Source organism: Mesobacillus jeotgali (genome assembly GCF_031759225.1).
Lineage (GTDB): Bacteria > Bacillota > Bacilli > Bacillales > Cytobacillaceae > Mesobacillus > Mesobacillus jeotgali_B.
In genome coordinates this window covers 115,343-230,685 of the sequence record NZ_CP134494.1, presented here as the reverse complement: position 1 = coordinate 230,685, position 115,343 = coordinate 115,343, and the positions used below count along the sequence as shown (strand labels likewise).

Annotated in this window: 116 protein-coding genes, 10 tRNA genes, 3 rRNA genes and 2 other annotated features (2 of these 131 running past the window's edge); of the genes, 25 read left to right on the top strand and 104 right to left on the bottom strand. The window is 42.9% G+C overall.

What is annotated here, in order from left to right; translation table 11 throughout:
* On the bottom strand, positions 1-643 hold the 5' portion of the coding sequence (locus RH061_RS01245) for a hypothetical protein (RefSeq protein ID WP_311073378.1). The gene continues 134 nt to the left of window position 1, outside the view; 643 of the gene's 777 nt are visible here — the first part of the coding sequence; its start codon is at positions 641-643; its stop codon lies off the left edge, out of view.
* Between the two features lie 341 nt (positions 644-984).
* On the opposite strand from RH061_RS01245, the gene RH061_RS01240 reads away from it, so the two are divergent.
* Positions 985-2,172, top strand: a complete 1,188-nt coding sequence (locus tag RH061_RS01240) for an FtsW/RodA/SpoVE family cell cycle protein (protein ID WP_311073377.1) — start codon at positions 985-987, stop codon at positions 2,170-2,172.
* The gene (locus RH061_RS01235; protein WP_311073376.1) at positions 2,169-3,026 is read left to right on the top strand and encodes a GNAT family N-acetyltransferase; all 858 of its coding nucleotides are present in this window, start codon (positions 2,169-2,171) and stop codon (positions 3,024-3,026) included. The genes RH061_RS01240 and RH061_RS01235 overlap by 4 nt, the downstream gene beginning before the upstream one ends.
* 17 nt (positions 3,027-3,043) lie before the next feature.
* Here the strand turns inward: RH061_RS01235 and RH061_RS01230 are convergent, their stop codons facing one another.
* Positions 3,044-3,907, bottom strand: a complete 864-nt coding sequence (locus RH061_RS01230; protein ID WP_311073375.1) for a sulfite exporter TauE/SafE family protein — start codon at positions 3,905-3,907, stop codon at positions 3,044-3,046.
* A 234-nt stretch (positions 3,908-4,141) separates the two neighbouring features.
* Here RH061_RS01230 and RH061_RS01225 point away from each other — a divergent pair, with 234 nt between their 5' ends.
* Both RH061_RS01225 and RH061_RS01220 read left to right on the top strand, forming a co-directional pair.
* Positions 4,142-4,720: a YqaA family protein gene (locus tag RH061_RS01225; RefSeq protein ID WP_311073374.1), complete on the top strand. Its 579-nt coding sequence runs from the start codon at positions 4,142-4,144 to the stop codon at positions 4,718-4,720.
* A gap of 324 nt (positions 4,721-5,044) precedes the next feature.
* The gene (locus tag RH061_RS01220; protein WP_311073373.1) at positions 5,045-6,775 is read left to right on the top strand and encodes a mechanosensitive ion channel; all 1,731 of its coding nucleotides are present in this window, start codon (positions 5,045-5,047) and stop codon (positions 6,773-6,775) included.
* Positions 6,776-7,104: 329 nt separating this feature from the next.
* Here the strand turns inward: RH061_RS01220 and RH061_RS01215 are convergent, their stop codons facing one another.
* The 4 genes from RH061_RS01215 to RH061_RS01200 form a co-directional block, all read right to left on the bottom strand.
* Entirely contained in the window at positions 7,105-7,746 is a 642-nt protein-coding gene (locus RH061_RS01215; RefSeq protein ID WP_311073372.1) for an L-fuculose-phosphate aldolase, read from the bottom strand.
* 45 nt (positions 7,747-7,791) lie between these two features.
* Positions 7,792-9,012, bottom strand: coding sequence for an S-methyl-5-thioribose kinase (gene mtnK, locus RH061_RS01210; protein WP_311073371.1), 1,221 nt, complete (start codon positions 9,010-9,012; stop codon positions 7,792-7,794).
* A 231-nt stretch (positions 9,013-9,243) separates the two neighbouring features.
* Positions 9,244-10,479, bottom strand: coding sequence for an ATP-binding protein (locus tag RH061_RS01205; RefSeq protein ID WP_311073370.1), 1,236 nt, complete (start codon positions 10,477-10,479; stop codon positions 9,244-9,246).
* 380 nt (positions 10,480-10,859) lie between these two features.
* The gene (locus RH061_RS01200) at positions 10,860-11,060 is read right to left on the bottom strand and encodes a cold-shock protein (RefSeq protein WP_023626356.1); all 201 of its coding nucleotides are present in this window, start codon (positions 11,058-11,060) and stop codon (positions 10,860-10,862) included.
* A gap of 720 nt (positions 11,061-11,780) precedes the next feature.
* Between RH061_RS01200 and RH061_RS01195 the strand changes: the two genes are divergently transcribed.
* The 3 genes from RH061_RS01195 (at position 11,781) to RH061_RS01185 (ending at position 15,801) form a co-directional block, all read left to right on the top strand.
* Positions 11,781-12,845: a M14 family zinc carboxypeptidase gene (locus RH061_RS01195; RefSeq protein ID WP_311073368.1), complete on the top strand. Its 1,065-nt coding sequence runs from the start codon at positions 11,781-11,783 to the stop codon at positions 12,843-12,845.
* 138 nt (positions 12,846-12,983) lie between these two features.
* The gene (locus tag RH061_RS01190) at positions 12,984-14,774 is read left to right on the top strand and encodes a CocE/NonD family hydrolase (protein ID WP_311073366.1); all 1,791 of its coding nucleotides are present in this window, start codon (positions 12,984-12,986) and stop codon (positions 14,772-14,774) included.
* A 106-nt stretch (positions 14,775-14,880) separates the two neighbouring features.
* On the top strand, positions 14,881-15,801 hold the full coding sequence (locus tag RH061_RS01185) for a nuclease-related domain-containing protein (protein WP_311073365.1): 921 nt from the start codon (positions 14,881-14,883) through the stop codon (positions 15,799-15,801).
* A gap of 615 nt (positions 15,802-16,416) precedes the next feature.
* Here RH061_RS01185 and RH061_RS01180 read toward each other — a convergent pair.
* The 4 genes from RH061_RS01180 to RH061_RS01165 form a co-directional block, all read right to left on the bottom strand.
* On the bottom strand, positions 16,417-17,532 hold the full coding sequence (locus RH061_RS01180) for a DUF6602 domain-containing protein (protein ID WP_311073363.1): 1,116 nt from the start codon (positions 17,530-17,532) through the stop codon (positions 16,417-16,419).
* A 34-nt stretch (positions 17,533-17,566) separates the two neighbouring features.
* Positions 17,567-18,094, bottom strand: a complete 528-nt coding sequence (locus RH061_RS01175) for a DUF2441 domain-containing protein (RefSeq protein WP_311073362.1) — start codon at positions 18,092-18,094, stop codon at positions 17,567-17,569.
* A gap of 33 nt (positions 18,095-18,127) precedes the next feature.
* Positions 18,128-18,343, bottom strand: a complete 216-nt coding sequence (locus tag RH061_RS01170; protein ID WP_311073360.1) for a hypothetical protein — start codon at positions 18,341-18,343, stop codon at positions 18,128-18,130.
* Between the two features lie 112 nt (positions 18,344-18,455).
* The gene (locus RH061_RS01165; RefSeq protein WP_311073359.1) at positions 18,456-19,907 is read right to left on the bottom strand and encodes a TnsD family Tn7-like transposition protein; all 1,452 of its coding nucleotides are present in this window, start codon (positions 19,905-19,907) and stop codon (positions 18,456-18,458) included.
* A 255-nt stretch (positions 19,908-20,162) separates the two neighbouring features.
* Between RH061_RS01165 and RH061_RS01160 the strand changes: the two genes are divergently transcribed.
* Genes RH061_RS01160 through RH061_RS01145 form a run of 4 tightly spaced genes read left to right on the top strand, consistent with a single transcriptional unit; the run spans position 20,163 to position 23,119 of the window.
* Positions 20,163-20,693 (top strand): DUF6431 domain-containing protein, encoded by a 531-nt coding sequence (locus RH061_RS01160; protein WP_311070903.1) that lies wholly within the window; start codon positions 20,163-20,165, stop codon positions 20,691-20,693.
* Between the two features lie 44 nt (positions 20,694-20,737).
* On the top strand, positions 20,738-22,093 hold the full coding sequence (locus RH061_RS01155; protein ID WP_311070902.1) for a DDE-type integrase/transposase/recombinase: 1,356 nt from the start codon (positions 20,738-20,740) through the stop codon (positions 22,091-22,093).
* A complete protein-coding gene (locus RH061_RS01150; protein ID WP_311070901.1) occupies positions 22,086-22,886 on the top strand; it encodes an ExeA family protein in 801 nt (266 codons plus the stop codon). The genes RH061_RS01155 and RH061_RS01150 overlap by 8 nt, the downstream gene beginning before the upstream one ends.
* Positions 22,883-23,119, top strand: coding sequence for a DUF5348 domain-containing protein (locus RH061_RS01145; RefSeq protein WP_311070899.1), 237 nt, complete (start codon positions 22,883-22,885; stop codon positions 23,117-23,119). Before RH061_RS01150 ends, RH061_RS01145 begins: the two co-directional genes overlap by 4 nt.
* Positions 23,120-23,408: 289 nt before the next feature.
* Here RH061_RS01145 and RH061_RS01140 read toward each other — a convergent pair whose 3' ends face one another.
* From RH061_RS01140 to RH061_RS01125, 4 genes are read right to left on the bottom strand one after another with little or no spacing between them, the layout of a single operon-like run.
* Positions 23,409-25,148: a TnsD family Tn7-like transposition protein gene (locus RH061_RS01140; RefSeq protein WP_311073357.1), complete on the bottom strand. Its 1,740-nt coding sequence runs from the start codon at positions 25,146-25,148 to the stop codon at positions 23,409-23,411.
* Positions 25,149-25,157: 9 nt separating this feature from the next.
* The gene (locus RH061_RS01135; protein ID WP_311073356.1) at positions 25,158-26,795 is read right to left on the bottom strand and encodes an ATP-binding protein; all 1,638 of its coding nucleotides are present in this window, start codon (positions 26,793-26,795) and stop codon (positions 25,158-25,160) included.
* A complete protein-coding gene (locus tag RH061_RS01130; protein WP_311073355.1) occupies positions 26,788-28,968 on the bottom strand; it encodes a Mu transposase C-terminal domain-containing protein in 2,181 nt (726 codons plus the stop codon). Before RH061_RS01130 ends, RH061_RS01135 begins: the two co-directional genes overlap by 8 nt.
* On the bottom strand, positions 28,937-29,785 hold the full coding sequence (locus RH061_RS01125) for a TnsA endonuclease N-terminal domain-containing protein (RefSeq protein ID WP_311073352.1): 849 nt from the start codon (positions 29,783-29,785) through the stop codon (positions 28,937-28,939). Before RH061_RS01125 ends, RH061_RS01130 begins: the two co-directional genes overlap by 32 nt.
* A 186-nt stretch (positions 29,786-29,971) precedes the next feature.
* On the opposite strand from RH061_RS01125, the gene RH061_RS01120 reads away from it, so the two are divergent.
* Both RH061_RS01120 and RH061_RS01115 read left to right on the top strand, forming a co-directional pair.
* A complete protein-coding gene (locus tag RH061_RS01120; protein ID WP_311073350.1) occupies positions 29,972-31,015 on the top strand; it encodes an ArsR/SmtB family transcription factor in 1,044 nt (347 codons plus the stop codon).
* The gene (locus tag RH061_RS01115; RefSeq protein ID WP_311073348.1) at positions 31,012-32,238 is read left to right on the top strand and encodes an MFS transporter; all 1,227 of its coding nucleotides are present in this window, start codon (positions 31,012-31,014) and stop codon (positions 32,236-32,238) included. Before RH061_RS01120 ends, RH061_RS01115 begins: the two co-directional genes overlap by 4 nt.
* Positions 32,239-32,314: 76 nt before the next feature.
* On the opposite strand, the gene RH061_RS01110 is transcribed toward RH061_RS01115, so the two are convergent.
* From RH061_RS01110 to RH061_RS01100, 3 genes are read right to left on the bottom strand one after another with little or no spacing between them, the layout of a single operon-like run.
* On the bottom strand, positions 32,315-34,705 hold the full coding sequence (locus RH061_RS01110) for an ATP-binding protein (RefSeq protein ID WP_311073347.1): 2,391 nt from the start codon (positions 34,703-34,705) through the stop codon (positions 32,315-32,317).
* On the bottom strand, positions 34,705-35,403 hold the full coding sequence (locus RH061_RS01105) for an ABC-three component system middle component 1 (RefSeq protein ID WP_311073346.1): 699 nt from the start codon (positions 35,401-35,403) through the stop codon (positions 34,705-34,707). The genes RH061_RS01110 and RH061_RS01105 overlap by 1 nt, the downstream gene beginning before the upstream one ends.
* Positions 35,400-36,848 (bottom strand): ABC-three component system protein, encoded by a 1,449-nt coding sequence (locus tag RH061_RS01100; RefSeq protein WP_311073344.1) that lies wholly within the window; start codon positions 36,846-36,848, stop codon positions 35,400-35,402. The genes RH061_RS01105 and RH061_RS01100 overlap by 4 nt, the downstream gene beginning before the upstream one ends.
* A gap of 237 nt (positions 36,849-37,085) precedes the next feature.
* On the opposite strand from RH061_RS01100, the gene RH061_RS01095 reads away from it, so the two are divergent.
* Positions 37,086-37,376: a hypothetical protein gene (locus RH061_RS01095; protein ID WP_311073342.1), complete on the top strand. Its 291-nt coding sequence runs from the start codon at positions 37,086-37,088 to the stop codon at positions 37,374-37,376.
* Positions 37,377-37,525: 149 nt separating this feature from the next.
* Here RH061_RS01095 and glmS read toward each other — a convergent pair whose 3' ends face one another.
* The 6 genes from glmS to sigW form a co-directional block, all read right to left on the bottom strand.
* Positions 37,526-39,328 (bottom strand): glutamine--fructose-6-phosphate transaminase (isomerizing), encoded by a 1,803-nt coding sequence (glmS, locus tag RH061_RS01090; RefSeq protein WP_311073341.1) that lies wholly within the window; start codon positions 39,326-39,328, stop codon positions 37,526-37,528.
* A gap of 514 nt (positions 39,329-39,842) precedes the next feature.
* A complete protein-coding gene (gene glmM, locus RH061_RS01085; RefSeq protein ID WP_311073340.1) occupies positions 39,843-41,192 on the bottom strand; it encodes a phosphoglucosamine mutase in 1,350 nt (449 codons plus the stop codon).
* Positions 41,193-41,228: 36 nt separating this feature from the next.
* Positions 41,229-42,461, bottom strand: coding sequence for a CdaR family protein (locus tag RH061_RS01080; RefSeq protein WP_311073339.1), 1,233 nt, complete (start codon positions 42,459-42,461; stop codon positions 41,229-41,231).
* Positions 42,454-43,281 (bottom strand): diadenylate cyclase CdaA, encoded by an 828-nt coding sequence (cdaA, locus tag RH061_RS01075; protein ID WP_311073338.1) that lies wholly within the window; start codon positions 43,279-43,281, stop codon positions 42,454-42,456. The genes RH061_RS01080 and cdaA overlap by 8 nt, the downstream gene beginning before the upstream one ends.
* A 328-nt stretch (positions 43,282-43,609) precedes the next feature.
* A complete protein-coding gene (locus tag RH061_RS01070; protein WP_311073336.1) occupies positions 43,610-44,263 on the bottom strand; it encodes a zf-HC2 domain-containing protein in 654 nt (217 codons plus the stop codon).
* 16 nt (positions 44,264-44,279) lie between these two features.
* Positions 44,280-44,843: an RNA polymerase sigma factor SigW gene (sigW, locus tag RH061_RS01065; RefSeq protein ID WP_167834292.1), complete on the bottom strand. Its 564-nt coding sequence runs from the start codon at positions 44,841-44,843 to the stop codon at positions 44,280-44,282.
* Between the two features lie 247 nt (positions 44,844-45,090).
* On the opposite strand from sigW, the gene RH061_RS01060 reads away from it, so the two are divergent.
* Positions 45,091-45,261 carry an aspartyl-phosphate phosphatase Spo0E family protein gene (locus tag RH061_RS01060; protein WP_102264885.1) on the top strand — a complete coding sequence of 57 codons (171 nt, stop codon included), beginning with the start codon at positions 45,091-45,093 and terminating at the stop codon, positions 45,259-45,261.
* 82 nt (positions 45,262-45,343) lie between these two features.
* Here the strand turns inward: RH061_RS01060 and rocF are convergent, their stop codons facing one another.
* From rocF to RH061_RS00985, 15 genes are all read right to left on the bottom strand, one after another.
* Positions 45,344-46,240 carry an arginase gene (gene rocF, locus RH061_RS01055; protein ID WP_311073334.1) on the bottom strand — a complete coding sequence of 299 codons (897 nt, stop codon included), beginning with the start codon at positions 46,238-46,240 and terminating at the stop codon, positions 45,344-45,346.
* Between the two features lie 1,187 nt (positions 46,241-47,427).
* Positions 47,428-47,503 (bottom strand) — tRNA-Ala (locus tag RH061_RS01050).
* A 4-nt stretch (positions 47,504-47,507) separates the two neighbouring features.
* A tRNA-Gly gene (locus RH061_RS01045) sits at positions 47,508-47,582 on the bottom strand.
* 70 nt (positions 47,583-47,652) lie between these two features.
* Positions 47,653-47,725: transfer RNA gene (locus tag RH061_RS01040), tRNA-Lys, on the bottom strand.
* Positions 47,726-47,913: 188 nt separating this feature from the next.
* Positions 47,914-47,988, bottom strand: a tRNA-Gln gene (locus RH061_RS01035).
* 55 nt (positions 47,989-48,043) lie between these two features.
* Positions 48,044-48,128: transfer RNA gene (locus tag RH061_RS01030), tRNA-Tyr, on the bottom strand.
* Positions 48,129-48,222: 94 nt separating this feature from the next.
* Positions 48,223-48,298, bottom strand: a tRNA-Thr gene (locus RH061_RS01025).
* Between the two features lie 24 nt (positions 48,299-48,322).
* Positions 48,323-48,398, bottom strand: a tRNA-Val gene (locus RH061_RS01020).
* Positions 48,399-48,427: 29 nt separating this feature from the next.
* Positions 48,428-48,502 (bottom strand) — tRNA-Glu (locus tag RH061_RS01015).
* Between the two features lie 18 nt (positions 48,503-48,520).
* Positions 48,521-48,593, bottom strand: a tRNA-Thr gene (locus RH061_RS01010).
* Between the two features lie 42 nt (positions 48,594-48,635).
* A tRNA-Asn gene (locus RH061_RS01005) sits at positions 48,636-48,710 on the bottom strand.
* Positions 48,711-48,790: 80 nt separating this feature from the next.
* Positions 48,791-48,906: ribosomal RNA gene (gene rrf / locus RH061_RS01000) — 5S ribosomal RNA — on the bottom strand.
* Positions 48,907-49,043: 137 nt separating this feature from the next.
* Positions 49,044-51,978 (bottom strand): 23S ribosomal RNA (locus tag RH061_RS00995).
* Positions 51,979-52,227: 249 nt separating this feature from the next.
* Positions 52,228-53,777, bottom strand: a 16S ribosomal RNA gene (locus RH061_RS00990).
* The 16S, 23S and 5S rRNA genes sit together here with 10 tRNA genes alongside, the layout of an rRNA operon.
* A 299-nt stretch (positions 53,778-54,076) precedes the next feature.
* Positions 54,077-54,307, bottom strand: a complete 231-nt coding sequence (locus tag RH061_RS00985; RefSeq protein WP_167834127.1) for a hypothetical protein — start codon at positions 54,305-54,307, stop codon at positions 54,077-54,079.
* 144 nt (positions 54,308-54,451) lie between these two features.
* Between RH061_RS00985 and pdaB the strand changes: the two genes are divergently transcribed.
* The gene (gene pdaB, locus RH061_RS00980; protein WP_311073333.1) at positions 54,452-55,204 is read left to right on the top strand and encodes a polysaccharide deacetylase family sporulation protein PdaB; all 753 of its coding nucleotides are present in this window, start codon (positions 54,452-54,454) and stop codon (positions 55,202-55,204) included.
* Between the two features lie 12 nt (positions 55,205-55,216).
* Here the strand turns inward: pdaB and RH061_RS00975 are convergent, their stop codons facing one another.
* Positions 55,217-55,894, bottom strand: a complete 678-nt coding sequence (locus RH061_RS00975) for a KinB-signaling pathway activation protein (protein WP_311073331.1) — start codon at positions 55,892-55,894, stop codon at positions 55,217-55,219.
* A gap of 149 nt (positions 55,895-56,043) precedes the next feature.
* Between RH061_RS00975 and gerD the strand changes: the two genes are divergently transcribed.
* Positions 56,044-56,685: a spore germination lipoprotein GerD gene (gene gerD, locus RH061_RS00970; RefSeq protein ID WP_311073330.1), complete on the top strand. Its 642-nt coding sequence runs from the start codon at positions 56,044-56,046 to the stop codon at positions 56,683-56,685.
* A 90-nt stretch (positions 56,686-56,775) separates the two neighbouring features.
* Here gerD and RH061_RS00965 read toward each other — a convergent pair whose 3' ends face one another.
* The 3 genes from RH061_RS00965 to RH061_RS00955 all read right to left on the bottom strand — a co-directional run bounded on the left by RH061_RS00965 (position 56,776) and on the right by RH061_RS00955 (position 59,242).
* A complete protein-coding gene (locus tag RH061_RS00965; RefSeq protein WP_311073328.1) occupies positions 56,776-57,831 on the bottom strand; it encodes an Mrp/NBP35 family ATP-binding protein in 1,056 nt (351 codons plus the stop codon).
* Between the two features lie 174 nt (positions 57,832-58,005).
* A complete protein-coding gene (gene cwlD / locus RH061_RS00960) occupies positions 58,006-58,722 on the bottom strand; it encodes an N-acetylmuramoyl-L-alanine amidase CwlD (RefSeq protein WP_311073327.1) in 717 nt (238 codons plus the stop codon).
* A 76-nt stretch (positions 58,723-58,798) separates the two neighbouring features.
* Entirely contained in the window at positions 58,799-59,242 is a 444-nt protein-coding gene (locus tag RH061_RS00955) for a YbaK family protein (protein ID WP_311073325.1), read from the bottom strand.
* 257 nt (positions 59,243-59,499) lie between these two features.
* Here RH061_RS00955 and RH061_RS00950 point away from each other — a divergent pair, with 257 nt between their 5' ends.
* The 8 genes from RH061_RS00950 to RH061_RS00915 all read left to right on the top strand — a co-directional run bounded on the left by RH061_RS00950 (position 59,500) and on the right by RH061_RS00915 (position 66,507).
* A complete protein-coding gene (locus RH061_RS00950) occupies positions 59,500-60,465 on the top strand; it encodes a S8 family peptidase (RefSeq protein ID WP_311073323.1) in 966 nt (321 codons plus the stop codon).
* Positions 60,462-61,235 carry an endonuclease I family protein gene (locus tag RH061_RS00945; RefSeq protein ID WP_311073322.1) on the top strand — a complete coding sequence of 258 codons (774 nt, stop codon included), beginning with the start codon at positions 60,462-60,464 and terminating at the stop codon, positions 61,233-61,235. Before RH061_RS00950 ends, RH061_RS00945 begins: the two co-directional genes overlap by 4 nt.
* Positions 61,236-61,643: 408 nt before the next feature.
* Complete coding sequence (locus tag RH061_RS00940; protein WP_311073320.1) at positions 61,644-62,336, top strand: hypothetical protein; 693 nt, start codon at positions 61,644-61,646, stop codon at positions 62,334-62,336.
* A gap of 225 nt (positions 62,337-62,561) precedes the next feature.
* Positions 62,562-63,278 (top strand): SDR family NAD(P)-dependent oxidoreductase, encoded by a 717-nt coding sequence (locus RH061_RS00935; protein ID WP_311073319.1) that lies wholly within the window; start codon positions 62,562-62,564, stop codon positions 63,276-63,278.
* On the top strand, positions 63,278-64,300 hold the full coding sequence (locus RH061_RS00930; RefSeq protein ID WP_311073318.1) for an S-adenosylmethionine:tRNA ribosyltransferase-isomerase: 1,023 nt from the start codon (positions 63,278-63,280) through the stop codon (positions 64,298-64,300). The genes RH061_RS00935 and RH061_RS00930 overlap by 1 nt, the downstream gene beginning before the upstream one ends.
* 13 nt (positions 64,301-64,313) lie before the next feature.
* Complete coding sequence (locus RH061_RS00925; RefSeq protein ID WP_311073317.1) at positions 64,314-64,652, top strand: VOC family protein; 339 nt, start codon at positions 64,314-64,316, stop codon at positions 64,650-64,652.
* 82 nt (positions 64,653-64,734) lie between these two features.
* The gene (locus RH061_RS00920) at positions 64,735-65,853 is read left to right on the top strand and encodes a GAF domain-containing sensor histidine kinase (protein ID WP_311073316.1); all 1,119 of its coding nucleotides are present in this window, start codon (positions 64,735-64,737) and stop codon (positions 65,851-65,853) included.
* A gap of 12 nt (positions 65,854-65,865) precedes the next feature.
* Positions 65,866-66,507: a response regulator gene (locus RH061_RS00915; protein WP_311073315.1), complete on the top strand. Its 642-nt coding sequence runs from the start codon at positions 65,866-65,868 to the stop codon at positions 66,505-66,507.
* Positions 66,508-66,608: 101 nt separating this feature from the next.
* On the opposite strand, the gene rpsI is transcribed toward RH061_RS00915, so the two are convergent.
* The 62 genes from rpsI to disA form a co-directional block, all read right to left on the bottom strand.
* A complete protein-coding gene (gene rpsI / locus RH061_RS00910; protein ID WP_167834112.1) occupies positions 66,609-67,001 on the bottom strand; it encodes a 30S ribosomal protein S9 in 393 nt (130 codons plus the stop codon).
* A gap of 20 nt (positions 67,002-67,021) precedes the next feature.
* A complete protein-coding gene (gene rplM, locus RH061_RS00905; RefSeq protein WP_167834111.1) occupies positions 67,022-67,459 on the bottom strand; it encodes a 50S ribosomal protein L13 in 438 nt (145 codons plus the stop codon).
* A gap of 172 nt (positions 67,460-67,631) precedes the next feature.
* A complete protein-coding gene (gene truA, locus RH061_RS00900) occupies positions 67,632-68,396 on the bottom strand; it encodes a tRNA pseudouridine(38-40) synthase TruA (protein WP_311073314.1) in 765 nt (254 codons plus the stop codon).
* Positions 68,397-68,400: 4 nt separating this feature from the next.
* Positions 68,401-69,198: a cobalt ECF transporter T component CbiQ gene (gene cbiQ / locus RH061_RS00895; RefSeq protein WP_311073313.1), complete on the bottom strand. Its 798-nt coding sequence runs from the start codon at positions 69,196-69,198 to the stop codon at positions 68,401-68,403.
* A complete protein-coding gene (locus RH061_RS00890; RefSeq protein WP_311073312.1) occupies positions 69,195-70,064 on the bottom strand; it encodes an energy-coupling factor ABC transporter ATP-binding protein in 870 nt (289 codons plus the stop codon). Before RH061_RS00890 ends, cbiQ begins: the two co-directional genes overlap by 4 nt.
* Positions 70,040-70,879: an energy-coupling factor ABC transporter ATP-binding protein gene (locus RH061_RS00885; protein ID WP_311073311.1), complete on the bottom strand. Its 840-nt coding sequence runs from the start codon at positions 70,877-70,879 to the stop codon at positions 70,040-70,042. Before RH061_RS00885 ends, RH061_RS00890 begins: the two co-directional genes overlap by 25 nt.
* 398 nt (positions 70,880-71,277) lie before the next feature.
* On the bottom strand, positions 71,278-71,640 hold the full coding sequence (gene rplQ / locus RH061_RS00880) for a 50S ribosomal protein L17 (protein ID WP_144481247.1): 363 nt from the start codon (positions 71,638-71,640) through the stop codon (positions 71,278-71,280).
* A 79-nt stretch (positions 71,641-71,719) separates the two neighbouring features.
* Positions 71,720-72,664 carry a DNA-directed RNA polymerase subunit alpha gene (locus RH061_RS00875; RefSeq protein WP_102264870.1) on the bottom strand — a complete coding sequence of 315 codons (945 nt, stop codon included), beginning with the start codon at positions 72,662-72,664 and terminating at the stop codon, positions 71,720-71,722.
* A gap of 176 nt (positions 72,665-72,840) precedes the next feature.
* Positions 72,841-73,230, bottom strand: coding sequence for a 30S ribosomal protein S11 (gene rpsK, locus RH061_RS00870; protein ID WP_023626407.1), 390 nt, complete (start codon positions 73,228-73,230; stop codon positions 72,841-72,843).
* A gap of 24 nt (positions 73,231-73,254) precedes the next feature.
* Positions 73,255-73,620, bottom strand: coding sequence for a 30S ribosomal protein S13 (gene rpsM, locus RH061_RS00865; RefSeq protein ID WP_167834106.1), 366 nt, complete (start codon positions 73,618-73,620; stop codon positions 73,255-73,257).
* Positions 73,621-73,643: 23 nt separating this feature from the next.
* Positions 73,644-73,757 (bottom strand): 50S ribosomal protein L36, encoded by a 114-nt coding sequence (gene rpmJ / locus RH061_RS00860; RefSeq protein ID WP_003156543.1) that lies wholly within the window; start codon positions 73,755-73,757, stop codon positions 73,644-73,646.
* A 34-nt stretch (positions 73,758-73,791) separates the two neighbouring features.
* On the bottom strand, positions 73,792-74,010 hold the full coding sequence (gene infA / locus RH061_RS00855; RefSeq protein ID WP_019157108.1) for a translation initiation factor IF-1: 219 nt from the start codon (positions 74,008-74,010) through the stop codon (positions 73,792-73,794).
* A 227-nt stretch (positions 74,011-74,237) separates the two neighbouring features.
* The gene (map, locus tag RH061_RS00850) at positions 74,238-74,984 is read right to left on the bottom strand and encodes a type I methionyl aminopeptidase (protein ID WP_214740735.1); all 747 of its coding nucleotides are present in this window, start codon (positions 74,982-74,984) and stop codon (positions 74,238-74,240) included.
* The gene (locus tag RH061_RS00845; RefSeq protein ID WP_311073308.1) at positions 74,984-75,634 is read right to left on the bottom strand and encodes an adenylate kinase; all 651 of its coding nucleotides are present in this window, start codon (positions 75,632-75,634) and stop codon (positions 74,984-74,986) included. Before RH061_RS00845 ends, map begins: the two co-directional genes overlap by 1 nt.
* A 56-nt stretch (positions 75,635-75,690) precedes the next feature.
* Entirely contained in the window at positions 75,691-76,986 is a 1,296-nt protein-coding gene (secY, locus tag RH061_RS00840; protein ID WP_311073307.1) for a preprotein translocase subunit SecY, read from the bottom strand.
* Positions 76,986-77,426 (bottom strand): 50S ribosomal protein L15, encoded by a 441-nt coding sequence (gene rplO / locus RH061_RS00835; protein WP_311073306.1) that lies wholly within the window; start codon positions 77,424-77,426, stop codon positions 76,986-76,988. The genes secY and rplO overlap by 1 nt, the downstream gene beginning before the upstream one ends.
* Positions 77,427-77,457: 31 nt before the next feature.
* Positions 77,458-77,640, bottom strand: coding sequence for a 50S ribosomal protein L30 (gene rpmD / locus RH061_RS00830; RefSeq protein WP_023626413.1), 183 nt, complete (start codon positions 77,638-77,640; stop codon positions 77,458-77,460).
* Between the two features lie 13 nt (positions 77,641-77,653).
* Entirely contained in the window at positions 77,654-78,154 is a 501-nt protein-coding gene (gene rpsE / locus RH061_RS00825) for a 30S ribosomal protein S5 (protein ID WP_311073303.1), read from the bottom strand.
* A 24-nt stretch (positions 78,155-78,178) separates the two neighbouring features.
* On the bottom strand, positions 78,179-78,538 hold the full coding sequence (gene rplR, locus RH061_RS00820) for a 50S ribosomal protein L18 (RefSeq protein WP_311073302.1): 360 nt from the start codon (positions 78,536-78,538) through the stop codon (positions 78,179-78,181).
* Positions 78,539-78,570: 32 nt separating this feature from the next.
* On the bottom strand, positions 78,571-79,107 hold the full coding sequence (gene rplF, locus RH061_RS00815) for a 50S ribosomal protein L6 (RefSeq protein ID WP_311073301.1): 537 nt from the start codon (positions 79,105-79,107) through the stop codon (positions 78,571-78,573).
* A 32-nt stretch (positions 79,108-79,139) separates the two neighbouring features.
* Positions 79,140-79,538, bottom strand: coding sequence for a 30S ribosomal protein S8 (gene rpsH, locus RH061_RS00810; RefSeq protein ID WP_023626417.1), 399 nt, complete (start codon positions 79,536-79,538; stop codon positions 79,140-79,142).
* Between the two features lie 30 nt (positions 79,539-79,568).
* Positions 79,569-79,754, bottom strand: a complete 186-nt coding sequence (gene rpsN / locus RH061_RS00805) for a 30S ribosomal protein S14 (RefSeq protein ID WP_009499044.1) — start codon at positions 79,752-79,754, stop codon at positions 79,569-79,571.
* 25 nt (positions 79,755-79,779) lie between these two features.
* Complete coding sequence (gene rplE, locus RH061_RS00800; protein WP_214710297.1) at positions 79,780-80,319, bottom strand: 50S ribosomal protein L5; 540 nt, start codon at positions 80,317-80,319, stop codon at positions 79,780-79,782.
* Between the two features lie 26 nt (positions 80,320-80,345).
* Positions 80,346-80,657, bottom strand: a complete 312-nt coding sequence (gene rplX / locus RH061_RS00795; RefSeq protein ID WP_192472777.1) for a 50S ribosomal protein L24 — start codon at positions 80,655-80,657, stop codon at positions 80,346-80,348.
* A gap of 34 nt (positions 80,658-80,691) precedes the next feature.
* The gene (gene rplN / locus RH061_RS00790) at positions 80,692-81,060 is read right to left on the bottom strand and encodes a 50S ribosomal protein L14 (RefSeq protein ID WP_023626420.1); all 369 of its coding nucleotides are present in this window, start codon (positions 81,058-81,060) and stop codon (positions 80,692-80,694) included.
* 40 nt (positions 81,061-81,100) lie between these two features.
* Positions 81,101-81,364: a 30S ribosomal protein S17 gene (gene rpsQ, locus RH061_RS00785; RefSeq protein ID WP_023626421.1), complete on the bottom strand. Its 264-nt coding sequence runs from the start codon at positions 81,362-81,364 to the stop codon at positions 81,101-81,103.
* A 19-nt stretch (positions 81,365-81,383) separates the two neighbouring features.
* Complete coding sequence (rpmC, locus tag RH061_RS00780) at positions 81,384-81,584, bottom strand: 50S ribosomal protein L29 (protein WP_023626422.1); 201 nt, start codon at positions 81,582-81,584, stop codon at positions 81,384-81,386.
* Positions 81,574-82,008, bottom strand: coding sequence for a 50S ribosomal protein L16 (gene rplP / locus RH061_RS00775; RefSeq protein ID WP_102264859.1), 435 nt, complete (start codon positions 82,006-82,008; stop codon positions 81,574-81,576). The genes rpmC and rplP overlap by 11 nt, the downstream gene beginning before the upstream one ends.
* Position 82,009: 1 nt before the next feature.
* Positions 82,010-82,666, bottom strand: coding sequence for a 30S ribosomal protein S3 (gene rpsC / locus RH061_RS00770; RefSeq protein ID WP_079504263.1), 657 nt, complete (start codon positions 82,664-82,666; stop codon positions 82,010-82,012).
* Positions 82,667-82,669: 3 nt separating this feature from the next.
* Positions 82,670-83,011 (bottom strand): 50S ribosomal protein L22, encoded by a 342-nt coding sequence (gene rplV / locus RH061_RS00765; RefSeq protein WP_079504264.1) that lies wholly within the window; start codon positions 83,009-83,011, stop codon positions 82,670-82,672.
* Between the two features lie 18 nt (positions 83,012-83,029).
* A complete protein-coding gene (gene rpsS, locus RH061_RS00760) occupies positions 83,030-83,308 on the bottom strand; it encodes a 30S ribosomal protein S19 (protein ID WP_023626426.1) in 279 nt (92 codons plus the stop codon).
* A 57-nt stretch (positions 83,309-83,365) separates the two neighbouring features.
* The gene (gene rplB / locus RH061_RS00755) at positions 83,366-84,196 is read right to left on the bottom strand and encodes a 50S ribosomal protein L2 (protein ID WP_311073288.1); all 831 of its coding nucleotides are present in this window, start codon (positions 84,194-84,196) and stop codon (positions 83,366-83,368) included.
* 29 nt (positions 84,197-84,225) lie between these two features.
* Complete coding sequence (gene rplW, locus RH061_RS00750) at positions 84,226-84,510, bottom strand: 50S ribosomal protein L23 (protein ID WP_225650347.1); 285 nt, start codon at positions 84,508-84,510, stop codon at positions 84,226-84,228.
* Positions 84,510-85,133 (bottom strand): 50S ribosomal protein L4, encoded by a 624-nt coding sequence (gene rplD / locus RH061_RS00745; protein WP_311073286.1) that lies wholly within the window; start codon positions 85,131-85,133, stop codon positions 84,510-84,512. The genes rplW and rplD overlap by 1 nt, the downstream gene beginning before the upstream one ends.
* Before the next feature lie 26 nt (positions 85,134-85,159).
* On the bottom strand, positions 85,160-85,789 hold the full coding sequence (gene rplC, locus RH061_RS00740) for a 50S ribosomal protein L3 (protein WP_192472780.1): 630 nt from the start codon (positions 85,787-85,789) through the stop codon (positions 85,160-85,162).
* A gap of 38 nt (positions 85,790-85,827) precedes the next feature.
* Positions 85,828-86,136, bottom strand: a complete 309-nt coding sequence (gene rpsJ, locus RH061_RS00735; RefSeq protein WP_009791329.1) for a 30S ribosomal protein S10 — start codon at positions 86,134-86,136, stop codon at positions 85,828-85,830.
* A gap of 1,236 nt (positions 86,137-87,372) precedes the next feature.
* Entirely contained in the window at positions 87,373-88,560 is a 1,188-nt protein-coding gene (tuf, locus tag RH061_RS00730) for an elongation factor Tu (RefSeq protein ID WP_311073284.1), read from the bottom strand.
* A gap of 123 nt (positions 88,561-88,683) precedes the next feature.
* Entirely contained in the window at positions 88,684-90,762 is a 2,079-nt protein-coding gene (fusA, locus tag RH061_RS00725; RefSeq protein WP_311073282.1) for an elongation factor G, read from the bottom strand.
* 48 nt (positions 90,763-90,810) lie between these two features.
* Positions 90,811-91,281, bottom strand: a complete 471-nt coding sequence (gene rpsG, locus RH061_RS00720) for a 30S ribosomal protein S7 (protein WP_023626435.1) — start codon at positions 91,279-91,281, stop codon at positions 90,811-90,813.
* 41 nt (positions 91,282-91,322) lie between these two features.
* A complete protein-coding gene (rpsL, locus tag RH061_RS00715) occupies positions 91,323-91,745 on the bottom strand; it encodes a 30S ribosomal protein S12 (RefSeq protein ID WP_023626436.1) in 423 nt (140 codons plus the stop codon).
* 101 nt (positions 91,746-91,846) lie between these two features.
* Positions 91,847-92,095, bottom strand: coding sequence for a 50S ribosomal protein L7ae-like protein (locus tag RH061_RS00710; protein ID WP_041966529.1), 249 nt, complete (start codon positions 92,093-92,095; stop codon positions 91,847-91,849).
* A gap of 182 nt (positions 92,096-92,277) precedes the next feature.
* Positions 92,278-95,880, bottom strand: a complete 3,603-nt coding sequence (gene rpoC / locus RH061_RS00705) for a DNA-directed RNA polymerase subunit beta' (protein ID WP_311073278.1) — start codon at positions 95,878-95,880, stop codon at positions 92,278-92,280.
* Positions 95,881-95,993: 113 nt separating this feature from the next.
* Positions 95,994-99,563, bottom strand: coding sequence for a DNA-directed RNA polymerase subunit beta (gene rpoB / locus RH061_RS00700; protein WP_311073276.1), 3,570 nt, complete (start codon positions 99,561-99,563; stop codon positions 95,994-95,996).
* Positions 99,564-99,799: 236 nt separating this feature from the next.
* Positions 99,800-100,402, bottom strand: a complete 603-nt coding sequence (locus RH061_RS00695; protein ID WP_311073274.1) for a class I SAM-dependent methyltransferase — start codon at positions 100,400-100,402, stop codon at positions 99,800-99,802.
* 317 nt (positions 100,403-100,719) lie between these two features.
* Positions 100,720-101,085 carry a 50S ribosomal protein L7/L12 gene (gene rplL, locus RH061_RS00690; RefSeq protein WP_311073272.1) on the bottom strand — a complete coding sequence of 122 codons (366 nt, stop codon included), beginning with the start codon at positions 101,083-101,085 and terminating at the stop codon, positions 100,720-100,722.
* 57 nt (positions 101,086-101,142) lie between these two features.
* Entirely contained in the window at positions 101,143-101,643 is a 501-nt protein-coding gene (gene rplJ, locus RH061_RS00685; RefSeq protein ID WP_311073270.1) for a 50S ribosomal protein L10, read from the bottom strand.
* A 32-nt stretch (positions 101,644-101,675) separates the two neighbouring features.
* Positions 101,676-101,812, bottom strand: a sequence feature (ribosomal protein L10 leader region).
* Between the two features lie 50 nt (positions 101,813-101,862).
* Positions 101,863-102,555, bottom strand: a complete 693-nt coding sequence (rplA, locus tag RH061_RS00680) for a 50S ribosomal protein L1 (protein ID WP_311073268.1) — start codon at positions 102,553-102,555, stop codon at positions 101,863-101,865.
* A 319-nt stretch (positions 102,556-102,874) separates the two neighbouring features.
* On the bottom strand, positions 102,875-103,300 hold the full coding sequence (gene rplK, locus RH061_RS00675; RefSeq protein WP_142999694.1) for a 50S ribosomal protein L11: 426 nt from the start codon (positions 103,298-103,300) through the stop codon (positions 102,875-102,877).
* 173 nt (positions 103,301-103,473) lie between these two features.
* Positions 103,474-104,007 carry a transcription termination/antitermination protein NusG gene (gene nusG / locus RH061_RS00670; RefSeq protein WP_311076228.1) on the bottom strand — a complete coding sequence of 178 codons (534 nt, stop codon included), beginning with the start codon at positions 104,005-104,007 and terminating at the stop codon, positions 103,474-103,476.
* Between the two features lie 178 nt (positions 104,008-104,185).
* On the bottom strand, positions 104,186-104,368 hold the full coding sequence (gene secE, locus RH061_RS00665) for a preprotein translocase subunit SecE (RefSeq protein ID WP_167834084.1): 183 nt from the start codon (positions 104,366-104,368) through the stop codon (positions 104,186-104,188).
* 51 nt (positions 104,369-104,419) lie between these two features.
* Positions 104,420-104,569, bottom strand: a complete 150-nt coding sequence (gene rpmG, locus RH061_RS00660) for a 50S ribosomal protein L33 (protein ID WP_079504286.1) — start codon at positions 104,567-104,569, stop codon at positions 104,420-104,422.
* Positions 104,570-104,725: 156 nt separating this feature from the next.
* The gene (sigH, locus tag RH061_RS00655; protein ID WP_079504287.1) at positions 104,726-105,376 is read right to left on the bottom strand and encodes an RNA polymerase sporulation sigma factor SigH; all 651 of its coding nucleotides are present in this window, start codon (positions 105,374-105,376) and stop codon (positions 104,726-104,728) included.
* Between the two features lie 68 nt (positions 105,377-105,444).
* Complete coding sequence (locus RH061_RS00650; RefSeq protein WP_311073264.1) at positions 105,445-105,954, bottom strand: NYN domain-containing protein; 510 nt, start codon at positions 105,952-105,954, stop codon at positions 105,445-105,447.
* Positions 105,955-105,956: 2 nt separating this feature from the next.
* Positions 105,957-106,715 (bottom strand): 23S rRNA (guanosine(2251)-2'-O)-methyltransferase RlmB, encoded by a 759-nt coding sequence (gene rlmB / locus RH061_RS00645; protein WP_226087788.1) that lies wholly within the window; start codon positions 106,713-106,715, stop codon positions 105,957-105,959.
* 266 nt (positions 106,716-106,981) lie between these two features.
* Positions 106,982-107,386 (bottom strand): Mini-ribonuclease 3, encoded by a 405-nt coding sequence (locus RH061_RS00640; RefSeq protein WP_311076226.1) that lies wholly within the window; start codon positions 107,384-107,386, stop codon positions 106,982-106,984.
* 3 nt (positions 107,387-107,389) lie between these two features.
* Positions 107,390-108,787 carry a cysteine--tRNA ligase gene (gene cysS / locus RH061_RS00635; protein WP_311073263.1) on the bottom strand — a complete coding sequence of 466 codons (1,398 nt, stop codon included), beginning with the start codon at positions 108,785-108,787 and terminating at the stop codon, positions 107,390-107,392.
* On the bottom strand, positions 108,777-109,463 hold the full coding sequence (cysE, locus tag RH061_RS00630) for a serine O-acetyltransferase (RefSeq protein WP_311073261.1): 687 nt from the start codon (positions 109,461-109,463) through the stop codon (positions 108,777-108,779). The genes cysS and cysE overlap by 11 nt, the downstream gene beginning before the upstream one ends.
* Before the next feature lie 522 nt (positions 109,464-109,985).
* Positions 109,986-110,222: a binding site (T-box leader), on the bottom strand.
* 68 nt (positions 110,223-110,290) lie between these two features.
* Entirely contained in the window at positions 110,291-111,748 is a 1,458-nt protein-coding gene (gene gltX, locus RH061_RS00625) for a glutamate--tRNA ligase (RefSeq protein ID WP_311073259.1), read from the bottom strand.
* A gap of 73 nt (positions 111,749-111,821) precedes the next feature.
* A complete protein-coding gene (gene ispF, locus RH061_RS00620; RefSeq protein ID WP_311073258.1) occupies positions 111,822-112,304 on the bottom strand; it encodes a 2-C-methyl-D-erythritol 2,4-cyclodiphosphate synthase in 483 nt (160 codons plus the stop codon).
* Between the two features lie 42 nt (positions 112,305-112,346).
* Positions 112,347-113,042, bottom strand: a complete 696-nt coding sequence (gene ispD, locus RH061_RS00615; RefSeq protein ID WP_311073257.1) for a 2-C-methyl-D-erythritol 4-phosphate cytidylyltransferase — start codon at positions 113,040-113,042, stop codon at positions 112,347-112,349.
* 150 nt (positions 113,043-113,192) lie between these two features.
* Positions 113,193-114,284 carry a PIN/TRAM domain-containing protein gene (locus tag RH061_RS00610; protein ID WP_311073255.1) on the bottom strand — a complete coding sequence of 364 codons (1,092 nt, stop codon included), beginning with the start codon at positions 114,282-114,284 and terminating at the stop codon, positions 113,193-113,195.
* A 245-nt stretch (positions 114,285-114,529) separates the two neighbouring features.
* A protein-coding gene (disA, locus tag RH061_RS00605) for a DNA integrity scanning diadenylate cyclase DisA (protein ID WP_311073253.1) crosses the window boundary here: on the bottom strand, positions 114,530-115,343 show its 3' portion. It continues 260 nt past the right edge of the window; only the last 814 of its 1,074 coding nucleotides appear in the window; its start codon lies off the right edge, out of view; its stop codon occupies positions 114,530-114,532.

The window sequence follows — 115,343 nt, the reverse complement described above, 5'->3', positions numbered from 1 at the left end:
GGATTTCAATTCTGTTGCGGCTTTGCTGGATGTTTTTCAACGAAAACACCGCCCCTTCCTTCAGGGCTGGCGTCAATGATTTCAGGATTTCCTTGCTGACGGAAGGATAGGATTTCTTTTTCCGGATCCCAAGCAGCGTTTTTTCCGGCTTCATCTCCCCCAGCTTGCCTGAAAGGACATGGCCAAGCATGCGGAAAAAGTCATTGAGATTGCGGTAATAGGTTTTATTGAACCAGCCATCTTCAGTGGAGAGGAACACGAATCGATTATTAAGCTGATTATAAAAAGGCAGTTTCAAATGATGCTTGATATGCCCGAGATACAGAAGCTCAGCAATTTCATGGGCCGACAGCACATTCAATGCCTCCACTTCCTCAAAATCGATCCAGCAAAAATCACCGTATGCATGTACATTCGCTCCGACCAATTTTTCAACGCTGTCCTCAGGTACATACTCAAATAAAGTATGTCTGTTGAACTCACCATCCTCATAGCGATGCTTCAACAGCAGCAAATGGTTGAGTGAATCAGACAAGACCCGTGCGAATTCATGGAATTCGATCCCATGCGAGAGCACGTACTGGTCCCGTTCGTTCAAATGGACGTATAGTATATCCCTGCTATAAGGATGGTTCTTTTTCAAAGGCAAAACCTCCCGGAAAAATTCTCAGCTGCAAACTGCCAGCGGCTCCGTACAAATAACACTTCTTCCATTCTAACAAAAACGGCAGAAAATATCTTATTCTGACTCTTCAAAAACATAATTATTATCGACCTTTTCCGCGAAAAGAATCCAGCTTTGATCAGAAACTAACCCGCCTATTAAATCGTCTAATAGGTACAGGAATATCTTACCTTGGCAGGGATTGTAAGAATCATCCTTTTACGTTAGCATAAAATGGTAAGACTGCCGATCAGTGAGCCCGAGAACTAACTGCAAGCAGCAAAATTCACCGGAATAATGAATGGGACAGGGTGTAGCAAATGGAGAAATCGATTAAAAAATTCGATAGATTTGATTGGACGTTGACGCTCCTCTTAATGCTGTTTTTTCTGACCAGCTGCGTCGCCATATACAGCGCACAAAAGACAGGGCAGTATGTCGGTCAGAATTTTTTATACAAGCAAATATTCTGGTATGTCGTCGGATCTGGGATCATCGCTGTTGTGATGATGTTCGACAGTGAACAATACCGCAAACTTTCATGGTATTTGTACGGGTTCGGGGTGTTCCTGCTTGTCTTCCTGTTTTTCGCTCCAGCCAGTATCGCCGAAGAACGAAACGGGGCCAAAAGCTGGTTCTTCATCGAGCCATTCGGTTCGATCCAGCCCTCAGAATTCATGAAGGTCTTCTTGATTCTTGCCCTTAGCAGCACGATCTATGCCCATCATAAAAAACATTCGGTAAAGACGCTTCAAACAGATTTCCTGCTTTTCATCAAGCTTGGTTTCATAACCGCCTTGCCACTTGGAATGATCATGCTCCAGCCTGACCTGGGCACCTCTCTCGTCGTGCTTGCCATTTTCACCGGGATCATCCTTGTTTCAGGCATCACATGGAAAATCATCCTTCCGCTCTATGGCGGCGGGGCTGCATTTGGAGCCGGCATTCTGTATCTCGTCATCTGGAAGCCTGAGCTCCTGAAAAAATATTTAGGGGTAAAAACGTACCAGTTTGGGCGCATTTATGCCTGGCTTGATCCTGATAGCTACCCGGAATACGGTTATCATCTATTAAAATCCCTCAGTGCAATTGGATCAGGCATGTTGACTGGAAAAGGGATCAATGGCAGTGAGGTCTATATTCCCGAAAGCCATACAGACTTTATTTTCAGTGTGATTGGCGAGGAATTCGGCTTTGTGGGCGGCAGTTTTGTCATCAGCCTGTACTTCCTGCTAATCTACCATCTGACCAAGACTGCCCTGGATACAAATGACCCATTCAATACCTACATCAGCGCGGGAGTCATCAGCATGGTCACCTTCCATGTTTTCCAGAATGTCGGGATGACGATCCAGCTGCTGCCGATTACCGGCATCCCGCTGCCATTCATCAGTTATGGCGGAAGCTCGCTTATGGGCAATATGCTCGCGATGGGGCTGATATATGGCATCCGATTCCATCATAAAACCTATATGTTTGCCTCGAGAGACAGGAGTTTTGATATATGATGCTAGTAAGCCATTACCGTGAGAATGAAGTTTTGAGAAAAAGTTTTATCCAGCTTGCCGCCGACATTTTCGGCCTTGATTTCACGAGCTGGCATGAGCGCGGATATTGGGGAGAAAGGTACATCCCGTATTCCTATGCAGACGGCGACCAAATTATCGCCAATGTATCGGTCAACGAGCTTGATTTGGTTATCGAGGGAAAAAGCCATAAAGCCCTGCAAATCGGCACCGTCATGACCCATCCGCGGTATCGGAACAAAGGCCTGTCAGCCTGCTTGATGAACCATGTTCTGGATGAATACGAAGGAAAGTATGACTTAATGTACTTGTTCGCCAACGACAGCGCGCTGAATTTTTATCCGAAATTTGGATTTGAACAAGTTGAGGAACATCAATACTCGACGAAAACTTTGACGGGGACTGATCCGCTGCCATTAAGGAAATTAAGAATTCCTGAGGACCTTGAGATGATTGAAAAATTTATCTATACCAGAGTCCCAGTTTCCAATGCCTTTGCGACTGCCAATTCTGCCGGGATCACAATGTACCATATCCTTAATGTATATAACGACCACCTATACTACCTTGCAGAAGCAGACGCTATTTTAATTTTCATAAGAGAATACAGGACCGTCCAACTGTATGACGTGATCTGCACCGCCCCTGTAAACATGAACGACATTATTTCTTCCTTTGGAGATACAGATACCATTCAATTCCACTTTACACCGGATCAAGGTGATATCCCATATCAACAGGAGCCATTTAAAAGAAATGGTGCATTTTTTGTCAGAAAGAGTCCCGGACTCGAGATTCCTCCTTTCATCAAGCACCCAGTCACCTCTGAGGCATAAATAGAAAAAAGGCTGAGTCAGCCTTTTTTCTTTGCCTTTTCTGTCTTTATTTTACGAATGGACATTGTAAAAAAGTACAGTATGAACATCCCCATGATCACCAGGCCTGTTTTATTCAGGTCAAAAAGCTTCAGGACCGCTCCTGCCAGCGTGACAAGATAAAGGATCCCAAGCATCGCGTTCATTTCCTTGTTTTCAAAATAGGAAGTCATTCTTGCGCCGAACTGGGAGCCGACTAGTGCACCGGCAATCAGCATTAGACCAATGAAGTAATTGATATCCGTATCGACCGCATAGGATATGAACCCTACTGAGACAATGAGCAGCACCGCAAACAGACTCGTTCCGACTGCCTTTTTCGGATTGAAGCCGAGCGATGTAATGATCAGCGGAACGATGATGAAGCCTCCTCCCACTCCGAGCGTTGCCGAGACGAAGCCTCCGAGGAAGCCAACAGCCAACAGCTTTGGCAGCGAAAAATCGGCTGGTGCAGCGATTTCCTCATCCTTCTTCCTTCCCTGGCGAATCATCTTTATCGCAAAATAAGCAAGCAGCACAATATAGAGGAACGGAATGACAATATCATCCCAGCCCCGCGCCTCCAGGGCATAAACCAGCGGCCGTGCCAGCTGTGTCGCGGCAATTCCGCTCAGCCCCATGGTCAGCCCCTCTTTCCAGAGGATATTTTTCATGCGAATATGCGCGGTAATCCCAGAAATCGAAGTACCCACCGTGAAAAATAAGCTGGTTGTGATTGCCTCAAGCGGCGAAAAGCCTAACAACAGTAAAATCGGCGTCAGGATAAAGCCTCCGCCTACTCCGAAAAATCCTGAAAGGACACTGATCAATCCGCCCAGGAGCAAATACAGTATGTATTCCATAAACAACTCCCTCTTTTAATACATTCCTTTTATAGATTACCACTTTCAACCTCAAATTAAAGAATGGGTGCCTTAATTCCATATAAACAAACCTGCCTGATGAAATAAAACATGAAGCCACAGTTAATCTCTCTTTGCTGAAATAGTTGGCTCTAACAGAAGTAAAAATGGTATACTTCTAACTAGGTTTATTTTGCAAGACATACTATAACAACTCAAAGGAGATACTGTTTCATGTCTGAATGGATCCACGCGATTGAAGAATGGCTGCTTGAATTTGGTTCATGGGGATTATTCTTCGTGTCTTTCCTGGAATCTTCCTTTTTCCCGATTCCTCCCGATGTTTTGATGATTCCAATGGGTATTGCCAATCCTGACAAGGCCCTCTGGTACGCCTTCATCACAACGGCAGGTTCCGTACTCGGCGCCCTGCTTGGCTGGTATATCGGTAAAAAAGTCGGCCGTCCAATCCTGCGATATTTTATAAAAGAAGAGAAAATTGTCCTGGTCGAACGCTATTTTGAAAAATACGGTGCAATGGCCATCCTCATTGCTGGCTTTACACCTATCCCATACAAAGTCTTCACGATTTTTTCAGGAATCTCCAACGTTAGGATTCCGACACTCATTATCTGGTCAATCATCGGCCGCGGTGCACGTTTCTTTCTTGAAGCAGCCATCATCGTCGCACTAGGCGACAAGGCCATGCCATTCATCGAGGAAAACTTCGCGATGCTGACAATCGTCCTTGGTGTCGTCATGATTGCCGGATATTTGGTTTACATGTATTTGAAGAGATCCAAGAAAGCTTAGTATAGAAGAAAACGGGCCCAGCGCCCGTTTTTTTTTTTCCATGCTGCACACTGATCAAACTACTAACCTGTCTGCCTCTAAAACAACCCTCCTTCTATCAATTCACATCCATATTCTACCTAAACCCTCTCTCACTCACTCAACAATAATATTGCTATTGGAACAACACTCCCCTTTGTTTATAACAGCAACAAATGGGTAGATTAAAGTATGCTTGCTAGCTAACTAGGACCTTTTTACAAGTATAGCTGCAACTCTTCTTGGTCTTATCCTGAACATTCGCAGAACACCATGAAGGTCCAATTAAAATAAGGAGTGAGAAGTTTGAACAATAATTTTTACAATGGCTGGGACAGCATTCTTGGCAAACTGCCAAATGTGCTGATTGCACTTGCGGTCCTGCTTGTGGGATGGCTTGTCGCAAAATTGATTGAAAAAGCTGTGTACAAGGGGCTTCAGAAAACCAGCCTCGATAACAAGCTTTTTTCTAACATGAACAATAAGAAGTATTCAGCGGAGAAAATCATCAGTAAGATAGTCTATATTTTAATTCTAGTATTTGTCTTCATCATGTTCCTGAATATCTTAGATTTATATGTTTTGACTGAGCCGCTGATCGGAATGTTCTCAACGATTGCCGCAGCGATCCCTAACATCCTGAAAGCCGGATTGATCCTGTTATTTGCCTGGCTGATTGCATCAGGCCTGAAGTTCCTGATCCAAAAAGGCGGCAAGACGCTCGGTGTCCATGAAAAACTAAGCAAGTACAAGCTTACGGTCGACAACCAGCAGACAACAAATGCGGTAGACACGGTTGCGAATATCGTCTTCTATCTCGTATTGCTGATGGCATTGCCGGCCGTACTGTCAGCCCTTAATCTGCGCGGCGTTTCAGAGCCATTTGAAAGCATGATTGCAGGAATCCTTTCCTTCATTCCTAAACTATTCGGTGCTGCACTGATTCTTTTAATAGGCTACTTTGTCGCTAAAATCGTCCGCGATATCCTGACGAACTTTTTGCAAAGCATTGGCACGGAAAAACTAGTACAGCGTTTCGGCTTATCCCGACTATTTGAAGGCACAAGCCTTTCACGAGTGATTGGCACGATTGCTTTCGTATTGATTTTGATTCCAACAGTCATCGCTGCACTTGAACGCCTTGATGTCGAAGGAATTTCCGAGCCCGCTATCGCGATGCTGAATGATATCCTGACGATGATTCCGAATATCGTCGTTGCCATCATTCTTGTCATGATTGGCCTGTGGCTGGGAAAATGGCTGAAGAAATTCACAGCTGATTTGTTAAAAAGAATTGGTTTCGATTCTTATTTTAAAGGAGTGGGACTAGGCAGCAATGCTAACCGTCCAAACTCATTAAGCTTATCAGAAATCGTCGGCTATATCGTCCAGGTCATCGTTGTCCTCTTGTTTGTAGCCGAAGCACTGAATGTCGTAAAACTTGATTTCTTCGTCGACCTTGCACGTGGTGTAATCGCATATCTTCCACATGTCATTGCCGCGATTGTCATCCTTGGTGTCGGCCTATGGCTCGGCGGTCTTGCGAAGAAAGTACTCAGCAGCATCCTGCAGGGTGATTCATCAAATGTGCTGGCAACTGTCGCAAAATATGCGATCATTACCATCGCTGTCTTCATGGCACTTGACCAGCTTGGTGTCGCACCTGCCATCGTGAACGCAGCCTTCATCCTTACCCTTGGTGGATTGGCGCTCGCATTCGGACTTGCATTTGGACTTGGAGGCAAAAATTTCGCTTCAAAATACCTGACCAAGTTCGACGAGAAAATCGAAAAAACCAGCATTGACCAAGCAGCGGTCCAGCAGCAGAAAATGAAAAAGAACAACCCGGTCAACCAGAACCCTGCTACACCGCCAAACTTGAACAATCTGAACCAAAATCCTGGCACACCGCCAAACTTAAACAATCCGAACCAGAATCATAACCCTGGCACGCCGCCAAACTTGAACAACCCGAACCAGAACAGAAACAATAACCCTATGGATCCTCACAACGGCGACAATCCGTTGAATCCATAATAGAACAAAACACAGCTGCCAATCACGGCAGCTGTGTTTTTTATGTACTTAACTGAAATTATCTATGAAAAAAATAACGAGAAACACAATGAAGGCATAAAAACTAAGATGCAGCAGCACAGTAGTGAAAAATTCCTTCAGTTTGTCAAATGAAAAAGGTTCACTCTTCCTAGTCCTTGCTCTCATAGCCAGCCTGTCCCCCTCTAGTAAAACTATCCAGTAAGTCCACTTTTTTCTTTTAAATTATCATAGCATAATCTATTGATTTTGTGCCCCTCTATTTTCATCGCCGAGCCTGATAGCATAGAAAAAACCCTCTAAAAAGAGGGTCATCTCTGGCCGTATGTCTCGAATTTCTTTGACAGGCGGGACATTTCTTCATCAGAAAGCTCTATAGGCTCACCAATCGCTTTTGCCTGGTAATATACCTGGGCGCTGAACTCGATTTCCTCAGCGACCGTAAAAGCTGTTTCGATATTATGGGCGCCGGCGATCATGCCGTGGTTGGCCAACAACACGGCTCTTCTATCCACCATGCCTTCAAAAGCCTTTTCCGCCAGCTCCTTCGTTCCAAATGTTGCATATGGAGCGCACCTTACATTCGGTCCGGCAAACGCCACCAAATAAGTGATCGGCGGAATGTCCCATCCAAGGGTCGCAATCGTTTTTGCATATGGCGAGTGGGTGTGGACAAGCGCATTCAAATCTTCCCGGCGCTGATAAAAAATCAAATGCATGTCCAGCTCGCTCGAAGGCTTTTTGCTGCCATCGACGATTTCTCCATCCAAATTTATGATCACCACATCTTCAGGCTTCGTTTCAAAATAGTCAATCCCGCTCGGACTGATGGCAACCAGCTTCTTTTCCCGATTGAAAATGCTGATGTTTCCACCCGTCCCTTTCGTCAGGCCGTTTGAAATGATTTTCTTGCCGTATTCTACGACTTTCATCCGTTCTTCCAGAAGCAACATATGATGCGCCTCTCTTTCTCTAAAAATCAGATAGGGAACGTCCTATTATCGCATATTATGGCGTGAAGCTGCATCCTTTACTACAGTTAAAAATTGTTCGCCAGTTTTGTAGCTGGCTGATTCCAGAATGAATTGCTTTGCTGATGACAGGCAGATTCTTTCCGCTGCGACGCGCTGCGCCTCATCTGCGATTGTCGTCATATCCTTAACCTTCGCCAGGCCAGCAATACGGCGGATCATCTCCATGCCGGTCACCGAAGCTGTATCCTGAAGGACAGAATCCAGGTACCAGCGGTCGAAGCCCTGCTCCTTCGCCATGATATCAGTGACATTTTCCTGCCAGCTTGCCAGGAATTTTTTCGCAAAAAGGTCAACCGTATCTTTGATTGTATCCTCAAGCCAGGAAACATATTTTTCATCAGCATTTGTTACATAAGCCCTCGACCACGCAAAAATCAGGTTTGCCACTACGTTTCCAACGTCATAGCCCATCGGACCGTAAAACGCGAATTCAGGGTCGATTACTTTTGTAGAATCTTCTTTTACAAAAACAGATCCTGAATGCAAATCACCATGGACAAGCGCCTGGGCATTAGTCATGAATGCGAATTTCAGCTTCGCAGCTTCAAAGCGCAATTTATCATCGCCGTATATATTCTCCTCTATCCATTCCTTATTGGCCGGGAACAGATCATTCCGGTTGTTATGGTCTGTAAAAGGTTCAGAGTATACAAGGTCCTCGGAAATTTCACACAATTCAGGGTTGATATAATCCTGGACCAAAGCCTTCTTCGCTTTATGCTCCATGACCACATCAGAAGTCAGCAAAAGCGTATTGACCATGAAAGTCGTCAGGTCATCCGCAAGCTTTGGAAAAATCCGGCCTTCATTAAGCGCAGTTCGTAGAATTGTATGATCTGAGAGATCCTCCATCACACAGCAGTTCATTACCTCATCAAACAGGTATACATCAGGGACCAAACCGGGTGCCAGCTCGCCCTCAAGCTTAAGCACATTGGACTCAATCCTGATCCGGTTAGTAGAAAGCTTGAACTCATCAGAAATCCTCGCTGTATCACCCGCCTGTTTCACAATCTGCGATTTGCCAGATTTCCCATCAATAACCCGGAAAACATAATTCAAATTGCCATCCCCAATTTCCGTACAGCTCAAATCAGCATTTCTATCAAAAAAATCGGTCTTTTCCTTCACATATGAAATGACCTCATCCGCCTTCATCAAAAAATAAGTATTAAAATCAGCCACAGTCCTACCCCTTCCCGTAAAACAATTATGAAAATCTTTTAAAAATTATTATAGCTTAATAATGTATTTCGACGCACTAAAAAAACTTCCAACATAGAAAAGCGGAGGCGACTGCCCACTTCACAGAGCCTAATATAAAGGAAAAAGGCTACTCGCCTTCTTTTCAATATAATTAGTATTCTGGATCCCCCCCTGGCCGATAGAGCTCTTATTTACTGATAAAATTCTAAGTTACTCGCATGGCAGCAGGATGGTAAAGGTGGTGCCTTTCCCTTCTTCGCTTTCAACATTGATTCTTCCTCTCATCCTCTGGACGATATCAAAGGAAATCATCATGCCAAGGCCTGTGCCTTTTTCCTTTGTAGAGTAGTAAGGATGTCCGAGCCTGTTGAGCTGCTCTTTATTCATACCCACGCCCTCATCCCGGAACTGGATCCTTACATGATCCCTCTCGATTTTAGCGATGATGTAGATGCTTCCGCCTGTGGGCATTGCTTCAATTCCATTTTTCAGGATATTGATAAAAACCTGCCTGATTTCATGGGCATCGCCTTTGATGCAAAGTTCCTTGTCAATCGCCTCCACCAATTCTGTATTGGCGAGATGCGAATAGGATCTCATGAAATCAATCGTTTGTTTTAAGAGTTCGCTTAAATTTATTTTTGCCATGCTGCCTGTATTCGGCTTTGCCAAAGATAAGAAGTTGTCAATGATTGTTTGGGTACGATCCAGTTCCTGAAGGGAAATCGAGATGAAGAGGTTCTGATTGTCATTCAGATTCCTTTCTCCCTGAAGGACTTGCATGAATCCTCTGATCGTGGTCATGGGGTTGCGGATCTCATGGGCAACCGATGCCGCGAGCTGGCTGATTGCTGAAAATTTCTCAGCCTTGTGAAGCTCATGCATCATTTTCAATTGCAGGTTAGTCATTTCAATAATATAAATAGTGACCGATAGCGCAATAAAAGAGACCAGTGAAAACACAAGCAAGTACAGATAGTCCCCCGCATCGCCGGAGTTGATCATAGCCGCAAGCCGGGTTACTGTAATCAGCCCATAGACAAAAAGGCCGAGAGCAATTTTTCTGTTAACAGTTGTCTCCTTATATACCTTTTCAATCGAAAAAAACAAGATTAATATGACGATATAATTGATGGACGTGACGGCCATTTTGTCAATTTCAACAAAACCCTGCAATAACAAAAGGACCGCTACAAGCAAAAAGCTGTCAGTCCTGCTTAAATAAAAGAAGGCAATGAAGACAGGGACCAGCTTCAAGTCGAATTCCATGCCGCCATGAAACCTTACAGGCAACGCCATGGTCATCAACAAGGTGGCTAAAATCGCCATTTTAAAAACTTGCTTTTTATACACCGAACGCTTTTGCATCCATAGAAAGTTATACATGAAACCGAGTGATAATATAATTGAAAAGTGCAGAATCAGATCTTTTACAAACTCTATCATTGTATCCCCCGGGAATCTCCATTTTATGAATTTATACCTATATGGTTATTATCTACTCCTCGAATGGATTCTTCAATGGAAAATTCAGATTTTTCGAGAAAAACTAGATGAATTTGTCTATTAATCCCTACTCATGTCGTATTTTCTGGGCCATCCGTATACTGAGGTTATGAAGGGAACCCGTCTGCCTGCAATCAACAAACTTTAAAAAACTTTTTTACAGTGGCTGTAAAACTTATGCTATAATAAAAACAACCATTGCTTTACCGCATTAAACCCCACTCTAATGAGCGGGGTTTTTTTATGTTAATTTTTATTTTTCAGGCATAAAAAAACAAGCTCTGATCACTCAGAGCTTGTTTGTATGGGCTAATCCGTTATTATAGTTTTGTAACGTTAGCTGCTTGTGGTCCACGAGCACCTTGCTCAACGTCGAAAGAAACTTCTTGGCCTTCTTCAAGAGTCTTGAAGCCTTCGCCTTGGATAGCTGAGAAGTGTACGAATACGTCTTCTCCACCTTCGCGCTCGATGAATCCGAAACCTTTTTCTGCGTTAAACCATTTTACTTTACCGTTTTCCATTTTTGTTGCCTCCTAGTGTGATATCCACACAATTTGTTACTATTCTTGTCTCAGTGATATCCAGGCGAATCAAGCAGTGCATGTTCTTTCCTTGCATACCGAACAAAAATAATTCTTCCTAAGAATAACAGAATTGAAAGGATAGTGCAAGCTTAAAGGAATTTTCCAAAAAAAGGCTTTATAAATAAAGTTTCTATAGACCATAATGGAATTTAACAATAGCGAGCCAGAAACGTGGTATAATGAAGAGAACATGAAAGGGCGTGGCTAATTGAAAAGCGCAAGCAACCTTTATAAAACAGGTCAAAGTGTCAATATTAAGGAAACCGGTGAAACAGTGACTATTATGAAATCCCAATACGTGAAAAACATGAAAAGATATTCATACACTGTAAAAGAGTATCCTAGTACTTTTTATTTTGAGGAAGAACTTACAAAGATCTAGAAGCTGGGCTTCCTGGCTTTTTTATTTTTTTCCGCTCCAGCCTCAAACTGTATAATCCCACCGCGTGCTTCGCATAGCACGCTTTTTTCATTTGCCCTTCTTGATTATTAACTACTTTTTTCCTACAAAACCCAATTTCCTGAAGATTAAACTCTATCCAAACTACTTATTTAGCATCTCGAAATTTGTCTGCAAAATAGGCATCTTACTCTATTAATTGTTTTTGAAATATTCCGTAAAATAGAATTGAATCTAGTTTAATAGGAGGAATGACAATGACTTTGAAAAAGAAGGTTCTATCTGTTTCTTTATCAAGCATGATGGCACTTGGGGCGGTGACTGCGGTAGCCTTGCCGGCAGGTGCAGTAGGAAATGGCCCGAGTACCGGCAATGGATCCATCCAGACATCGATTTTGCATACATATGAAAGTTTAGTAGATTACCTTAAGACTCAAGATGCCAAGCAGGAGGCAATGGAGCTGGAAGTGATCGGCCAGACTGTCAAAGGCCGTGATATTCACATGGCTAAGTATATTTCCAATCCCGATAATCCAACCATCCTGTTTTTAACGCAGCAGCACGGGAACGAGCAGCTGACAACAGAGGGCGCACTTGAATTCATCAAACACTTAGGCACTAGTAAAACAAGTGGAGTTCTCGATAATGTCAACATCCTTGTAATTCCAATGCTGAACGCTGACGGAGCGATGGGCGATGTCAACTTCTCACTTGAAGACTATCTTGCTGATGGCGACCGTCACCTGACTCGTTACAATGCGAACGAGGTTGACCTCAACCGTGAGCATGCTAAGAAAACGAGCGAGATGGAGCCAGAAGCACGAGCACTTCATGAAAATGTTTTTGCCAAATATGATATCGATTACATGATCGACCTTCATCACCAGGGCACCCTCAGTGAAACAGAAGGCGAGCTTGTTTCTGGATCGATTCTTTACCCTACAAATGAAAATGTAAAGCCAGAGGTGCTTGAGGGCTCAAAGAAGCTTGGTGCAGTCGTTTATAATGCACTTGAGGATACTGGCTGGGGCCATATTGGAAAATATGTCGGCGGCACGGGCGAAAACATTGGGCGAAACGGAGCGGCTGTCCGCTATGACATCTCGACGCTATTATTCGAAATGCGCGGCATGTCCGATCATTATTATGAGCCTTATGCACTCGGACAGAAGAGCAACGGTTACCTGATCAAGCAGACAATTACTACTTTGGATGCGGCCGTCAGAGCCATTGCCAATGACTCAATCGAAACAATGGACACCAGCTTCTGGGACACACTGCCTGAACAAAAAAACAGGCAGAGCGAGGAAGCTGACGAATAAGGTTTTTCTGCAGTGTGATTCCGTCGTGGATCACACTGTTTTATTTACGCTGATTCTAAGGACCCGACATATATCGTATATGAGTTCCTATCTATTTTTCTTATGATTGAATTGAAAACCCTTACAGGAGGCTTGCCCATGAGATTATTCCATTTTGCACTAACTTTTACCCTCATCTTCAGTCTATCCCCCGGGCTTGGTTCTTCCCAGGCTTCTGCCTCAAGTAACGAATGGGAAGAGACGATATACGATCGTCCGGAACAGCATTCAAGCTATACTACGAAAAAAGATGTTTTCATCACAATGAGGGATGGCGTTATTTTAGCGGCCGATGTGCATCTGCCTGATGGCAAGGGACCGTTCCCTGTCATCCTTACACAAACTCCTTATAACAAGAACGTACCAAGCACAGAGAACCTCAATGAGTATTTTATTAAGCGCGGCTATGCGCATGTTGCAGTCGATGTCCGCGGAACCGGTGCATCACAGGGAGCTTGGGATTCATTCGGCGAAGCAGAACAGCACGATGGCAAGGAACTTGTAGAATGGGCTGCAAGTCAGCCGTGGAGCAATGGAAAGGTTGGTTTGTATGGCTCCTCCTACCGTGCCATCAATCAGCTATTGACCGCAGCCCAGCAGCCTGAAGGACTGGAAGCGATTTTTCCGATCGTCCCAATGGGTGACATGTACCGCGACATTCTTATGTCCGGCGGAATGGTGAACACAGGATTCATTCCGCTCTGGCTTGGCCTTGTGACTGGCAGCGGATTGCTCCCGCCTTCCTACACACTTTCAGACCCCATCATGGGCACGACGGTTTTGTTAAACCATACAGGACAATTGCTCGGCTTTCCAGTCAGCACCCTGAGCTCTGCGATTACAGGCGGCGACTTCGCATATGATGGACCAGCCGCACAGCTGCGCTCCCCACTCGCTGTTGCCGACCAGATTGAAGTTCCCACATTTTTCACCGGCGGGCTTCACGACCTGTTCCAGCGCGGCACCCCGCTCCTTTATGAAAAATTAAAAGCAAACGGCGTACAGACAAAGCTGCTTATGGGAAACTGGACGCACGGAAATTATGGCAGCGGCCTGCCTGATGACAATGTCCCTGCCCTTGACCAGCTTGCATTACGATGGTTCGACCAGTATTTGATGGGAATCAAAACGAACATCAGTAAAATTCCTGATGTCACCCAGTTTGTATTGGGAGAGGACCGTTTCAAGGTTCAGCCAGGCTGGCCTCATAAGAATGTGAAGGCCGAGAAGTTTTACCTGCGCAGCGGCAAGCAGTTGACGAAGGAGACCCCTTCCTCTTTAGAGCCGTCGCGCACCATGCTCCAGCAGCCGCTGAACGGCATTTGTTCAGGCAGCACGAACCAGTGGATGGCCGGAATTCCGGATGCCCTCCCATGTACGAAGGATAATCGCCTAACTGAACTGGGTGAGCTCACCTATACGACTGCACCTGTTAATTCAGACTTGCGTGTTTCCGGGCCGATTGCCGCTAAAATTTTCGCTAAAACGACCGCTCGTGAACTGGTTCTGTCTGTACGTGTTACGGATGTCGCGCCAGACGGAACTTCCCGCGAAATAACTGCAGGCTGGCTGGCCGCCTCACACCGGGCAGTCGACGAAAGCAAGAGCCGCTTCCTGGATGGTGAGATGATCCAGCCATGGCACCCTTTTACAAGGGCTGCGGTCCAGGAAGTCAAACCATTTGAAGTCATGGAGCTCGACGTCGAGATTTTCCCTAGTAACTTCGTCATTAAAGAAGGCCACAGACTCCGTGTCGCCATCGGGCCAAGCGACTTCCCGCATTCGATGTCGCCGGCACCACAGCTTTTGAACCAACTCGGAGGTATCGCTACAATTTTAAATAATTCGAAATACCCGTCATCGATTGTATTGCCGTTGGTGGAGAATTAGTACAGAATCTAGCCTGCCGAGTTGTCGGCAGGCTATTTTGCCTTAAAATGTTCACTGGATATTTGGCTTTTTTATCATCAGAATATAAGTTGAAAGGATGTGGACTATGATACTAAAACAACGCAGCGAACCAGACGAATTAAAAATTATGAACCTCCTGGAACCACGAATGATTTTTACGGAAAAGGAAAAACAAAGACACTATAGCCTGAGGAAAGGCTACAAAGGCGAAGTCCAATACGACATTTGGATGAAAAGCCTTGAGATCCAAAACCTGACGTTGAACGACCTTCTCCTAGAGTCAAGCAGCACCACGTTTCAGATTGATTCCAGTGTCATTACGCAGAATAAACTTTTTCTATTCGAAGTTAAAGATTACGAAGGTGATTACTACTATGAAAACGAACGGCTCAAATTAATCCATGGCGAAGAAATCAAAGACCCCCTGCTCCAACTAAAGCGTAGCACCTCTCTGTTTCGCCAACTACTTTCCAGCCTGGGCTTTCACCTTGAGATTGAATCCTATGTCATATTCATCAACCCCGAGTTCACCCTGTACCAGGCCGCCCCCAAGAATGCACCTATCATCTTACCCAGCCAACTCAACCGCTTTATGAAAAAATTGAATAAAAGACAATCCACACTGAATAATCTCCATCAGAAGATTGCCGACAAGCTGCTTGTGTTGCATACAGTGGATAACCCCTATAAACGAGTGCCAAAGTATAAGTATGAACAGTTGAAGAAAGGGATTGTGTGTGGAGAGTGTCATTCGTTTGTGGATCGGATTGTGAAAAGGGAATTTGTGTGCAGCTATTGTGGCACACGAGAAAAGATCGAGACAAATGTACTGCGGAATATTGAAGAAATTAATTTACTATTTCCTGATAAGAAGATCACCACAACTTTGATTTATGAATGGAGCAATGGTACATTATCCAGAAAGGTTATAAGGCATATTTTGACTGATAATTTAAAAGTAATCGGTACAAAAAGACATCAGTATTTCGATTATAGTAATAAGTAATTTTTAGAATTTTTCTATATGACCTTTTGAGGACTCCTGCCTCGTTTTGGGCTTATAAAATTTTTCTATGTGACCTTTTGAGAACTCCTACCTCGTTTTGGGCTTATAGAACTTTTCTATATGACCTTTTGAGGACTCCTACCTCGTTTTGGGCTTATAGAACTTTTCTATGCGACCTTTTGGAGACTCTCAACTCGTTTTGGGCTTATAGAATTTTTCTATGTGACCTTTTGAGGACTCCTACCTCGTTTTGGGCTTATAGAATTTTTCTATGTGACCTTTTTGCAATTCTCATCCCTTATTGGGCTTATAGAACATTTTACTCATCTTGGAATGATACTAAATAAAAACCCAGCCAGCAAATCAATGCTGACTGGTGTTTACAGACAACTTAATAGTGAAGAAAATCTTTCTTAAATCCTTAATATACCTAATTAAAAATAGTTCCAGGTGCAACTTAAAGCTGACTTAACTTTTTTGGATAGTCATAAATAGCGACAACTTAATATGACGTAAACAAATAAGTCAAAACACCAGATACTACATTATGCGATTACTTAATTCTTGTTTTTCTACCATGTCAATACACTTAAATAAAGATTAAATTTTGGGCTATTATTTATCAAGCTTATATTGGGCAAACATATCTTTGCTCAATGAATTATAATAGTCTAAATCCTGTTTATTTAGCTCTTCTCCAATACTCAATTTATCAAATATAATGATTGCTCGCTCAATATCAGATATGTTGTAATCTTTCCCATAAAATTTTATATTATCAGGCCTCGAACCATATGCACTTTCAGTAAGTGAAATAATCTCCTTAAAATGTTTACTAAAATATAACATTATTTCTTCTGAGCGAGCTTTACCACTTTGTATTTTTTCAAGTAAATCAGATCCCTTCATTATTGAATAGGCAGTATCTATTTCAATTCTTCCTTGGTTAAATCGATAATAGCCATCTAACGGAAGATGCTTTTTAGGTATAATATAGTCAATATTTAATAACTCCCCTGCATTTGCATACTTCAATAAATCCGGTACAGAGACTATTGATTGATTTAAATACTGCATTAGTAAGAGATAAAATAACATTAAGTTGTTTTCTGCTGTATTTTTAATTATTCCAGGAGTGGAATCTTCATTTGGCAATAGTATAATGTCGTTTAAGCCTTTTTTGGATATATTAACAATAACTCCTTTATCTAAAACACATATTGCACTAATTTGTTTATGCTTATCTACTTGATTATTTGCTTCAACAAGATTATCTAATAAAGTTTCCAATGTTGTAGATGATGTAAAAGCAAATACAAACCCAGCTGTTGGAGAATTTATTGAACCTAAACTATTCTTAATTAAGGATCTTACACTGGTAATATTATTAACACATTTACTAATTTCAGTTTTATTTAATGTGGATTTTACCTCAATTACAGAATATACACTTTCTATTGGAACAATTCTTGTAGACTCCATATTTAATAAAACGGGGCTATTAAATGAATCATAAATAATAATATCCTGTTGTCTGCTTTGTTCTCCAGTTCCATCAATTATTATTCCATTATTCATCTGATATTTATTGGGAATATACTTTCTTAGATAACGGAGTAAAATTTCTTCTCTACTACTTCCTCTTTCTCCCATATGATTAATATTTCCTGTTAATTCTTGAAAGTCAATTTGCATTTTCTTGGCTGCAGCATGAATAGACTGCTTAATCATTAGTACTCCCCCTAGAACTTATTTGGCGGTTTATTCAAATTCTTGCTAATACGTGTACTGGTCCCACTAGTAAGTTTTCCCATAATGGTTCTATACCGAACCTTTTGTTTATATCTTCGTTGGTCTCTCCTGACCAATAATTATATGCTAAACAGGACATACTCAGCGGTGAGGGATTGTAACTGATTAAATTCATGTCAGCCCGAAAGAACTTATCACATTCAACAAGAAAAACAGGGATTGATTCTTCTATTTCTCTTTCAATTTTAAATTTCTCAAGGTCTTCTAAGGTTTCGAATGCAAAGACAGATTGAAATCTCGACGGTCGTTGATTAAATCCTGCTCTTCTTACATATTCATAAAACCACTCAGAATGAGAATCTTGTGGAATAACTTTATTAAGATAAAAATCACCATGCATGCTAACTCCCTCGGGAAAGAGAATATGTGCATGCTCCTTAATATCATGATAATCTGTAGTAATTTCTATTGGCTTTAGGTTTAGAGTTTGTCCTTCAGCCAACATACCTCTTCTATCTAAATGAAAAAACTGTTTCATCATTCTCCATCCTCCTTTTAAAGTACACGTAAACTCTTATAAAAAACTCGAATTGGATAATGGCCCAACAGTAAACAAACCTATCATTCCTAAGAAGGCACCAATTGCATAAGCCTCCTTTTTCTTAAAGAGAATCCTTGTTACTATTCCAGGAAGTATGATCCAAATGAAAACAGGAACAATTATCAAATTAATAATAGGTATGAAAGCTTCTAAAAAGGCATTTAAAATTTCCTCACTTGAACCTAACACTAATATCACCTCCCTAGTTTAATACGAAATGAAGAAGGTAATGTTTCACAATATGAAAATTTTCCCACACTAAATCCCAAAGAATATTATCACTAGGTAAGCTTAAAAGTACTTAAGTTACCTTTGTTAACGCTTTTTGGGTTTGGCTATAAAATTGTCTGTGTTTTTCAATATAATTAAATGTTTTCTTTAAATACGGAAGTTCGTCATGTAAATCAAGTATTTCAATCTCTCGATTTATCCAGAGGAAAACATCCGTACTTCCCCAAAGAATACCTTTTTTAACAATATCTTTAAGGTAGAGTAACACTTTTCTATCTCTTTTAATTAAGACTTTAGAAGTGTAATTATCACATGGGGTAACCTTATTTAATTTACAAATTTGTTGATTCAGCCATTCTAAATCATAGCAATATAAAAAGGAATATAGGCTGAAGTATAAGTGCTTTAACTCAATTGGAGATAACCCTAGATTTAAATTTACTATTTCTAACCACTCCATCCTCCTCTCTTTTTTTATTTCGTCGGACACAGGTGTAATTTTCTTGTTCAACAAATACCTTTCTAGGTTAAGACTGCTAAAGAAATTAAGCTTATTAGCTACAAGCTCTAAATTGCTATCATTGTTATAGTTGTATCTGCTCAGAATCACTGTTAAAGCTTTAGATTCCAATATCCTGGTTTCTAATCTTCTCCATTTAATTGTTTCAAAAAAGGTACAATATAGAAAGTTGCATTTTTTACATTCATAATAAGTCTGAATTTTCCCATTAATAATACGTGAATTTCTATTAAAGGTAAATGATTGGGTTTCATTACAATGGGGGTTGGTACATTCGAAGGGTGACTCGTTAGATGATGGAAATCTGTACTGATATGCAATAAACCTTTCTAGTGAACCTGAAAGGAATAGTATTAATGAAAGAGTCTCTATTGGATTTAACTCCATATGAAATAATAGGGGGTTAATTTGCATTTTCTTAATTATAAACAAATTGAATCCAACCAACTTTAAAAATTCAATGCCATAATGATTAATAATTGCCTTTTCCAATTTTAAAATATTTATTTCCCCAGCAGTTGTTACATACCCTTTATTTATTAAGAGGAAGTACAGTTTAAAGTTTATGTTATATTTCAAATTCCAATCTGATTCATTAAGAAACAAGCTCGCATCAGTTAGATTCTTCAAATGGAATATAGTTTTCTTTTGTAATCTAGGATTACTTTCTTCTTGGAAATTACCTTTTAATTTATTAACTTGGAGATCCGATTCACTTATACTTATTGAACTTTCATTTAGAAGTGTTTGGTGTTGTGGACACATAAAGACCGTAGGTATCTGATGGCTTAAATGCCAATAATCTTCTCCAAATTTAGATGTATTTTCTATCAAACACTCCGGACAATACCTTAGCCTTTTTACAGGGTGTTTTGACCAAATCTTCTCATTAAGATTTCGATTTACTTTAGCTCTATTTCCCTCCAATAAATTATTTAATTCAACTTTCTCCTCATCTAAAATGAAATTAGAATAGAAAAAGTATAAAGTGTGAGCTCTCAAAAAGTCTTCATAAATTGGCGGATTGTATGTATTTATATCCTTTAAGTGTTTTTGACGCCATTAATTATCCGAAAGTTGACGGTATTGCCTGTCCAGAATTAGTCGATTATAATGTCCGTATATAATTCGAAACATTTCGACATTTATTCTGGAGAAAGGAAAAGACGTCCCCCATAAATGTATAACTGCGCCAACAGTTATACAGGAGACGTCCCACCAAAAAGTATATGGTTATTGTATCAGATTATCAGCTGATTGAAAACACTCATACTGGAGTTTTTAGTTAGGGGTGCGGGGAGGATTCCTTCCCCATGCTGTGGTAAAGACATGTTGGTTAGAGGTACAAAGAATCGAAAAGCCAAGGATCATACAGGTCAGAGTAAAACATATAACATCCGAAGATTGCAGTGCACCAATTGTCAGACCATCCATCATGAACTTCCAGATTTATTGATTCCTTATAAACGCTATGAGGCTGAATGTATCGAAGACGTTCTTACGAACCCGTCCGCCCATATTGTTGCTGCCGATGATTCCACTCTTTCGAGATGGCACGGCTGGTTTCATCAATTTGTGGATTATTGGATTGGCTGTTTGAATTCCATCATGATCAGGACCAACCAGGGAAATATCCCCCAGGATGTCACGTCCAAATGTTCAGGGACCGCACTTCAAAGGATAGGACGCTTGGCAGGAGATGCCAATGGATGGCTGACAAGAATTGTCCGGCCCATCGTAAATATTAATTTATGGATACATACCCGTTCCGCATTCATTGTCCAATAGCACCTGATTTACACTCGTGATAGACACAGAGAGGAGAGTGTATCATGAGTGATCATAAGAAATCAGAAGAATTGGCAGTGCATCGTTTTCAGCTAATATCCCCTTTATTAGCAGAGGGGCTTGACGCTGGGAAAGTAAAGGAATTAAGAGACCAGATAGCGAAGGCCAGCGGTCTTTCAGAAAGAACCATCAGGCGATATTTGGCTCAATTTCAGGAAGATGGGTTTGGGGGACTAAAGCCACAAGGAAGAAAAGGTGCTCGAAAGTCTGAGGCTATCCCTCCTCATTTATTGGAACAGGCAATCCTTCTGCGTAAGGAAGTGCCGAGCCGGAGCGTGGCTCAAATCATACAGATACTCGAATGGGAAGGGTTGGCTGAACCAGGGCAGATCAAAAGATCAACGCTCCAGGAAAAGCTCGCTGAAAAAGGTTACAGCACCCGGCATATGCGACTCTATTCCCAGACAGGAGTAGCTGCCAGAAGATTTCAGAAGCGACATCGCAACCAACTCTGGCAGTCAGATATCAAGTATGGTCCCTACTTGCCGATTGGTCCGAATGGAATAAAGAAACAAGTGTATCTTGTCGCCTTTATCGATGACGCCACCAGGTTTGTGCTTCACGCAGCTTTCTATCCTACCTTGGATTCAAGGATCATCGAGGATGCCTTCCGCCAGGCTATCCAGAAGTATGGTGTTCCAGAGGCTGTTTATTTTGATAATGGAAAGCAATATCGAACCAAATGGATGTCGCGTACCTGCTCAAAAATAGGCACCCGCCTTACTTACACACGGCCGTACTCAGCTGAATCAAAAGGGAAAATTGAACGCTTCAATAGAATCATAGATTCATTCATTAGTGAGGCTGTCATCGAAAAGCCCAATACACTTGATCGTCTGAATGAGCTTTTCCAAGTGTGGCTCACAGAGTGTTATCAGAATAAGCCTCATTCTGCACTTGGGGAGAAAATCAGCCCGGAAACGGCATTTCGTTCAGATAAAAAAGCGATTAGGTTCATCGATCCTGATACCTTGAGTAATGCATTCCTCCATTGTGAAACAAGGAAAGTCGATAAATCAGGATGCATAAGTTTCATGGATCAAAAATATGAGGTCGGCCTGGCTTTCATTGGACGACAGGTTGAGGTGGTTTATGATCCTGCGAATATCGAGGAGCTTACCATTGAGTTCGAGGATCATACTCCTTGGAAAGCCAAGAAACTTGTCATTGGGGAAAGAGCTGGGAAGCGTCCTGCATTACCTGAGCACCTGCAGGTGCAGGGTGTAGAATCTTCAAGACTATTAAAGGCAGCTGAACGAAAGAACCAGGAACGCCTAACCGAACAGAAACCTGCCGTGACCTTCCGTGCCGTTTGGAAGGAGGAAGATTCCCGTGTTTGAAGCATTCTATGAAATGGACAACACTCCTTTCGCCAGAGATCTTCCGACTGATCAATTGTATGATTCCTCCATGGTGCAAGAAATCCTTGGTAGGCTGAAGTACACAGCTGAAAGACAGCTTTTTGCCGTTCTGAGTGGGGATAGTGGTACTGGAAAGACCACAACCATCCGTAAGTTTGTGGACAAATTGGATAAAGGGAAATTCCATATCCTTTACCTGTCCGACTCTAAGTTAACGCCTCGTCATTTTTACAAAGGTCTTTTGGAACAGTTAGGCTCTGAAGCGAAGTTTTATCGAGGAGATGCAAAACGGCAGCTTCATCGTGAGATTGAATTAATGAAAGGCATACGAGGGCTACAACCTGTAGTGGTAGTGGATGAAGCTCATCTTCTGGACCGGGAAATGCTTGAAGAGGTTCGTTTCCTACTGAACTTCAAAATGGATTCGCAAAGCCCGATGGCGCTTATCCTGGTCGGTCAAAGTGAATTATGGGATCGGCTTCGACTCCAATCATACGCAGCCATACGCCAAAGAATCGATATCCAGTTTCAGCTAGGACATCTCGACCGTGCCCAGGTTGAAGAATATGTTTCTAGGCACCTTCGATATGCCGGTGTTGATCAACCAATATTCTCTGATGGAGCACTTGACGAGATTCATCGCTTCTCTGGTGGTGCCGCAAGGCTCATTAATAAGCTCTGTACACATAGTCTTCTCTATGGTTCACAAAATGGCCGAAGGATCATTGATGATCATATGATCAAGCAAGTCATCCAGGGGGAACTTTCATGAAAACCCGCTGGAAAGAGATGAATTATAATGAAGAATTGGATTGTTGGGTTGTGTTTTGGGGAGAGAACTCCGGCTATAAGATGCGATGTGGTGAATGGTTTGATTTACATCTAGGAAATGGTCGGACCCTTTCCTGCCGCCTGGAGCTGGGCAGAGATTGGTATATTCTTACCGGCCGAAATGACGTTAGATTCTATCTTAAGAAAAATGAGACCTATCAAGTTGATTTGTAAAAACTTTTGGGAAGCATGTGAACTGCTTCCCTTTCAATTTTGGACAGTAGTTCCGTCAGTTTTAGGACAATTAACATCGTCAAGTTCTGGACATTGTAGAACGTCATTAACACTTTAAGAATTTTTTTAAATTGTATGGAATTAAGGGGGTTGCTTTTAATATACCTAGTTCCATTAAAGTTTTTTTCGAGCTAATATTTAAACTATAATTATGGTATCTTGATACTATACTAAATAGCAATTCATCTTTATAAATCTTTGGTAATTGGGCAAACACATTATCACCACTTTAAATTTTTTCTTTTTTCCACGCTTCCAACCTTTCACGATATTCAATAGGGGACTCAACAAGAGATTCAATAAACAACTTAGACAAGGGAAGTTTAATTAAATGTTTTTCAATTAGACTAAGCTTATCGATCGCCAGTGCTAAATACCTTTTAGTAATTCTTTTCGGTCTGCTCTTATGATTAATTGTTAATAAAAACTTCTTAAGAAGTAATAAAGTATCCAAGTCTCTACTACCCCAATCTACTCTTGCATTTTTCGGGCTTTGATTTATAAATTTCTTTGGAGAGTTACAATTAAGCCACTCCTTATCATTCCTATAAAGCCACGCATATTCTTTTGGATTTGATTTTCGTATTTGGGTTTTAGTCCATGTAGGATTTTCACCCATTGTTTTAATCCAAACTGATCGATATAATTCCTTTGAGATCTCATTTACTCCTTGCTCACTACTTTGTTTCTTAGGTGTTTTGTAATATTTTATGACCGTGCCAACATCTACCTCTAGAATTTTTGCTATCTTTCGAAAGCTATATTTTTTGTTATCCACATAATCAATTAGTTTATCTTGCCAGACTTCCCCATAACAACGAACATACCTATAATTGTACTTATCTTCCGCTTTTTTATCTGGTCCTAGCCTTGTATATTGAAAGCCACATTTACAGGTAAAAGTACCAATTGGATAGCCAGTATCTGTACACCTTTTTATACTCAGTTGAGAGACGACTAATTCTTTATGGTGAACTGCAGCAGGATTAAGACAAGGATAAGGACCATTTCCAAATGGACTATTATCATCAGGTGTAGACAGGTCTGTAACTGTTTTTCCTAAAAACATTAAAAAAAGGATATGTCTCAAAGGATGAAAAGATTTTTTGTGTTTTCGTGCAATACTTTTCAGCCAACAAGTATTCTCTTCGGAAGTTGGAATTGATTGAAGTGCACTTAAGATTTTCAATCCATAAAAGGAAACAAAGGCGGAGTATAAGTGGCTCTGTTTAACATTTCCACCAGAAGTTAAGTATCCCTTTTCTCTCAGGAACTCCTTATATTTTTTTGTAAGCTGACTATCATTATATTTCTCCCTATTCAAAAGTAGTTGCTTACTGTAAATTGCTACTTTTATTAGTAAAGTTAACTCATCTTTTGTAAAATCTTCATTCATAATACACATACTTTTCTCTGAAGGTTTACAATTATGTACATTAGGAGTATGTAACTCCGCATTTCTATATCTATATTTTACAGAACTATAATGTAATACTGAGTGATGCATTTGGCAAATCAGCACTCCTGGAAGCTGGTGAGAAACCCTCCAAAAAGATTCACCATAAGTCTTTTGATCATGTTCAAAGCATAAGGGACAATACTTGAAAAATCTTGTTTCTTTTACTGTACTTGCTACTAATCCTGTTAACATTTGAACATTTTTCCTCTTTGGGTTTCTAATTTCATTAAAAACTTTTTCAAACTGCTCTTCACCAATAAATGTTGTAAAATAATTTAATGGAGTATGTTTACATATAAACTCGTCTAAATTTATGTTACTAAACAAAGAAAACTGATTAAATAGAACACCTAAGTTAGAAGGAAAGTCAGGTGTGAGAACTGCCCTAGAGTCATTAAATAATTCATGTAGAGCTTCTCTTATACTAAGGTGTGGGCTCTGAATGAAATACCTTGCAAAAATACTATAAAGCGATTCGTCTTCATGAATCCTAGGAAACCAGCGAAGCAAATTCATCACCTAAAATAGTTTAGTATCTGAAAAAGGTGCTAATATCAAACCTCTTTCAAGCAGGGAATCGTGTGCTGATTTCCTGTTTTTTCTACCATTATCAACTATCTCGAGTAGAATATTCACTGATCTTTTATTTTTCTTTTCAGATTCTGCCGACTTTTTAGCTTCCGTAAGTTGATTAATTGTTAGTAATGACTTTTGGACTGCTTCCTGAAGGCTTATGTTCTTATTTTCTAAAATGATCCTTTTCGCCGTAGATTCTGCTAACTTCTCATTAATATCTAAATTAATTAAAGTTAAGATAACTTTTTCAAGAATTGACAACTCTTTTTGCTGTCTTTTTTCAGCTTGCTTTTCTTTCTGGGTGATTATCCTCTCCCTCATATTTACTACAGGTTTTCTGCTCAAAATGAATTCTTCAATATCAAAAGGTGTGATATCATCATATTTAGCAATTTCTTCAGGAATACCCTTTTTTAATGCAGTTAGCATATCTTGAACCATTAATAGATATTTCTTGCTTATCTTGTTTATTAACTTAGGTGTGATTTTTTCCTCTCCTGTTTCAATCGCATGCGATTGTGCAAGTAGAAATAGTTTTACTGCAATATCTACAATACCCTGACTCTCATAATGCAACACATCAATCCACTCCTGTGTAAGCACCTCTTTCTGTTTAGTCCATTGATATTCCCACATGCTGGTCAATAAAACTTCCCAATTATCATCTTTCTCCATTTGCCCCCATAATACTTCACCGTGCCCCCCAGCTCTTCTGGCTTGCCTGAAAGTAACCTGAAGCAACTCTTTAGCCTTAGTGGTGCCAATCAACATAAGTGGTATCCCAATTTCGTTAACAAGGGTTACTAAAAAATTCATCATACTAGAGGATACCTCATCTTTGGCAGTCAATAAATGCTGGATTTCATCAATTATTAATACTCCTAAACAATGTGCTCTTGCTAATTGACCTAGACGTATAATCAAAAAGCTCAAAGAATCTCGTTTGTTTCCATACTGTTTGAGATAGTTAGTACCTAGCAACTCATCTAACTTCAAAAAGAAGTCTAAGCATAACGTTTTTGGTGAGCCATCATTAGGACAATTAAGTTTTAACCATGGAATCTGTACAATGTTTAAAGGATACTGATGTACAATAACCTTTGGATAGAGTGATAGCACTCTTTCAATAGTAGATGTTTTGCCAATGCCCGAGAAGCCAATGACACACAAACTGGATGCAGATTTTCTTATCTCAGGGGGCAAACCTAAAGGTTCATTATTCTCTAATCTCCGGTGTAGCTCCATCAAGGTTTCCGCATGGGATCTACTGTTAGGATTTCGATAAACATATCCGCCTCTAATCAGTCTTGAAAACTTTGCTTCCACTTCAAGAGTTTTTTCAATAGGTTGATAAAACCGGGTAAGCCTTAGAAGTGAATGATATCTGTGATGTGCAGAGAGGTTTCTTTCTTTATCTTCATATTCAGGAATATAACTGAGTTGGTCAAACGCATCTTCATAAGACAGAATAGGTGGCAGTGCCTCAATTAATGGATTACCCTTGTAATCAACAACTTCTTGGTCTCTATATTGAGCTGTAAAAGCATAGTCCCCATTATCCAACTTAATTAATTTATCCATTTTCTTTCCGACCTCTTTTGGCAAATAATTGCTTTATCGATACTTTTGAATGAAGAGTACCATCGGATTCTTGATTATCCATAGGTTGATTAACGAAAGACTCAACTACATTATCTTTATCGGTGGTAGAACTAACTATCTCCTCTTCGGTAGACGGTTTTATAGACTCTTCAAAGCTTCTCTCCAGTTGCTCCTGCTTTCTGTATCCTTTAATATTTTTAGTTCTAGCAGCTTTGCTTAGAGATTTGTCTAGATGTTCTTTTTTATTCTTTTCTGCAGCTTTGACAATGCCTTGAATATCTGAATAGAAGTTAATTTCATTTTCCAGTTGGGTATGCTCAAAATTCTTCTTATCATCAGATTCAAATTCTATTAGTTGTTCAATTTCCTCAATTGTTTTATTTTTGTATCTGCTATGATGATCAACAAAATTACATGGAATGAATAGGTCCTTGTCATTTGAGTGTATATAAATTGTGTCCATATTTCTTGGATCGAAAGAAAACTCCACTTTCCAACTTCCTTTTAACCTTGCCCTTGAAAACCAACCCTCTTTTATTGCCACCGGAGTTGTATATAGCATTTTTTTATACTTGATACCTTTTTCTGTAACTGTTGCTGTAGCTCGTGGTAATAAATAAAATTTAATTTTTTCGATATTATGTTTATGCAATTTACCAGCAGCATTTTTTATTCCCCATTCCCATAATTTTATTGGAATAGGCTGGACATTATCTCCTATCTGTTCCTCAGTTCTTATATAATCATCCATATAGAAATTTTGGTTATAAAAAAGTATAAAATGGATTAATACTTTCGTGTAATCTTCTATAGTTAACGTTGCTTCTAGACGATAATCTTTAACTCCTCTTTCTCCATGATCCTTATGTACGTAACCTGGTATAAAGGGTTTTATTTTCTCTTGAGAAGTATCGAATAACTTCTCTACGATTCCTTTCCAGTCGGGACGATAGGGTGGTGTGTTGCTAATAAGAGGGCCTAAACCCTCAACCAAATGATCCACACCATGACTTGCCAGTTCACCTCTATCACCGATAATGTTGCTTGGCAAATGCATCGATGGCCACATATCTGAAGTGATATCAATATCATATTTTTTACAAAACTCCACCTTATCTGAACAAGCATTTAAAATAGCATTCATCATGGCTTTCCAAGAAGCATTTTCTAACCCTACATACAGTCCAGTAATTAAGTGAGTATTTACATCTACGATAAAATATGTGGTCGGTCTACCTACTATCCAATTGGGATTAAAACGACTTACTAAATAAGCATTACTTGGCGTTGCATCTATCTGAAAAATATCACCGGGTCCATCCGTTTCAGCTGTCGATGAACCAGTAATAGCTCTATAATTTTGTTCAAAAATATGTTTACCTTCGCGTGCTTTGGTAACATCATCACTAAAATACTCTTTTCTAAACCAATATTGAAATTGCCGAAATGTCGGTCTTTTTTCTTCTTCTACTAGCTTGATTTTTTCATTACCTTCTTTATCAAAATACTTATATTTTGAATAATAATCCGATGTCATGTTGTTAAAGGCAAATCTGAGTGAAGGCTTTTTCCTATCTAAGTAGTATTTTTCAATGGATTTTTTAAACTGATTTTTGATATCCTGTGTAATTACAATGCCTGTTTTTCCATTCTTTTTTGGTCTTCCAGTCTTCGTCTTATAGTTATTTTCTGACCTTTTGAGAGCATGATTAGGGAACAGGCTGTCTTTGTCCATTCCTCTTTGCCAATATTTTCTTAAGTTCTTTAAAACTGTATTACGAGAACCAATTGTATGGGAAGACATCACTTTATCAATAATTTTATTTCTTTGGTCTTTCTTAAAAATTCCTGGTTTATGGTCTACAAGGTCCTTTATATAAATCCAGGTTTTATCTCTATGCTCCAAATCTTTTTTTGTGGGCTTCCTGTTTAATATGAACCCTCGATCTACTTTAATTGTATATTCACCTAAGTATATTTTTTCTTCAATATGTTTAATGGTCATGATAAAAGGGAGTGCTTTATCTTTTTCTATATCTATTACATAAGCGATTATATTGCCAGAATCCACCCATAAGACTCTATAATTCCTTTCTAAATCAAGATCGACGATTAACTCATTAACTGATAAAGTCTCCATAATTTCTTTCAAAGCCTCCATTTCTAATATCAAGATCAGCCAAAGAGATTTTGTGAGGTTGTATTGCCTTTTCCATATCGTTAGTCACTAGATATTGACGAGCATATAAGTGCCTACAATAATATATTGCTGAACCATTATCCAAGTTATAAAGCGTATCAAATTCATTACAACAGTCAATTAACTTTTTTTCTGGTTTTTTCATAGCTATACTGGCTAAGAAACCTAAAAAATGAGTTGCCATTTCTTCCTCAACACTATTTGTTAGGTAATAATATTCGTGAATATATTTCATATTTTTGAAAAATTGCTTTGACATTACTTTCTCGTCAACTACTATCCACTCAACTCCTTTATCCTGCCAAAATTGCCTTTCTATTTCGAGCCTTCCTAAAACTTTTGGGTCTTCTTGCTTTTCACTTGGTTTAATTGATCGAGCTATATGAATAATGTCTTTACCAATACGAGTTGTTACTAAAAAATCAGTGGTCATTACTATGGGAGTTTGAGTACTATTCTCAAATGGATGTGGGATATTTTTCTCTGAGGCGATTGCAATGGTGTCATCTCTGTCTAGAGGATACTGCTCTTTTATATCAATTACTTTATTGCTCCACTCTAAATAATAAAAAAAGGAAAGTTCTAAATCAGAAAGAAGTTCATGCTTTCTATTTGTTTTCCATCCTTTAGGGCGATGGGACCTGCCTTCACTAGGTACATCTTGAATTGTCAGCCATGGTAAATAGTTATTTAAATCACCAGAGCCTCTACCTTCTGCGTAACGCTTGGCGATTTTTTCTTCTGTCCATGTATACTTGTTTCTCGACATAAATCCACCTCCTATAAACAACTTTTTCCTATTAGTAACAAAAATCAACACAATTTGCAAGTAACTAAGAGTTGCTTCCAGCACTAACAACTAAAACAAATAACTATTCATATTTATTTCATAATTATTGAATATTTTATTCGAATATTTTAGAATAAAAGATATTAAATTATAGGAGGGGTTTTTTTGAAATATAATTTTTCGCCGCAGCCTCTTGAAACAATTTCAGTACAAGTAGAATCCTCACATGTTTGGGAAGTGATACTAGGCATAGCTGGATTTACCCATGCAAAACTACGACATACATTTGAATTGGATGAAAAGTGGTCAAACGAAAAAGAAACAATGCCAGTTTCACTAGTAAATAATTTGAAAATGATTGAAAAGACAAACTTTTGGTATGGATTAATTATGCTTCAAAACAAATTATCATCGTCATCAGTTCAAGAGTTTGAGAAACTTCTTTCAGTAATTCCACTTGAGAGTTTTTATGACACACTTTTACCTTATAAGAATCGAAATACTGAAGCCATGAGGAAAGCAGCTTCTTCAGAATATCATCGTCATGAATTATTCGATAACTATGCTAAACATTTTGAAGACCATGATTTTTTAAGTGGGTATATACGTAATCTCGCTCTCTATACACATCAGGAACTTTACGATCTATTCATAAATACTATGAACAGCTGGTTAAATTGGATAAGTAAACAAGGAGAATGGGAAAAATGGATTCAGGCACTTGGTTTTGAAAAGAAGCAAAGTAATCTACTGGATATGACAAATCCACTTGAGAAAATTGAATTTATTACCGACGGTATTAAATATCTTCCTGAACCTTCTGTTTGGACTGTTAAATTAATTCCTCACGTATCATATCGTCCTTGGGTATTAGAAGCCCGGACTCCTGATACTAAACTCTTTTTTTATCCCATAAAGGAAGAATACTTGTTGGAACAAGGCGTTCCACCAAATGAATTAATACGTATTTATAAGGCATTAGGGGATGAGTTGCGATTAAAATTACTCTATCAACTCTTAAAGGGACCGTTATCACTCCAAGAGTTAAGTGTACAGTTTAATACTTCTAAAACAACATTACATCACCAGCTTTCAATATTAAAAGCAGCAAAATTTATTCAAGTTGAAAGAGGAGTCTATTCGGCGAATTTAGCACAGATTAATAATTTTTCCGGAAAACTCTATCAGTATCTTGGTATTGTCAAATGAGGAAGTTCTCTAAGTCATTTCAAGCACTTTGGATTGGTGAAATTATATCAGAATTTGGAGGGGCAGCTGGGGGAATTATTAATGGCCTATTACTTTATGAATTAACAGGATCAAAGGAATGGATGGGTGTACTTTGGTTGGTTTATTTTATTCCCTCTTTAATATTGCAAGGCATTAGTGCCCCATTCCTTAATCATGTAGTAAAGGAGAAAATGCTTCAAAACATACAATTGATTCGTGCTGGAGCCTATGTTCTTCCACTGGTTGGTTTCTTGATTGGTACAGATGTTGGAACAATCTTAGGGTTGATCGTATTGCAATGTTTACTAGGGTTGATGCAACCCATTTACGCAAGTTTATCATTTTCACTATTGCCTGAAGTTTGTAATGAAAAAGATCTGGTAGAAGCAAATGGATTATTAGATGGCACTATTCGACTTATGGGTTTTATCGCGCCAGGAGTTATTTCCTTATTTCTATTGATTAGTCCAATGCCTTACATTTATGGATTTTCTTCATTAATGTTTCTTGCTAGCTACTTAGCTCTTTCACGTATTCCACAATTAAGTAAGAAGAAAGTTGGCACATGGACAAAAAAATTCTGGTGGACAGAAATGAAAGAAGGCTATCGAACGTTTTTTAAATATCCACATCTTTTTCAACTCACATTTCTTTCTTCTACAGTTCAGTTTGCGGTTGGGGCAACAATGGTTTTAAGTATTCCTTTTGTAAGAGGAGAACTTAATGGTGATTACTGGGAGTACGCAATATTTTCAGGAGCATTTCCAGTCGGTTATGCTTTAGGCATGATACTACTTACTAAATTACCTAAAACCCAGCAAACTATGTACCTTGGTTTAATTGGAGGGGGTTTTTCATTCCTTCTTTTATTACTTGTAACATCGATTCCATTTGCATGGTTATGTGAATTGCTAGGGGGGATTTTGTTTCCTTTATTCAATGCTCAAAGTGCTGCCATTTTCCAACGTGACGCTCCTAGAGATCGTTTAAGTCAGCTAAGTGCAGTTCGCCTGCTTTTCCTCAGAGTTACAATGCCCATGGGAATTTTGTTTGCTTCCTCATCACTATTTGACTTAAGCATCCGTCAAATATATTTTATTGTCGGCATTGTAATTATTTTACCTGGATTGTTTTACTTCTTGACTTCATTTTTTCAACCAAAGACTGATTCACATGCGAATAGTAATCAAAAATTATGGTAAAAAAAAGCGTGTGTTTTGTAAAACATACGCTTTTTTGAGGATATCAACTTTTTGTTATACAGAGATTTCTCTAAATTTAAGAATTAACATAAAATCTATCTTTTACGTTATACTTCAGAACCTCTAAACCATACTTCTTAAATTTATAACGAATGAATCGAGAAACATCATCTTCATGTGTGGATAAGAAAATTTGTTTATGTTTAAAGTCGTTACGAAGTAGTTCCACAAAGGATGCCATATTAATCTCATCCATTGTCTGAACTGGGTCATCAATCAGAAGAATATCCATAGAGCCGTTTCCATATACCTTGTTCAAGGCCAATGTAAAAGCTATTACAAGAGCAGACATTTGTCCAGAAGAGAGATAGTTTACTGCATCATGATCAGATTTTGAATTTGCAACGAATTTAATACTTTTAACGCCATCCCCTTCACTTTCTTCTATAAAAAGCCCCAAACCCCTTTGATAATCCTGTAGAAGTTTTCCACTATAGATATAGAACGGAATTTCAATATCACGCATAATACGCTTCCAGTGCTGACCGATACGCTTTTCATAAATTTTTATAATGTCATTGGATTTTTCAATACCTAATTCTACTACTTTAAGTCTAGATTGTAATTGAGAAATTTCTATCTCTAGTTTTTTAATTATTTCGGAACTGCGATGAAAATATTGAAAATCAACATACTGTGCTTTTTGATGTATTTGTTTTAATGTTATCCTCCTAACACGTCCTTCAGAAGATGCAAAAAGATCTTGGTAAATTGATTCAAATTTGTAAGTCTTCTCATCAAACTCAGTGTATCCATTTTTCACGGCATGTTTTTTACCTATTAGATGCATGGAAAGCTCTTCGACCCGAGCTTCTATGTCTTGAAAAAACTGTTGTTCCTTGTTAAGATAACTAAGCACTTCAAGAGCATTAAATTTACACCATTCTAAAAACGATTGAACCATGTTTCTTCTCTTGTAGCTAGATGATAGTTGTTTGAAAAATTTGTCATCAACAATATGACTATCATTACTTAAATATTCCTCAATCCAACTGAAAATTGGTTGCAGATGTTCATTATAAAGAGAATCTAATTCAACTTCAAACTTTGCTATTGATGAATCGTAAAATCTCCGGAACTGTTTTCCCTTTAATTGTATTTGTTCTAACAGGTTATTATGAGAATTCCATTCTTGTCCACAAAGAGGGCAATGGGATTCATCTACAATATTATATTTATTTGCTTTTTCAAAATGCTGGATTAATGTGTTTCTTGTTGAGTTAACTTCCTGAACAATTTCAGCTAGTTCACCAGCATTTTTCTTATAATCAATTAGCAAATCAATTTTATCTTTAATAGTTTTTATATCCACTTTTTGGTCAACCAATTTCTTTAATTCTTCTAGCGGTATTGTTACTAAATTTTCAGGGACCTTCTCTTTAGTTAAAATTCCTTTTAATTTTCTAAGTTTTTCTTCCTTTTCTTTTTTCTCCTTTAAACCATTATATACATCCATAAAATTACCTAAAATAATAGTATCACGTAACAATTGTTTATCATCAGCTTTTGCTTGCAAAGCTTTGTTTTTTTGTGCCTTTAAGAACTCATCAAAATTCTTCCTAAAATCGTAAAGCTCCCTTAATTCATTTAGGAAGAGATTCCTTGTTTCCTGTTGAGTTGAAATAACTTTTTTATCCCATTCTTTTGGATTTGTAAGTTCAGGAATCAGTTGAAAATATTCTACGTCAACAAGTTTACTTTTATCTATATTTGTGACTCCTGATGTAAGAGTGCTTAACAAATTCAATTTATTTGGCAAGGTACCTTTATTTCCATCGATTTCCCTTCGTTCACGTTCTAATACACCCTTAAATTTCTCCAATTTCTCCTTTTCTGCTTGTTCCTTTTTTGTATCAAATAGTTGAGAGATTTCATTCATACGTTCTTTTCCAGGCTTTTTTAAAAAGAATGTCTTTTCTTCTTGTTGAATATAGTAAAATAAGCTGAAGTATCGAGTTAGCTCATCCATTTCTAATGAAGGAAAAATATCTTCTGTTTTCTGGAGAATTTGAGATGATAGAGGTTCTTCAAAACTTTTTACAACATACGTATCAAATAAACTCCAATTATCTGGTTTACGGTCTAATGCATTTAGTTTCTTACTTGCATCGAAAATTTTTACAACAGTAAAAGTCTGCTTACCATTGTCGAACTCAATTTTAATTACGGTGTCTTTACTCTTATCCTTTGAAAAAAGTAAATCACTATAACCCATCCTTCCATCAGCTGTGTTGTTGACACGATAAACACGTCCGCAAACTACCAATTCTATTGCATCAAATATAGTGGTTTTTCCAAAACCATTAGGCCCATCAAAAACAATTAAATCTTTATTCACAAAATCTATAAACTTATAGTCAATAGATTTAAAATTCTCAATCAATATTTTTTTAATTCTGTATGCCATTATTCTTCGCCTCCATCATCAAAAACCTGAAGGATATTGTTAATATCGTCAAACTCTTCTAATTCCAATAAAGCGCTGGTATATTTTAATAATCCCGATTTTCTCAGTTCCATTTTGATTCCCTCTTCTAAGTCCTCCATCTGCTCCTCTCCTCGTTCTAATATAAGGAATGGAATCTTTATCATTAGTTTAGAACAAAGATTATATATTGTGTTTTTCTGAGGGTGATTTTTTAACTCAATGAAATCGTCCTTATTATTTATAATATTGTTAATTATTTCTTTTGTACTCTTTGTCTTATGCTTTTGAAGCATCTCCGAAAGTTCATTCGCTTGTTTCTTAGTATAAGTAAATACATATTTTTTAAAAAAGTAAGGATCTTCTTCAACTTGAAAAATTTCTCGGTTTCTCTCTAATTCGCTCAATTCTGTCTCTCGATTTAAACAAATTAAAAGTGAGAGGTTTTTATCCATCCGCTCATCATATCCAATTTCCAAGCTCTTAATCCCGTAGTAATAATCAGGAACGTACTTTTCAAGAAAATCATCTCCAATTTTATCAAGAAACAGCACTAGATAAAAATTGATGAAGTTCTCATGTGTATTAACAGCAAAAAAGCCTTCTTCACCTTTAAGAAAGGGCACCGTAAGCTCTTTGAAATTTTGATCCTTAAATATACGCTTTACTACTTGTCTCATTTATTTAACTCCTCTTTTGCCCTTGTTAAATCAATCATTCTTATTTTTTTTATTTTAACTATTCGATCGTGGTAATCTTTTTCTCGAGTCTCACTTTTGTGAAAAGCTTCATTAAACTGTTCTTCTACTTCTGGGATATCCAAATTAAATTTTTCGGGCTTCAGCATTGGGAGATTTATACTTTTGGTAATCATTACATCAACTTCATGCAGTGATTCTTCGACTAAACTTGCATTCTGAAGTATTTTTTCTACCATCCTTCCGACAGTAGCCTTTTTGTTTGATTCAATAATAGTTGTGGGCAGGTATGAAATATTTTTTAAATCATCTCCTTTTTTTAAAAACATATGCTTAACAGAATCTATTTTATTTTGAATTTGTATCAAAATCTCTAAATATCCCTCTTTCATATGAGTTTCTGGGATATAATATCTTAGTGCTTCAAGTAAAGTTTCTGGATCGTCCTCATTTATAGGATGGTGAGGAGTTATTTTCATACAAAATTTAAGAAAGCTTTCATCATCTAATTCCAGAACAGCATTTATCAAACTATGCAGATTATCTTTATTGGGGGAATATTCAGTCTCATCGTCCAAATCTTCTATAAATTGATTGGTTATTAAATTGAATTCATGTCGAAGCTTATAAATACAAAACTCCCTACTAGGCAGCTCATAGTTTCTATGAATCACCTCAAAAATCTCCTGGAAAGAAACAGATGCTTTTTGTTCTTTTTTACCAATTTGTATATCTCGATGCCTTTCCCGAATATTTCTATCCAGCAAACCAAGTAAATGAAGATATGTTCGATTTAGGTGTTGTTCCGTCTTAAATCCTTTATAAATTTTCCCTAACTGAGTCTTAATCTTCGGCTCAATGTCCTCCATACTACAGTATTGATAATCCTCTTCATAAGTATAGATTGCAAATTTACCAAAGACCTCATCATATCGTCCAGACCTTTTCACATAATCATGACATTCTTTAGGAGTCCAGTAGATCTTTAATTTGGTTTTTTTCTCAACTTGTATTTCTTCTTCTGGTTCATTTTTTTCAGTCATTTTATATGTTAATAAATTTTGATGGAGACTTTCTGTTTTACTTAAAGGAACGGTAGTGTGTAAATATGTATTCTTTACTTGAGGAATATCAAGGGACTTAGCCAATAAAAGCCAAATTGCATCTTTATATTTACTTGGCATTGATTCTTTATAGGTTTTAACTTGATGTAAAGCAATATATTTGTCATTTTGTAAAATTGAGAAATCCTCCAACCATTCAAGTTCTAGCTTATATGGACCGCATGAATCATAATCCAGATTTAATTCATTAATCATTTTTAAAACAACAAATATACCAACTTTTCCTTGATGATTATAGCCATTCCAACTTGGACTTGCATCCGTTGTATATTTTTGAAGTTGTTCTAATGTGGTTAAGCTCATATTTGTCTCACCCATTTCATGAAATTATGAAAATTTCCATATCACTTACAGTTATTATTTTACTAGAGCGAATTATAATTTGCTTATTTTTTTTAAAATAATTTCATAAATGTATATATTTATTTACAGTTAGATGTGCGCCCATTTTTATCTTTTAATGACGGGTTAAGATTATAAAGAAGGAGTAAAATTTCTAATATAGAATTAATACATAAAATAGAAGGGAGCGAATATTTAATGGATTTTCCAATTTGGGCACTAAGTGGACGTTTTTGCGGAAAGGTTATTGATGACCAAGTATATGATGAAGATGGTAATCATGTTGGATATATAGATGATAAGAGAATTTTTGCAGCTGACACAGGAAATGTTGTAGGTGAATTTTATAGAGAAGATAGAGTGGGTTTAAAAACTTTTAAAGCGTACCCCATTAGAGGTGCTAGAGGCATTAGAGGTTCTAGGGGCTTTGGAAAAAGAGCTGATAAGGCAGCAATTAGCCCAGGAGGTTGGAAAGATCCGGAGTTCTAATAGAAAAACCTGACGAACTAATTCATCAGGTTTTTTAATCTCTATTGAGTTGTATGAATCACTACTGTATTGTTCACATCACTAATAAGTTGTATAGGTCATAACTTAGTTGTTCGTAAACAACTGGGTTCCAATCTAAACTCTTTATATTATTCAACCGTTACCGATTTAGCCAAGTTACGTGGCTTATCGACGTCACAGTCGCGGTGCAGCGCTGCGTAGTATGAGATCAACTGCAGCGGGATTACTGAGATAAGAGGTGTTAATAGGCTGTGCACTTCTGGAATGACGAAGCGGTCTTCGTCTGTTTCCAGTCCACTCATGGAGATGATGCACGGGTTAGCTCCGCGGGCTACGACTTCTTTGACGTTTCCACGGATGCTCAGATTAACGAATTCTTGTGTAGCAAGGGCAATGACAGGTGTGCCTTCTTCGATCAAGGCGATTGTTCCGTGTTTCAGTTCGCCTCCTGCAAAGCCTTCAGCCTGAATGTACGAGATTTCCTTTAGCTTCAACGCGCCTTCTAGTCCTACGTAGAAGTCGATTCCGCGTCCGATGAAGAATGCGTTTCTTGTCACAGTCAGGTATTCGCGTGCGATGCTTTCGAATTCTTCTTTATCGTCGCAAAGAGCTTCCATTGCTGTCGCTACGATTCCTAATTCCTGCACAAGATCAAAATCAACTTCATGGCCGATTCCGCGAGCTGTTACTTCTGCCAAAATAGCTAGGACAGCAAGCTGTGCTGTGTATGCTTTTGTTGAAGCAACCGCGATTTCAGGACCAGCGTGAAGTAGAAGCGTGTAGTCTGCTTCACGGGAAAGCGTTGAACCAGGAACGTTTGTGATCGTCAATGCTTTGTAGCCCATCTCCTTCACCTGAACAAGAACCTGGCGGCTATCCGCAGTTTCTCCGCTCTGTGAAATGAAGATGAACAATGGCTTTTCTGATAGAAGCGGCATATTGTAGCCAAACTCACTTGAGATATGAACTTCAACAGGAATCTTCGCCAATTTTTCGATGAACTGCTTGCCGACAAGACCAGCATGGTATGAAGTACCCGCAGCGATGATGTAGATGCGGTCTGCATCCTTCATAGCCTTCACGATGTCAGAGTCGATTTCAAGTGCGCCTTCGCCATCCTGGTAGTTCTGGATGATTTTACGCATCACAAGCGGCTGCTCGTCGATTTCCTTGAGCATATAGTGAGGGTATGTTCCCTTTTCAATGTCGCTTGCATCAAGCTCTGCAGTGTAAGGAGCGCGAGAAATCACTTCTCCTTCAAGGTTCTTGATTGTCACTTCATCTTTCGTGACAATGACCATTTCCTTGTCCATCAGTTCAACATATTGGTTTGTAACCTGGATCATTGCCATTGCGTCACTGGCAACAACGTTGAAGCCATCGCCAAGGCCGACAAGAAGCGGGCTCTTGTTTTTCGCCACAAAAATCGTGTCTTCGTTTTGCTCATCTATAAGAGCAAGTGCATATGAACCATGTAAAAGTGTCAGCGTCTTACGGAACGCATCCTCTAAGCTCAGACCTTCTTTTACGAACAGTTCGATTAACTGGACGATAATTTCAGTGTCTGTTTCACTTTTCAATTCGACATTCTGCAAATACTCGCGCTTCAATAGATCGTAGTTCTCGATGACACCATTGTGGACAAGAGTCAGTCTGCCAGTTGAGCTTTGATGAGGGTGAGCGTTCACCTTGCTTGGAGGACCGTGAGTCGCCCAACGAGTATGGCCAATTCCAGCGTTCGCCATTACATCATTGTCCACTGCGTTGCGAAGGTCCGCAATGCGTCCTTTTTCCTTAAAAACGTGAACTCCCTTTTCGTTCATGACTGCGATCCCTGCAGAGTCATATCCTCTATATTCAAGCTTTTCAAGGCCTTTTAATAAAATCTCTTTCGAGTCATAATTTCCGATATATCCAACGATTCCACACATAACTTCTTTTCCTCCTGTACGACAGGGGGCAAGAAGCCTCTTATATAGGGGCAGCTTGCCCCCTTATCTCATATAATTGGTTTGAGGTCAGACTTCGTGAATCCAATCCTCTTTAGTTTTAGCATCCCCATCTTTTTGTGCATTAAGTTGCCCTAATGTTTTGAAGATGGAATTCGCGGCTGTGCTTTCAGCCGGGAGGCATCCGCCGAAACTTCGATAAACCTCCACCTCGTCAACTAACCCAAATTCCGGTCAAGGATTAGTCCTGGCGCTTTAGTTTTCCATTGATCTACCTCTGCCCACCTTTCGATAAATTGTTTTTCAAGGCAAAAATCAGCCTTTTACAAAAACAGGATTATCATACATGATAGTTATCCATCCGTCAATAGAAATTAAAGGGAAACACCCTTCCCGTACAGATACCCTTTACAGGACAGCTAAAAACTCCCTTCATAAATAAATATGCATAAGGGCTCTTCTTTGTGCTTGAAGCCCTTATGCATATGATTGATTTCTATTCTTTTAAACCCATTTCCTCTTGAACGACCGCTGCGATACGGTTTACATATTCCTGGCATAGCTCTGCTGTTGCTGCTTCTGCCATGACACGTACCAATGGCTCTGTTCCGGAAGGACGGACAAGGATGCGGCCATTGCCGTTCATTTCCGCTTCTACCTCTTCAATTACTGCTTTTACCTTCTCGTTATCTGTTACGTGGTACTTATCCGTTACACGGATGTTAACAAGAACCTGCGGATATTTTTTCATTTCCGCTGCCAGTTCAGAAAGCGGCTTGTTTGTTGCTTTCATGATGTTGGCAAGCTGCAGGCCTGTCAGCAGGCCGTCACCTGTTGTGTTGTAGTCCAGGAAGATGATATGGCCAGACTGCTCGCCACCGAGATTATAGCCATTTTTCTTCATTTCTTCTACTACATAACGGTCGCCAACAGCCGTTTGGACGCTTTGCACACCGTTCTCCTCAAGGCCTTTGTAAAAGCCAAGGTTGCTCATTACAGTTGAAACGACTGTACCCTGTTTTAACTGGCCGCGTTCTTTCATGAATTTTCCGCAGATATACATGATCTGGTCGCCATCAACGATGTTTCCTTTTTCATCAATCGCAATCAGGCGGTCGCCATCTCCGTCAAAAGCAAGGCCTAGATCCGCTCCCTTTTCCTTTACGAATTCAGCAAGTGCTTCCGGATGTGTCGAGCCGACACCATCATTAATATTCAAGCCGTTTGGCGATGCGCCCATTGTGGAAGTGTCAGCATCAAGGTCAGCAAACAAATGCGTAGCCAATGATGACGTTGCTCCGTGTGCACAGTCAAGAGCGATGTGCAGACCGGTAAACTCTTCATCAACTGATTGCTTAAGGTATTGAAGGTACTTTTGGCCGCCTTCAAAGTAATCATTTACCTGTCCAAGGTTAGCGCCTACTGGACGAGGAAGCTCGTCTGTGTCCATATCCATCAATTGCTCGATTTCATTTTCTTGATCATCAGATAGCTTATATCCGTCGGGTCCAAAGAATTTGATGCCGTTATCTGCAACTGGATTGTGGGAAGCTGAGATCATGACGCCAGCCTGTGCGCCAAGAGCCTTCGTCAAATAGGCAACACCTGGTGTCGAGATGACGCCGAGCCTCATAACTTCCGCTCCGATTGATAATAGGCCGGCAACCAGTGCTCCTTCAAGCATATGTCCAGAAATACGAGTGTCCCTTCCGATCAATACCTTAGGACGATCATGCTCCTTAGTGAGGACATAGCCTCCAAAGCGGCCAAGCTTGAAAGCCAATTCTGGCGTTAATTCGCTGTTCGCAACACCGCGTACTCCGTCTGTTCCGAAATATTTACCCATTCTTAAAATCTCTCCTTGTATGAAAATTGCAGTCAATTACGCATCTTTTTTCAAAATCGATATACTGGCTTTTTCTTCAGCCAATTTCCAGGTTATATTTTGTGGTGCTGTCACTATCAAGTTGACTTCATGGTTTCCCTCATCCAGTTCCGAAACATCGATCAGAATTCTAAAATCATCGGATGACAGGGCCGAAACAATATCACTTGGCCCTGTAATGGTCAAATTCGCCTGGCCGTTAGCAGGATCCAGGAAATCGACTTCATAGCCGTCATCTTTCCCATCAATTTCAATGGGGACATTGGATATACTTTTCTCCGAAGCCTTAGTGACTTTTACACCCACTTTAACCGTTTCGGGGGAAACCCGAACAATTCCTTCCCCGATAATGACCGGGAGGGTGAGTTCCGTGTCCTCCTCGATCTTACTGACATCCACCTCGACCCTGACATTATTGAATTTCTCAAGTACGTCTGGGTCAGCGATAATCTCAGCTTCCTTCGTTTCTAACGTTATTGAATCGATTGTTACTCCGCTTGGAGGAGTCCCCTTACGGACAATATCAATCGGTACCTTTTTACTCGAGCTTTTCACCGGGATGGTTACATCTACTACCCCTGGTTCGACGATGACTTCCAACTTATTCATATCCTTATCAAGGGCAAGGACACTCGCCTCTCGTGTGATCGTCTCCGAAATTTTGCCTGCTGAGTTCACAGTAGCTTTCACATAGGTGATTCTGTCGATAACATCTTTTGCACCTGTGATTTGGACTTTATTAGGCTTAACAGCTGGTTTCTCGGCAATATAGCCTTCTTCAACTATACTTCCGTTGAATTCTGCCTCAACGCTGAATTCCTTCGTAACCTTTTCCTGGATGGATACATTTGCATACCCAGGCTCGATGGTAACGGTCAGCCGATCTGAGACATCTTTAATCGTAATTGGGACTCGCTGTTTGCCGATTTCGGCATCTGTCAAATCAACGAACACTTCGAAGTTCCGTAGAGTTTTCGCCTGCTGAACAAGATTCTTCGGTCCTTGCAGCGTGACGGTAACCGTTTCAGGAACACCCGATACGACTAAGGTGTCGGTATCATAAATCCTTTTTACTGGTACGTCTTCAATCGTTTCTACCTTTTCATCTGAAGGCACATTCACATCACCAGGCTTACCTGGCTCGTTCTTAGGTACAGACCCAAAGAGCAGAACAGCAAGAACCAAGGCAACAACTTTTATGAACCAAGGATTATCCATCCATTTATCCATTTTTCTTCCCCCTCCAATTCCAGCGGGTAGAAGCAGCCTGCTTGATTCTTGATGGCGAAACCAGCTCGGCTGTCAGCAGTTCCCTTAGCGTTTCCCCGCTCAAGTCCCTGTAAAGTTCGCCATTCCTTGTGACTGAAACATTCCCGGTTTCTTCAGAAACGACAATCGTAATACTGTCGGTTACTTCACTGATACCGAGTGCAGCCCTATGCCTGGTACCGAGTTCCTTCGAAATGAACGGACTTTCCGATAGCGGCAAATAACAAGCCGCTGCGGCAACGATGTTCTTCTGTATCACTACAGCTCCATCATGAAGCGGCGTATTCGGTATAAAAAGATTGATCAACAGTTCAGAAGAGATTCTTGATTGAAGCTGGATGCCTGTTTCTATGTAATCACTCATTCCTGTTTCTCTTTCAATTGAGATCAATGCCCCGATCCGGCGCTTAGCCATATAATCGGTGGCCTTGATAATGGCCTCCACCATCTTCTCTTCGTCTTCCTCTTCCTGCAGACCTGATCTGGAAAAAAGCCGCCCTCTGCCGAGCTGTTCAAGTGCCCGCCGCAATTCAGGCTGGAAGATGATGATAATGGCCAGGAATCCCCAGGTTAGTACTTGTTCCATCATCCAGCTGAGCGTATTCAACCCGAGGTAATCACTGATAAACTTTACAATCAGGATGACAAAAATCCCTTTTAAAAGCTGGACAGCTTTCGTACCTCGAATAATGGCAATCAGCTTGTAAATGACGAACCAAACCAGGAGAATGTCAACAATATTAGCTAGATATTCTAAAAAATCGAAATCCGCAAACGACATTGCACTTCCTCCAGTAGTTTAGTAAGGCTCCTTCAGGCAGTTTCAGAACTCGCCTCAAGGTCTTTATTGTTAAAAGTAAAATCGGCTTCAGGGTTGCCAGTTTAGAAGCAGCAAAACAAGGTGCTCCGAAGCCTTTCGAAATGTGATATATCATTCATAATGGGCGAAATCGCCTTTTGAAAACAAATCCACTTCAGCTATAAACAAATGTAACTTTTTTATTATACCATAAGCTTTGTTCAAATTAATAATGATGTCAATTGCAGTGTCCTTGTCAGTCGATCCTCATCCAATCCATACAGAAATGGGCCCTAAAAAACAGCCATTCCTATTGGAATGACTGTTCCTTTTCGTCGTTCTCAAAAAGATCTGCCGTGTTTTTAGCTGTCTTCTTAATATGGTACCAGATCCACTCGAACACTTCATTGACCTCTGTTATTTCGCCGGTGACATTGCCGGCAGATGCCATGTAGTTCTCACCGTTGATCAATTCGCCGTTGATCACTGTGACATTACCCTGGACCTCGCCTTCAATTTTCACCTTGCCATTCCTGACTACGACATCTCCCTTGACGACTTCCCCTTCAGGTACGATGACTGTATCATTTTCAACAATCAGATTTGGCTGCTTCGATACTGAAAACTGGTGTTCTTCATTCCAGGTTGAAAAGATGCTGGCAGTCATCAACGCCAAGAACAGCGAGGCAGCTGTTAACAATGGATGGCTCCGGAACCATCGCTGGATTTCTGTCTTCTTCTTTTCCTTCGGCAAGCCAGCCATTACCTTTGATGTAAAATCAACTGGTGCCTGGATGTGAGAGGTGCTCTGTACAAGCGCGATTGCCTTGTTCAGCTCCCTGAAGTATTCCTGGCAATCGGTACAGCTCTGCAGGTGCTCCCTTAAAATCTTTTCATGTTCTTCGGAGATTTCTTCATCTAAATATTCATGCATATAGTCGATAACTTGTTCGGGACATTTCATAAACTTTCACCTCACCTTATACGTGTCGCAACTGCTGCCTTAAGGCTTCTCTTCCTCGATGGATCCTCGTCTTCACTGTGCCAAGGGGCAAATCCAGTATTTCGCTGATCTCATTCAAGCTGAGCTCTTCAATATACTTTAATACGATGACCGACCGATATTTATCGGGTAGTTTTGAAATTTCTTTTTGGATCGTGTCGTGCAATTCAATACTTTCGACCTCATCCTCTGGTAACGGTGTTTCGGATGGTACCTGAGAATACATCGTCAAGCCCTCTGTTCCAGGCACTTCCGCATCGAGGAAATAATCGGGTTTCTTTTTGCGGATCCGGTCAATGCATAGGTTAGTAGCAATTCTATACAGCCATGTTGAAAACTTCAAGTTTTGATTGAAGCTGTTAATATTGATATATGCACGTATAAATGCCTCCTGTGCAATATCTTCTGCCTCATGCCGATTTCCAAGCATACGGTAGCAAAGCTGGAATACCTTGTCCTTGTATACCTCAACAATCTCTCCATAGGCATTTTGGTCTCCCTTGAGTACTTGCTTTATTCTGTGTTTTACAATTGTCTCCATTATTTTACCTCCGCGCTTCATGCGGCTAATCGATATACGAATCGATTCCGTAAAAGGTTTCGTTTTTTTTTTATAAAAACTTTATTTATGTAATTAAATGACAAAATCATCTTCTAACTGACTTATTTTGCGAAAAAAATCTAAAAAACACGATAAGTTAATATTAACAAATTATTACCAGTTTGGTTTAAAAAGTTTTATAAGGGGTATAAATGAACTATATTTCACTGAAAGCGAGGAACTAATAGTGTGTGCAGATACATTGTTGAAGGATATTGAAAATTGCCGAAAAGAAATGGTTGAATTAGCCGCAAAAACCTCGCTGTCAAATCAACGGGTTGTGGACATCAGCACTAAACTCGACCATCTGCTAAATAAATATTATCACTTAACCTCAAAAAAGACATTTCTATATTAATAATAAGAGAGCAGCAGCCAGACTTTGGCCGCTGCTCTTATTTTTCCTGCTACTATGAGTTTATTCCAAAACCATATGAGGATTACAAAAGTTTTTCTCCAAATAAAGACCCCATCAAGGCCACTGCCGCGACAGCTGTCTTATTCTTTTCATCAAGGATTGGATTGACTTCAACGAACTCAGCTGAAGTGATGACCTTTGCTTCAGCTAACATCTCCATAGCCAGGTGGCTTTCACGGTAACTGATCCCTCCAGTTACCGGTGTTCCTACACCAGGAGCATCTGTTGGATCCAGACCATCCAAATCAAGTGAGAGGTGGACACCATCCGTCCTATCTTTAAGATAGTTGACTGTTTCCTCGATGACGGCAGCCATTCCGAGGCGATCGATTTCATGCATCGTGAACACTTTAATGCCCATTTCCTTGATGAGTTCCTTTTCACCCTCATCCAGCGCACGCGCTCCTATAATGACAATATTTTCAGGCTTTACCTTCGGCGCAAACCCGCCTAATTGAGTCAGCATCTCATGACCCAAACCAAGGCTCGCTGCAAGCGGCATACCGTGAATATTACCAGACGGAGAAGTTTCCGCTGTATTTAAATCACCATGCGCATCATACCAGATGACACCCAGGTTCTTATAATGCTTGGATACACCTGCCAATGTTCCGATTGCAATGCTATGGTCACCGCCTAATACAAGCGGAAATGACCCCGACTCAATAATCTTGTCTACCTGATCAGCAAGTAAACTATTTTTTTCCGCTACCAGCTCCAGGTTGCGCAGATTGCTATTAGGATCAATCTTTACCTCAGGTCTGCCAATAGCAATATCTCCCAAATCCTCTATCTCATCAAATAACACTCTTAGTCTTTCATTTATTCCAGCATAACGAATCGCACTCGGGCCCATGTCGACTCCCCTTCTCATCTGACCCAAATCCATCGGCATGCCAATAATCGAAAGTTTCTTCATTGTTTTCTCCCCCTTGCTATCTCTCGTCTACCCCTTATTTTAAACGCTTTCATTCAAATGACTCAACTGGACAATTTTATGAATATATATACGGTTGAGAATTGAGTGAATTTATGGACATATTTTTTCGCTAAACCCTATTGAGGGGATTATTTGAACAGCCACGGGTGGGATCTGCGGTGTAGTTCCGGTTGATTACGTACTGCCATAGAACTGATTTTCTTGACAGCTTTGGGTCCTTCCAGCTGAAACCTGTCACAATAATTGCTCTTTCTTGACAGCTTTGAGCTCCACAACCTAAAAGCTGTCACAATAACTGCTCTTTCTTGACAGCTTTGCGCTATACATCCTGAAACCTGTCACAATAACGGCTTTTTCTTGACAGCTTTGAGCTATACATCCTCAAACCTGTCACAATAATTGCTCTTTCTTGACAGCTTTGAGCTATACATCCTGAAACCTGTCACAATAACGGCTTTTTCTTGACAGCTTTGGGTCCTTCCAGCTGAAACCTGTCACAATAACTGGACTTTCTTGACAGCTTTGAGCTCCACAACCTAAAAGCTGTCACAATAACTGCTCTTTCTTGACAGCTTTGCGCTATACATCCTGAAACCTGTCACAATAACGGCTATTTCTTGACAGCTTTGGTCTTTGCAACCTGAAACCTGTCACAATAATTGTTTTTTTCTTGACAGCTTTGAGCTATACATCCTCAAACCTGTCACAATAATTGCTCTTTCTTGACAGCTTTGAGCTATACATCCTCAAACCTGTCACAATAACGGCTTTTTCTTGACAGCTTTGGTCTTTGCATCTTGAAACCTGTCACAATAATTGCTCTTTCTTGACAGCTTTGAGCTATACATCCTGAAACCTGTCACAATAACGGCTTTTTCTTGACAGCTTTGGTCTTTGCATCTTGGAACCTGTCACAATAATTGCTTTTTCGTGACAGCTTTGGTCTTTGCATCTTGAAACCTGTCACAATAATTGCTCTTTCTTGACAGCTTTGAGCTCCACAACCTAAAAGCTGTCACAATAATAGGAGTTGCTAGAACTTAACTCCTCTAAACTACTGCTTTACAGGTTAAAGTGAGAGTATTAATGAGCACTAAGAATAAAAAAATAAAAAAAGCCATAAATCCTATTGGATTTATGGCTGAAATGGTATTTATGTAGTGTGATGGTGGAGCCTAGCGGGATCGAACCGCTGACCTCCTGCGTGCAAGGCAGGCGCTCTCCCAGCTGAGCTAAGGCCCCATTTTGGAGCGGAAGACGGGATTCGAACCCGCGACCCCAACCTTGGCAAGGTTGTATTCTACCACTGAACTACTTCCGCATGAATTTATTATATAGGTAAAGCCCCTAAAAATAAAGGACAAGTTCATTCTTAGGGGCCTTAACATGAGTGAGCCATGAAGGACTCGAACCTTCGACCCTCTGATTAAAAGTCAGATGCTCTACCGACTGAGCTAATGGCTCATATCTATATTGAACCCTAAACAAGTTCTGCTTGGATCCTGTGCTCAAAAGACTTTCGGTCTTTCTCGCAAGTTGCCGCTGAAGTTCATCATTGAAGCAAGCAACTGACTGAGCTAATGGCTCATAGGATATAATCTACCCTATTCATAGTCTCTTAAGCATCTTATAATGCAAAAAAGAAAATAAAATGGCTGGGCTAGCTGGATTCGAACCAACGCATGACGGAGTCAAAGTCCGTTGCCTTACCGCTTGGCTATAGCCCAATGAAAAAAATAAAAAGGACATTAGTAGCTTGTCCAATTTTAATATGTATTAAAGTGGTGGAGGGGGACGGATTCGAACCGCCGAACCCGGAGGGAGCGGATTTACAGTCCGCCGCGTTTAGCCACTTCGCTACCCCTCCACATAATAGAACATCCTAACTGGTTACATGCTCAAAATCCCTTCGGGATTTTTCGCATCTTTCCGCTGAAGCTTATTCAGGGAAGTTAGAAAGATGGTGCCGGCGAGAGGACTTGAACCCCCAACCTACTGATTACAAGTCAGTTGCTCTACCAATTGAGCTACACCGGCATTAAGGAAATCATATATGGAAAATGGTGGAGGATGACGGGATCGAACCGCCGACCCTCTGCTTGTAAGGCAGATGCTCTCCCAGCTGAGCTAATCCTCCATATTTTGTTCGTTAAGACAGAAAAATCTTGGTGACCCCTACGGGATTCGAACCCGTGTTACCGCCGTGAAAGGGCGGTGTCTTAACCGCTTGACCAAGGGGCCATATAATAATATATTCAGAGCTTCCAAGCGGGCTCGAACCGCTGACCTCTTCCTTACCATGGAAGTGCTCTACCTGCTGAGCTATGGAAGCATGTTGCTGCCAGCTCAAATGACTTTCGTCATTTAGAGATAATGGCTCCGCAGGTAGGATTCGAACCTACGACCGCTCGGTTAACAGCCGAGTGCTCTACCACTGAGCTACTGCGGAATAATGGTAATTTTCATAACTCTTGCAGATGATTCGAATGCCACATCTTAGAATTTAACCCAAGATGATCATGCATCATCGCCCGGCGGCGTCCTACTCTCACAGGGGGAAACCCCCAACTACCATCGGCGCTGAGAAGCTTAACTTCCGTGTTCGGTATGGGAACGGGTGTGACCTTCTCGCCATCGCCACCAGACAATTTTCAAGGACAATATTTATTATACTGCCTTTTATGCATTTTTCAAGAGGTAATTTGGTTTGCTTTCGCAAAAACTTTGTTCCCTCAAAACTAGATAATGTGTAAGAAGAGTTCAAGAAGAACGAATGATCAATTTGGTTAAGTCCTCGAACGATTAGTATCAGTCAGCTCCACACGTCACCGCGCTTCCACCTCTGACCTATCAACCTGATCATCTTTCAGGGTTCTTACTAGCTTGCGCTATGGGAAATCTCATCTTGAGGGGGGCTTCATGCTTAGATGCTTTCAGCACTTATCCCGTCCGCACATAGCTACCCAGCGATGCCTTTGGCAAGACAACTGGTACACCAGCGGTGCGTCCATCCCGGTCCTCTCGTACTAAGGACAGCTCCTCTCAAATTTCCTGCGCCCACGACGGATAGGGACCGAACTGTCTCACGACGTTCTGAACCCAGCTCGCGTACCGCTTTAATGGGCGAACAGCCCAACCCTTGGGACCGACTACAGCCCCAGGATGCGATGAGCCGACATCGAGGTGCCAAACCTCCCCGTCGATGTGGACTCTTGGGGGAGATAAGCCTGTTATCCCCGGGGTAGCTTTTATCCGTTGAGCGATGGCCCTTCCATGCGGAACCACCGGATCACTAAGCCCGACTTTCGTCCCTGCTCGACTTGTAGGTCTCGCAGTCAAGCTCCCTTGTGCCTTTACACTCTGCGAATGATTTCCAACCATTCTGAGGGAACCTTTGGGCGCCTCCGTTACTCTTTAGGAGGCGACCGCCCCAGTCAAACTGCCCACCTGACACTGTCTCCCGCCCCGATCAGGGGCGCGGGTTAGAATTTCAATACAGCCAGGGTAGTATCCCACCGACGCCTCCACCGAAGCTGGCGCTCCGGTTTCTCAGGCTCCTACCTATCCTGTACAAGCTGTACCAAAATTCAATATCAGGCTACAGTAAAGCTCCACGGGGTCTTTCCGTCCTGTCGCGGGTAACCTGCATCTTCACAGGTACTATAATTTCACCGAGTCTCTCGTTGAGACAGTGCCCAGATCGTTACGCCTTTCGTGCGGGTCGGAACTTACCCGACAAGGAATTTCGCTACCTTAGGACCGTTATAGTTACGGCCGCCGTTTACTGGGGCTTCGATTCAGAGCTTCGCGTGAGCTAACCCCTCCTCTTAACCTTCCAGCACCGGGCAGGCGTCAGCCCCTATACTTCGCCTTGCGGCTTCGCAGAGACCTGTGTTTTTGCTAAACAGTCGCCTGGGCCTATTCACTGCGGCTCATCCGGGCTATTCACCCAAATGAGCACCCCTTCTCCCGAAGTTACGGGGTCATTTTGCCGAGTTCCTTAACGAGAGTTCTCTCGCTCACCTTAGGATTCTCTCCTCGCCTACCTGTGTCGGTTTGCGGTACGGGCACCATTTATCTCGCTAGAGGCTTTTCTTGGCAGTGTGGAATCAGGAACTTCGGTACTATATTTCCCTCGCTGTCACAGCTCAGCCTTCACGCAAGCGGGATTTGCCTCACTTGCAGCCTAACTGCTTAGACGCGCATATCCAACAGCGCGCTTACCCTATCCTCCTGCGTCCCCCCGTCGCTCAAACGATAAAGAGGTGGTACAGGAATATCAACCTGTTGTCCATCGCCTACGCCTTTCGGCCTCGGCTTAGGTCCCGACTAACCCTGAGAGGACGAGCCTTCCTCAGGAAACCTTAGGCATTCGGTGGATGGGATTCTCACCCATCTTTCGCTACTCATACCGGCATTCTCACTTCTAAGCGCTCCACCAGTCCTTACGGTCTGACTTCAACGCCCTTAGAACGCTCTCCTACCACTGACATCTAAGATGTCAATCCACAGCTTCGGTGATACGTTTAGCCCCGGTACATTTTCGGCGCAGAGTCACTCGACCAGTGAGCTATTACGCACTCTTTAAATGGTGGCTGCTTCTAAGCCAACATCCTGGTTGTCTAAGCAACTCCACATCCTTTTCCACTTAACGTATACTTTGGGACCTTAGCTGGTGGTCTGGGCTGTTTCCCTTTTGACTACGGATCTTATCACTCGCAGTCTGACTCCCACGGATAAGTCTTTGGCATTCGGAGTTTGTCTGAATTCGGTAACCCGATGAGGGCCCCTAGTCCAAACAGTGCTCTACCTCCAAGACTCTTACAACGTGAGGCTAGCCCTAAAGCTATTTCGGAGAGAACCAGCTATCTCCAAGTTCGATTGGAATTTCTCCGCTACCCACACCTCATCCCCGCACTTTTCAACGTGCGTGGGTTCGGGCCTCCAGTTGGTGTTACCCAACCTTCACCCTGGACATGGGTAGATCACCTGGTTTCGGGTCTACGACCACATACTCATTCGCCCTATTCAGACTCGCTTTCGCTGCGGCTCCGTCTTCTCAACTTAACCTTGCATGTAATCGTAACTCGCCGGTTCATTCTACAAAAGGCACGCCATCACCCATGAACGGGCTCTGACTACTTGTAGGCACACGGTTTCAGGATCTCTTTCACTCCCCTTCCGGGGTGCTTTTCACCTTTCCCTCACGGTACTGGTTCACTATCGGTCACTAGGGAGTATTTAGCCTTGGGAGATGGTCCTCCCAGCTTCCGACGGGATTTCACGTGTCCCGCCGTACTCAGGATCCACTCAGGAGGGAACGAAGTTTCAACTACAGGGTTTTTACCTTCTCTGACGGGCCTTTCCAGACCACTTCATCTACCCCGTTCCTTTGTAACTCCATGTAGAGTGTCCTACAACCCCAAGAGGCAAGCCTCTTGGTTTGGGCTATGTCCCGTTTCGCTCGCCGCTACTCAGGGAATCGCGTTTGCTTTCTCTTCCTCCGGGTACTTAGATGTTTCAGTTCCCCGGGTCTGCCTTCAATGCCCTATGTATTCAGGCAAAGATACTGTTCCATTACGAACAGTGGGTTTCCCCATTCGGAAATCTCCGGATCAAAGCTTACTTACAGCTCCCCGAAGCATATCGGTGTTAGTCCCGTCCTTCATCGGCTCCTAGTGCCAAGGCATCCACCGTGCGCCCTTTCTAACTTAACCTAAAAGGTCATTTCTCTATTGAATAGAGAGAAAACTAAAATGGCGATCACTCGGTTTTTCTTGGTTCTTCTTACTTACGATTATCTAGTTTTCAAGGAACAAAAAAGCTTTGAGGCAATTGTTTCGAATCCTACCTTACGGTCTGATCCTAACAAAAGAGATTACTCCCTCAAAACTAAACAAACAAGCTAGTCAACAGTACGAATCGTAAGATTCGCATTCCGATTGCCATTACGGCAATATCCTTAGAAAGGAGGTGATCCAGCCGCACCTTCCGATACGGCTACCTTGTTACGACTTCACCCCAATCATCTGTCCCACCTTAGGCGGCTGGCTCCAAAAGGTTACCCCACCGACTTCGGGTGTTACAAACTCTCGTGGTGTGACGGGCGGTGTGTACAAGGCCCGGGAACGTATTCACCGCGGCATGCTGATCCGCGATTACTAGCGATTCCGGCTTCATGCAGGCGAGTTGCAGCCTGCAATCCGAACTGAGAATGGATTTATGGGATTGGCTCGACCTCGCGGCTTCGCGACCCTTTGTTCCATCCATTGTAGCACGTGTGTAGCCCAGGTCATAAGGGGCATGATGATTTGACGTCATCCCCACCTTCCTCCGGTTTGTCACCGGCAGTCACCTTAGAGTGCCCAACTGAATGCTGGCAACTAAGATCAAGGGTTGCGCTCGTTGCGGGACTTAACCCAACATCTCACGACACGAGCTGACGACAACCATGCACCACCTGTCACTCTGTCCCCCGAAGGGGAACGCCCTATCTCTAGGGTTGTCAGAGGATGTCAAGACCTGGTAAGGTTCTTCGCGTTGCTTCGAATTAAACCACATGCTCCACCGCTTGTGCGGGCCCCCGTCAATTCCTTTGAGTTTCAGCCTTGCGGCCGTACTCCCCAGGCGGAGTGCTTAATGCGTTTGCTGCAGCACTAAAGGGCGGAAACCCTCTAACACTTAGCACTCATCGTTTACGGCGTGGACTACCAGGGTATCTAATCCTGTTCGCTCCCCACGCTTTCGCGCCTCAGCGTCAGTTACAGACCAGAGAGCCGCCTTCGCCACTGGTGTTCCTCCACATCTCTACGCATTTCACCGCTACACGTGGAATTCCGCTCTCCTCTTCTGCACTCAAGTTCCCCAGTTTCCAATGACCCTCCCCGGTTGAGCCGGGGGCTTTCACATCAGACTTAAGGAACCGCCTGCGCGCGCTTTACGCCCAATAATTCCGGACAACGCTTGCCACCTACGTATTACCGCGGCTGCTGGCACGTAGTTAGCCGTGGCTTTCTGGTCAGGTACCGTCAAGGTACCGGCAGTTACTCCGGTACTTGTTCTTCCCTGACAACAGAGCTTTACGACCCGAAGGCCTTCATCGCTCACGCGGCGTTGCTCCGTCAGACTTTCGTCCATTGCGGAAGATTCCCTACTGCTGCCTCCCGTAGGAGTCTGGGCCGTGTCTCAGTCCCAGTGTGGCCGATCACCCTCTCAGGTCGGCTACGCATCGTTGCCTTGGTGAGCCGTTACCTCACCAACTAGCTAATGCGCCGCGGGCCCATCTGTAAGTGACAGCCGAAACCGTCTTTCAGCTTTCCCTCATGTGAGGGAAAGGATTATCCGGTATTAGCTCCGGTTTCCCGAAGTTATCCCAGTCTTACAGGCAGGTTGCCCACGTGTTACTCACCCGTCCGCCGCTGATCTTCAAAAGCAAGCTAATGAAGATCCGCTCGACTTGCATGTATTAGGCACGCCGCCAGCGTTCGTCCTGAGCCAGGATCAAACTCTCCAAGAAAGAGTTATGAGTTAGCTCATAAGTTAAAACGTTGGCTCATGTTCTTCTATAATAGAAGTCATGAAAATTTATTGTTTGTTGACGCTTGTTTGTTTAGTTTTCAAAGAACAATTTATTGTCTCGCCGCTCAGAAGCGACTTTCATAATATAGCATGTGACCGATTCATTGTCAACCACATTTTTTATTATTTATTACCGCCGATCCCCGTGTTAGCTAGTGACTCAGCAGCGACGTTTATTAATATAACAGGATAATTTCTGTCCGTCAATAATAATTACGAAAAAAGTTTCTTGCTCTGTCATTGGCCTTTATACATGCTTTTCTTCGCTGGCATATACTTAAGGCATTCCTTTGGTGATGCTACTCTTTTAAAAAGAGAAAACAAAATTTGATATCTCTCCTTCATTGACCTTTTTACGACATGATCAATACGATCGTCCTTCAGATCGAATAGGATTTCATCCATCTCCCTTTTAATTAAGTATTCTAGCTCTTTAAGTTCCTTCTCATTGATCAGAACACCAAGCATACATACACTCCTGTTCAATTTCACATAGTGATTGTAGTGTTGTCTTTTTTCCGGATTTTTATAATCTGATTTTTTATTATCATATCTTTTTATGCTGTGGAATAAAAATTAGACAAGGAGTGCATTGGACGAGGTGGTGAGAATATGAATTTCTTTTATGTGATGAATGCGAAGTCGATTAAAACCGTTTTTGTCATTGTGATTGCAGCCTTTTTTACAGCATGGTTCTTTTACATGGATAATATGGTCCAAATCCCTGCTTTTTCAGCAAAGGACGGTCCTAAAGCCATCTATAAAGGTGAGAAGGATCTGGCTTTGACCTTTAATATTGGCTGGGGCGATGAAAAAGCGGAACCGATTCTCGATGTACTCAAGAAAGAGAAAGCCGGAGCTGTTACCTTCTTCTTGTCAGGTTCTTGGGCAGAAAGGCATCCAGACTTGGTGAACAGGATGGTGAAAGAAGGTTATGAAATTGGCATGCTTGGTTATGAATATAAGGATTATACCGACCTTGAGGAAGATAAGGTCAGACGTGATATCCAGAAGGCCCAGGAAGCATTCAAGAAGCTTAATGTTAAGAACATTGAGTTGCTGCGCGCCCCTACTGGCCATTTTGACCAACGCACGCTAAAAATTGCCGAGCGCTTCGGGTACACCGTTGTCCACTGGAGTCTTGATACAAAGGATTGGACGAATCCGGGTACTGAGGTTATTGCGGCGAATGCTTCTAAAGCCAAAAAAGGCGATATCCTGTTAATGCATGCATCTGACTCAGCTAAACAAACAGCGGAAGCACTTCCGCTCGTGTTAAAAGATATCAGGTCGAAAAATCTGAAGATGGTCACGGTATCCGAAATGATTGCCAATGGGGAATCAAAATCAGCAGAAGTAAAATAAATAACCGTCCAACTATGCGTTGGACGGCTTTTTTTGTGCCTTTTTATTTGGTTTTGCCTTTGTCTTAGCCTTTTCTTCAAGAACTTTCCGTTCCTGGAGCGATTTTTGGTTAAGCTTATGCAGAACCAATAGCTGGTAGGCATTACATACTAACAATGGAAATAGCATGAGATAGAGCCAGCTATGCTCGTTCACTCTAAGTACCGGTACCCATTCAATAACTGTTACGACAACCATGAAAAACAATGCTGGTATGAACGCTTCTTTATTTGTTTGCTTAACCTTCATAAACGCTACGATCAACCCCGCAGCCAGTACGATCACCGCGAGACCTAAATATGAAAGGATACTCTCGCCGCTTTCCGCAAAAGTGGCAAAACGAAGATAGACAAGATCAAACAATACAAAGGCAATCAATAGGACCTGTACTGGATTCCATAGGGATTTGAAAATTCCCAGCCCAAAGCGATGTACTGTCAAATATGCAAAGAAACCCATTTGGCTAAGAATGCTAAATATAAGACCAACACCCATAAGCCATACTAAGATTGAAAGGAATTCAAGAATGTTGAAATCACTCAGCAGCTGCTGGAATTCACTCCAGCGGACAATAAAGCCAACCACAGCAGTTGTTACCGAACCAACGGCTAAAGTGGTGAGAAATAAGTGTACCCAATTACGGCTTGTCACGATTTTTTTCCCCCAAAACAAAATTAAACTTCACTATATGATTGTACCAATGCGGGTTTGAAAAATCTAGGTGTCGTTATTCGTGTATAACAATTTGTCATTTTACTCATCCTAAAATTAGGGCTGTCTATGTGAAAGGGGAATGGAAGATGAAGAAAATCATGAAGATTATACTCCCTGCTTCCTTTTTACTTTTAGCTGCCGGTTGCGCTTCTCCAGCCGAGTCAGCAGGGGGGCAAGTCGATTATGAAGAAACAAAGAAAATGGTTGTCGACATCCTGAAGACTGACGATGGCAAAAAAGCGATTCAGGAAGTCATGGGTGACGACGGCATGAAGGAAAAGCTAATAATGGACCAGCCGGTCGTAATTGATACAGTTGAAAAGACAATGACCTCCGAGAAAGGCATGGAGTTTTGGAAAAAATCCTTCGAGGACCCAAAATTCGCTGAGAGCGTCGCAAAAAGCATGAAGAAAGAAAATGAAAAATTGTTGAAGGACCTGATGAAGGATCCAGAATACAAGGGCATGATGATTGAAGTCATGAAGGATCCTGAACTTGAAAAGGAATTAACTAACGTCCTCAAAAGCAAAGAATACCGGGAGCATCTACAAAAAATCATGACCGAAACCTTTGAAAGCCCACTATTCAAAGCCAAACTTCAGGCATTGATCGTTAAGGCTGCTGAGGAAATGCCAACCCAAAAGTCTGAGGAAGGCGCAGAAGAAGGCAGCGGTGGTTCTGGCGGCGGAGGCGGTGCGGAATCAGGCGGCGGTTCCGGAGGTCAGTAAAGAATGTAGTCGCTTTAACCAGCCCCGACAACCGATTTATCTGAATATAAATATGAATGAGCCTCTCCTGATACAGGAGAGGCTCTCTTATTATTTTTCAAGCATTTGAACGACTTGCTGGGCAATATTCGTATAAATTGCGCCAATCTTATCGTCTTCCTGATAGATGGATGGAGCAAAGTCTTCCTCATTCCATGTCGGCTGGCCTAATGGCAGCTTTCCTAATAGCTGTGTATTGAGCTCGTCCGCCAGCTTTTCGCCGCCGCCTTGTCCAAAGACATATTCTTTTTCCTCAGTCAGCTTGCTTTCAAAGTAGGACATGTTTTCGATGACACCAAGAATTTCATGTTCTGTTCTAAGGGCCATTGCACCTGCACGCGCAGCAACGAATGCAGCCGTTGGGTGAGGGGTGGTGACGATGATCTCTTTACATGACGGCAGCATAGTGTGCACATCCAATGCCACATCCCCTGTTCCTGGAGGCAAGTCCAATAGGAGGTAATCCAATTCTCCCCACTCGACTTCATTGAAGAAGCTGTTCAGCATTTTTCCAAGCATTGGCCCCCGCCAGATGATTGGTGCATTATCTTCTACAAAGAATCCCATAGAGATGACTTTTACTCCATGTCTTTCAACAGGGATGATTCTTTCTCCTCTTACTACCGGGCGCTTCGTGATGCCCATCATGTCCGGAACACTGAAACCATAGATGTCTGCATCCACAAGTCCGACCTTTTTGCCTAAACGCGCAAGAGAGACAGCAAGGTTCACGGATACAGTTGACTTGCCCACTCCGCCTTTTCCGCTTGCGATTGCGATGAATGTTGTTTGGTTATTAGGAGAAAGCAGGCCTTCCTCTTCTTCAGGAGCCGCTGTCTGGAATTTAGAGAGTACTTCTGCAGGAAGTTCAGAGAAGCGCAGGCCTACAGATGCCGCTCCAGCGCCTTTTAAAATATTGACAATTTCAGTCTGCAACTGCAGCTGCTCGGCTGTACCTGTTTTCGCGATAGCTATTTTAACGCTTACATGGTTCTTCTCTTCTTTAATCTTGATTTCTTCGATGGCATTGATCTCTTCGAGTGTTTTATGTAAAAATGGTTCCTTAATGTCTTTTAAGCTTTCTCGCACCTTAGCTTCAGTTAACATATTTACACCTTCCTCTGTAAAAATTTATCTCCAAAGACAGTATACCATAATGATAAAATTCCTAAGTGTTAAACCTATCACACATTTCTGAAAGATATTTTTTCCAATCTATTCTTTCAGGCCTTTGCAAGCAATAAAAATCCCATAAAGAAAAGAAGGATCCATGACCCTTCTTTATTTTTCCCAAAACTTCTGTTCATCTGTAAAATATCGGAGCATGCCCTCGTAAATCGAGGCAGCTACTTCCTCCTGATATGCTTCATCTCTCAGGTTTGCTGCTTCCTGGGGGTTGGATAGAAATCCGATTTCGACTAAAACTCCTGGTTTATTGGTATGCTTCAGCAAATAAATACTATTCGCTGCCTTTGCATCTCGATCTGTATTTTCAAGGTTACGGCGTAATTCGTCCTGGATCAGTTTGGCGGCCCGCTTGTTTTCTTTGTAGTTCGTGGAGTAGAAGGTTTGAGCCCCTTTCCATTTAGACGAAGGTATTGCGTTCAAGTGTATCGTTGCAAAGAAATCGGCTTCCGATTCATTGATCAAATCGAGTCGCCTTTTCAAATCCTGGACCTTCCGCTTGCTATAGCCCTTGAGTCCTTTATCCGCAAGGTCGATATCTGTTTCTCGCGTCATGATGACGAGGGCTCCCTGCTGCTGGAGGTAATCCCGCAGCTTCAATGTAACATTAAGTGCGATATCTTTTTCAAAGGGTTCATCCTCACCTGCTCCAGGATCGACCCCGCCATGCCCTGGATCCAAATAGATGATCTTCCCCGAAAGCGGCAGGTTCCAGGATTCCCAAGAATCATTTTCGGTAAAATCATACTGCAATATAAGGAACAGCACAGCAAGGCCGGCTGCGAATAATCCAATTTTTATTTTCTTCAGCATGTTCTATTCCATCCTCCCCAGCTAGTCCCTGATAATAAACTATATGGGACAGGTCGGCGGTTTAGAACTATCGCTCTTAATGCAGCCTCAGCTTATATTTCTTTTCACCCTTCATGAATCCTTCTCTCCACCAGCTGTCACAATATTGCTCGCATAAGTAATATAGCTCCTCTGAACCAACTCCCTCTTCCCCTTTCCCCCAAAAAAGGAAAAAGTTATACAAGGTGTCTATCAGATGACGCTCTTCTTTTTCGCAGCGAGGTTTAACCGCCTCCAGTGGTTCTCCGAAATATCCAAAACGGCTGAATTTGGCGCCGAGTAAATACGCTTCTATCGCTACATCATAACAAGCCTCTTCTATTCCTGAATTCATGATCAGGTTCGAGGTTAGCCTTGATGAGCCAAAATATTGTTTCACCCTGGCCTGCAGGATGTTGATTGATAATTCACGGAGCATCGCCCGCTCATACTTCACTTGTTTTTGCTTTCTTTTATCTACAAATGTCGTTACGACGTTCAAAGTATTTCACCCCTTAGGAAGTAGTGTTCAACCTGTGGATGGGTGTAATGCAATCAACATGGACGATTCCTTTTCCAGTTTTCTCAGTCGTTTACTGAATAATATCAAGGTAAATCCATTAGGATGAAATACCCAATTATGGTTATTAATTTCTAGCAAATCCCCTACTATCGGTCCTTTTAATTAATAGTCAGAATTGTTAGACTTATTAACACAACTAGAACTCGCTTCAATTTTATCTCTAAGGAGGGAAAGATATGGAGCAAGGTGTTCGCGTTATCCCTTATACCGTGATTGCAGAATCTGAGGAAATCATGGAGGTGCCAAAAGGTGTTGAGCTGATTCAGGCACCCAGGCTTTGGAACGAGACAAAAGGAAAGGGAATGAAAGTTGCTGTATTGGATACAGGCTGTGAAACAACACACACTGATTTAAAAGACCGAATCATTGGCGGCAGGAATTTTACAGATGATGACCGAGGCAATCCTGATCTCTATACCGATTATAATGGTCATGGTACACATGTGGCTGGCACAATTGCCGCACAGGAAAATGAGGCAGGTGTCATCGGTGTTGCACCAGAGGCTGGCCTGCTGATTGTCAAAGTCTTGAACAAAGCCGGTTCAGGAAAATATGAATGGATTATCAATGGAATTTATTATGCTATTGAGCAGGAAGCCGATATTATCTCTATGTCGCTCGGCGGACCAGCTGACGTCCCCGAATTGCATGAGGCGATCCAAGCCGCTGTAAAAAAGAATATCCTTGTCGTCTGTGCCGCTGGCAATGAAGGTGATGGCGATGATTCTACCAATGAATTTGCCTACCCTGGTGCTTATAACGAAGTCATCAGTGTGGGGGCAGTGAACCTTGAACGAGGTTCATCCGATTTTACCAACTCACATAATGAAATAGATGTCGTGGCCCCAGGTGAGCGGATCACTTCAACTTATCTGAACGGAAAATATGCGACCTTGAGCGGTACTTCTATGGCTGCTCCGCACGTATCCGGCGCACTGGCTTTGATCAAGACATATGCCAAAGCCCACTTTGAACGAGAGCTGACAGAACCTGAGTTGTACGCACAGCTGGTCAAGCGGACGGTGCCACTCGGCAATTCGCCAAAGCTCGAAGGCAATGGACTCGTATACCTGACTGTTCCTGAGCACCTGGCAGAAATCTTTGACCAGAGCTTTAAAACGATGGTCATGGATGCGATATGATCCTGTCAGCTAGTGAAGCTTACATTCATAACATTGAGAATAAAGCGTATTATGATGCTGAACTGGACGCGAAAATGCGTGATGAATATTATTGTGACGCTGTTTTCTGCCCAGAAGAGCTGCATTCGCTACTGGTCCGGACCCACTCCTCCCATTTAAGATATTCGCCGCATGACTATGTTTATCCATGGGTGGACTTGCAGGAGAACCTTCAACTGAAGAGCCTGTATTCCGGACAGGACCTTGATCCTGTTGAGGTGATTGAGGAAGATTTGCGAATTTTGGATACTTTGAGGCAAGGAGGCTTTACAGCCACTTCTGACTCTCTTTTTAATACCGAACATGTAGTGCCCCAATCCTGGTTTAATGGTGAGGAGCCAATGCGGGGCGACCTCCACCACTTGTTTGCCTGCGAACCAGCATGCAACAGCATGAGAAGCAATCACCCTTATCACGATTTCTCATCCTATGAACCTGAGCTAGCTGCTTCAGGCATAAGGTCTGGCTGTGGCATGGTGGAAGCAGGGAAATTCGAACCCGAATATGGGAAGGGTATTGTTGCGAGAGCTGTATTTTATTTCGCTTTAAGATATAGGGATGTCATCCGTCTTTATGATCAAATGAATTTCGAGCTTCTGCTGAAATGGCATATCGAACATCCTGTTACGCTATATGAAAAGCATCGGAATGCCGCAATCCAGGAGCTGCAGGGAAACCGAAACCCTTTTATTGATTTCCCGGACAAAGCTAGAGACATGCTCGGCTTATAGGAGAGAACCGCCTGGACTTTGATTGCAGGCGGTTTTATTGCGTGTTTTGGAAGAGAAATGAGATATTGATGCAATGAAGGAGCTCCTTTTACCGTTTTGGCTCCGATTCCGCATTTTCGGGCAATGCAGACGCTCTCCTTTTACCGTTTGAGCTTCAATTCCACATTTTCGGGCAATGCAGACGCTCTCCTTTTACCATTCGGGCTTCGTTTCCGCCTTTTCGGGCAATGCAGACGCTCTCCTTTTACCGTTTAAGCTTCATTCACTCATTTTCAGGCAATGCAGACGCTTTTGTCTACTCTCTTTGCCTCAGGCTAGGCGCCAACTCCATTTCCTCTAATTTACTAACACAAAAAATGTTCATCTTAGGGCAAGCTAATCGAGAATACAGAGAAAGGGATGATTTCTATGTCTATGGAATGGTTTGATCGGGTAGTTGGAGAGCTGCAGGACCATCTTGAGTCTATTTGCGAAAAATATGATCAGGAAGGCCAGATGGCTGTTGAGAGAGGCGCGAAACATCCGCGGATTCAGTTCTTTGTGGACTATGATGATGGCGAGAGAGATTATTTCTATATATTATACTTTGACCCGCATAATGAGGAGTTTTATACGGAAACCATTGATGAAGACCTAGGGCAGCCAGCACGTGTCATTCTTTCAGATACTGATGATATTGTCGATGCGGTTCACCAGGGCTTCCACGATTACATAAACGACGATGAAGACGATCTCGATGTCGTTTATGCAACGGAAGATGACGACACTGTATATTATGAAGATGACGGAATTGATGAAGATGATGAGCTATATGTGGCGGAGCTGATAGATGAGGATGATATCCTCGAGGAAATCGACGTCGAGTGGGAAACCCCCGAGGTTACAGCCTTCCTGATGGAAGATGATGTGGAAGTGACCTATCAGTTTGGACTTGTCCAGGATACAGGTGACGGAGTCCTTCGCCGCATCAACCGGATTTGGACTGAAGATGATGAAATGGTCAAAGACGAAACGAACTTCATTTTTACCAAAGAAGAGGCCCCTACCATCATCGCCATGATTGCCAGCCATATGGATTCCATGCAAGGATACGACGATTAATACAGAAGACGGAGGAATGCACCATTCCCTCCGTCTTTTTGCTTTACGCTGGCACAAAGTCTCTCCTCTTGATAAAAGCCCCTATGGTTAACCCCAGAAATTCAGATGATTTCTCCCTTTTCTCATCCTAAAGTTGTAGAAAAAGTTCAAGCTTTCTCCTGAGGGAAATTTTGTTAATTCCTTTTATGCTTAATACAACAAGCAAATAAGGAGAGATGATTGAAAATGAATAAAAAAGTAGTGATGATAACTGGTGCCTCTAAAGGTTTAGGAAAAGCATTAACAATCGCTTTTGCGAAGAAAGGAGCAAGACTTGCGATCTGCTCAAGGTCTGAAAAAGACCTGGAGAAAGTAAAACGCGAAGCCGAGGGTTTAGGTGCTGAAGTTTTGGCAATACGAGCGGATGTCTCACAGCCAGGAGATGTGGAGCGTTTCGTAGCTTTAACTCAGGAAGTTTATGGGCAAATCGATGTGTTGATTAATAATGCTTCCATATTAGGTCCTGGCCCAATGCCGCTTCTCCTGGATTATCCTCAAGAGGATTTTGCAGAGGTGTTACGAGTGAATGTAGTGTCCGCCTTTCTAGTTAGCCAGAGAGTCATCCCAATCATGCTTGAGCGTAATGAAGGCTCCATCATCAATGTAACGTCTGAGGCTGGCCATGTTGGCTATGCTGGCTGGGGAGCGTATGGGATTTCAAAATTTGCTGTTGAGGGCCTTACACAAACTTGGGCAGATGAGTTAAGTGATACCAATGTTCGTGTAAATATGATAGATCCCGGCGAGATGGACACTGAAATGCACCAATTAGCTGTTCCTGATTGCGATTACCCTTTGGCAAAACCTGAGGATGTCGTGGACATTTTTCTTCACTTAGCATCGGATAAGGCCAAAGGAATTAATGGACAACGCTTTGAAGCTCAATCAGAGGAGGGATTGTGATGGAAACAAGTGCACTGGATTTTTTTCTGCCTGAAAACCTGAATGCGAACCTTCCTCCGGAAAAAAGAGGATTAAGAAGAGATCAAGTTAGGATGATGACACTGAACCGAAAAACGGGCGATATTAAACACGATCGTTTTTTTAATCTCCCCCTTTTCCTTCAGCCTGGAGATTTGATCATTTTAAATAACAGCCGCACCATCCCTGCTTCGTTACAAAGTAGATGGTTAAGAAGCGGTGTTCAAATTTCTAACAGAGTGGAAATACGTTTAGCTAGAAGAATTTTTGATGACACTTGGGAAGCTTTCATCATAGCAAATCCTGTCAGAGTGGGTGATACTCTGCGCTTTTCAGAAAAATTAACGGCTACGGTGATTGCTGAGAAGGAGTCTTCCCCTTTGAAGACGATTAAATTCAATAAAAATGGGAGTGAGTTATTAAATTTAATCTATGTTCTTGGCGCACCGATCCGGTATGAATATATAGAACAGCCATGGGACCTCAATTACTATCAAAATGTATTTGCCACCCACCCTGGTTCTGTGGAAATGCCATCTGCGGGCAGAGCGTTTAGCTGGGAGCTGCTATTCCAATTGAAAAAGAACGGCATTCAAGTTGATTTCATTCAATTGCACACAGGGCTGAGCTATTTGCTTGAGGGTCATATGGATCCCAAAGAAAATCCCGAAGAGTATCACATTTCACCACATACAATGGAAAAAATCCTAAAGGCTCATTCTTCTGGCAACAGAATCATCGCAGTTGGGACGACTGTCGTCCGTGCGCTTGAGAGTGCAGCAAGAAACGGAGAACTCTCAGGTGCTACAAACTTATATATTAACCAGCAATCTTCTCTAAAAATAGTAGACGGAATCATTACTGGTTTGCACGAGCCAAAGGCCAGCCATCTGGATATGCTGACTGCCTTTTTACCAGAACATCAATTGCTGCATGCCTATCACCAGGCAATCCAAGAAGGCTATTTATGGCACGAATTTGGTGATATGAACCTAATCATTTAATAGGAGGTATTTTATGCGCCTGCATCACTATGGCTTGGAAGTCGCCAATCTTGAAGAGTCGATAGAGTTTTACACAGACTTATTATGCCTAGAACTGGAAAGCAGGCATTCTTTTTTGGGCGAAGAGATTGCGTTCCTAGCTTCCAGCCATTTCCGACTGGAACTTGTATGTCACCCACATAGCACAAACTCTGCTCATCTATGTTTTGAAGTATCTGACCTACAGCATGTGATCGACACTCTAGGATCTAATCAAATAGCAGAAGGACCTTATAAACTTGATAATGGCTGGGAAACTGTCTTTTATGAAGGACCCAATCATGAACTGATCGAATTTTTACAGACCTCATAAAGCGCGCACCAGTTTTTAACATCCATTGGTGAAATATGAGCTATAATGACATTAGATACCAGGACAGTGAGGAGATGCTTGAATGACTGAGGAAGCGCAATATGAAGAAATCGGCATCTTGAAGGAAATTGCGGAGCTTTTAAACGAAGGAACAGATACGAAGACCATGCTATCTGATGTCCTGAGAAGGCTTTTGCATATAACAGGTCTTCAAACAGGCTGGATTTTTCTGATTGACGATCACGGAAACCACGAGCTTACAGCAGACTTCGCTCTTCCACCTGCTTTATCTTTAAATCAGAAAGAGAGAATGTGTTACGGTGAGTGCTGGTGTGTGAATAAATACAATAACCAAACCTTAAATAAAGCCTCGAATATCATTGAGTGCAAGCGAATTGAAGATGCACTTGGTGAAGGTGCTGGGGAAACCTGTGGATTGACCCATCATGCTACTGTCCCCCTCCGCGCTGGAAAGGAACGGTTCGGCTTATTGAATGTGGGTTCCCCGAACAAAAAACATTTTCATAAGAATGAGCTTGCCCTGCTCGAAGCGATTGCCTATCAAATTGGTACAGCGTTAAAACGCATCAAGCTCACTCAGCGCGAACAAGAAACAGCTCTTGTTGCTGAAAGAAACCGGCTTGCACGGGACCTGCATGATTCGGTGAACCAGCTATTGTTTTCTCTCAGCCTGACCGCCAGAGCTGGAGAGGAAATGACAGATGATGAAGATGTAAAACAAACATTTAGCTATATGCAGGACTTGACCCAGGAAGCGCTTGGGGAGATGAGATCGCTTATATGGCAGTTGAAACCTCAGGGTCTCGAGAATGGACTCGTCAGCGCACTAAAAAGTTATGGGGAAATGCTTGGTCTGACGATAGAAGCTAAGGTGACGGGAGCGACCAGCATGCCCGGAAAAGTTGAAGAAGCTATATGGCGAATTGGACAAGAAGCAATCGCCAACTGTAAAAAGCATTCCGGTGCCAAAAATGTATTTTTATCACTTCGTGCTTCCGATAATGAGGTCGTTTTAACCATTAAAGATGAGGGCTGCGGCTTTCATTATAATGAAAACCTTTCCATCCCTTCATTAGGTTTAAAGAACATGAAAGCAAGGACAGAAGCACTGAACGGCCTGTTTCGATTGCGAAGCCAATTGGGAAGTGGAACACAAATAAAGATAACCATTCCACTCTAGGGGGAGAATTCAATGAGTATACGCATATTAATCGCAGACGATCATCACGTTGTCCGAAGAGGCCTCGTCTTTTTTCTTAAAACTCAAAAAGACCTTGAAATTATCGGAGAAGCCGAAAATGGCAGAAAAGCGGTTGAAATGGCAAAGGAGCTCAAGCCTGATATTATCTTGATGGACTTGGCTATGCCTGAAATGGATGGAATTGAAGCTACGAAAATGATTAAAGAAAAAGATCCAAGCATCAAAATCATGATCCTCACCAGTTTCTCCGACCAGGACCATGTCATCCCCGCACTAGAAGCAGGTGCCTCCGGATTTCAATTGAAGGATATCCAGCCTGATGAACTCGTAACATCCATCAGAAAAATGGTCAAAGGAGAGAACCAGCTTCATCCGAAAGCCACATCCCATTTACTAGCCAATTTATCACACAGCAGCAATCCGAAAAAAAGCTTACTAGAAGAACTAACGAAAAGAGAACTGGAAGTCTTAAAAGAGATCGCTAAAGGAAAGAGCAATAAAGAAATTGCCGCCTCCTTGTATATAACGGAAAAAACGGTAAAGACCCATGTTTCTAATTTACTGGCAAAACTCGAGCTGGCAGATCGGACGCAGGCTGCCCTTTTTGCCGTGAAAAATAAACTGGTGAATTAAGAAGTATCCTGATCACAGGCTCAGCAATGGATAATACTGTTCCGATGAAATAAAAAAGCTCCCAACCAAATTGGTTGGGAGCTTTTTTGAAGCGCCAAAAATTAACGCTTTGAGAACTGAGGTGCACGACGAGCGCCTTTAAGACCGTATTTCTTACGTTCTTTCATACGAGCGTCACGAGTCAGTAGTCCAGCACGCTTAAGTGTTGGACGGAATTCTGGGTCAGCTTGAAGCAATGCACGAGAGATACCGTGACGGATTGCGCCAGCCTGGCCAGTGTATCCACCGCCATTTACGTTAACGTGGATATCATAGCTTCCTACAGTTTCAGTAGCAACAAGTGGTTGCTTAACTACTTCACGTAGAGCTGCGAATGGGATATAATCTTCAATTTCACGATCGTTGATTGTAATTTTTCCAGTGCCTGGTACTAAACGAACTCGCGCAACGGAGCTCTTACGACGACCGGTACCGATATATTGAACCTGTGCCAAGTTAATTACCTCCTTAATAATTATCCGCGAAGTTCGTAAACTTCAGGTTGTTGTGCTTGATGTGGATGCTCGTTACCAGCATATACATGAAGCTTTTTAAACATTTGGCGTCCAAGAGAGTTCTTTGGAAGCATGCCTTTGATTGCAAGTTCAAGCATCTTTTCAGCGTAGTTTGTACGCATTTCAAGAGCTGTTCTTTGCTTCAATCCACCTGGGTGCATTGTGTGGCGGTAGTAGATTTTGTCAGTCAATTTCTTACCAGTAAGTTCAATCTGAGAAGCGTTGATGATGATTACGTGATCACCAGTGTCAACATGTGGTGTGAAAGTTGGTTTATGTTTACCACGTAGAATAGCTGCAACTTCAGTTGAAAGGCGACCTAGAGTCTTGCCTGCAGCGTCAACTACGTACCATTTACGCTCGATATTGTTGGCATTTGCCATAAACGTTGTACGCATGAGTTTCCCTCCTAAATAGTCAAAAAAAAATCAAGTTCATTTGGTATATTTTCAAACACGATAAAGCTCTTCCGGGGCTGATCGTGGGTTTAAAATACATACATATGATATCTTAACCTGTGGTTGAGAGATTGTCAACACCAGGATTAGTTGTCATATCATTTTTTTAAAATTAATTTTCGAATCTATGGTCTTCGTCTTCATAAAAAACCTTCCAGAGATACAGTCCATGTCCAGGGGCCGTCTTGCCGGCCAGGGTACGGTCCTTCTCATTAAGCAGCTGCGGCATGCTTTCGGCAGGTCTCCTGCCTGTCCCTACCTCCAGCAATGTCCCGACAAGGATCCTTACCATATTGTACAAAAAGCCATCCCCTATAAACCTGAATACAAGCAGGCCGTTCTCTTCGGAAAAATCGATTTCCTGCAATGTCCTCACACGATCTTCTACTTCGGTTTTAGCCGAGCAAAAACTAGTAAAATCATGTTTGCCAGTAAGCAGCCTCGCCGCTTCCCTCATTGCATCGAAATCGAGTTCATACTGGAACTGGTAGGCATAATTCCGCTGGAAGGGATCGCGATGCTTTGATGGCAGCAAAAAATAGCGGTACTCCTTGCCGACTGCGTCAAAGCGCGCATGAAAATCCGGTTTCGCTATATCTACTGAAAGAACAGCAATATCATCAGGCAATAAGGAATTAAGCGCGATTTGCCACCTGGCAGGCTCAATTTCAAGCGTTGCATCGAAGTGGATCACCTGGCCGCGCGCATGCACTCCTGCGTCCGTACGGCCAGATGCACTGACCCTGATGCTTCTCCCCTTATTGAGCTTCTCTAGTGCCCTTTCCAACTCACCCTGGACAGTCCTTTTGCCAGGCTGGACCTGGTAGCCGGAAAAACCGGTGCCATCGTATGAAACTATGCATTTGATTCGCGGCATAATATTACCCTCTTAAAACGATTAATAGGACCGTGACAGCAGCCAGGAACAAAAGCATCATAGTGTCCGGCCCACCCCAGGTCAGCTGGCGGTACTTCGTACGTCCTTCGCCGCCCTTATAGCCTCTTGCCTCCATCGCGACTGCCAGCTCCTCTGCCCGCTTGAATGAACTGATGAACAATGGAATCAGTAATGGAACGATCGCTTTGATACGCTCTTTGATCGGCCCGCTGTTATACTCCACTCCCCTGGCTGTTTGAGCCTTCATGATTTTGTCTGTTTCCTGCATGAGCGTCGGTATGAATCTCAGGGATATTGACATCATCAATGCCAGCTCATGGACGGGGAATTTAAATTTCTTCAACGGATTCAATAATGTCTCCAGTCCGTCCGTAATCTCGATAGGAGTCGTGGTCAAGGTCAATAGTGACGTGATCAGAATCAGCAGCAGGAATCTCAGTGAAATAAAGATACCTTGCCTTAGTCCTTCTTCATATATTTTCAACCATCCCAATTCGAAGATGACATCTCCTTCTTTGGTCATGAAGATATGGAGAAGGAACGTGAAAATCACCAGCAAAAATACTGGCTTAAGCCCGCCGTATAAGAATCTTAGCGGAATCTTTGAAAGTCCTACCATAATAAATGTATAAGCCGCTAAGACCCCATAGGTCACCACATTGTTCGCGATGAAAACAACGATGACGAACAGGAAAACGGTAATCAGCTTGGAACGCGGATCCATCCGATGAAGAATGGAATCTCCCGGTACATAGCGGCCAAAAATCATTTTCTCCATCATTGACGGCCGCCCCCTTCCATAAACTCTGCCACCATTTCGGCGAGTTCATCCTCGGAAAGGCTGATCTTCTTGAATTTTGTCCCAAAGGCTTCTTCGATCATTAATTGCAAGCCAACTACTTCCGGCACATCAAGACCTAATTCAATCAATGCCTTCGGGTTCGAGAAAATCTCGTCAGGCGTCCCTTTTGTAAAAACCTTACCCTGGTGCATGACGACAATATCATCTGCATAGCGGGCAGCATCTTCCATACTGTGAGTAACGAGAACGGTTGATAGATTTCTTTTTTTATGAAGGGAATAAAATAAGTCCATTATTTCTTTACGACCGCGTGGATCCAGGCCAGCGGTAGGCTCGTCCAATACAATGACCTCTGGTTCCATTGCCAGTACGCCAGCAATCGCTACCCGGCGCATTTGCCCGCCCGAAAGATCAAAGGGTGATTTTTCAAGAATTTCTTCAGGCAGTCCGACAAGACTGATCGACGCTCTTGCCCGTGCCTTCGCTTCCTGCTCTGTAACACCAAAATTCATCGGGCCAAACATAATATCCTTTTCGACCGTTTCCTCGAATAACTGATGCTCCGGAAACTGGAAGACAATGCCCACCTTTTCGCGGACACCTTTTAAATTTTTCTCCTTGCGCCCGGCCCTGATTTCCCTGCTGCCAATCCATACAGAGCCTTTAGTCGGCTTCAATAGAGCGTTCAGGTGCTGCAGCACAGTTGACTTGCCAGAACCGGTATGCCCGATCACCGCAAGATACGTTCCTGAAGGTACATCGATGGAGACATCTGAAATCGCGAGTCGCTCGAAAGGAGAATCAGCCTGGTAACGATATTCTACATTTTTGAGTGAGATGTCCATAGTTCCGTCACCAGCTCTTCTTCTGTTAAATATGATTTAGATAATGCAATTCCTTTTTCACGCATGATTTTGCTCATTTTTACAGGGAAAGGAATATCCAGCCCCAGCTTAATCAGCTCATCATCCATTTCAAAAATTTCTTCGGGAGTTCCCTCACGGTATAGCTCCCCTTTATTCATGACGATGATTCTGTCCGCTTTCGCAGCTTCTTCTAGATCATGGGTAATCGAAATGACCGTTAAGTTTTCACGATCTTTCAACTCACGGACTGTTTCGATTACTTCTGCACGTCCCCTGGGATCAAGCATGGATGTAGCTTCATCCAAGATAATGATCGACGGCTGCAGTGCCAGCACACCAGCAATGGCCACCCGCTGTTTTTGGCCGCCAGACAGATGGTGCGGCTCTTGATTTAGAAAGGTTCCCATATTGACTTTATCAAGTGAAGTCTGCACGCGCTCTACCATGATCTCTCTTGGTACGCCGTGATTTTCCAGACCAAAAGCCACATCATCCCGAACCGTTGTTCCAACAAACTGATTATCAGGATTCTGAAAAACCATTCCTACATTCTCTCTTACATCCCATATTGTATCCTCTGACAAAGTGAACCCACATACCTCGATCGAACCTTCCTGCGGAAATTGAAGTCCGTTCAAAAGTTTCGCAAGAGTGGATTTGCCAGAACCATTATGACCGACAATCGCCAGCCACTCACCTTCAGAAATATCAAAGCTGATATTATTCAATGCGGGAGTCTGCTGCCCTTCATAACTGAAAGATACATTTTCTATTTTCACTATCGGGTTGCTCATCTCCGCCCTCCTCTCAACTCTTCTTAACTGTCTCTTCTCTTTATTTCTAATACTATTATATAAAAATTCTTTGGATATAAAAAAAGCCTGCACCTCTCCCCGGGCGGAAGCGATCCGCATAGTGCAGGGTCCTGAATGGACTGGGGAGAAGTACATGAGCTAGACGAGACAGGCAGAACAGCTCCGATTATCGCTAACCGATCCAGGAATGTCCTGAAGTAACCGGCCGATGCGGCCAGTGAACTCTTCTTTCCCAATGGCCTGCGCATCATAACGCTCGTTTATGGCTTGTGCTGCTTTTTTAGTTTTCGTAAGGGAATGACCCTGTATAGCAAAAAAAGGGGATGAAACAAGTTTGTATAAACTGTCCATCGCCCTTGTTTGAGTGTTTAATGGTATTAAACTAACTCGATAATTACCATTGGCGCACCGTCTCCGCGGCGTGGTCCAAGTTTCATAATACGAGTGTATCCACCTTGGCGCTCTGCGTAGCGTGGAGCGATGTCAGCAAATAGTTTTTGAACTGCATCTTGGTTTGTTTCAGCGTTTGCAACTTCGTGGCGAACCCAAGCAGATGCTTGACGGCGAGCGTGAAGGTCTCCGCGCTTTCCAAGAGTAATCATTTTCTCAACAACTGAACGAAGCTCTTTCGCACGTGTTTCAGTAGTTTCAATACGCTCATTGATAATCAAATCAGTTGTTAAGTCACGTAGCATTGCTTTACGCTGGGCACTTGTGCGTCCTAACTTTCTGTATCCCATGAGTGTTTCCCTCCTTTGTTGAAGTCATAAGCCGGCAGTTTTAGTACTGACAGCAAAATGCCTAGTTAATCTGCATTAACTAGTCATCTTTGCGTAAGCCTAAGCCTAGCTCTTCTAGTTTTGCTTTTACTTCTTCTAGTGATTTTCTGCCAAGGTTGCGAACCTTCATCATATCTTCCTCTGTCTTGTGAGCAAGCTCTTGGACAGTGTTGATACCGGCACGCTTTAAGCAGTTATATGAACGAACAGAAAGATCCAGTTCCTCAATTGTCATTTCCAGAACTTTTTCTTTTTGGTCTTCTTCTTTCTCTACCATGATCTCAGCATTTTGAGCTTCGTCAGTCAAGCCGACAAAAATATTCAAATGCTCAGTCAGGATTTTTGAGCCTAGTGCAATAGCTTCCTTAGGACCTGTGCTGCCATCTGTCCATACGTCAAATACCAGCTTGTCATAATTCGTCATTTGCCCTACGCGAGTGTTTTCTACTTGATAAGATACGCGTGAAACCGGTGTGTAGATTGAGTCGATTGGAATGACACCGATCGGCTGATCTTCCCGCTTATTTTGGTCAGCAGGATTGTATCCGCGTCCTCTTCTTGCAGTCAGGCGCATACGCAATGAACCTTTGCTAGAAAGTGTAGCGATATGAAGATCCGGGTTAAGGATTTCGACATCACTATCATGCGTGATTGCAGCTGCAGTTACTGGACCCTCGCCCTGTAAATCGATTTCAAGTGTCTTCTCTTCATCAGAGTAGATTTTCAACGCTAATTTCTTAACGTTCAAAATGATTGATGTTACATCTTCTACGACGCCTTCAATTGTTGAGAACTCATGAAGTACTCCATCGATTTGAATCGATGTGACAGCTGCACCTGGGAGTGAGGATAATAGGATACGACGTAAGGAGTTACCCAAAGTTGTACCATATCCACGCTCAAGCGGTTCTACGACAAACTTGCCGTACTTGGCATCATCGCTGATCTCAACCGTTTCGATTTTTGGTTTTTCTATTTCGATCATCAAATATACCCTCCTTCAAAACGTCGAAACCCCGGCAGGTTCTTTACCTTACCGAAATTCCCCCATGTATACGTTCCCGTTTGTGCACAACAACTGGATTAATGATTTCTGTATACCTAGAAAATATTTGTATCATATCCCATTATAGACAGGACTACAAATTCTATACAGAAAAATTAAACACGGCGACGTTTTGGCGGGCGGCAGCCGTTATGTGGAACTGGAGTTACATCTTTGATTGCTGTAACTTCAAGACCTGCTGCTTGAAGAGCACGGATTGCTGCTTCACGGCCAGCTCCTGGTCCCTTAACAGTAACCTCTAGAGTTTTCAAACCATGTTCCATAGAAGTTTTAGCTGCAGTTTCTGCTGCCATTTGTGCTGCGAATGGAGTGGATTTACGTGAACCCTTGAAACCAAGCGCACCTGCACTAGACCATGATAATGCATTACCATGTACGTCTGTAATTGTTACGATAGTATTGTTGAAAGTTGAACGAATATGCGCAACTCCACTTTCAATATTCTTTTTGACGCGGCGTTTGCGTGTATTAGTTTTACGAGCCATTTAAATGTTACCCTCCTTTACGGATTATTTTTTCTTGTTAGCTACAGTCTTACGTGGACCTTTACGAGTACGTGCGTTGTTCTTCGTGTTTTGACCGCGAACAGGCAAGCCACGACGATGACGCAAGCCACGATATGAACCAATTTCCATTAGACGCTTGATGTTTAATGAAACTTCACGGCGAAGGTCACCTTCAACCTTTAATTTGTCGATGATATCACGGATTTTGTTAAGTTCTTCTTCAGTAAGATCGCGAACGCGAGTGTCTTCAGAAACACCAGCCTCAGCAAGAACTTTCTCAGCAGTTGGTCTGCCGATTCCGAAAATATATGTTAAAGCAATAACTACACGCTTTTCACGTGGAATGTCTACACCAGCAATACGTGCCATCTAGATGCGCACCTCCTTTAAAATTATCCTTGTTTTTGTTTATGTTTAGGGTTTTCACAGATCACCATAACTTTGCCTTTTCTGCGAATAACTTTGCATTTTTCACAGATCGGCTTAACAGATGGTCTCACTTTCATTACTCTAACCTCCTTGATAGTACGGAGTCACGGTTTATTTAAAGCGGTAAGTAATTCTTCCGCGAGTCAAATCATATGGAGAAAGCTCGACTGTTACTTTATCTCCTGGCAGGATTCGAATGAAGTGCATTCTAATTTTACCGGAAACATGAGCCAACACTGTATGACCATTCTCTAATTCTACCTTAAACATTGCATTCGGCAAAGTTTCCAATACTGTGCCTTCAATTTCAATTACATCATCTTTCGCCATAAACTGGTCTCCCTTCCTTGTTCAAATCGTATTAAATCATATACTCCGCGTTGACGGAATGTAGCTTCCTATTTGTGACACGTTCTAAGCAGCAAGCAATTGAGAATATCATTGAGAAATACTCAACCTTATGATTATAACATAAAGCTGGCATCCCGTCCGCATAGAAATCTCATTTCCGCCTATTTAAAGACTAAAAAACAGAACCAGACGGCCAATCACGCTGATCAGGCTTTGGTTAATATCTCAAACCCAGTTTCTGTGATCGCGATCGTATGCTCAAAGTGGGCACACATTTTACCGTCAACCGTTACAACAGTCCAATCATCGGCTAACGTATTCACATAGCGGCTTCCTGCATTCACCATCGGTTCTATGCATAGAACCATACCAGGCTTCAGCCTCGGTCCTCTGTTAGGAGGTCCGTAATGAGGAATTTGCGGGTCCTCATGCAATTCTTGCCCAATTCCATGGCCGACATACTCACGAACAATAGAAAAGCCTTCTGATTCCACATACGTTTGAATCGCATGGGAGATGTTCGAAAGACGTTCCCCTGGCTTGGCTTCTTTCAAGCCTATGAACAAAGACTCTTCTGTCACGTCCAAAAGACGCTGGGCTTCCTCATCAATCTTTCCTACCGGGTAAGTCCAAGCAGAGTCCCCGTGGTATCCGTTGTACTTTGCTCCGATATCAATACTGATGATGTCACCTTCATTAAGAACCCGTTCGCCAGGAATCCCGTGAACTAGTTCGTTATTAACTGATGCACAGATGCTGCCGCGAAAACCATTATAACCTTTAAAAGAAGGAGTTGCACCTTGTTTGCGGATGAAATCCTCGGCAATTGCATCCAGTTCTTTAGTTGTAATGCCAGGAGCAATATGCTTTTTCAACTCCTGGTGAGTCATCGCTACAATGCGACCTGCTTCTCGCATAATTTCTATTTCACGAGGGGTTTTACAAACAATCATTAATTCAAGCCCCCGAGCAATTCTTCGATATCAGCGAATACGACATTAATGTCTTGCTGACCGTTGATATTGCGTAAGTAGCCTTTATCTTCAAAGAAGTTCAACAGAGGCTTTGTTTGCTGGATATTTACATCCAGACGGTTTTGAACGGTTTCGGCGTTGTCATCAGCGCGCTGGTACAGCTCGCCTCCACAACGGTCACAAACCCCTTCCTTTGCAGGTGGGTTGAACACGAGGTGGTAAGTAGCGCCGCAATTCTTACAAATCCTGCGTCCTGTCAAACGTTCCATAAGGATGCTTTGATCAACATCGATGTTGATGACATAATCAATTTTTTTGCCAAGATCAGCAAGCATAGTATCCAGAGCTTCAGCCTGGGCAACTGTGCGCGGGAATCCGTCCAACAGGAATCCTTTTTCACAGTCAGCTTTGCTTAAACGCTCACGGACAATCCCGATGGTTACTTCATCAGGAACTAGCTCTCCTTTGTCCATAAATGATTTTGCCTGTAATCCAAGTTCCGTTCCATCTTTGATAGCAGCACGGAACATATCTCCTGTTGAGATATGAGGGATGTTGTATTTACCAACAATTTTATCGGCTTGCGTGCCCTTACCGGCACCCGGAAGCCCCATCAGAACCAAATTCACAAGATTTCCCCCCTCAGTCTCTATTAAAGATTCAAGGGACACATGTCCCCTAAATCTTATTTTATAAAGCCTTTATAATGGCGTTTTACAAGCTGAGCTTCAAGCTGCTTCATCGTTTCAAGCGCAACGCCAACCACGATCAGCAAGCTTGTTCCGCCAATCTGTACGGATTGAGGCAGACCAGCAAATTGAATGAAAAATACTGGCAGCACAGAGATAACTGAAAGGAAGATAGCGCCGACGAATGTCAGGCGGTAAAGGACCCTGGTCAGGTATTCCTGTGTGTTTTTGCCCGGACGGATGCCTGGGACATATCCACCTTGCTTCTTCAAGTTCTCGGCCACTTGTTCAGGATTCACCTGGATGAACGCATAGAAATACGTGAACGCGATGATCAATGCCACATAAACGATCATACCGATCGGCTGTGTATAGTCAAACGTCTTCTGGATCCAGAGAGTCACATCATTCGTACCGAAGAACTGTGCGATTGTCGGAGGTGTAACGATAAACGAAATTGCGAAGATAACCGGGATGACACCAGCAGCATTCACTTTCAATGGAAGGTGAGTGTTCTGGCCGCCAACCGCGTTATTTCCAGCGCTCATGCGTTTAGCGTACTGAATCGGTATCTTACGAGTTGCCTGCTGGATGAAGATAACCCCAACCACGATCGCGATAACAGCCAATAGGATCAGCAGCATAGTCACGATACGAAGGAACAAAGCGTCTCCTGCATCAGAGAACTGTTGTGCATAAATCTGGTTGACCATTGTCGGGATACCAGCAACGATACCTGCAAAGATAATGATTGAAATACCGTTCCCTACTCCTTTTGCAGTAATCTGCTCACCTAACCACATCAGGAATGCAGTTCCGGCAGTCAAGACAACAGCAATCAGTAAGTAAGTTGCAATACCGGCATTCTGGATCAGTAATCCTCCTGCCATATTGTTAAAGCCATAAGACATACCTAGTGCCTGGATAAAACCAAGAACGATCGTGAAATAGCGGGTAAACTGAGCTAATTTACGGCGTCCGACTTCTCCTTGTTTGGACCATTCAGTAAACTTTGGCACAACATCCATCTGCAAGAGCTGGATGATGATTGAAGCAGTGATGTACGGCATGATTCCCATCGCGAAGATGGAGAAGTTCTGCAGCGCACCGCCGCCGAAGGTATTCAGCACTCCGAAGACACTCATGTCATCTTGTGCTTTTAAAATATCTGCATTTACGTTCGGTACAGGAATAAATGTGCCGAGACGAAATACAATCAACATTAAAAGGGTGAAGAGAATTTTATTTCTAATTTCACCCACGCGCATAAAATTGGAGATTGTCTGGAACATTAAATCACCTCAGTTTGACCGCCGGCAGCTTTGATCGCTTCTTCGGCTGCAGAGGAGAACTTATGAGCTTTAACAGATAATTTCTTCTCAAGGCTTCCCTTAGCAAGGATCTTAACTCCTGCTAGTTCTTTCCTGACAAGACCTGTTTCGATTAAAAGTTCTGGAGTCACTTCAGTTCCATCTTCGAATACGTTTAGAGCATCAAGGTTAACGACTGCGTACTCTTTGCGGTTGATGTTTGTGAAACCGCGTTTCGGCAAGCGTCGGAATAAAGGAGTTTGACCACCTTCAAAACCAGGGCGTACACCGCCGCCAGAACGAGCGTTTTGACCTTTATGACCTTTACCAGCAGTTTTACCTTGGCCAGAACCGATACCACGTCCAAGACGTTTGCGTTCTTTACGGGAACCTTCTGCAGGCTTTAATTCATGAAGTTTCATGTTGGCACCTCCTTATTTTAAAAAGGATAAATTATTTTTCGTTTACAGTAACAAGGTGAGAAACTTTGTTGATCATGCCGCGGATTGCAGCATTATCTTGTTGCTCAACTGTTTGGTTCATTTTACGTAAGCCAAGAGCCTTAACTGTTTCGCGCTGATCTTGCGGACGGCCGATCAGGCTGCGAGTGAGGGTAATTTCTAATTTGTTAGCCATTTGATTTCCCTCCTTATCCTAACAGTTCTTCCACAGATTTACCGCGTAGTTTTGCTACGTCTTCTGCACGCTTAAGTTGAGATAGACCTTCAAGAGTTGCACGAACCATGTTGATTGGAGTGTTAGTTCCAAGTGACTTAGACAGGATGTCAGCAACACCTGCTAATTCTAGTACCGCACGAACTGGTCCGCCAGCGATAACTCCAGTACCTTCAGAAGCAGGCTTCAGAAGGATCTCACCAGCACCAAAGTGTCCGATAACCTGGTGTGGAATTGTAGTACCAACCATAGGTACCTGGATTAGGTTCTTCTTCGCATCTTCGATAGCTTTGCGAATCGCTTCAGGTACTTCTTGTGCTTTACCAGTACCGAAACCGACATGACCGTTTTTATCTCCTACTACTACTAGAGCAGAAAAACGGAAACGGCGTCCACCTTTAACAACTTTCGCTACTCGGTTAACCGTAACTACGCGTTCTTCAAGTTCAAGTTTGTTTGGATCAATACGACGCATCTTTTTGTGTCCCTCCTTTTTCTATTAAAATTCTAAGCCGTTTTCGCGGGCAGCATCAGCAAGCGCCTGGATGCGGCCATGATAGAGGTATCCGCCACGGTCAAATACTACTGACTTATAACCTTTTTCCACAGCACGCTTAGCGATTAATTCACCGATTTGCTTTGCTGCTTCCAGGTTATTGCTTTCAACGTTCACTTCTTTATCTAAAGTAGAAGCACTCGCTAGAGTTACTCCATTTACATCGTCGATTAATTGAGCATAAATGTGCTTGTTTGAACGGAACACATTTAGACGAGGACGAGCTTCAGTTCCGCTAAGTTTCGCACGGACACGAGCGTGTCTCTTACGGCGAGTAGCGTTTTTATCAGCCTTCGTAATCATTTACATCACTCCTTTCGTTAACCTATGCGGCATTACTTACCTGTTTTACCTTCTTTGCGGCGTACATATTCGCCTTCATAACGAATACCTTTGCCTTTGTAAGGCTCTGGTGGACGTACGTCACGGATGTTAGCAGCCAATGCGCCAACACGCTCTTTGTCAGTTCCCTTTACAATCACCTTAGTGTTTGATGGAACTTCGATCTCAAGGCCTTTTTCTGCCTCGATTTCAACTGGATGAGAGTATCCTACGTTAAGTACAAGCTTGTTACCTTGCTTAGCAGCACGGTAACCGACACCTATTAGTTCAAGGCCTCTTTCGAATCCTTTAGATACACCCTCAACCATGTTAGCAAGGACCGCACGAGTCGTTCCGTGCAATGCACGATGTTCCTTGTTATCAGTTGGGCGAGAAATGTTGATTACGTTCTCTTCGATCTTGATTTCGATGTCAGAGTGAAAAGTACGAGACAATTCACCTTTTGGTCCTTTTACTGTTACGTGGTTGTTATCAAGAGTAACAGTAACACCAGCTGGGATTTCAATTGGTTTTTTACCTACGCGTGACATTTGTTGCACCTCCATTCATTCAGAAAAATCTATTACCAAACGTATGCTAGAACTTCTCCGCCCACTTGCTTAGCGCGAGCTTCTTTGTCAGTTAAAACGCCGTTTGAAGTTGAAACTAGAGCAATACCTAAACCGTTAAGTACGCGAGGTACTTCAGTTGATTTTGCATAAACGCGAAGACCTGGCTTACTGATTCTCTTAAGACCAGTGATTACACGCTCATTGTTTGCACCGTACTTCAAGAAGATACGGATGATACCTTGCTTATTGTCTTCGATATATTCAACGTCACGCACGAAACCTTCACGCTTAAGGATCTCAGCGATTTCTTTTTTAATGTTAGAAGCAGGTACTTCTAATTTTTCGTGACGAACCATATTCGCGTTACGAATACGAGTTAGCAAATCTGCAATCGGATCTGTCATGACCATTTAATTTACCTCCTTCCAGAGCTTTCAGTTTTACCAGCTAGCTTTTTTCACACCAGGAATTTGTCCTTTGTATGCTAATTCACGGAAACAAATACGGCAAAGCTTAAATTTGCGGTATACAGAGTGCGGACGGCCGCAGCGCTCACAGCGAGTGTACTCTTGTACTTTGTATTTAGGCGTGCGTTTTTGTTTCGCAATCATTGATTTCTTAGCCACGTTTTCGCCTCCCTCTTATTAGAGATTACTTTTGAAATGGCATTCCGAATTGTGTTAATAGTTCACGAGCTTCTTCATCAGTGTTAGCAGTCGTTACAATAACAATGTCCATGCCACGTACTTTGTTTACTTTATCGTAATCAATTTCAGGGAAGATTAACTGTTCTTTAACACCAAGTGTGTAGTTACCGCGTCCGTCGAAAGACTTCTTGGAAATACCGCGGAAGTCACGTACACGTGGTAAAGATACTGAAATTAACTTGTCGATGAATTCGTACATGCGCTCACCGCGAAGAGTTACTTTCGCACCGATTGGCATACCTTCACGAAGGCGGAAACCAGCGATTGATTTCTTAGCACGAGTCACAACTGGCTTTTGACCAGAGATCGTTGCTAATTCCTCAACTGCAACATCAAGAGCTTTAGCGTTGGCAACAGCGTCACCTACACCCATGTTGATTACGATCTTTTCAAGTTTAGGAACTTCCATGATTGACTTATAGTTAAACTTGCTCATAAGAGCAGGAGTAATTTCATTGTTGAACTTTTCTTTTAGGCGGTTCATCGATTGTACCTCCCTTCTTCAATAGACTATTTATCTAGAACTTCACCGGATTTTTTAGCAACGCGTACCTTCTTGCCGTTCTCGACAGTGTAACCAACTCGGGTTGGTTTGCCAGACTTCGGATCTACAGGCATTACGTTTGATACATGGATAGGTGCTTCCTGGTTCAAGATTCCACCTTGTGGATTTACTTGAGAAGGCTTAGCGTGTTTTTTCACGATATTGATTCCTTCTACAAGAACACGGCTTTGCTTTGGATAAGCTTCAAGGATGATCCCTGTTTTGCCTTTGTCCTTACCAGAGATGACCATTACTTTGTCACCTTTTTTTACATGCATCTGTGTGCACCTCCTTAAAGGCATTTGAAATAGATTATAGTACTTCTGGAGCTAATGAAACGATTTTCATGAAGTTGTTGTCACGAAGTTCACGTGCAACTGGTCCGAAGATACGAGTACCACGAGGACTCTTATCGTCACGGATGATTACACAAGCATTCTCGTCAAACTTGATATATGAACCGTCAGTACGGCGCATACCAGTTTTTGTACGAACGATAACTGCTCTGACAACGTCACCTTTTTTAACAACGCCACCTGGTGTTGCCTGTTTCACTGTGCAGACGATGACATCTCCAATATTAGCAGTCTTACGGCCAGAACCGCCAAGAACCTTAATAGTTAGAACCTCACGAGCACCTGAATTGTCAGCAACTTTTAAACGTGTTTCCTGTTGGATCATGCGAGTAACCTCCCTTCGGAATAAACCTTAATCCGAACAATTAGATAATAACAGCTTTTTCCACCACTTCAACAAGGCGGAAACGTTTTGTGGCAGATAGCGGACGAGTTTCCATGATACGTACTACGTCGCCGATTTTTGCCTCGTTTTGCTCATCATGAGCCTTGAATTTCTTAGAGTATTTTACACGCTTGCCGTATAAAGGATGCTTTTTATAAGTTTCAACAAGAACAGTAACAGTTTTGTCCATCTTGTCAGATACTACGCGTCCAGTATAAACTTTGCGTTGGTTGCGTTCACTCATTGTGAGAACCTCCTCTCAATTATCTGTTAACGCCGATCTCTCGTTCACGAATTACAGTTTTCATGCGAGCAATCGCTTTGCGTACTTCACGAATGCGAGCTGTGTTTTCAAGTTGTCCAGTCGCTAATTGAAAGCGCAGGTTGAATAGCTCTTCTTTTAATGATTTAACTTTTTGTTCAATTTCAGCAGTGGTAAGGTCACGAATGTCATTAGCTTTCATTAGATTCACCACCAATTTCTTCTCGTTTAACAAACTTGCACTTTACAGGAAGCTTGTGTGATGCAAGGCGTAATGCTTCGCGTGCGATCTCTTCAGAAACGCCAGCAACTTCGAACATTACTTTGCCTGGTTTAACAACTGCTACCCAACCTTCAGGAGCACCTTTACCAGAACCCATTCGGACTTCTAGAGGCTTTGCAGTATATGGCTTGTGAGGGAAAATCTTGATCCAGACTTTACCGCCACGTTTCATGTAACGAGTCATTGCAATACGGGCAGATTCGATTTGACGGTTTGTGATCCAAGAAGCTTCAAGAGCTTGCAAACCGAATTCACCGAAGTTTACTTCAGTACCGCCTTTAGCTTGACCGCGCATCTTGCCACGGTGTTGACGGCGATATTTAACGCGTTTAGGCAATAACATATTATTTGCCTCCTTCCTCAGTTTTCTTCTTCGTAGGAAGGACCTCTCCACGATAAATCCATACTTTAACGCCTAGCTTACCGTAAGTTGTATCTGCTTCTGCAGTAGCATAATCGATATCGGCACGAAGAGTATGAAGTGGAACTGTTCCTTCGCTGTATTGTTCTGAACGAGCGATGTCTGCACCGCCAAGACGGCCGGATACCATTGTCTTGATACCTTTAGCGCCAGCACGCATTGCACGTTGGATAACTTGCTTTTGTGCGCGACGGAAAGATACACGGTTTTCCAATTGGCGTGCGATGTTTTCAGCAACCAATTTCGCATCGATATCAGCTTTTTTGATTTCAAGAATGTTTATATGAACACGTTTGCCTGTAAGTTCATTTAGCGCTTTACGAAGTGCTTCAACTTCAGTACCGCCCTTACCGATAACCATTCCTGGCTTCGCTGTGTGGACAGTTACATTCAAGCGGTTTGCAGCACGCTCGATTTCTACTTTAGAAAGAGATGCATCGCGTAAACGCTTTGTGATGTACTCACGAACCTTAAGGTCTTCGTGTAAAAGATCAGCGTAGTCTTTGCCTGCGTACCATTTTGATTCCCAATCACGGATGATTCCGACACGCAAACCGACTGGATTTACTTTTTGACCCACTGATTATCCCTCCTTCTTTTCTGATAAAACGATTGTAATATGGCTAGTACGTTTGTTAATTGCACTTGCACGGCCCATAGCACGTGGACGGAAACGTTTCAACGTTGGTCCTTCGTTAGCGTAAGCTTCGGATACGACAAGGTTATTAACATCCATCTCATAGTTGTGCTCTGCGTTCGCTAATGCAGATTTCAACACTTTTTCTACGATTGGAGAAGCTGCCTTTGGGGTAAGGTTTAAGATAGCAACTGCTTCACCAACTTGCTTTCCTCGAATTAAATCTAGAACTAAGCGAGCTTTACGAGGAGCAATACGAACTGTTCTTGCAACAGCTTTAGCTTGCATTTGGATGCCCTCCTCTCATTAACGTCTTGTTTTCTTATCGTCATTACCATGTCCTTTGTAAGTACGAGTTGGAGCGAATTCTCCAAGCTTGTGGCCTACCATGTCTTCAGTGACATAAACAGGTACATGTTTGCGACCATCGTAGACAGCAATCGTGTGTCCGATGAATTGTGGGAAGATCGTTGAACGGCGAGACCAAGTCTTAACAACTTTCTTCGCTTCAGTTTCATTTAACTTTTCGATCTTTGTGATTAAGTGCTCATCAACAAAAGGTCCTTTTTTTAAGCTGCGACCCATGATTGAACCTCCCTTCGTGATTGCCCTACGGTTCCCGCGAACCGTAGATCAATCCCGTTATTTTTTACGACGACGTACAATAAACTTGTCGGATTTGTTCTTCTTCTTACGAGTCTTCGCACCAAGAGTTGGTTTGCCCCATGGTGACATTGGAGACTTACGTCCGATTGGTGAACGTCCTTCACCACCACCGTGTGGGTGATCGTTAGGGTTCATTACAGATCCACGAACTGTTGGGCGCTTGCCTAACCAGCGTGAACGACCTGCTTTACCGATGTTGATCAATTCGTGCTGTTCGTTGCCGACTTGACCTACAGTTGCACGGCACTCAGCTAGGATCATACGTACTTCGCCTGAATTCAAACGAATCAATACATATTTGCCTTCTTTACCAAGAACCTGTGCTGAAGTTCCAGCAGAACGAACCAATTGTCCGCCTTTGCCAGGCTTCAATTCGATGTTGTGTACAACAGTACCAACTGGGATGTTAGCTAGTGGAAGAGCGTTACCTACTTTGATGTCAGCTGTTGGGCCAGACATAACTTCCATACCTACTACTAGGTTCTTAGGAGCTAGGATATATCTCTTTTCACCATCTACATAATTAATTAACGCAATGTTTGCTGAACGGTTTGGATCATACTCAATTGTGGCAACGCGTCCTGGAATGCCATCTTTTGTACGTTTAAAATCGATGATTCTGTACTGACGCTTATGGCCGCCACCTTGATGACGAACAGTTAACTTACCCTGGTTGTTACGACCGCCTTTTCTGTGCAACGGAGCAAGCAAGGATTTTTCCGGCTTGTCAGTTGTAATTTCAGCAAAATCAGATGCTGTCATATTACGACGACCGTTGGAGGTAGGTTTGTACTTTTTAATCGCCATTTCGTTTCCCTCCTCTTCTTATTGGATTATTATACTTCGAAGAATTCGATTTCTTTGCTGTCTTGAGTAAGTTTAACGATTGCCTTACGACGCTTGTTTGTATAACCGCCGAACTTGCCCATACGCTTGAACTTACCTTTGTAGTTCATGATGTTAACTTTTTCAACGTCAACGCCGAAAATAGTTTCAATAGCATCTTTAACTTGAGTCTTGTTAGCTCTAGTATCAACTTCGAAAGTGTATTTCTTCTCAGCCATTAGGTCAGAAGAACGTTCTGTAATAACGGGGCGCTTAATGATATCGCGTGCATCCATTATGCAAGCACCTCCTCTACTTTTTCAACAGCTGCTTTTGTCATGATCAGCTTATCATGATTTAAAACATCTAGTACGTTGATTCCTTCAGCAGTAACAACAGTTACTCCAGGAATGTTACGTGCAGAAAGAGCGACGTTCTCTTCAAGACCTGCTGTTACGATCAATGCTTTCGTGTTAACAGAAAGACCATTCAGTACACTCTTGAATTCCTTTGTCTTTGGAGCTTCGAAAGCTAGGCTCTCAAGAACAAGGATGTTCTCAGCTTGCACTTTTGATGATAAAGCAGATTTGATTGCCAAACGACGTACTTTCTTAGGCAATTTATAGCTGTAGCTGCGTGGAACTGGTCCAAATACAGTACCGCCTCCGCGCCATTGTGGAGATCTGATAGATCCCTGACGTGCACGGCCAGTACCTTTTTGACGCCATGGTTTGCGTCCGCCGCCCGCTACTTCAGAACGAATTTTAGTTTTATGAGTTCCCTGACGTAATGAAGCTCTCTGCATTACTACTGCTTCGAACATTACGTGGTTGTTAGGCTCAATACCAAATACTGAATCATTAAGTTCGATTTCTCCAACTTGTGAACCAGCTTGGTTGAATAATGCTACTTTAGGCATTCTTGTTTCCTCCTTTCCTGTAAAAATTACTTAGCTTTTACAGCACCTTTGATTTTTAGAAGGGCTTTTCTAGCACCAGGAACGTTTCCTTTGATTAGAAGAAGGTTACGTTCTGCGTCAACTTTAACGATTTGCAGGTTTTGAACAGTGATCTGCTCTCCGCCCATGCGTCCAGGTAGAAGTTTACCTTTGAATACGCGGTTTGGAGCAACAGGACCCATTGAACCAGGGCGGCGGTGGTAACGAGAACCGTGAGCCATTGGTCCGCGAGATTGTCCGTGACGCTTGATAGCACCTTGGAAACCTTTACCCTTTGAGATTCCTGTAACATCTACGATATCGCCTTCTGCGAAAATATCAACTTTGACTTCCTGACCAACTTCATATCCTGCTACATCGACTCCGTTGAATTCTTTTACGAAGCGCTTAGGAGCAGTGTTTGCTTTTGAAACGTGGCCTTTTTCTGGTTTGTTGGAAAGCTTTTCGCGCTTGTCTTCAAAGCCAAGCTGGATTGCTTCGTAGCCATCTGTCTCAGCAGATTTAACTTGAAGCACTACGTTTGGAGAAGCTTCTACCACAGTAACCGGGATAAGGTCGCCGTTTTCAGCAAATACTTGAGTCATACCGATCTTTCTTCCTAAGATTCCTTTGGTCATTTCAGTCACACCTCCTGTGAATTATAATGATTTATTTATTAAAGTTTGATTTCGATATCTACACCTGATGGCAGGTCTAAACGCATTAGTGAGTCGACCGTTTGCGGAGTCGGATTGATGATGTCAATCAGACGCTTATGCGTACGCATTTCGAACTGCTCACGAGAATCCTTGTACTTATGCACCGCACGAAGAATTGTGTAAATTGACTTTTCTGTAGGTAGTGGGATTGGACCAGACACCGCCGCACCAGAACGTTTCGCAGTTTCAACAATTTTTTCTGCAGACTGATCAAGAATCCTGTGATCATAAGCTTTCAAACGGATACGAATTTTTTGTTTTGCCATTACTTTCCCTCCTTTTCGCCTATTTTAGAATAGACATTCTCCGCGAAAATTTCCCACACACTCGCCATGGCAAAGCGGCCGGGTGTGTCAGCAACCTTTCGCATCATCGCAGTCAAAGACCAACATTGTCTATTATACATAAAACATAACCCAAATGCAAGAAGTATTCCGCTTTTTAATTATGTTCAACACACTTTTACTATTATAGCGGGCGCATTGGTATTTTACAAGTGGGGAAAGAGATTTCTAACTATTTGGACGTGGAGAAAATAATTCCTTTTGTTTGATTGGAGGATACATATATATATAGAAGAAACTAGAATGAGGGTGCTCCGTATTGATAAACCACATTGAGAAATCGTGTTTATAAAGAGGAGATTTTTTGTAACGTGAAGCGATATTACCTTTGCATCTATTACCAATAACCGATTACCTTAAATGCAACCTTAATCATCAGCGAACATATTTTACTGATGCTCCCTTATTCTGTGACTGTAATTCTTTTTCTCTCATATTTCAGGCGGTGATTTTGACTTTCTGCGACTGTAATTGCTTCTCCTCTCGCTTTTAGGGCGGAGAATCAATCTTTCTGCGACCGTAATTGGTTTCTCCTCTCAGTTTCGGGAGGAGATTCTGACTTTCTGCGACCGTAATTTCTTCTCCTCTCAAATTTCGGGCGGAGATTCAACCTTTCTGCGACCGTAGTTTCTTCTCCTCTCACATTTCGGGCGGAGAATCACTCTTTCTGCGATCGTAATTTCTTCTCCTCTCACATTTCGGGCGGAGAAATAATCTTTCTGCGACCGTAATTTCTTCTCCTCTCCGTTTTGGGGCGGTGATTCTGACTTTCTGCGACCGTAATTTCTTCTCCTCTCACATTTCGGGCGGAGAATCAATCTTTCTGCGACCGTAATTGGTTTCTCCTCTCAGTTTCGGGCGGAGATTCTGACTTTCTGCGACCGTAGTTTCTTCTCCTCTCACATTTCGGGCGGAGAATCACTCTTTCTGCGACCGTAATTTCTTCTCCTCTCACATTTCGGGCGGAGAAATAATCTTTCTACGACCGTAATTTCTTCTCCTTCACATTTGGGGCGGAGACTATCTTTTCATTAACCCATTCAACTCGCACTTCCGAATATTAGATATATACCATTTGGTTTCATTAAAGGATGCGATCTCTACAAAATAAAAGCAGCTGGATCGTCATCCAGCTGCTTTCAGTGTTTTTATTAAAAATTACTCTTGGATTGAAGCTACAACGCCAGCGCCTACAGTACGGCCGCCTTCACGAATTGAGAACTTAGTTCCTTCTTCGATAGCGATTGGAGCGATCAGTTCAACAGTCATTTCGATGTTGTCGCCAGGCATAACCATTTCTACGCCTTCAGGAAGGTTACAAATACCAGTTACATCAGTTGTACGGAAGTAGAACTGTGGACGGTAGTTTGTGAAGAATGGAGTGTGACGTCCACCTTCTTCTTTTGAAAGAACGTATACTTCAGCAGTGAACTTTGTGTGTGGCTTAACAGAACCTGGCTTAGCAAGTACTTGACCACGTTGGATATCTTCACGAGCTACCCCACGAAGAAGTGCACCGATGTTGTCTCCAGCTTCAGCATAGTCAAGAAGCTTACGGAACATTTCAACACCTGTTACAGTAGTTGATTTTGGCTCTTCAGTAAGACCGATGATTTCGATTACGTCACCGACTTTAACTTGTCCACGCTCAACACGGCCAGTAGCAACTGTTCCACGGCCAGTGATTGAGAATACGTCCTCAACAGGCATCATGAATGGCTTGTCAGTGTCACGTGTTGGTGTTGGGATGTACTCATCAACTGCAGCCATAAGCTCGTTGATTTTTTCTTCCCATTCTGGAGCTCCTTCAAGAGCTCTTAGAGCAGAACCTTTGATAACTGGGATGTCATCGCCAGGGAAGTCATATTCAGAAAGAAGGTCACGTACTTCCATTTCTACTAATTCAAGAAGTTCTTCGTCGTCAACCATGTCACACTTGTTCATGAATACAACAAGGTAAGGTACGCCTACCTGACGAGAAAGAAGGATGTGCTCACGAGTTTGTGGCATTGGGCCGTCAGCAGCAGATACTACAAGGATACCGCCGTCCATTTGTGCAGCACCAGTGATCATGTTCTTAACATAGTCAGCGTGTCCTGGGCAGTCAACGTGTGCATAGTGACGAGTTGCAGTTTCGTACTCAACGTGTGCAGTTGAGATTGTGATTCCGCGCTCGCGCTCTTCTGGAGCAGCGTCGATTTGGTCATATCCGCGTGCTTCTCCGCCACCTACTTTAGAAAGAACAGTAGTGATAGCAGCTGTTAGAGTAGTTTTACCATGGTCAACGTGACCAATTGTACCGATGTTAACGTGTGGCTTAGAACGATCGAATTTAGCTTTTCCCATTAGAAAAATCCTCCTTTAATATATGAAAATTAAGTATATTTTAATGTGCTGTGAAATAGGGAACCTATTCCACAGCGTTATGCTTACATTAGTAGTTATACTTGATTAAAAGGTGAAAATCAATTATTCACCTTTATTTTTTTTGATGATTTCTTCAGAAACAGATTTAGGAACTTCTTCGTAATGGTCGAAGTGCATTGAGAATACACCGCGTCCTTGTGTGCTTGAACGAAGAGCAGTTGCATAACCGAACATTTCTGAAAGTGGAACCATCGCACGAACTACTTGTGCGTTACCACGAGCATCCATACCTTCGACGCGTCCGCGACGAGCAGTGATCATACCCATGATGTCTCCAAGATATTCTTCAGGGATAACAACCTCAACCCTCATGACTGGCTCAAGGATGACTGGCTTACACTTGGAAGCAGCATTCTTAAGTGCCATTGAAGCAGCGATTTTAAACGCCATTTCAGAGGAGTCAACATCGTGGTAAGAACCATCGAATAGTCTTGCTTTGATGTCAACTAGTGGATATCCTGCAAGAACACCACGGTCAAGAGCGTCTTCAAGACCAGCTTGTACCGCTGGGATGTATTCACGTGGAACTACACCACCGACGATGCCATTCTCGAACTCGAAACCTTTTCCTTCTTCGTTTGGAGAGAACTCGATCCAAACGTGTCCGAATTGACCACGTCCACCGGACTGACGTGCGAATTTACCTTCAACAGAAGCTGATTCACGGAAAGTTTCACGGTATGCAACCTGAGGTGCACCAACGTTTGCTTCCACTTTAAATTCACGACGCATACGGTCAACGATGATATCAAGGTGAAGCTCACCCATTCCTGCGATGATAACCTGTCCAGTTTCCTGGTCAGTATGCGCACGGAAAGTTGGATCTTCTTCTTGAAGTTTTTGCAATGCAGTAGTCATCTTGTCCTGGTCAGCTTTTGACTTAGGTTCAACTGACAACTGGATTACTGGTTCAGGGAACTGCATGGATTCAAGAATAACAAGATTCTTTTCGTCACATAGAGTGTCACCTGTAGTAGTATCTTTCAAACCTACAGCTGCAGCGATATCACCCGCGTAAACCTTAGAGATTTCCTGACGGCTGTTAGCGTGCATCTGAAGGATACGTCCGATACGCTCACGCTTTCCTTTAGTTGAGTTCTGGACATATGAACCAGACTCAAGAGTACCAGAGTAAACGCGGAAGAATGTTAATTTACCAACATAAGGGTCAGTCATTACTTTGAAAGCAAGAGCAGAGAATGGCTCGTTGTCGTCAGAGTGACGCTCAACTTCTTCATCTGAATCTGGAAGAGTACCTTTAATCGCAGGTACATCCAGTGGAGATGGAAGGTAGTCGATAACAGCGTCAAGCATTAGCTGAACACCTTTGTTTTTGAATGCTGAACCACAGATAACCGGGTAGAATTCAACATTTGTAGTACCTTTACGGATTGCAGCTTTGATCTCTTCGACTGTCAGCTCTTCTCCGCCAAGGTATTTTTCCATTAATTCTTCGTCAAGCTCAGCTACCGCTTCAACTAGCTTTTCACGGTATTCTTCAGCTTTAGCCATATATTCTTCAGGAATTTCCCCAACAGTGATTTCTGTTCCAAGGTCATTACCGTAGAAGATAGCTTTCATTTCAACTAAGTCGATGATTGCTTCGAACTCATCCTCAGCACCGATCGGAAGTTGGATCGGGTGAGCGTTCGCTTGAAGACGATCATGAATAGTTGATACTGAGTAAAGGAAGTCCGCGCCTAGCTTATCCATTTTGTTAACGAATACTACACGTGGAACTCCGTAAGTAGTAGCCTGGCGCCAAACTGTTTCAGTTTGAGGCTCAACACCTGACTGTGCGTCAAGTACTGCTACTGCCCCATCAAGTACACGAAGTGAACGTTCTACTTCAACAGTGAAGTCTACGTGTCCTGGTGTATCGATGATGTTTACACGGTGTTCTTTCCAAGAAGCTGTTGTTGCAGCAGAAGTGATCGTGATTCCACGCTCTTGTTCCTGCTCCATCCAGTCCATTTGAGAAGCACCTTCATGTGTTTCGCCGATTTTGTGAATACGGCCAGTATAATAAAGAACACGCTCAGTTGTTGTTGTTTTACCAGCATCAATGTGAGCCATGATTCCAATATTACGAGTTTTTTCTAAGGAGAACTCTCTTGCCATTTGGTCTTTCTCCTTCCTAGTATGAGTGTTTTTAAATTGAAGGTAATTCTACCAACGATAGTGAGCGAATGCTTTGTTTGCTTCCGCCATTTTGTGTGTATCTTCGCGCTTCTTAACAGAAGCACCAGTGTTGTTAGCAGCATCAAGAATTTCGTTAGCAAGACGCTCTTCCATTGTCTTTTCCCCACGAAGACGTGAGTAGTTCACCAACCAACGAAGACCAAGTGTAGTACGGCGGTCTGCGCGCACCTCAACTGGTACTTGGTAGTTTGCTCCACCTACACGGCGTGCTTTTACTTCTAGAACAGGCATGATGTTCTTAAGAGCTGCGTCGAATACTTCGATTGGCTCTTTGCCTGAACGCTCACGAATGATATCAAAAGCTGAATAAAGGATCTTTTGTGATTTACCTCTCTTACCATCGATCATCATTTTGTTGATCAAGCGAGTGATAAGCTTTGAGTTATAAATCGGATCCGGCAATACGTCTCTCTTTGCAACTGGACCTTTACGTGGCATGTAATTTCCTCCTTTCAAAAAGGGTTAATAGTTTTTGTTTATTATTTCTTAGCTGCTTTTGGTCTCTTAGTACCGTACTTAGAACGGCCCTGCATACGGTTGTTAACACCAGCAGTATCAAGAGCACCACGAACGATGTGATAACGCACACCCGGTAAGTCTTTTACACGTCCTCCACGGATAAGAACAACGCTGTGTTCTTGAAGGTTGTGCCCGATACCAGGTATATAAGCTGTTACCTCGATTCCGTTAGTCAAACGTACACGAGCGTATTTACGCAACGCTGAGTTCGGCTTCTTTGGAGTCATAGTACCAACACGAGTACATACACCACGCTTTTGTGGAGATGAAACGTTAGTTTGTGCTTTTTTGAAGCTGTTGTAACCTTTATTTAGCGCCGGAGATTTTGACTTCTCCTCTTTTGAGCTACGTGGCTTGCGCACTAATTGGTTAATTGTAGGCATGATCATTTTCCTCCCTTCACATTTTGTGTAAGCCCACACATCCAGGTGGTTCATTTTTTTACAAAAAACAAAGTTCTTGCAGACTGCTGCAAAAACAGTTTTTACTTGGTTATCGCTACAGCTGAGGCTCCGACGGCAATCCCGCATGCCTTCCCTAGTTTTTTCATAGAGTCGACATAGGTGATGGCGGTGTTCATTTCCCTGGCTGTCTGCAAGAGATTCGCTGTCACTTTCATGTCAGCATCCTTCGCAATGACCAGTTCGATTACTTCGCCAGCCTTCAGTGCTTTCACTGTTTGCTTTGATCCTACTATTATCTTTTTAGCTTGAGCTACTTTTTCATAAGACATGAAATCCTCCAAAGTAACCGGTAAATAGGAGCACCTTTGAAATATTAACACTTAGTGCAATGGATGTCAACAACATCGAAAAACTTTTTTCGCTAAAATGTTGCTTTTATTCATGGAAACAAACTTTTTTCTTTAAAAAGGCGGCACTTTCTGCCGTAGCAGAGAGCACCGCACTCCTTATTTTATTCTACAGTGATTGCATCTTCGGCATTTTCTTCTTCCTTTGAGATTGGTTCAGCTCTTCTGTAGCGCTGCATACCAGTTCCAGCTGGAACAAGTTTACCGATGATAACATTTTCTTTAAGGCCGAGAAGCTCATCGCGCTTGCCTTTGATTGCTGCATCTGTAAGCACTCTTGTTGTTTCCTGGAAGGATGCTGCAGACAGGAATGAATCCGTCTCAAGTGATGCTTTTGTGATACCAAGCAATACTGGACGTCCTGTTGCCGGCATTTTGCCTTCTAGAAGTGCTTTGCGGTTAGCGTCAGTGAACTGATGGATCTCAAGCAATGTGCCTGGAAGTACATCTGTTTCACCAGCGTCGATCACCCTGATTTTGCGCATCATTTGGCGCACCATTACTTCAACGTGCTTGTCGCCGATTTCAACACCCTGCATACGGTATACTTTTTGAACTTCTTTCAATAAGTATTCCTGCACGGATTGAACATCTTTGACTCTTAACAGTTCCTTAGGGTCGATTGAACCTTCAGTGAGTTCCTGACCGCGTTCTACATGGTCATTCACAGCCACTTTCAAGCGTGCTGTGTATGGTGCATTGTAAGTACGGCTTTCGATTTCACCCTGGATCACAATTTCCTGCTGACGGTCTTTTCCTTCGTTGATGCCAACTACGACACCTTCCAATTCAGTGATGACAGCCTGCCCTTTAGGATTACGTGCTTCGAACAATTCCTGGATACGCGGAAGACCTTGTGTGATATCGTCTCCTGCAACACCACCCGTATGGAATGTACGCATTGTAAGCTGTGTGCCTGGCTCACCGATTGACTGGGCAGCAATGATACCGACTGCTTCGCCAACCTCGACTTCCTGGCCAGTCGCAAGGTTACGACCGTAGCACTTCTTACATACACCGTGGCGTGTATTACATGTAAATGCAGAACGGATCCACACTTCCTCGATTCCAGCTTCAGTTACTTCAACTGCCAAGTCTTCTGTGATCAATCCGTTTTCAGGTACAATCACAGCCTTAGTTTCAGGATGCTTGATAGCCTTTCTTGCATAGCGGCCGATCAGACGCTCTTCTAGAGGTTCGATTACTTCGGTACCATCTTTAAGCGATTTGATAAACAAGCCTCTGTCTGTACCACAATCGTCTTCGCGAACGATGACATCCTGCGCTACGTCTACAAGACGACGAGTCAGGTAACCTGAGTCAGCAGTCTTAAGTGCTGTATCGGCAAGACCTTTACGAGCACCGTGAGTGGAGATGAAGTACTCCAATACTGTCAGACCTTCACGGAAACTTGACTTGATCGGCAACTCAATGATACGTCCAGCCGGGTTGGCCATCAGACCACGCATACCAGCAAGCTGCGTGAAGTTAGATGCGTTACCACGGGCACCGGAGTCACTCATCATGAAGATTGGGTTAGAGTTATCAAGTGATTTCATCAGCTTAGCCTGGATATTATCCTTTGCCTGGCTCCAGATGGAAATAACGCGGTCATAACGCTCATCCTCGGTAATCAAACCGCGTCTGAACTGCTTAAGAACATTATCTACCTTAGTCTGTGCTTCTGAAATGATTTCCTGCTTCTCTTTAAGAACCACGATATCTGCCACACCAACCGTAATACCCGCTTTAGTCGAGTATGTGAAACCAAGTCCCTTCATACGGTCAAGCATTTTAGATGTTTCAGTGATTTTGAACTTCTTGAATACTTCAGCAATGATGTTTCCAAGAATTTTCTTCTTGAATGGATCCACCAATGGCATTGACTTGATAACTTCCTTGACATCTGCACCTTTTTCCACAAAATACTTCTCAGGAGTTTTCTCCTCAAGGTTTTGCTTGGAAGGCTCATTGATATAAGGGAATGACGCTGGAAGGATTTCGTTGAAAATCAGCTTACCAACTGTCGTGATCAAGAGCTGGCCATTTTGCTCTTCAGTGAAAGTCTGGTTGCCAAGTGATGATGCCGCAACAGCGATACGAGTGTGAAGGTGTACATAGCCATTCTGGTATGCAATCAACGCTTCGTTCGTATCCTTGAACACCATACCTTCACCAACAGCACCTTCTCTTTCCAGAGTCAGGTAGTAGTTACCTAAAACCATATCCTGGGAAGGAGTAACAACTGGCTTTCCATCCTTAGGGTTCAGGATGTTCTGGGCAGCAAGCATCAATAGACGTGCTTCTGCCTGCGCTTCAGCAGAAAGCGGTACGTGGACGGCCATCTGGTCACCATCGAAGTCAGCGTTATAAGCTGTACATACTAGCGGGTGAAGACGGATTGCGCGTCCTTCTACCAATGTCGGTTCGAATGCCTGGATTCCAAGTCTGTGAAGAGTCGGTGCACGGTTAAGCAATACCGGATGCTCCTTGATGACATCTTCAAGCACATCCCAGACTTCCGGCTGTACGCGCTCGATCTTTCGTTTGGCAGACTTTATGTTATGGGCTAAGCCCTTTTGTACTAGTTCTTTCATGACGAACGGCTTGAATAGCTCAAGAGCCATTTCTTTAGGCAGTCCGCACTGGTACATATGCAGGTTTGGACCTACGACGATAACCGAACGGCCGGAGTAGTCAACACGCTTACCAAGAAGGTTTTGACGGAAACGACCTTGCTTACCCTTAAGCATATGGGAAAGGGACTTCAATGGACGGTTACCAGGTCCTGTTACCGGACGGCCGCGGCGGCCGTTATCGATCAACGCATCAACAGCTTCCTGAAGCATACGCTTTTCGTTCTGGACGATGATGCTAGGAGCACCAAGGTCAAGAAGACGCTTCAGACGGTTGTTACGATTGATAACACGACGGTACAAATCGTTGAGGTCGGATGTCGCGAAACGTCCTCCATCAAGCTGTACCATTGGGCGAAGTTCTGGCGGGATGACAGGAAGGACATCAAGGATCATCCATGATGGCTCATTGCCTGACCCACGGAACGCTTCAACCACCTCAAGACGTTTGATCGCACGAGTACGACGCTGGCCCTGCGCAGTTCTTAATTCTTCTTTCAGCATGTCTGCTTCTTTATCTAGGTCGATGTCAGAAAGCAGCTTTTTGATTGCTTCGGCTCCCATGGCAGCCTGGAATTTGTTTCCGTATTTTTCGCGGTAAGCACGGTATTCTTTCTCTGACAACAGTTGCTTCTTTTCAAGAGCAGTGTCACCAGTTTCCGTTACCACATATGAAGCAAAGTAAATAACTTCTTCAAGCGCACGTGGAGACATGTCAAGGACTAGTCCCATGCGGCTAGGAATACCTTTGAAATACCAAATGTGAGATACAGGAGCTGCAAGCTCAATGTGTCCCATTCTTTCACGACGGACTTTTGCGCGTGTTACTTCAACACCGCATCGGTCACAGACTACGCCTTTGTAGCGGACTCTTTTATACTTTCCGCAATGACATTCCCAGTCCTTCGTCGGTCCGAAGATTCGCTCACAGAATAAGCCGTCTTTTTCTGGTTTTAAAGTACGATAGTTGATTGTTTCCGGCTTTTTAACTTCACCGAAAGACCATGAACGGATCTTGTCTGGTGAAGCGAGGCCAATTTTCATGTACTCAAAATTATTAACATCTAGCAAGGGGCCTACCTCCCTTTTAATCTAGGGTTTTACCCTTATGGCCATCCAAATAGGAACACACGTGGACAATACTGTTATTCAACTGTTTGTTCACGTGTGCCAATTAGATGGACCTATTCTTTCATTCCTACTTTTTCAGAATCCATTTCTTCTGCTTCAGGAGCAATCGTCAATGTTTCTGCATGCTGCAATTCTTCATCATCGTCAAAATCGCGCATTTCGATTTCTTTTTCATCGCCTGACAGGATCTTAACGTCCATACCCAAACTTTGAAGCTCCTTCATCAATACTTTGAATGATTCAGGAACGCCTGGCTCTGGAACGTTTTCTCCTTTTACAATCGCTTCATATGTTTTAACACGTCCGACAACATCATCGGACTTGACAGTTAAGATTTCCTGCAATGTGTAAGCAGCGCCGTATGCTTCAAGCGCCCAAACCTCCATCTCCCCGAAACGCTGTCCGCCGAACTGGGCTTTACCGCCAAGTGGCTGCTGCGTAACAAGTGAGTATGGTCCAGTAGAACGAGCGTGAAGCTTATCGTCTACCATGTGAGCAAGCTTGATCATATACATGACACCGACAGATACACGGTTGTCGAATGGCTCACCTGTGCGGCCATCATAGAGGACAGTTTTCGCATCTCTGGCCATACCAGCTTCCTGGATTGTTGACCATACATCTTCTTCGGTAGCACCGTCGAATACAGGGGAAGCAACATGGATTCCAAGGTAACGCGCTGCCATACCAAGGTGAAGCTCAAGCACCTGACCGATATTCATACGTGATGGTACCCCTAGTGGGTTAAGCATGATATCGACTGGTGTTCCGTCCGGCAAGAAAGGCATATCCTCTTCCGGAAGGATTTTGGAAATAACCCCTTTGTTACCGTGGCGTCCTGCCATTTTGTCACCTTCAGAAATCTTACGCTTCTGAACGATGTAAGCACGGACAAGCTGGTTCACGCCTGGAGGAAGCTCGTCGCCATCTTCACGGTTGAACACTTTGACGTCAAGGACAATTCCGCCGCCGCCGTGTGGTACGCGCAATGAAGTATCGCGGACTTCCCTAGCTTTTTCACCGAAGATTGCATGAAGGAGACGTTCTTCCGCAGTCAATTCAGTAACCCCTTTAGGCGTTACCTTACCTACGAGAAGATCTCCATCTTTCACTTCGGCACCGACACGGATGATTCCACGCTCGTCAAGGTTTCTCAGTGCATCTTCCCCGACGTTAGGAATATCGCGTGTGATTTCTTCAGGTCCAAGCTTTGTATCGCGGGACTCTGATTCATATTCTTCTATATGGATCGATGTATAAACATCATCCTTAACGAGGCGCTCACTCATGATGATCGCATCCTCGTAGTTATAACCGTTCCATGTCATGAAGCCAACAAGGACGTTACGGCCAAGTGCAAGTTCTCCTGCTTCCATAGAAGGGCCATCAGCAAGGATTTCCCCCTTGGTTACACGGTCGCCAACGCTCACGATTGGGCGCTGGTTGTAGCATGTACCCTGGTTGGAACGGATGAACTTCAGCATACGGTACTTATCAAGGTCACCCTTGACTTCCTGTCCGTCTACTTCTTTGACACGGCGTACCCACACTTCACGGGCTTCGACATGTTCTACGATCCCTTCATGCTTACAGATGACTGCTGCACCTGAATCCTTCGCAGAAACGTGTTCCATTCCAGTTCCGACTCTTGGTGCTTCAGGCTGCATCAATGGGACAGCCTGACGCTGCATGTTCGCACCCATCAAGGCACGGTTGGAGTCATCGTTTTCAAGGAACGGGATACACGCAGTCGCTGCTGATACAACCTGCTTAGGTGATACGTCCATATAATCGACGCGATCACGCTTAACCACTGTGTTTTCACCGCGGAAACGGGCAATTACTTCATCATCAACGAAGGAACCATCTTCTGCAAGGCGAGCGTTCGCCTGTGCCACTACATAGTTATCTTCTTCATCAGCTGTTAAGTAATCGAATTGGCTTGTCACTTTGCCAGTTTCAGGGTCAACTCGGCGGTACGGAGTCTCAATGAATCCGAAACGGTTAACCTTTGCGAAACTTGACAATGAGTTGATCAAACCGATGTTTGGACCTTCCGGCGTTTCGATCGGGCACATACGTCCGTAGTGGGAGTAGTGAACGTCACGCACTTCGAATCCAGCGCGTTCACGTGTAAGACCACCAGGTCCCAATGCAGAAAGACGCCTTTTATGTGTCAATTCAGCCAGCGGATTTGTCTGGTCCATGAACTGTGAAAGCTGAGAGCTTCCAAAGAACTCTTTAATGGACGCAATAACCGGGCGGATATTGATTAATTGCTGTGGTGTAATCGTATTTGTGTCCTGGATGGACATTCTTTCACGGACTACACGTTCCATTCTGGATAAACCAATACGGAATTGGTTCTGAAGCAGCTCACCAACAGAACGAAGGCGTCTGTTTCCTAAATGGTCGATGTCATCTGTGTCGCCAACACCATGCAGCAAGTTAAAGAAATAGCTGATGGATGCAATGATATCAGCAGGCGTGATGTTTTTGATTGGCTCAGGGACATAGGCGTTGCCAAGAACATTAATTTCCTTCTCTCCCTCATCGTTCGGAGCATAGATCTTAATGCTTTGTAACGTTACATCCTCTTCAACCACGCCGCCATAAGGGCTGATTGTCTTGAAGCCAACATTGTTCTCCAAAGCAGGGATGATCTTATCCAGAGTACGGCGGTCAAGTGTGACGCCTTTTTCTGCGATGATTTCCCCTGTTTCAGGATCAACTAATGTTTCTGCAAGCTTTTGCCCGAATAAACGGTTCTTAATATGAAGCTTTTTGTTGATCTTATAACGCCCTACGTTTGCGAGGTCATAACGCTTCGGATCAAAGAATCTTGATACCAGAAGGCTCTTTGCATTTTCAACTGTAGGCGGTTCACCAGGACGGAGGCGCTCATAGATTTCAAGAAGCGCTTTTTCCGTGCTTTCCGTATTGTCTTTTTCAAGAGTATTACGGATATATTCATTATCTCCGATCAGATCAATGATTTCTTGATCAGAACCGAACCCTAATGCACGCAAAAGAACCGTAACAGGGAGCTTCCTCGTACGATCGATCCTTACATATACAACATCCTTGGCATCTGTTTCATACTCCAACCAGGCGCCGCGGTTCGGGATTACGGTTGCAGTGAACCCTTTCTTCCCGTTCTTATCAAGCTTCCCGCTGTAGTATACACTTGGTGAGCGCACCAACTGGGAAACGATAACCCTTTCAGCACCGTTGATCACAAACGTGCCAGTTTCTGTCATAAGCGGGAAATCGCCCATGAAAACATCCTGGTCCTTTACTTCACCTGTTTCCTTATTCACAAGGCGGACCTTTACTCTCAATGGTGCAGAGTAAGTGACGTCTCTTTCTTTTGATTCTTCCACTGGATATTTCGGTTCGCCAAGACTGTAATCGATAAACTCTAACGATAAGTTACCAGTAAAGTCTTCAATCGGTGAAATGTCCTGGAACATTTCACGGAGGCCCTCATCAAGAAACCACTGATAGGAAGAGGTTTGAATTTCAATCAAATTCGGCAATTCCAAAACTTCACTGATGCGAGCATAACTTCTACGTTGGCGGTGTCGTCCATACTGAACTAGTTGACCTGTCAACTGATTCACCCCTCAAATCAAGCGTTATTATTCATCTATCCCTGTCTTGTCCATGAAGTTTCCTCCATTTCAAAAGACAAAAAGAAAAAGGGTTTTCACCTAAAAACCACATTTCCTGCAACGAACAATTATTTTGTTAGTTTTCCCTTAATGCCCAAATTTATACAACTTTCGATGAAAATAGCAATTGAAAAGGAAACTAATATATTGGCATTTTATAATATTAACATAGCGGTTTTCTCACGTCAACATTTAACAGATTTGAGAATAAAGTATCCTTTACTTTTCGCCTCAACCTCTACATCGCCAAAAAGTTCTTTCATTTTTTCCATCGCGGATGGAGCACCCTGCTTTTTCTGGATGACCACCCAAAGCTCTCCGCCTTCAGCTAATCGCTGAAAACTCTGCTCGAAAATATCATGCACTATCTTTTTGCCAGCTCGGATCGGCGGGTTTGTCAAGATTGCACCGAATCCTTCTTCCTCCACTCCATTCAACCGGTCGCTTTCATAGATTTTCACATTGTCCACTTTATTCTCGGACGCATTTTCTTTTGCAAGCATAATCGCTCTTTCATTGACATCCACCATGTGGACCATCGCTTCTGGATAGGCCCTGGCAATTGAAAGTCCGATCGGGCCGTAACCACAGCCAACATCAAGAATCAATCCATCAGCTCTAGTTAGTTCGAATGTGTCAATTAATAATCGTGAGCCAAAATCGACTTCCTTTTTCGAAAAAACACCACTGTCCGTCTTGAAGCGGAAGCTATTCCCCTTCAATTCGCTTTGCCATTTCACTGGATTGCTGTCGGTACTGGGTTTGCGGGAGTAATAATGTTCAGTCAAAATCTCTCACCTCCACGGGGACTCATTTGAAGAATGCGATCGCGGATTGCATTGCTACTGCGGTATTATAAACTTTTAACAATCAAAAAGCAAAAAATCGAAAAGCGAAAGCGCCTTGTTCAGCCCCGACAAGCGCTGGAGGGCCTGACAGTGAAGTCGTTCTTTGACTTCATTGGCAGGACCGAAGCGTCTCGAGGGGCTAGGCGCTGAAGCTAGACATTTCTCGAAGTTAGCGTCTTAAAACTTCATTCCTCACTTAAAATTAAAAAGCGAAAAAAAAGCCCGCTTTAGCAGCGAGCTTTTTATTGTAAGGTTGATTACTTAACTTCGACGTTTGCTCCAACTTCTTCAAGCTTAGTTTTGATTTCTTCAGCTTCTTCTTTAGAAACGCCTTCTTTAAGAGCTTTAGGAGCGTTGTCAACAACTTCCTTCGCTTCTTTAAGACCAAGACCAGTGATTTCGCGAACAACTTTGATAACCTTGATCTTCTGGTCGCCAGCAGATGCAAGAACTACGTCAAACTCAGTTTTTTCTTCAGCAGCGCCGCCAGCAGCAGCTCCACCCATCATTGCTACTGGAGCAGCAGCAGTTACGCCGAATTCTTCTTCGATTGCTTTTACTAGATCGTTAAGTTCTAAAACAGTCATATTTTTAACTGCTTCAATGATTTGTTCTTGAGTCATGATTTGTTTCCTCCTAATAGGTTAGTTTTTTATTGTTAAACGGTGATTATTCTTAGCTTACGCGCCTTGCTCTTCTTTTTGGTCTGCAACAGCTTTTGCAGCAAGAGCAAGATTGCGGATTGGAGCTTGAAGTACGCTGAGTAGCATAGAAAGTAGACCTTCGCGAGACGGTAGGTCTGCAAGTGCCTTGATTTCTTCTACTGTAACGATGTTGCCTTCAACGACGCCCGCCTTGATTTCAAGGGCTTCATGTTTCTTAGCGAATTCGTTAAGAATCTTAGCTGGTGCAACTACATCTTCAGTACTGAACGCGATTGCGTTAGGACCTGTTAAAGATGTGTTCAAGCCAGCAAGTTCAGCAGCTTCAGCAGCACGGCGTGTCATAGAGTTTTTGTAAACTTTGAATTCAACACCAGCTTCACGAAGCTCCTTACGAAGTTCAGTTACTTCTGAAACTGTTAGTCCACGGTAATCAACAACAATCGTTGATTTGCTTTCTTTAAGTTTGCCAGCAATCTCGTCAACGAGTTGCTTTTTCACTTCGATAATTGCGCTCATCCTTACACCTCCTGTAGATTTCTGCATTTATACCGATCAAATAAAAACCTCCGCATCAGTGCAGACGCGGAGGAAGTATACAATAGCAAGTGTGTTGCTCTATCGTATGACCTCGGCAGGATATTAAGCGATAAGCCCCTGCTGTCTGCGGTACAAATGTAATTCTATTTTCACAACAAGAAGAATTATATCCAATCCTTCATTGATTGTCAAATACTATTATTTTACAGTTGAAGGATCTACTTTAACGCCAGGTCCCATAGTAGTAGAGATCGTAACGTTCTTCATGTAAGTTCCTTTTGCTGCAGCTGGCTTAACCTTCATCATAGTTTCGAAGATTGTGTTGAAGTTCTCAACAAGCTTGTTGTCTTCGAAAGAAACTTTTCCGATAGGTACATGGATGTTACCAGACTTATCAACGCGGTATTCTACTTTACCAGCCTTGATTTCGTTAACTGCTTTTGTTACGTCGAAAGTAACTGTGCCAGTCTTAGGGTTTGGCATCAAGCCTTTAGGTCCCAATACGCGACCAAGCTTACCAACTTCACCCATCATGTCAGGTGTAGCAACGATTACATCGAATTCGAACCAACCTTGTTGGATCTTGTTGATGTATTCTGCATCGCCAACATAGTCTGCACCAGCAGCTTCTGCTTCTTTTAACTTTTCGCCTTTAGCGAATACTAGTACACGTTGAGTTTTACCAGTTCCGTTTGGAAGCACTACAGCTCCACGGATTTGCTGGTCAGCTTTCTTAGGGTCTACGCCCAGACGGAAAGCAGCTTCAACTGTAGCGTCAAATTTAACTGTGCTTGTCTTTTTAGCAAGCTCAATTGCTTCAGCAGCTGTATATGCTTGAGAGCGATCTACAAGCTTAGCAGCTTCAAGATACTTTTTACCTTTTTTAGCCATTTTTATTTCCTCCTAAATTGTGGTTTTAACGGAATAACCTCCCACTTTGAAAAGCGGAGGCACCTTGGTCAGCCCCGACAGGCACCGGAAGACCAGACAGTGAAGTCGTTCTTTGACTTTATTGGCTGGACTGAAATGTCCCGAGGGGCTAGGTGCCAGAGCTAGACATGTTGAAGAGCGGAGACACCCTGGCTCAAAGAGCTAGGCATCGGAGCTAGACAACGAAAAGCGAAGGCGCCATAAAGGCGCCGTTTCAGACAAAAGGTTGCGGGTGAAATCTAATTCAGCTCCGCAACCCATTCATCCTCTGCAGCAGAAATTAGTCTTCGATATTGATTCCCATGCTGCGTGCAGTACCTTCAACCATGCGCATTGCTGCTTCAACGCTAGCTGCGTTTAGGTCAGGCATTTTCTGTTCAGCAATCTCACGTACTTTCTCACGCTTGACTGTTGCTACTTTATTACGGTTTGGTTCACCAGAACCAGACTGGATTCCAGCTGCTACCTTCAAAAGAACTGCAGCAGGAGGAGTTTTCGTAATAAATGTAAATGAACGGTCTTCAAAAACCGTGATTTCGACAGGAATGATTAGTCCAGCTTGGTCAGCTGTACGAGCATTAAACTCCTTACAGAATCCCATGATGTTAACACCGGCTTGACCTAGTGCAGGTCCAACTGGTGGTGCCGGATTGGCTTTACCAGCAGGGATTTGCAACTTAACCATCTTAATTACTTTTTTAGCCACGAGACACACCTCCTTAAAGTCCGTGATGTGGTAATAGGGGATTTTCCCCTCCCACTCATTTTAAAAGTCTTTATATGAAATAAAGAACTTGACATATATTCTGTCAATCGTCCAAGACATACTGACCTATGAAATATTAACACTTTTTAAAGTTGATTTCAAGTTATTTCAGATTATAATTTTTCAATCTGTGAAAATTCAAGTTCAACCGGAGTGTCACGGCCGAACATATTGACAAGAACTTTAAGCTTGGCCTTGTCCTTATCGATCTCTTCGATTGTACCTGTGAAGTTAGCGAATGGCCCTTCGCTGACCTGGACAGTTTCACCAAGTTCGAAGTTGACATCGACCCTCTTCTCTTCCATACCCATGCGCTTGAGGATGAATGTTGCTTCTTCAGGTAATAGCGGGGTTGGTTTAGAACCTGCACCAGCAGAGCCAACGAATCCAGTTACACCCGGCGTGTTTCGGACAACATACCAGGAATCATCCGTCATGACCAATTCAACCAGGACATAACCAGGGAAAGTCTTTCTCTTAACAACTTTCTTTTTACCATTTTTGAAATCTGTTTCTTCTTCTTCAGGTACAATCACACGGAAGATCTTATCTTGCATGCCCATTGTTTCGACACGCTTCTCAAGATTCGTCTTGACCTTGTTCTCGTAGCCTGAGTAAGTATGCACTACATACCAATTCTTTTCCATCATCGAGGACTAATTCGTCCGTCCCTCCCCATTTCCAGACGCCCGGGCGTTACCGTATGTGTACACTGAAGCCCCGGCATTGAATGCGAATTTTTTCAAGCAAATAAAAAACCCGTTATCCGGGCTTTTAAACTTGTCCTGCGTTTATATTTTCCATTATACCATGAGTGGGTAGTGGTTATTCAAGAATTATACGAATCAATTCAGAAATACCAAGGTCTAACACTGCGAAGAATAGAGCAGCAAAAGCAACTGTAGACAGAACCGTAATCGTGTAGCGAGTCAGTTCTTTGCGTCTAGGCCAGCTGACCTTCCTCATTTCACGTCCAACTTCACTGAAAAAATTAGTGATGCGCTGCATTTTGTAACCTCCAACTTATCGGGATTCCATATGATGATCTATCTGAAAACCTTATTTCGTTTCCTTATGAACTGTATGGGCACCGCAGTTGCTGCAGTACTTTTTCAGCTCCAGTCGTTCCGTTTGCGTTTGCTTGTTGCTCGTTGTGGAATAATTGCGGGAACCGCATTCCTGACAAGCAAGAGTCACTTTGTTATTCATTGACACTCACACCCGCTTCAACAGGCTGATTCCAATCTGATGCCATGAAACCGCCATCTATTATATCTTTAAAAAGATACCACGGCAGATAGCTTGTGTCAATAAGGGGTTCAGAGATTAAAAGTCAGTTTTGTGGCTATTTTTCGGCAATTCAGCTTACACCGACAGCTCTCTCAGCTCAAGATACCTCTCAAGTTTCCGCTTCACACGCTGAAGCGCATTGTCGATCGACTTGACGTGGCGATTCAGCTCTTCGGAAATCTCCTGGTAGGATTGTCCGTCCAAATATAATGCGAGCACTTTTCGCTCAAGGTCACTCAGCAGCTCTGACATTTTCACTTCAATCTGGTCAAACTCTTCCTGATTGATAAATAACTCTTCGGGGTCCATCACTTTGGCTCCGGATAAAACATCCATCAGCGTCCTGTCCGATTCTTCATCATAAATCGGCTTGTCCAGGGAAACATAGGAGTTAAGCGGGATGTGTTTTTGCCTTGTGGCCGTTTTGATGGCCGTAATGATCTGACGGGTAATGCATAGTTCTGCAAATGCTTTGAATGATGTTAGCTTGTCCTCCCGGAAATCACGGATCGCTTTATATAAGCCGATCATTCCTTCCTGCACGATGTCCTCTTTATCTGCTCCAATCAGGAAATAAGAACGCGCTTTCGCCCGAACGAAATTCCTGTATTTGTGAATCAGAAAATCAAGTGCATCGCTTTCTCCTCTGTGCACTGCTTCTACAATTTCTTCATCTTCCAGCAATAAATAAGCGTCATTTAAACGATTCCCGATGTCAGCACTCATTTCGATCCCCCCGCCCGCACATACAGTTAGAAATATTATACAGCAGGCTTTTTTAAGGCGTCAACAGGTCATTGCTCTCCTCTGCGCCATTTTTCAAAAATTTCTGCCACTTCTTTTGTAAGCGGAATCTTGGCACTTGGCTTCTTTTCCTGGATTACTTTCACGCTTTTCTCGATTTTTTTGCTGATTAAATTTGTTTCATTAAGCAGCTCCCTCGCTGATTTCCTCAAGGCTCCCTGTCCAAAAATTGCCCATTGTTCGGTATAGTCAGAGGTAGCTACGTGAACCTGTGTTTTGCGGTTACTGAGGTCGATCGCCAGCCTTTCAATCCGTTCATCGGCCGTTTCGTTTTCTTTTGTAAAAATAACTTCTACTTTATAATTCCTATATTTCTTTTGCGTACCTGATACAAAATGAGCGTCAAAAACAATGATGACGCGATAGCCGGTATACGCCTGGTACTCTGCCATGATTTCCACCAGCCGGTCCCTGGCGGCGGAAAGCTCTTTCTTTTTCAAGCTGACCAGCTCCGGCCATGCGCCGATGATGTTGTAGCCGTCAACAAGCAGGATGTCCATTCCTATTCCCCTAACGGTTGTCGTTTACGATGGACTTCATACATCAGGAGTGCCGCAGCCACTGATGCATTCAAGGAAGTTACATGTCCTACCATTGGAAGACTTAATAGAAAATCACACTTGTCCCTGATGAGCCTTCCCATGCCTTTTCCCTCGCTGCCGATCACCAGGCCAAGAGGCAATGTTCCATCCATTTGACGAAAATCCTGTTTTGCCGATGCATCCGTTCCCGCTATCCAGACACCGCGTTCCTTCAATTCATCGATGGTCTGAGCCATATTCGTGACTCTTGCAACCGGGATATATTCGATTGCGCCTGTAGATAATTTTGCTACTGTCGCTGTCAGACCGACTGCCCGCCTCTTCGGAATGATGATCCCGTGTGCTCCCGAGGCATCCGCTGTCCTCATGATCGAGCCTAGATTGTGGGGGTCCTCAATTTCATCGAGAAGCAAGAAGAAAGGAGCCTCGTTCTTCTTTTCTGCTAAAGCGAACAAATCATCAATCTCTGCATATTCATACGCTGCAACCTGAGCGATGACACCCTGATGGTTGCCATCAGCAAGCTGATCGATCTTCTTTTTCGGAACGAATTGGACGATGACATTGGCTTCCTTTGCCATTCCGATGACTTGCTGCATCTGCCCGCTTTGTGAGCCTTCTGCAATCAGGATTTTGTTGATGTCACGTTCCGATTTCAAGGCTTCGATCACCGGATTCTTCCCGATTATGTAATCCTGGTTTTCGTTTTGTTCTTGAATTTGGTCAGGTTTTTGCCCATGTTTCGGGTCACGTTTTGGCTCAAGTTTCTTGTCTTGTCTTGGCTCATGTTTTCTATCGCGTCTTGGATCCTGTTTTTGATCACGTCTTGCCTCGTTTTTCTGGTCCTGGCCTCGGGCTGTTCTGTTTTTTGGCTTATCATCCTGCCTTTGCCCCTGGTTCCGTGCTGGCTTCCGCTTTTTATCATCAACTGGCTTTTGCCTAGTATTCCGGTTCTGTTTCTGGCTCATGGAATCTTTCCTCCCTTCTATTCTTCAGCGAGTGCAAATATTGTGGTGATCAGTTCTTCTATCCGTTTCTCATCGCCTGCCAGATACAAATAACCAATCAACGCCTCAAAGGCTGTACTGTAACGGTATGTTTGGACATCGGTGTTTCTCGGGACAGATCCTGACTTCGCATTCCGGCCCCTTTTAACAATCGTTATCTCCGCTTCGGACAACTTCTCCATTTCGATAAGCTTGTGAAGGTACTTTGCCTGCGATTTTGCCGATACATAAGCTGTCGCTTCTTTATGCAGCTTGTTCGGCCGGACCTTTCCGCTTTGCAGCAGGTGATGCCGGACATACAGTTCATAGACGGCATCACCCATATAGGCAAGTGCAAGGCTATTCAATTGTTTTTCATCTACTTTGTGTTCGTAATGCAGCATCATTTAGCCTCTTTTCCATCTGATGCCTTGCGGAGTGTCCTCGATGATGATATTCATTTCCTTCAGCTGGTCACGAATTTCATCCGCAAGCTGGAAATTCCTGTCCTTGCGTGCCTGTATACGCTTTTCAATCAAGGCTTCGATCTCTTCATCAAGCAATTCTTCATCTTTTAAAGAGAGGCCAAGGACTCCGAACAATGTCTCAAATTCATTCATGAATGCATGGATGACTTCCTCGGAAGTGTTTTTCTCCATTAAGTACAGATTGGATAGCTTCGAAAGCTCAAACAGGGTGGATACGCCATTGGCTGTGTTGAAGTCATCGTCCATATCCTTGATGAACTGCTCACGAAGCCCGGCGATTTTATCCATCCATTCCTGATTATCATCGGTAAGGTTTGCGCTTGCTCCGAGGCGGTGCTTCAGGTTTTGATAAGAAGTCTTCAAACGATCGAAGGCAGCCTTTGTCTTTTCAAGCAGCTCCTGGCTGTAATTGATCGGATTCCGGTAATGAACCGAAATCATGAAAAATCTTAATACCTGCGGATCAACTTGCTTAATGATGTCATGAACTGTGACAAAATTGCCAAGTGACTTGGACATCTTTTCATTATCAATATTGATGTACCCATTATGCATCCAGTACCGGGCAAAAGTCTTTCCTGTCAAAGCCTCTGACTGGGCGATTTCATTTTCATGGTGCGGGAAGGCCAGGTCCTGTCCTCCAGCATGGATATCGATTGTATCTCCAAGGTATTCGCGGGCCATCGCCGAACACTCAATATGCCAGCCTGGACGGCCTTTTCCCCATGGGCTATCCCAGGAAATCTCGCCTTCTTTAGCCGACTTCCATAGCACAAAATCTAGCGCATCCTGCTTCTTTTCGCCAACCTGGATCCTCGCTCCGACCTTCAGCTCTTCAATGGATTGATGGGAAAGCTTGCCGTATTCTTTGAATTCTCTCGTGCGATAGTACACGTCTCCGCCTGATTCATAGGCAAAGCCCTTTTCAATAAGCGCGCTGATAAAGTCGATAATCAAATCCATGGTTTCCGTTACCCTTGGGTGTGCATCGGCTGTCTTGCAGCCAAGTGCATGGACATCCTCAAAGTAAGCATCGATGAATCGTTGCGCGATTGTAGGAACATCTACCCCTAGTTCATTTGCTGCTTTGATCAGTTTGTCATCGACATCAGTGAAGTTTGAAACATAATTTACATCATAGCCACGGAACTCAAGATAGCGGCGGACCGTATCGAAAACGATAGCCGGACGGGCATTGCCAATGTGAATATAGTTATAGACGGTAGGACCGCAAACATACATTTTCACTTTTCCCTCTTCTAAAGGGATAAACTCTTCCTTATTCCGAGTGAGTGTATTATAAATTTTAATTCCCATTTTCCATGCCCCTTCCCTGCTTGGCAACTTCAAGTTCTTCTTGTAATTTGAATAGTTCAAGTTCTTTTCTCAATTTCACTAATTCCATTTCGATTTCCTGACATCGATCCGCCACAGGATCCGGCAGATCGCGATGATTGAAATCCTTCTTCACTCTGACGCCGTCCTGGATGACGATTTTGCCTGGGATCCCGACAACTGTGGAGTTCGGCGGCACATCCTTCAGGACAACCGATCCTGCGCCTACTTTAGAATTCTCCCCAATCGTAATCGAACCTAAAACCTTAGCGCCGGTCGCAATCAAGGCATTATCTTTCACCGTCGGGTGGCGTTTGCCTTTTTCTTTTCCAGTACCCCCCAGGGTCACTCCCTGGAACACCGTCACATTATCGCCAATCTCACACGTTTCACCGATGACTACCCCCATTCCATGGTCGATGAAAAAACGTCTGCCTATCTTGGCTCCCGGATGGATTTCAACCCCCGTGAAAAAGCGGCTGATTTGCGATATAGCCCTTGCGATAAAATAAAACTTCCGTTTGTAGAAAGCATGTGCGAAACGGTGGGCCCATATCGCGTGCAGGCCTGCGTATGTCAAAACCACTTCCAGCGCGCTCCTGGCAGAAGGATCCTGGTCAAAAACAACTTCTATGTCTTCCTTCATCATCTTAAACATGGTGAAATCCTCCTTCTTTAAAAAATTTATTGGATATTTGCTCACTAGTGAGCACCCGTACAGCGGATACCCTCGTTAATGGACCGTATTCTTGCTGATCCAGCTTTGTTCGGCACATATTTCTCGTTCATGTGGCCGGAATTTGACTGCCCCGGCCTTTCCAGGCACATATTCCACTTGCATGGCAGTACAACATAGAACAAAAAGCGCAAGCGCCTTGGTCAGCCCCGACTAGCGCTGGAGGGCCGACTGGTGAAGTCGTTCTTTGACTTCATTGAGCGGACCGAAACCGAGAAGCGGAGGGGACTGCCAACTCCGACAAGCGTTGGAGGGCCTGACAGTGAAGTCGGTCTTTGACTTCATTGGCAGGACCGAAACGTCTCGAGGAGTTAGGAGCCACAGCTAGACAAGCGTCTCGAGGGGTTAGGCGCTGAAGCTGGATTAATAAAACCATGTCCAGTTATCCACACAAAGGATAATTTATAATTTCCTAACCAATAAAAAAGCGCCTCTGTCGTATACGACAGAGACGCTTGGTATGCGCGGTTCCACTCTGTTTAGGCTGCCTTTGAACAGGCAATAGCCTCAACTTTCACCTGTTAACGGGAGGTCCCGCCCGATACTACTCAGGCCATTTGCCTTTTTGCATTGGGACTCCGAGGCGCATTTCAAAAAATGAGAGGCCTGAACCACTTTCAGCCGGTGATGGTTCTCTCTAATAAGCTTCATTCTTCTACTTTTCCTCTTCAACACTTTGGTTTTATAGAATTACTCTTACTATATTACATTTTTTAGTTTCTGTTAACTAAAAGAGCTTAAAAAAGTTATTAGCCCAAAAGTTTCTGTACTCTTTCCTTGACCTTGTCTTTTCCGATCAGTTCCATCGCAAGCATCAGGTCCGGTCCATGTGTCTGACCTGTCGCTGCCGCGCGGATTGGCATGAATAGCTTCTGGCCTTTATGTCCAGTGCCCTTTTGGACTGCCTTCACCGCTGCCTTGATTCCATCAGCCTTGAATTCTTCAAGCTGATCGATTTCACCAAGGAATGCTTTCAGCACTTCAGGAACCTGCTCGCCTGCAAGAACTTCTTTTGCTTCTTCATCATAGTTTACCTCATCGCGGAAAAATAAATCCGACATCTCGACGATTTCCGCTCCGAAGCTCATTTTATCATGGTACAGGGAAATGAGGCCGCGAACCCAGGCATCCTCTCCTGCTGTACGGTTCTCGCTGACCTTTCCAGCCTTGATGAGGTGTGGCAGCGCCAGCTCAACAACCCTGTCAAGGTCTGCTTTTTTCATATATTGATTGTTCATCCAGGCAAGCTTCTGCTGGTCAAAGAGTGCTGGAGATTTTGAAAGTCTGGCAGGGTCGAAAATCTCGATAAACTCATCCTTTGAAAAGATCTCCTCTTCACCAGATGGAGACCATCCAAGCAATGTAATGAAGTTGAACAACGCTTCTGGAAGATAGCCAAGCTCCTCGTACTGCTCAATGAACTGGATAATCGATTCATCACGCTTGCTCAGCTTCTTGCGGCTTTCGTTGACGATAAGCGTCATATGGCCAAAAACTGGAGGCTCCCAGCCTAGCGCTTCATAAATCACAAGCTGCTTCGGTGTGTTGGAGATGTGATCATCTCCGCGAAGGACGTGGGAAATCTTCATAAGATGGTCATCGACGACAACCGCATAATTATAAGTCGGTGTGCCATCTTTCTTGACGATGACAAAGTCACCCATCCCGTCTGATTCAAAGCTCACGTCGCCTTTTACCATATCATCGAACTTCAGGATCTTGCCTGCAGGCACCTTGAAACGAAGGCTCGGCTGGCGTCCTTCTTTTTCAAACTGTTCCTTCTGTTCTGCTGTCAGGTTGCGACAGCGTCCGGAATATTGTGGCGTCTCATTTCGTGCAGCCTGCTCCTCGCGCTCAGCCTCAAGCTCTTCCTCGGTGCAATAGCACTTGTAGGCGTGACCTTTTTCAAGAAGCTCCTGATTGTATTGCTCATATATGTGATTACGTTCTGATTGACGGTACGGTCCGTATTCGCCACCAACATCGACACTCTCATCCCAGTTGATTCCAAGCCACTGAAGGTACTTCAATTGGCTTTGCTCCCCGCCTTCGATATTGCGCTTCTTATCTGTATCTTCAATGCGGATGATGAATTTTCCGCCTCTGTTCCGTGCGAATAAATAGTTGAATAATGCTGTACGGGCATTCCCGATATGTAAATGTCCAGTCGGACTCGGAGCGTAACGCACCCGGATATCTGATGACATAGTGAATCCTCCTCTAATATAGCTGTTCATTATTGTATCATTATCGATATATAAAGCGGAAGTAGCACCGAATTTATTTCTCTGTCTGCTTCAGCAGCACGGTTGCCTGGGAAGCGATACCTTCTCCCCGTCCAGGGAATCCAAGCTTTTCTGTTGTCGTCGCCTTGACGTTCACCTGATCCGGGTTCCCCTCAAGCAATCCCGCGATCCTCTCACGCATCGCTTCGATATGCGGTGCCATCTTTGGCTGCTGGGCGATGATCGTGCAGTCGATGTTAACAAGCTCGTATCCTTTTTCCTTTACAATCTTCCAAACATGCTCAAGCAACTTGGCTGAATCTGCATCCTTGAATTCAGGGTCAGTATCCGGGAAATGTCTGCCGATGTCCCCTTCTCCGATTGCCCCAAGACAGGCATCAGCCACGGTATGTAAAAGAACGTCGGCATCTGAGTGCCCAAGCAGTCCCTTTTCATATGGAATCGTGATTCCGCCAATGATCAGCGGCCTGCCCTCCGTCAATTGATGTACATCGAAACCTTGTCCAATACGAAACATAATGAATAACTCCTTTTAAAATTAGGCTGTTTATATACTCTTTCAAACACTGGATTCTTTTCGTTTGCGCAGTATCGCTTCGGCGAAATATAAATCTTCTGGTGTTGTCAGCTTAATATTATCATAGTCCCCTTCGATGATGCTGACTGGATGCGGGATTCGTTCGACAAGGCTTGATTCATCTGTACCGATGAATTGTTCCCGCATTGCCTTGTTATGCGCCTCAAGCAATACGGAAGTGCGGAAAGCCTGTGGAGTCTGGACTGACCATAGGCTTGAACGCTCAACTGTTTCTGCTACCATGCTGTTCTTTGCTTTCTTGATTGTATCTTTAACAGGAACAGCCACGATTGCCCCGCCTTCCTTGTTTGCTGCCTCCACAAGTTTGTGGATTATTTCAATTTTTATGAATGGCCTAGCAGCGTCATGGACGAGCACAATCCCATCCAGGTCATGGACTGCCCTCAACCCGTTATACACACTGTCCTGGCGTTCCTTTCCGCCATTGACCAGTGATGTTACCTTATGTATACCATACTCTCTCAATAAAGACTTTAACTGTTGCTCATCACTCGGACTGATAGCGAGAATGATGCCATTACATTCATCATCTGCTTCAAACACCCTGAGTGTGTGAATCAGAATTGGTACACCTTCCAATGTAAGCAGCAATTTATTCTTCCCTGCTCCCATCCTCTTCCCCTGGCCCGCAGCCGGAATTATAACCTGATAAGGCATGACGAAAACTCCTAACTATTTTCTGCTTTTACAACATAACAACACTTTTACATATAAACGGGCAGTCGAGGCCCTGCTTCACGCCTTCAAGGAATCCATGAAGGAAGCGGGAATCAACTGCCCATATAGGCTTGGTCCATCGAGAATGGATCAACTTATTATGCTTTTTTCCAACTGTTTCGGCTTCGCGAAAATCATCCTGCCAGCTGATGTTTGCAACACACTGGTTACAAGCACATCAATGCGCTTTCCGATATAATCGCGGCCTTCTTCGACGACGATCATGGTGCCGTCGTCCAGGTATGCAATGCCCTGATTATGTTCCTTGCCATCCTTTATTACCTGGATGCTCAATTCTTCTCCAGGAAGGACCACTGGTTTCACCGCATTAGCAAGGTCATTGATATTCAGAACGGCAACCTTCTGCAGTTCACATACCTTGTTTAGATTGAAATCATTCGTGACGACAACGCCATTTGTCAGCTTCGCCAGCTTCACAAGCTTGCTGTCGACTTCCTGGATATCGTCAAAATCACCTTCATAAATTTCAACCTTGATCTTAAGTTCCTTTTGAATACGGTTAAGGATGTCCAACCCGCGGCGTCCGCGATTTCGCTTCAACACATCTGATGAATCAGCGATATGCTGTAATTCCTCCAGGACAAATTGCGGAATGACAATGGTTCCTTCAAGGAATCCAGTCTGGCAGATATCCGCCACCCTGCCATCAATAATCACACTTGTATCAAGGATCTTCCACTCTCTGGGACGACTTTCTTTTTCCACTTCTTCTTCAGTGCCCTTTTTCTTTGAGCGCGAAAATAAACCAAGCAGTTCATCTCGCTTTTTAAAACCGACCTGGAATCCAAGATAACCAAATAATAGTGTCAGGAGTGTCGGTGCAACTGTATTCACAACAGGCACCTGGATTGCATTGAGGGCAAATCCAACTAAAAATGCCACCAGCAAACCAAAGAAAAGGCCAACACTTCCAAACAGGACGTCAGTTATCGGTGCTTTGATCAGCGACTCTTCAGCCCACTTCACAAAGTTGGTCACAGGGTCTACAGCCCAAAAAGTAAGAAGATAAAAAATAAGTGCGCCTATAACAGCAGTAACATAAGGATTATTGATGAGAGACATGTCTCCCGCGTTCATTAATGATAATAAATCAGGAATTAAGAATATACCAAGCGTTCCCCCGATAATCAGGAAGCAGGCTTGAATGATACGTCTTAACATCCTTTCACCTCCTTTTAATCATTATAAACAACTTCTAAATTTTGAAACCCTAGTAATCAAACATTTTCTTTAAAATAAACATCCAAATGATTATACGATTTTACCATGGCAAAGGTTACGGATTTTGTACAAATAAAATCACAAAACAGCAAGATTGCCATAATTTTAATAGGAGTAAATCTCTTCTTTAACGTAGCACCAGGGCATGTTGGTGTCAATTAAAAGCAGGCCGCCAAAGTTTGGGATTACATTTGGCGGTCTGCCATCAGCTGGTCCCTGATGAGTTTGAAGCCTTCTTTGATTTTTCGGGCTCTTACCTCACCAATACCCTCTACATCGTCCAGCTCTTCGACTGTGGCTGCAATCATTTTGGTGAATTTGCCAAAACGTTTAATTAAATTCTCGGTTATGATCAACGGAAGCCGAGGAATCTTATTCAGCATTCGATAGCCTCTAGGACAGATAAATTCATCCATATGCACATATCCCTGATGTCCGAGAAGCTTGAGGATAGCCGAATCCTCGATGACCCCAGCTTTCGAAAGCTCCTGGAAACGGGCCATCACAACATCTGCCTTCACTTCCGGTTCCGCAGAATAATCCTTGATGACAAGCAATGCTTCTCTTTCCATTTCGGATAACAGTTCCTGCATTTGCAGACGGATCAGCCGCCCTTCCAATCCTAGTTCACTCAAATACGTCAAAAGCTCTGTCTTGATCCGCAGCACCATTTCAAAGCGATGGATGACCTGAAGCAAGTCATTATAGGTTACAAGATCTTCAAACTCAAGGATTCCCAGGTTGGTAATGCTTTGTTCAAGCACGACCTTATACTTTTCCAACGTCTGGATTGCCTGGTTCGCCTTCGTCAGGATAACTCCGATCTCCTTCATGGCATAACGAAGATTGCCCTGATACAGGGTAATGACATTCCGTCGCTGGGAAATCGCGATGACGAGTGCCTTTGTCTGCCTCGCTACACGTTCCGCTGTCCGGTGCCTCATCCCTGTCTCAGTCGAGGGCACTCCCGTATCAGGCGCTAACTGGGCGTTGGCGAAT

What these genes read in the sequence shown, in the direction of transcription:
- RH061_RS01240 (WP_311073377.1), top strand. Translation starts at nt 985, where the DNA reads ATGGAGAAATCGATTAAAAAATTCGATAGATTTGATTGGACGTTGACG.
- RH061_RS01235 (WP_311073376.1), top strand. Translation starts at nt 2,169, where the DNA reads ATGATGCTAGTAAGCCATTACCGTGAGAATGAAGTTTTGAGAAAAAGT.
- RH061_RS01230 (WP_311073375.1), bottom strand. Translation starts at nt 3,907, where the DNA reads ATGGAATACATACTGTATTTGCTCCTGGGCGGATTGATCAGTGTCCTT.
- RH061_RS01225 (WP_311073374.1), top strand. Translation starts at nt 4,142, where the DNA reads ATGTCTGAATGGATCCACGCGATTGAAGAATGGCTGCTTGAATTTGGT.
- RH061_RS01215 (WP_311073372.1), bottom strand. Translation starts at nt 7,746, where the DNA reads ATGTTGCTTCTGGAAGAACGGATGAAAGTCGTAGAATACGGCAAGAAA.
- RH061_RS01205 (WP_311073370.1), bottom strand. Translation starts at nt 10,479, where the DNA reads ATGATAGAGTTTGTAAAAGATCTGATTCTGCACTTTTCAATTATATTA.
- RH061_RS01200 (WP_023626356.1), bottom strand. Translation starts at nt 11,060, where the DNA reads ATGGAAAACGGTAAAGTAAAATGGTTTAACGCAGAAAAAGGTTTCGGA.
- RH061_RS01195 (WP_311073368.1), top strand. Translation starts at nt 11,781, where the DNA reads ATGACTTTGAAAAAGAAGGTTCTATCTGTTTCTTTATCAAGCATGATG.
- RH061_RS01190 (WP_311073366.1), top strand. Translation starts at nt 12,984, where the DNA reads ATGAGATTATTCCATTTTGCACTAACTTTTACCCTCATCTTCAGTCTA.
- RH061_RS01185 (WP_311073365.1), top strand. Translation starts at nt 14,881, where the DNA reads ATGATACTAAAACAACGCAGCGAACCAGACGAATTAAAAATTATGAAC.
- RH061_RS01180 (WP_311073363.1), bottom strand. Translation starts at nt 17,532, where the DNA reads ATGATTAAGCAGTCTATTCATGCTGCAGCCAAGAAAATGCAAATTGAC.
- RH061_RS01175 (WP_311073362.1), bottom strand. Translation starts at nt 18,094, where the DNA reads ATGATGAAACAGTTTTTTCATTTAGATAGAAGAGGTATGTTGGCTGAA.
- RH061_RS01155 (WP_311070902.1), top strand. Translation starts at nt 20,738, where the DNA reads ATGAGTGATCATAAGAAATCAGAAGAATTGGCAGTGCATCGTTTTCAG.
- RH061_RS01145 (WP_311070899.1), top strand. Translation starts at nt 22,883, where the DNA reads ATGAAAACCCGCTGGAAAGAGATGAATTATAATGAAGAATTGGATTGT.
- RH061_RS01135 (WP_311073356.1), bottom strand. Translation starts at nt 26,795, where the DNA reads ATGGATAAATTAATTAAGTTGGATAATGGGGACTATGCTTTTACAGCT.
- RH061_RS01125 (WP_311073352.1), bottom strand. Translation starts at nt 29,785, where the DNA reads ATGTCGAGAAACAAGTATACATGGACAGAAGAAAAAATCGCCAAGCGT.
- RH061_RS01115 (WP_311073348.1), top strand. Translation starts at nt 31,012, where the DNA reads ATGAGGAAGTTCTCTAAGTCATTTCAAGCACTTTGGATTGGTGAAATT.
- RH061_RS01110 (WP_311073347.1), bottom strand. Translation starts at nt 34,705, where the DNA reads ATGGCATACAGAATTAAAAAAATATTGATTGAGAATTTTAAATCTATT.
- RH061_RS01105 (WP_311073346.1), bottom strand. Translation starts at nt 35,403, where the DNA reads ATGAGACAAGTAGTAAAGCGTATATTTAAGGATCAAAATTTCAAAGAG.
- RH061_RS01100 (WP_311073344.1), bottom strand. Translation starts at nt 36,848, where the DNA reads ATGAGCTTAACCACATTAGAACAACTTCAAAAATATACAACGGATGCA.
- RH061_RS01095 (WP_311073342.1), top strand. Translation starts at nt 37,086, where the DNA reads ATGGATTTTCCAATTTGGGCACTAAGTGGACGTTTTTGCGGAAAGGTT.
- glmS (WP_311073341.1), bottom strand. Translation starts at nt 39,328, where the DNA reads ATGTGTGGAATCGTTGGATATATCGGAAATTATGACTCGAAAGAGATT.
- glmM (WP_311073340.1), bottom strand. Translation starts at nt 41,192, where the DNA reads ATGGGTAAATATTTCGGAACAGACGGAGTACGCGGTGTTGCGAACAGC.
- RH061_RS01080 (WP_311073339.1), bottom strand. Translation starts at nt 42,461, where the DNA reads ATGGATAAATGGATGGATAATCCTTGGTTCATAAAAGTTGTTGCCTTG.
- cdaA (WP_311073338.1), bottom strand. Translation starts at nt 43,281, where the DNA reads ATGTCGTTTGCGGATTTCGATTTTTTAGAATATCTAGCTAATATTGTT.
- RH061_RS01070 (WP_311073336.1), bottom strand. Translation starts at nt 44,263, where the DNA reads ATGAAATGTCCCGAACAAGTTATCGACTATATGCATGAATATTTAGAT.
- sigW (WP_167834292.1), bottom strand. Translation starts at nt 44,843, where the DNA reads ATGGAGACAATTGTAAAACACAGAATAAAGCAAGTACTCAAGGGAGAC.
- rocF (WP_311073334.1), bottom strand. Translation starts at nt 46,240, where the DNA reads ATGAAGAAACTTTCGATTATTGGCATGCCGATGGATTTGGGTCAGATG.
- RH061_RS00985 (WP_167834127.1), bottom strand. Translation starts at nt 54,307, where the DNA reads ATGCTTGGTGTTCTGATCAATGAGAAGGAACTTAAAGAGCTAGAATAC.
- pdaB (WP_311073333.1), top strand. Translation starts at nt 54,452, where the DNA reads ATGAATTTCTTTTATGTGATGAATGCGAAGTCGATTAAAACCGTTTTT.
- gerD (WP_311073330.1), top strand. Translation starts at nt 56,044, where the DNA reads ATGAAGAAAATCATGAAGATTATACTCCCTGCTTCCTTTTTACTTTTA.
- RH061_RS00965 (WP_311073328.1), bottom strand. Translation starts at nt 57,831, where the DNA reads ATGTTAACTGAAGCTAAGGTGCGAGAAAGCTTAAAAGACATTAAGGAA.
- cwlD (WP_311073327.1), bottom strand. Translation starts at nt 58,722, where the DNA reads ATGCTGAAGAAAATAAAAATTGGATTATTCGCAGCCGGCCTTGCTGTG.
- RH061_RS00950 (WP_311073323.1), top strand. Translation starts at nt 59,500, where the DNA reads ATGGAGCAAGGTGTTCGCGTTATCCCTTATACCGTGATTGCAGAATCT.
- RH061_RS00945 (WP_311073322.1), top strand. Translation starts at nt 60,462, where the DNA reads ATGATCCTGTCAGCTAGTGAAGCTTACATTCATAACATTGAGAATAAA.
- RH061_RS00940 (WP_311073320.1), top strand. Translation starts at nt 61,644, where the DNA reads ATGTCTATGGAATGGTTTGATCGGGTAGTTGGAGAGCTGCAGGACCAT.
- RH061_RS00935 (WP_311073319.1), top strand. Translation starts at nt 62,562, where the DNA reads ATGAATAAAAAAGTAGTGATGATAACTGGTGCCTCTAAAGGTTTAGGA.
- RH061_RS00930 (WP_311073318.1), top strand. Translation starts at nt 63,278, where the DNA reads ATGGAAACAAGTGCACTGGATTTTTTTCTGCCTGAAAACCTGAATGCG.
- RH061_RS00925 (WP_311073317.1), top strand. Translation starts at nt 64,314, where the DNA reads ATGCGCCTGCATCACTATGGCTTGGAAGTCGCCAATCTTGAAGAGTCG.
- RH061_RS00920 (WP_311073316.1), top strand. Translation starts at nt 64,735, where the DNA reads ATGACTGAGGAAGCGCAATATGAAGAAATCGGCATCTTGAAGGAAATT.
- RH061_RS00915 (WP_311073315.1), top strand. Translation starts at nt 65,866, where the DNA reads ATGAGTATACGCATATTAATCGCAGACGATCATCACGTTGTCCGAAGA.
- rplM (WP_167834111.1), bottom strand. Translation starts at nt 67,459, where the DNA reads ATGCGTACAACGTTTATGGCAAATGCCAACAATATCGAGCGTAAATGG.
- truA (WP_311073314.1), bottom strand. Translation starts at nt 68,396, where the DNA reads ATGCCGCGAATCAAATGCATAGTTTCATACGATGGCACCGGTTTTTCC.
- cbiQ (WP_311073313.1), bottom strand. Translation starts at nt 69,198, where the DNA reads ATGATGGAGAAAATGATTTTTGGCCGCTATGTACCGGGAGATTCCATT.
- RH061_RS00890 (WP_311073312.1), bottom strand. Translation starts at nt 70,064, where the DNA reads ATGGACATCTCACTCAAAAATGTAGAATATCGTTACCAGGCTGATTCT.
- RH061_RS00885 (WP_311073311.1), bottom strand. Translation starts at nt 70,879, where the DNA reads ATGAGCAACCCGATAGTGAAAATAGAAAATGTATCTTTCAGTTATGAA.
- rplQ (WP_144481247.1), bottom strand. Translation starts at nt 71,640, where the DNA reads ATGGGATACAGAAAGTTAGGACGCACAAGTGCCCAGCGTAAAGCAATG.
- RH061_RS00875 (WP_102264870.1), bottom strand. Translation starts at nt 72,664, where the DNA reads ATGATCGAAATAGAAAAACCAAAAATCGAAACGGTTGAGATCAGCGAT.
- rpsK (WP_023626407.1), bottom strand. Translation starts at nt 73,230, where the DNA reads ATGGCTCGTAAAACTAATACACGCAAACGCCGCGTCAAAAAGAATATT.
- rpsM (WP_167834106.1), bottom strand. Translation starts at nt 73,620, where the DNA reads ATGGCACGTATTGCTGGTGTAGACATTCCACGTGAAAAGCGTGTAGTT.
- rpmJ (WP_003156543.1), bottom strand. Translation starts at nt 73,757, where the DNA reads ATGAAAGTGAGACCATCTGTTAAGCCGATCTGTGAAAAATGCAAAGTT.
- infA (WP_019157108.1), bottom strand. Translation starts at nt 74,010, where the DNA reads ATGGCGAAAGATGATGTAATTGAAATTGAAGGCACAGTATTGGAAACT.
- map (WP_214740735.1), bottom strand. Translation starts at nt 74,984, where the DNA reads ATGATTGTTTGTAAAACCCCTCGTGAAATAGAAATTATGCGAGAAGCA.
- secY (WP_311073307.1), bottom strand. Translation starts at nt 76,986, where the DNA reads ATGTTCCAGACAATCTCCAATTTTATGCGCGTGGGTGAAATTAGAAAT.
- rplO (WP_311073306.1), bottom strand. Translation starts at nt 77,426, where the DNA reads ATGAAACTTCATGAATTAAAGCCTGCAGAAGGTTCCCGTAAAGAACGC.
- rpmD (WP_023626413.1), bottom strand. Translation starts at nt 77,640, where the DNA reads ATGGCTAACAAATTAGAAATTACCCTCACTCGCAGCCTGATCGGCCGT.
- rpsE (WP_311073303.1), bottom strand. Translation starts at nt 78,154, where the DNA reads ATGCGTCGTATTGATCCAAACAAACTTGAACTTGAAGAACGCGTAGTT.
- rplR (WP_311073302.1), bottom strand. Translation starts at nt 78,538, where the DNA reads ATGATTACGAAGGCTGATAAAAACGCTACTCGCCGTAAGAGACACGCT.
- rplF (WP_311073301.1), bottom strand. Translation starts at nt 79,107, where the DNA reads ATGTCACGCGTAGGTAAAAAACCAATTGAAATCCCAGCTGGTGTTACT.
- rpsH (WP_023626417.1), bottom strand. Translation starts at nt 79,538, where the DNA reads ATGGTCATGACAGATCCGATTGCAGATTTGCTAACTCGTATTCGTAAC.
- rplE (WP_214710297.1), bottom strand. Translation starts at nt 80,319, where the DNA reads ATGAACCGCCTAAAAGAAAAGTTCAACAATGAAATTACTCCTGCTCTT.
- rplX (WP_192472777.1), bottom strand. Translation starts at nt 80,657, where the DNA reads ATGCATGTAAAAAAAGGTGACAAAGTAATGGTCATCTCTGGTAAGGAC.
- rplN (WP_023626420.1), bottom strand. Translation starts at nt 81,060, where the DNA reads ATGATCCAACAGGAAACACGTTTAAAAGTTGCTGACAATTCAGGTGCT.
- rpsQ (WP_023626421.1), bottom strand. Translation starts at nt 81,364, where the DNA reads ATGAGTGAACGCAACCAACGCAAAGTTTATACTGGACGCGTAGTATCT.
- rpmC (WP_023626422.1), bottom strand. Translation starts at nt 81,584, where the DNA reads ATGAAAGCTAATGACATTCGTGACCTTACCACTGCTGAAATTGAACAA.
- rplP (WP_102264859.1), bottom strand. Translation starts at nt 82,008, where the DNA reads ATGTTATTGCCTAAACGCGTTAAATATCGCCGTCAACACCGTGGCAAG.
- rplV (WP_079504264.1), bottom strand. Translation starts at nt 83,011, where the DNA reads ATGCAAGCTAAAGCTGTTGCAAGAACAGTTCGTATTGCTCCTCGTAAA.
- rpsS (WP_023626426.1), bottom strand. Translation starts at nt 83,308, where the DNA reads ATGGGTCGCAGCTTAAAAAAAGGACCTTTTGTTGATGAGCACTTAATC.
- rplB (WP_311073288.1), bottom strand. Translation starts at nt 84,196, where the DNA reads ATGGCGATTAAAAAGTACAAACCTACCTCCAACGGTCGTCGTAATATG.
- rplW (WP_225650347.1), bottom strand. Translation starts at nt 84,510, where the DNA reads ATGGATGCACGCGATATCATTAAGCGCCCCGTTATTACAGAACGTTCT.
- rplD (WP_311073286.1), bottom strand. Translation starts at nt 85,133, where the DNA reads ATGCCTAAAGTAGCATTATTCAACCAAGCTGGTTCACAAGTTGGAGAA.
- rplC (WP_192472780.1), bottom strand. Translation starts at nt 85,789, where the DNA reads ATGACCAAAGGAATCTTAGGAAGAAAGATCGGTATGACTCAAGTATTT.
- rpsJ (WP_009791329.1), bottom strand. Translation starts at nt 86,136, where the DNA reads ATGGCAAAACAAAAAATTCGTATCCGTTTGAAAGCTTATGATCACAGG.
- tuf (WP_311073284.1), bottom strand. Translation starts at nt 88,560, where the DNA reads ATGGGAAAAGCTAAATTCGATCGTTCTAAGCCACACGTTAACATCGGT.
- fusA (WP_311073282.1), bottom strand. Translation starts at nt 90,762, where the DNA reads ATGGCAAGAGAGTTCTCCTTAGAAAAAACTCGTAATATTGGAATCATG.
- rpsG (WP_023626435.1), bottom strand. Translation starts at nt 91,281, where the DNA reads ATGCCACGTAAAGGTCCAGTTGCAAAGAGAGACGTATTGCCGGATCCG.
- rpsL (WP_023626436.1), bottom strand. Translation starts at nt 91,745, where the DNA reads ATGCCTACAATTAACCAATTAGTGCGCAAGCCACGTAGCTCAAAAGAG.
- RH061_RS00710 (WP_041966529.1), bottom strand. Translation starts at nt 92,095, where the DNA reads ATGTCTTATGAAAAAGTAGCTCAAGCTAAAAAGATAATAGTAGGATCA.
- rplL (WP_311073272.1), bottom strand. Translation starts at nt 101,085, where the DNA reads ATGACTCAAGAACAAATCATTGAAGCAGTTAAAAATATGACTGTTTTA.
- rplJ (WP_311073270.1), bottom strand. Translation starts at nt 101,643, where the DNA reads ATGAGCGCAATTATCGAAGTGAAAAAGCAACTCGTTGACGAGATTGCT.
- rplA (WP_311073268.1), bottom strand. Translation starts at nt 102,555, where the DNA reads ATGGCTAAAAAAGGTAAAAAGTATCTTGAAGCTGCTAAGCTTGTAGAT.
- nusG (WP_311076228.1), bottom strand. Translation starts at nt 104,007, where the DNA reads ATGGAAAAGAATTGGTATGTAGTGCATACTTACTCAGGCTACGAGAAC.
- secE (WP_167834084.1), bottom strand. Translation starts at nt 104,368, where the DNA reads ATGCAGCGCATCACTAATTTTTTCAGTGAAGTTGGACGTGAAATGAGG.
- rpmG (WP_079504286.1), bottom strand. Translation starts at nt 104,569, where the DNA reads ATGAATAACAAAGTGACTCTTGCTTGTCAGGAATGCGGTTCCCGCAAT.
- sigH (WP_079504287.1), bottom strand. Translation starts at nt 105,376, where the DNA reads ATGAGTGCTGACATCGGGAATCGTTTAAATGACGCTTATTTATTGCTG.
- RH061_RS00650 (WP_311073264.1), bottom strand. Translation starts at nt 105,954, where the DNA reads ATGGACATCCTGCTTGTTGACGGCTACAACATCATCGGCGCATGGCCG.
- RH061_RS00640 (WP_311076226.1), bottom strand. Translation starts at nt 107,386, where the DNA reads ATGCTGCATTACGAACACAAAGTAGATGAAAAACAATTGAATAGCCTT.
- cysS (WP_311073263.1), bottom strand. Translation starts at nt 108,787, where the DNA reads ATGGGAATTAAAATTTATAATACACTCACTCGGAATAAGGAAGAGTTT.
- cysE (WP_311073261.1), bottom strand. Translation starts at nt 109,463, where the DNA reads ATGTTTAAGATGATGAAGGAAGACATAGAAGTTGTTTTTGACCAGGAT.
- gltX (WP_311073259.1), bottom strand. Translation starts at nt 111,748, where the DNA reads ATGTCATCAGATATCCGGGTGCGTTACGCTCCGAGTCCGACTGGACAT.
- ispF (WP_311073258.1), bottom strand. Translation starts at nt 112,304, where the DNA reads ATGTTTCGTATTGGACAAGGTTTCGATGTACATCAATTGACGGAGGGC.
- ispD (WP_311073257.1), bottom strand. Translation starts at nt 113,042, where the DNA reads ATGCCTTATCAGGTTATAATTCCGGCTGCGGGCCAGGGGAAGAGGATG.
- RH061_RS00610 (WP_311073255.1), bottom strand. Translation starts at nt 114,284, where the DNA reads ATGTTAAGACGTATCATTCAAGCCTGCTTCCTGATTATCGGGGGAACG.